Genomic DNA, 115,343 nt, shown 5'->3' with positions numbered 1-115,343 from the left:
TCGCACAGACCAGCAGCCCGGCGACTCCCGTAAAAGATTTGATTACTGATTTCATTTTTTCATCTCCCCATGATGTTGGATAATACATCGAGTTTGGCCATGATTTCTTCCGGAGTTCCGACGAGACACTTCACCCCTTTTTCCGCCAGGAAATGCCGGGTAAATCCGGAGGGCGGGGTCTCAAAACAGAACACCGGCGTCGTCCCTCCGATTGTCCGGCAGAACGTAATGAGGCTTTCCGCATCGGCCTTGACCATCGTATCGGGAACGACGCCGGAATACGCTTTGCTTTCAATGGCGAAGTTACGTCCGTTTTTCCGGAGAAAAACATCGAGATCCGTGTCGCCTTTCTTGACACCGTCCGCGAACTTCTGGCCGAGCGAAATCGTCGTAAATCCCCGCCTCTGTGCGGACAACGCGATTTCCAACTCCCGCATGTGCCCTTTTGCCTGCGAAAAATTCGAGGAGTTGATTTTGCTCAGCAGCGAAGTCAGCCCCGGAGTTCCCTGCAGCCGGGCAAACACCTCGGAGGCGGTCTTTTCGGTAAGGCGTCCGTTTTTGATGGCGATCCGCAAATAGGTGTCCTGTAAAATGAGATGTCCCGCTTCGTCCCCGTATCGCCCGATGAAGTTCGCCCGGCCGAGAAGTTGATTCAACTCCTTGAGCCCGTTCGGCCTGGAAGCGATCCGTGCGAGCCGTCCGACCTCCTCGTCCGGAAGAGAGTTGGAGCATTTTCCCAGCGCAACCACGAGCTGCCCCGCCGTTTTCGCCCTCTTCGCCACCGTTACCGCCCGGCGGATGTTGTTCGCGGCCCTGATCACCCACAACGGCTGAACGGCCATTGCGCTCAAACTCAGCAGCAGAAACATCCCGCATATCAGATATATTTTTCTCATTTCGGCCCGATTCTCCTTTTCGTTACCAAGCCGATTCTCCCCGGCTTTCATCGAGCGAGGTCCGGACGGGTATTCCGTCAAAGTGGAACATATCTGCAAGTTTCTTCGTGCCGATGGAACGACCCGTCCGGGAAATCACTCTTTTCAACTAACTCCCGCCGGCGGACTCAAACTTACACGGAAAATCAAAAAAATCGAAAAAAAACGTGCTTTTTTACGACACGACCGGATGATGCCGGAATATCGACCGAAATTTCAATTCGTTCCCATTCTCTCATGCCATCGCTGTCCCCGTCGGAGTTTCATGCAACCCGCCCGGCGAAATCGGCCGAAACGCCCTTTTGATCAAAACACGATCCATCTTGTTTGAAACGATAAAGTTGAACACATATATGTATGTACATTACCGCTTTAAAGAGTACAACTTTCTCGGTAAAAAAGTGAAAAAACACTTGACAACATCCTGTTTTTTTGGTATAATAGGGATAAAAACAGGGGTGACACGTCAAATGTCCATACAAATAAAATACAAGGAAATCTATCAGGAACTCTTCCGGGAAATCAATTCCGGCACGTTAGCCGCGGGGGAGCGGATTCCCACGGAGCTGCAGCTGGCCGGCCGTTTCGGAGTCACACGCCAGACGGTTCTCAAGGCACTCGACGTGTTGAAACACGACGGCATGCTCAAATCCGTGCGCGGGAAAGGGACCTATGTCACGGGAATGCGCGGCAAGAGTCCGGCTCCCCGGAAACAGAACAACAAACAGCTCGCCTACCTCTGTTCCAATCTGCAGGACTCCCTGGGGCATCGGATTCTCGTGGGAGCGGAGCAGGCCGCATGTCAGGCCGGTTACTCTCTGATTGCCTGCAACACCCGGAATGATTCCGCGTGCGAAGCTGAATATCTGCACCGGATGCGGGAAAATCGAATTTCCGGCATCATCCTGCTCCCCTATTTGCAGTCCAACCGTGAGCTGGTCCGGGAAACAGCCCGGGAGATTCCGCTGATCTGCGTGGACAACGGTTATCAGGATCTCGATCTTCCGGTCGTGAACACCAACAATTTCCAGGCGATGTACAATGCCGTCAATTACCTCATTGAACTGGGACATACGCGAATCGGCTATATTCTCAACAGCGGCGGACTTCTGGAGTATATTCCATCTGCCCGGGAGCGTTTCCAGGGGTATCGTCAGGCACTGGAAGATCACGGATTGCGTTTTTCCCCGGAGTGGGTTGCCGAACTGGGCAGTTCGCTTTCCCATCGACGTCCCGGAGACGTGGGGCTGGATCTGTACGGTTACCCGGCGATGAACCGCCTCATCCGCCTCCCGGAACCGCCGACGGCCGTCGTTCTGCAGTGGGACGAAATCGCTCCGGGAGCGATCTGTGCCGTGCATGATGCACACAAGCGCGTGCCCGAGGATTTCTCTCTCATCGGGTTCAACGACGATGAACTCTGCACGCTCATGACTCCGCAGCTGACCAGCGTGCGCCAGCCGGCGGAGGAGATCGGCGAACAGGCGGTGATCCATCTGCTCAAAATGATTCACGGCGACGGCTCACCAAGAGGGAAAATTCAACTGCCGAGCAAACTGATCAAACGTTCCAGTACCGGAAGGGTTCGACCTGACAACAACTAACAGAAAGGATGTTAAGATGAAACGCGCTCCATTCACATTAATTGAGCTTCTTGTTGTGATTGCAATCATTGCGATCCTTGCCTCGATGCTGCTGCCGGCGTTGAATCAGTCGCGGCGGCGCGCCTGGACCACACAGGACATCAACAGTCTCAAGCAGATGGGGCTGGGCATGACGCAGTACGCCGCGGATTATGCCGACATGATTCCCGATATCCTGGTGGACGGGACCACGAATCCCTGTACGACGGTCAACCGCTACAATTTCTGCAAACGTCTGATCAGGGGAAAATACATCACGCACCGTTCGGCGAACTCGCCGTTCTCCCGGCCGCTCTCCGCAGGCGGAGATCGGTTTTCCGCGACGCAGGACTACTGGGTCGACTGGTGCAAAAACATGCAGAACTGCCCGCAGCGCGATCCGCGCATCGTAAGTTTTGAGAGTTATTATGGAGACTGGTTTTTTACGCGCGATGACAAGCAGAAAATCAACCGTTTGCCCCAATATATGCTGAACAATCCGAACAAGCGGGTGCCGCTCTCCCGCGTGAGAGTCGCCTGGTACATGGAGTACGACGCCCTGCAGGAGGCCCAGAACTCCCCCGTGCTCTTTCTGGACAGCCACGTCGTCAATCCCGGCGCGCATGTCCTGGCCGAGTGGAGCAAATGGATGGCGAACAAGAACAACTGATCCAGAAAGATGGAAGAGAGTTTCCCATGAATATCAAACCGTTTCTCGGCATCGTTGCGGGCTGCGCCCTCCTCTCCGCCGCCGCAAGCACCAACTACTATCTCAATCCGGAGAAACTTGCCGGAGTCATCGGCGAAAGCCGGGCCGACGGCGAGTTGCACGCCCGGGCGCTGCATGCCGAATTTTCCGGAGGAATGCAGGAGGTGAACGGCCGAAAATTCCCGACTTTGTACGCCAAGGGCGGAAAATCACTGCTGATCTGGAAATTCAACCGTGCACCCGGTGACCGGAAGGTCTACCGCGTCGATCTCAAGGCCCGGCTCTATGTGGAGCCCGACGCGAGGAGCGCCGGAACAGCTCTTCCGGAGCTGGCAGTCGGATTTCTGGATTACCGCGGGGAACGTTATACCGATCGTTATTTCGTCTCCGACGATTCGGCCATGGAGGTCGTCGCCACGGCGGATGCAAACTCCGCAGAGAGGCCGACCCTGCAGAACGACAAACGGCTGCTCATTCCGGCGAGCCAGCAGGAATTCTACGTCATCCTCTCGGCCGTGACTCCGAATCTCAAAGGGAAGCCCTACGGCCGCGTGGAGTCGTTCCGGGTTGATTTCACCCCCTGGGAACTCCCCGCGGGCGATGAGGCGGAGTGCCCCTACTGGAGCGCAGATCCCGGGATGGTTCACAACGTGCTCGAGTTCGGAGCGGACCCGACCGGTCAGAAAGATTCTGCCCCGGCGATCCAGAAAGCGCTCGACATCGGCGGAGAAGTGGTGATCCCGGCCGGGATTTATCTGCTGGAGAGCACCCTGGTCATTCGAAAATCCAACACCACGCTCCGCGGAGAAAACGGCGCCGTGCTGACACGCAAACGCCGGGAGGGAAACGATCCCACGAAAAATGATTACACCTACATCCGGAACTCCCGGTTCCCCGGGACCCGTCTGCTGAGCAACATCCGGATCTCCGGCCTGCGACTGCTGACTCCCGACTGGGACAGTCCCCAGCTGAACAACTGGACCAAGGGGATCGCCCTCTCCGGCGTGCGGGACTCCGTCGTCGAAAACTGTGAAGTCCGCCTGCCGGCTCACGATGGAATTTCACTCAGCTGCACCGAAAACACCGCCGTCCGCAACTGCATGACATTCGGAGCCCGGCACGGAATCACGATCGGAGGCAACTTCCGCGGTCGCGGTTCGTTTCACACCCAGATTGTGAACTGCCGGGTCAGCCGGGCGTGGGACACCGGCATCGTCGTCGGGATTCTGAGTTACGACGTGCTGGTGACCGGAAACCTCATCAAGGAGATCGGCAGCCATGCGATCGACATCTTCAACTGCAGAAAAGTAACCGTAACCGGCAACCAGATTCATAACTGGGTCATGCCCGGAATGAACCCCTACCCCGGGACGTTCCGGCAGGCGGTCGGGATCTTCATTCACACGGACTGGGGAGTGACCCGCACCATTCCGACTGAAAACATCACCGTTTCCGGGAACACCGTCGTCTGCGACTACGAGTTCACGCTGCCGCTGGCGCAGCAGCGCGGAGAGAAAAAGGAAGCTGCCATTTATTACTCGCCGATCTGTCTGCAGATCACCGGGGATCTCGTCCGCAACGTGACCGTGACCGGTAACACGCTGACCGGCGGCGCCAAGGGAATTCACATTACCGCATTGCCGCAGAAAGAGATGCAGAGTGCGAAACCGCAGGACGGAACGCCGCAGAATCTCACCGTCGTCGGCAACACCGTGACCGGACAGAAATTCACGGCGCTGGAGTGCTCCGGCAACGGAATTCCCATGCGGGGGATCATTGCCGGCAACGTATTCAGCGACTATCCAGCGGGCGGGTGGAGCACGGGCGATACCGGGCTCGTAACGCAGAACAACTTGAAATAATCCCCCCCATTCCGGTTCGTTCTGCGGAATCCCCGCAACGACGCGGGAGGTGCGGAATCATTCCGCCGCACCTCCCGCTTTTTTTACCTCCCCTCCCCCCGACACTCCTGCGTCCGACCGATGCGGAGATACGAAAATCCGACAAAAACCTGCGTCACCGACTTGAAAACAAATAGCAGTAGAATTATATTAGCAGGCAGAAGCTGCAGACTAATAAAAATTTTGCTTCAGACTGCCGGATGCGGGAAAAGATCCACCAGCTGCCGGAGGTCGGGAGAGGAGGCGAGACTCAGGATGAGATCCGTTTTTTTTACGTTGAGCTGTACCGCTTTGCTTATGGCGCTTCTGGCAGGCTGTTCCCATGTGCAGGAGATGCAAGCCGTCTATCTGACGCCCGCCGGCAGCGTCAATTTCCGGAAAGGCTCGGGAATCCGGGTGGCCGTGACAGGCGACCGGAAGCTCGCTGACGGAACTCTGCTCGCCGCCCTGCGGAAAGAGATCGCCTCGAACGGCCAGTATCCACTCGACCGGGAGCGGCCGGATTACTGGATTTTTCTGACGGAAGAGGGTGCCTTTCACAAGGACAATGCGCGCGAAGCGGCCGCGAACCGCAAAGTGTTCATGACGACCCGCGAGAACGATTCGGGCGGGGAGAACCTCATCTCCACGGCCGATGCCGTTTCGAGTTCGGCGGTCCGTCACCTGACAGCGGGGGTCTACCGGGCCCGGGATCTCGCGCCGATGACATACATCGATCTGATCGTCAGCGACGGGGATTTCGCGCCGGAATCGGTGCGGGACGAACAGGCTTACGCCTCGCTTTTCGCGAAGCAGATTCTCGGGCGGCTTCAGGAGGCTTTCCTGACCGGGAAGCGCCCCCTCCCCACGCTCCTGCCGAAAGGGGTCGATACGATCATGGTTATGGAGTTATCCCGCGGCAACAAGGCCAAAGTCATCGCACGGGCGAAGCAGATCATCCCGGAGAAAACCGCCGAGGTGATCGCCCGCTTGGAGAAAGCCGAGGAAGCCGGGGAACGCGAGGCGCTTGAGGCGAAACTCCGCAATCACTACATGCTCGCACTCGCGGAAGAGCTCGACGACTGCAGCGCCGCGAATCTGCGGAGACTCCACGCGCGGCATGTGGCGATTCTGAGCTGCACGGATGATGCCGGATTAAAGGAAGCGATCCCCGACACGCTCGCCCGGATTGAACAGAAACTTGAATTCCTCAACAGTCTCAAATAAATCAGGACCGCAGATATGAATCAGAAAAACGCTTTTCCATACAGGGTCGGCGTTTGCGCGGCCGCATCACTGCTGACGCTGCTGTTCAGCGGCTGCCCAACCATCCGGACCGTCCGGGTCGACTATGTGACGCCCCCGGGCGCAGTGGCCGACATCCGATCGATCGAAACGATGGAGTTGATCCCGCAGGTGACGCTCGCCGGCAGCGGAGTCGCGGAGGGGGACCGGAATACGGCGACGGGCGTACTTGTGCAGCGGCTCTCGTCCGGATTCAGCCGGGAGGGCTACTTCCGGACGACGGACCTCATCTGGGGAAACGCAGCCGGAGCGGCGGCTCTGGGGAAAAATCTGGCGAAAAAAGAGAGCCGCCACGGCTACTCGCGCTACACGACCGGGACGGGAATCCGCTGCGCGAAACTGGAGCTGAATCTCACGATCCAGCTCGACCGGGTCGAGGGCACGGAGGAGTTCTCATGCACGCTGATCGACCAGCCCTATGAGATTTATTACATTAAGAATTCAAGAGGGGAGAACATCCCGAATTCGCGCCCGGTTCTTTCGCGGATGCGGAAAGAAAATTTCCGCCGGCAGGTTCCGGCGCGGAGCGTGAAAGCCACCGGAACGCTGCGGGCCCGGCTCACGGATGCTGACGGCAAGGTCGCATACGAGAAAGAGTTTCCGAACCTGCAATACGCATTCCGGACGGGGAACGACGTTCGTGCGCAACTGCCCGGAACGGTCGAGATTTTCACCAACATGATCGTGCCGGCCGTCAACAAGATCGTGGAGGACCTTTCGCCGCACCGCAAACCCCGGACGCTGGAGGTGAATCCGGACGGGGACGAGCGGGCGCTGCTGCTGATGGAGTCGCAGGCGTTCACGGAGGCGATCCGGCGGCTGGATGAGGTGCTTTCCGGAGAGGAGAAAAACGTGGCGGATTACGAGAATCAGGGGATCTCCTACGAAGTGATCGGGGAGTACGCCGCAGCGCTCTCATGCTTCGAGGAGGCACTGAAGCTCGAACCGGGCTCGAAATACGCGGCTGCGGGACTGGAGCGCCTCCGGAAAATCCGGGAGGAGCAGAAGAGCCTCCGCGACATGGACGCTGCCGCCGTTGCGGAAAAGAGCGGAACCGGATTCCGGACGCAGATGAAAGATGAGCTCAAATAGGATGGATCAGGAGAGCGTCATGAAACATATTTGTCGATGGAAAACCCCTCTTGCAGCAGGAGTTCTCTGCTGCCTGTCCGCAGCGCTGCTGCTCACGGGCGGGTGCGCCAGTAATGTGGTCGTTCCGGTGGAGACGCGGGTCCCGGGAGAATTCAACCTGACCGGGATGAGCAAATTCGCGATTGCCGACTTCAACTCTCTGCCGAACGATCCCTCGGTCGGAATCGGAGCGGCCGACGAGGAGACGCTCCGGGCGGTGCGGAACATGGTCACGGCCGCGTTCCACGACAGCGGGATGTACCAGGTGGCCGATCTGGACATGGAAAAGGCGATCGCCGCGCATCAGAACATCCGGCTCGGCAGCCGCTTCGACGCGGTGATCTACGGGCGGGTCTGGTGGCAGATGGAGCCGGAGTTTCTGGGTTACTACTATCATCCGTTCAATCTTGAGGAGTGGCGCAACGTCAAATACGCCACCGGGCTGAAAGATCCAGTCACCAAACAGCCTATTTTCCAGAAAATCCGCCTGACGATGCGCCAACGCACGGTTGCGGAGAAACTCCACTACCGGGCGGCGAACGCAACGCTGATGCTCTCGCTGACGATCTACCGGATCAGCCGGGACGGAATGCTGGAGAAAGCGGTGGAAACCAGTGTTGCGGCGTCACGGACATTCGTGATCGACAACGGAAGTTTCCAGACCCAGGTGAATGAACTTGCGGCTCCTCCGGAGACCCGCGCCAGCCGGCTCAAAGCGGCCGCGGAAAAAGAGGCCGGGAAAGTGGACGAAACGAAGAACCGGAGACGGCAGCGTTTTCTGGCGGAGCTCACGAACAAGACGGCGACGATCCCGACCGCGATGCAGGCGCGGCTGATGCTGGCGGAGGATCTCGTTCGGCAACTTCAAACTCAGCTTGTGCCGAACCGGATCAAGTTTCCGGTCTCCTGCCGGGTATGGGATGACAAGCTCGAACTTCTGCTCGAGGCGGGCGCGTGGAAAGGTGCGGGGGATTACTCCCGGGCCATGCTGCGCCGCAAACTGCCGGAAAAACTCGCCGAAGAGATTCTGGCGTGGCCCGCCTGGGACATGAATCATCCCGCGGGCGAGGAGACGGCCGAAGCAGTTGAGGAAAATCAGGAGTATCTGAATGCGATCGCGGTTTCCTGCGAAATGGCCGGCGAGACGGATGAGGCACTCGCGATTTACCGGTGCCTCTTCCATGTGGTACCGGATAAAAACTACGCGCTCGGAATCTCCCGATGCCTCTTCAGCCTCGGCATGGCCGACCGCCTGCGGGAGAGCACGAAAGCTCTGAGCGAAGCAGAGAAGAAGTCAAGCATACAATAACCACATCCACAGGAGGGATTTATGAAGAAAATTGTCATTGCATTCGGGTTGCTTGCGGTCTGTTTCGGCGTATTTGCCGGAACGATTCAGGTGAAAGTGGCCGTGACGGCCGAACGCAACACGTTTCAGGTGAAGAAAGAGCTCCAGAGCAAGGCGGAAAAGGAGGCTGTGCGGAAGTACATTCTGAAACTGAACGCACAGACTCCGGAAAAACTCATCGAGGAGGCGTGCAACGAGTACGCGACGTTCGTCGAGGATACGGAAAAGCTTTCGGAGAAATGGGACTCACTGGACGACCGTCATGGCCAGCTCACGGGAGAATTTGCCGTGACGCTCGCGGACGGCAAGATCAATCAGTGGCTGCAGGAGAAAGGGTTCTCACACCAGGCCGGGATCGAACTTGTGGTGATGGAGGAGCCGCCGTCGCTCGGCCAGATGAAGATGGCCGAGGCGTTCGGGAGCGGTTTGAACGGGGAGAAATTCTTCCTGCAGAACTACACGACGTTCCAGCGGCGTCTGCGTGACGCGATCATCAAGAAAGCCGGAACATTCGGGTTCGACGTGAAGCTGTTGTCGGACAACGAACTTTACGCGGACTTCAAGAGCAAGGACGAGACACTGGTCGGGACCTACTTCGACGTGAACGAGAACCGGTTTGTCGTCACGCGCGGGCTGCTCGACACGGTGCGGGCCAATTATCCGGAAACGGTGGTGCTCTATTACCGGATCGACGCACTGATCTACAATCCGCAGACGAAGAACGTCCGCGCAACGGTGGCGTTCAACTTCAAGGACCTGAACGGAAGCGTGACGAAGTCGATCGGCGCGCAGACCTACGAATTCCCGACGCGGAGCACGCTCAAGGATGAGGTCATGGACGACATCGCCTACTGTGCCGAAGCGGCGATGAACACGCTCATGAACAGCGAGGGGATGGCTGAGAAACTCAATTCTCTGGCGATGTCGATCAAGAACGCTGCGGATATGCCGAAAGGACCGCTGAAGCTGATCGTGAACGCCTCGGTGTTCGACGCGAAAATCCGCAAGAAAGCGATGTACATGCTCAAGAAAGAGATCGTCGCGCGAAAGCTCGCTCCGGCATCGAAGGTTCGGTCGACCAACACCTCTCTGACCGCGGTCATCGAGAATCCGGAGATCACCGAGACGGACGTTCTGTATATGGAACACATCATGCCGATTCTCGAGAGCATCGGCGTGGAGATCAGCGACGACAAGGTTCATTACGCCGCGGACACTCTGACCCTGAACCCCTGAACCCGGAACCCCGGAACAAAACAAACCGAAACAAGAGAAAGCGGAAACGATCATGAAACAACTTGCCCTGATGCTCTCTGTGTCTGCGCTGCTGCTTCTGGCGGCAGGCTGCAGCGAACCGTCGGTCAACACCATTTCCAACGCGGGCGTGAACGCCACGATCACGCGAATCAACGACAAGCGGGTCGATACGGATGCGGATCTGGCGGAAGATCTCTGCCTCACGGAGATCCGGGAGTCGCAGACGAACGACGGTTACATGCGTGTACAGGTGTTCCTGAAAAACACGACCCGTTCGACGCTCGAGATCGTCTACCGGTTCAACTGGTACGACAACGCCGGAGCGGAAGTGGAGAATCCCGATAACGAGATGTGGGTGCGCAAATTCATCGTCGCGGGAGACGATGTGACTCTGACCTCGGTTGCGCCGGGAAAAAAGTGCCGGGATTTCAAACTGCGTGTAAAAGCCATCGATTGAGAAGAAGCCGGATATGAGGAAGACCTGTACATTCATGATTCTGCTGCCGCTGCTCTGTGCAGTTCTGGCGGCGACGACCTGGGCGGCGGGAGAAGCCTCTCTGGACGCGGGAGTCGTTCAGGAGCTGACCGATTCTCCGGATGGCGTGGCGATCCGTTTGGGGGACGACAACTCGTTCCAGATTTTTTCGACGGGAACGGGGAGTTATGATTTCGATGACGCCGACGACATCCTCGCGGCGCAGAATGAGGCGACACAGAAAGCGAAAGCCAATCTCGCCAAATTCCTGAATGAATCGCTGCACAACGAAGATCAGTTCAACTCCGCTTCGGCGAAAGTGAAGAAACTTTCGCAGCAGGACGGGAAGACGACCACGACGGTGGACCGGGTTTCCGCGCGGACGATGCTCACGTCGATCCGGAATTCCGCAGCGGCGCTGCTGCGCGGGGTGGTGGTGCTCGCCTCGTCAAAAATCCCCGGGACAGGAAGCAGCGGAATGGTCCGGGTCACAGTCGGAGTTTCATCGAAAACGCTCGAGGCGGCAGGAAAACTCGCCGCCGGGATAGCCGCTCCGGCACCGGCATCGGATCCGGCATCGGATCCGGCAGCGGAAGCCGCTTCCGGAGACGGCGCCGGCAGCGGCGGCGCACGGCCCGCCGAGGGGTGGATCGAATGTGTAGGAACCGGAAAAGACCGGGCGGGCGCGGTGAACGCGGCGCTGGTTGAAGGGGTCGGACAGGTCTACGGCACAGCGCTGCAGAACGACACGAAACTGCAGGAACGTATGAAGAAGTTCCGGTTGAACAACGACCTCCGGCGCGAGAGTTTCCGGAACCAGGAGAGCAATACACTCACAAAGACTTCCGGTTTTGTGAGAGAGTACCGGATCGTCAATGTGCGTGATCTGGGCGACGGGAGAATCGAAGCGGTCGTCCACGCGCTGATCGTGAATCCGCGGGCGGGCGGAGTCGTCGCCCTGATGCTCTGGAAACCGACGATGGCGCAGGAGAATCTGACGCGCGACTTCGAGCTCGGGCCGGGACGGCGTCTCTCGGGCAGCGAAGTGACGACACTTGCAGAGCGGACCTTGAACCGGGCGTTCATAAATATGAATCGTTTTCTCGTGCTGGACGTGGAAGACACCGCCATTGCAGCCGGGCAGCAGGCGCTCGCCGGCAAACTTGTGGAAGCGGGCCTCGCTCCTGCTTCGGAGCTTCTGAAAGCCGGACAGATGCTGACGGCGGATTATGTGTTGACCACGTTGATCGAGGAGCTCAAATATTCGCGCAAACTCGGATTGAACAAGGCGACGGGGAAGTTTGAGCCGCTTTATGCGATGTCGCTCCGGATGGGATATAAACTCACGGATGTGACGACCGGACGACCGGTGCTTTCGGATGTGCTGACAGTGCGGCTCGATCACAAGGAGATCTCCGACCTGCTCGCGGAAGATGAGCAGAGCGACCTCCTGCAGACGCTGATGGACAAAGCTGCGCAGACTCTGAGCGATGCGATTACCCGGCAGAACCAATAACCCGGAACAGATCCGGCAAACCAAGGAAAGGAAAGACAATGAACGGGAAAACTCTTTTGATGACGTGTGCGGCACTGCTGACGGGATTCACGGTGTTCGCGGCCGACCAGCTTGCGGCGGAGAAAGTCGACATGCAGAAGACGGCTGCAGCTCCGGAGGTTCAGGAGCAGTTCAACGAGCCGGACGGGGCGGCGATCTCTCTCAAAGAGGACGGGTCGTTCCAGATTTTCGCCCGCGGAACCGGCACCTACGACTTCGATGACGTGGACGACATCAACGACGCCCGCCGGGAAGGTGCGCTCAAGGCGCGCGCGGCTCTCGCGAAGTTCATCAAAGAGCGGCTCTCGACGGAAGAGGGTCTCAGCGAAGCCGCCCAGAAGCTCAAAACACTCACCAAGGATGGCGAGAAGCAGACTTCGAGTGTGACGCTGGAGAAAGTCAAAACTTCCTCGCAGACGATCCGCAACTCCGCGGATGCTCTGCTCAAAGGTGTGATCACGCTCAAGGAGCAGAAGATTCCGCACAAAGGTGACAGCGGCGAAATTCAGGTCACGGTCGGCGTCTCCTCGAAAACGCTCGCTGCGGTCAGCAAGCTCGTGAATGCGATCGACAGCACGCCGGAACAGGGACAGTCCGGTGCGGGAGTGAATTCCGCTTCTGACTCCTCCTCCAGTTCCAGCGGCAACAAGGCCGAAACCAGAAAAGCTGTCACGGACTTCTGATCACAGACCGACCGGAGGAGAGAATATGAAACTTCCCGTCATGATCGGAGCGCTGCTCTGTGCAGGCGCGCTCGCGGCATATGAAGATCTCGGGCCGTTGGCCGAAGCCCGGAAACAGTATCCCGGGATTTTTGAGGCGGGAAGCGTCAGCACTCTCACCGTAAAGGGGACTCCCTGTTATGTGTTTCAGGGAGAGGCCGAACAGCTCTTCTCTGGGGAGTTCGCCGAAGCGGCAGGCGAACTCTACGAGGAGGCGACGCTGACGGCAAAAAGCAACTTCTACAAACACTTCACCCGGCCCGGCGAGTCGCTTTCGATCACGATGTCCGGGTGCAGTGTACTTTACCAGTTCAACAACAAGAAGATATACACGGTTATCCTCTTTGTGCCCAAACAGAATGTGACGATCGAGCGGAAGAAACTTCCGCCCCCGCCCGAACCGATCAAAGAACCGGAAAGAGTTCCGGCGCCTGAAGTGAAACCGGAACCCGCCGGACAGCCGGTGCAGAAATCCACGGAAGAACCGGCGCCCGAAGTGAAACCGGAACCCGCCGGACAGCCGGTTTCGGAACCGGCCGAAGCTCCTGAGAATGAGAGCAAACCGGATTCGGAGGGAAAACCGGCCGCCGTGGAGCAGACGCCGCTTGAGCGAAGAATTGCGAAATTCACGAAGCGGCTTGAAAAAGATCCGCACGATCTCATCGCGCTGATTGCGCTGGGCGATATCCTGCGGAAGTCGGAACGCGACGGGGAAGCCATTCCGTACTACCGGCGCGCGGTCGCGGAATTTGGGAACAACACCTACTTCGATCCCCGGGAAAAAATCCGGGTGCTCTTCGACCTTGCCGCCATCGCCGAGGAGAACGGCCGGTACGGACTCGCCCTCAAATGCTACCGGCTTTCGCTGCGCCAGCCCGGGTCGTCCGATCAGAAACAGCTGGCGACATCATCGATCAATCGCTTGCGGCTGAAGATGCTGCGCTGATTCCGGCGCAGTGTGTGTGTGCGGGCGACCCGACCTGGAAGCGTGACCGCATTACTCTTCCGACCGTGGAGAAGCAGATGGAGGATCGGGATTTTTCGTGGGATCGAATTCACGCAGCTCCTGCAGATATTCGCGGTAATAGGCGAGGTAAAAAGCCAGCGGCCGGGTGAAATGTTTCCCGAACAGCCCGCTCAAAAACATCTTCGAGATGCTCTTTTCGCGTTTGAGTATCTCCTGTGACTTCACAAACTGAAGCCGCTCCCCGGAACTCAGGCGGGACATGATGCGCCGCATGGCCGTGACCGCCTGCGGCTGCCGCATCCAGATGTACATGATATCCAACGCATTCACATAGAAGAGCTTCATAAGATTGTTGCGTTTGAGCTCGGAAATACCGGGAAGCATATCGCGCGAACGCATGAGTTCCGGCAGATCCGCTTCCGGCAGAAGCAGTTCGAGCCGGGAAACCAGCGCGAATAACTCCCGCAGTTTGGTACGCAGATCGGCCATGCGTGCGGCGATGTTGCGGGCGCGGTCGGCCCTCGCCTCGATCACGCCGCCGATCACATCCGAAGCCAGCTTCGAGAGAATCGCTGCCCACTGTTGCAGGATCATCTCGATTCCCCTCACCCCGAGCAGCGACAGCGCACCGCCGAGCAGAAAATTGAAGAAAACCGCCAGCGGGATCGACAACGGTGCACGCAGCCAGTTTCCCCACACCGCCGATTTCGGAAATGCCCGAAGCAGATTGTGGCCCATGATGTAAAATCCGTTCGCAAGCGCGATTCCTGTGAAGACCAGCACTGGCTGCCGCTCGGCGGTCCACCCGAGCAGATCGTTGAGAATCAACGTCTTGACGAGCCAGTCAAGCACCGGGACGGAAAGTCCCGTGTAGAAGAGCGAATCGGCCACCCGCTGCCAGGAGATGAAATCATTCCACTTCAACAGAGGCGAACTGCGCAGCCCGCCTCCCGCGAACACCGATTGAATGATATTCCGTACCGCCGTGATGCCGAGCCAGACGACTGCGCCGAACCAGGTCAGAAACCACCAGTCATAGGACCCATAGTAAAAGGTCAGAAATGCCGCGAGAAATCCGGCGAGGATCTTCACGGCAATCTTGACATTGCTGTTCAAATAGTGCCAGAACTCACCCGGTGACGCGACTGGACAAACGAGTGGAGTCTCCGGCGACGGCACGGAGAAACCTCCGAGCGTCGCAAGATTCCCCGTGCCCCGGTCGATCTTCAACGCGGGATCGGGACAAATCCACCGCACGCGCACATCGTATCCGAATCCGAAGCTTCTCCCGAGACGGCCCCAGGCTCCCTCGCTCTCACGCGGGAGAAAACTCAACTCACGGTAAACCGACGAGGTGACGCGCAGCAGTTTCAAATCCGGCATGAGTCCATGCCGCACCAGACGACGCACGCGGGTCGGCAGGGTGTCGACCACCGCAAACCCCATACCGTGCACGAATCGCGACGGGCGACTCGCGGAATCGCTGCCGAGCGACGCCTCCAGCGGCGCCCGCTGGTAGAATTCGAGAAATCCCGACATGTCCCTCAGAATCGTTCGCAATTTCTCCACCCGGTCGTCCCGATCGGAACGATCCGATTCGGACACCCGGGCTATCGCCTGCCGGATCAGATCCTTGAGCTTGAAGACGCTGCCGGTGTTCAGCGCATGGCGGAGACGGTTCAGGAGGTCTCCATCCGGACGGCCGCCTGCGATTTCATCTTTCAGATTGAAAATCTCCAACGCGGTAATTTCCCCACGGCAATCGTAGAGAATTTCGATCACGTCCTCAAGACGCAATCCACTCAAATTCAAAGTCATGCGGAATCCGGAAGCGACTTTCCGCAACTCCTGGATGAGTTCCCAGGGAGAGCAGCGGTTGATCTCCGGCAAGTCGTCGATGCGGGCCGGCGGCAGCTCCCAGAGCGAAAGATCGAGATACCGCGCGCGCAGGAGCTCACCGGAGAGAGCTCCGATGCGGGCACGCAGCTCTTCCATGCGGGGAAGCGCTCCGCTGTCGGGATTCTCCTCAAGTTCCGCGAGACGCCGCTGCAGTTCCGCCCGAACCCTGGTCACGAGAAGTTCCCCGATGTGCTCGACCGACGGCTGTCCGTACTGCACCGAGGCGAGAAACTCCTCCCGCGACACCGGCGGCAGATCGATTCCGTAAAAGGCGTTGAGCTTCTTCCTCCCGCCGCCACGGTTGAACCGGTCGAGAATCTCCAGCACGATCCGACGTCGGAAGTTCGCCGCCTTGCGGCACTTGCGCGTGAACTCCGCAGTTCCCGGACGGTCGAGAAACTTCAGAAAGTCGTTCACGCCGGAGAACCCCCGCGGCGTCCAGATCATCTCGACAAAACGCCCCCGGTACAGCGAGCGGAACTCGACCCCGATCCGGACATCGACTTGCATGATCCGGGCGGCGCGCAGCAGCTCCTCGGCCGCCTCGCGCGGGACGTAGTTGTAATAGACGACCTGCAATTTCACGATCCCTTTGATCCAGGCGTCCATAATCAGATGAGTCGGGGATTTTCTCCCTTTCGTATTCGCATCGTGAACGTGCTGGTCGAATGTGACCGGAGTCCAGCTCTCGGGCATCTCGACCAGGTGATAACGCCGGAGCAGCCGCCGGATGAACAGCGGATTGCCGAGCATCGCCGTGCGCATATCATGCGCGAGCCGCAGCCGTCGCAGCGGATCATGCCGTTCTCTCACCAGATCTTTGATGACCTGCAGCAGTGCCCGCGCCGTGTTGTAGCGCAGCAGCACGTCGAGTCCTTCGATCACTTCGTCGCGCAACGCCTGCAACGCCGCGAGCCGCTCCTCCATCGCCGGGATTCCGGCCTCGAACGTATCGAGCAGCCGGAGCATCGTCCGGGTCATGCGCACCGCGCGCGGCTCGGCCAGCTCCCGGATTCCGCGCGGATGCAGATCAACCGCAAATTCCGGCGGACGCCCTCCACCGGAGCGCCCGGCGGCGAGCGCTTCGTCCACCGCGTTCAGCAGTTCGCGGTCGGCCGCGTCAAACAAAAGACGGTCGATTTTTCCTTTCATGCTCTCGTTGCCGACGCTCCCGTTCGATTTCACTGAAGTAAACTTGAATGGAAACAATGTACCACGTTTTGCGGAAAATACAAATCCGGGGTTGCGAAAATCCATTTATTGTGGTATTGTTTCAAAAGACGCATGACGCGCCTTGCAAATGAAAAGGGAGATCTGCCATGAAAAAGTTTCTTTTCGCCATCGCTGCCGGCTGCACACTGCTGGCATTTCAGGTCAACGCCGACGCGCTCTCGATCCTCCGGAACACCCGGATCAAAACGGAGCAGACGGTCAGCGTGAACAACCTCACGAATCTCTATCAGATTGTTGCGGGCCACTTCGAGGGGAATAAAAAGTATCCGACGCTGGAAGAGCTGAATCTCCCGGCACGGTCGCTCGCGAATCCCTATCACGGACTCGGCGTCGAGCAGCGCGTTCCGGATAAGATCACTGCTGGCAACGCCGGTTACGCCTATCTCGGCGCGGCCCTGAACGGTGCCGGGGCGGTCGACGCGGCCTCCACGCCCCTCGCGTTCGAGAAGCCCTCGATCCGCGACGATGGCAAAATCGTCGTTCTCTTCCTCTCCGGCAAGGTCGACACCGTAAGCATGAACGCGAAGAACTGCGAAGAGGTCGTCAAGGCGCTCAAGGAAAAGTCCGCCAGGCCCGACGCCCCGGCATGGGATAAACTTGTCGCAGCCGCACAGGCGATCGACAAGGCGAAATAATCAAAATGAGTGTTCAGGTTTCGGTCCGCCGGGTCGCCTCTTACGACACCGACCTCACCGTGGAACTGCGCAAACTGCTCGCGCCGCTCGGCGGCATGCGGGCGTTTGTGAACCCCGGCGAGAAAGTCCTGCTCAAACCGAATCTGCTCGGACCGTTCGCTCCGGAGAGTGCGGTTACCACGCATCCCGCCGTGGTTGAAGCAGCAGCCCGCCTTGTGCTCGAAGCCGGCGGGCGCTGTTTTGTCGGCGACAGTTCCGGCTGCGGCTCGCGTGACTCGGTGTTGCGGGCGACCGGCATCGGAGAGGTCATACGCCGGCTCCGACTCGAATGGGCCGACCTCGACACCCCTGCGGATTACGAGTTTGCGAACGTTCGCGTCGCCCGGAAGATCCGGCTCGGGGCTCCGCTCGCGCAGATGAACAAGATCATCAACCTGCCGAAAGCCAAAACCCATGTTCAGATGGTCGCAACCGGCGCGATGAAAAACCTTTACGGCTATCTTCCCGGCACGAGCAAGAGCGAATACCATTATCGGCTCAAGACCCGCGAGTGGCTCGCGGAGCTCCAGCTTGACCTGGCCGTCGCCCTGCCGCCCGTGTTGAACATCATGGACGCGATCACGGCCATGGAGGGTGAGGGTCCTTCGGGCGGGACGCCGCGGCAGCTCGGATTTCTCGCGGCATCGGTCGAAACCGTCGCGCTCGACGTGGTGACGTTCCGGGCGATGAATCTCGACCCGGAGCAAATTCCGCTGCTCGCCGCCGCAAAGCGGCGTCCGTTCGGCACGACCGATCCGGACGCGATCGAGCTCATTGGTGCCACCCCGGAGGAGCTGCGCTGCCCGGACTTCCGGCCGATTCGGCAGCTCGGCAGCCCGCTGCGGCTGCTGCCGCTGCCGCAGAGCATGCTCGACTTTGTTCAGCGCCGCTGGAAAGCCGTGCCGCACATCGACACGGAAAAGTGCATCCGGTGCATGCGCTGTCGCGACGGCTGCCCCGTGCGTCCGCCCGCGATCGACCCGGAACGTGCGGCAGTCGCGGATCCGGCACTCTGCATCAAGTGCTACTGCTGCCACGAATTTTGTCCGGTCAAGGCGATCAGCGTGAATCCGACGTTCCTCGAACGGTTTCTGCTCACGCCGCGGCTGCGGACGCTTGCGGCGCGCCTTGCGGGGAAGATCAAGGCGTAAGCCGCCCGCTTCCGCATCCGCACCCTCCGCGCCAGCTCAACAGCAGAGCCGAATTCACAATGACCAGCACCGAACCGGCGTTGTGTACGAGTGCGCCGACCACTGGATTCAGAATGCCGAGCCAGGCCAGAACCACTGCCGCAAAATTCAGCACCATCGAAAAGGTCAGATTGATACGGATCGTCCGCATCATGCGCCGCGCGAGCCGGAAGAGAAACGGGAGCTGTCCGATGTCATCTTTCACGAGCGTGATGTCCGCCGCTTCGATCGCGATATCACTGCCGATGCCGCCCATGGCGATTCCGACGCGGGCGCGCTTCAGTGCGGGAGCATCGTTGACGCCGTCCCCGACCATGCAGACGGGTTCGCCGTTCCGCTGTGTTTCGTCGATCCATTCGAGCTTGTTCTCCGGGAGGCAGGACGCACGGTAGTCACAGATTCCGACCTGTTCGGAGATATGCCGCGCCGCAGCGGGATTGTCCCCGGTCAGCAATACACAGCGGATGCCGAGTTCATTCAACTCCGCCACCGTTGCGGCCGCATTCTCTCGAACGAGGTCCGACAACGCCACAATTCCGCAGAACCGGCCGTCCATCGCCAGATAGATCAGCGTTGCCCCCTCCCCCAACCGTTCTTCGGCGGCGGCCGATCCGGCGGCGGAGAGTTCAATCCCGCGTGAACGGAGCAATTCCACGCTGCCGGCGAGAAACGGACGCCCGCCGGCCACGGCGCTGATCCCCCGGCCAGGAATCATTTCAAATGCCTCCACTTCCGGGAGTTCCGAATCCTCTCCCTCGGAGCGGAATCCTCGCACGACAGCCTGCCCGAGCGGATGTTCCGAGCACGCCTCGACAGCCGCGGCGACAAGTCCGAGCTCGCGGTCCGAAAGTCCGGAGTGGAAATTGTGCAGCGCCGTGACTTCGGGACGCCCGCAGGTCAGAGTTCCGGTCTTGTCGAAGATGACGCAGCGAAGTGCCGCAAGCCGTTCCAGCGCATCCCCAGCCCGCACCAGAATTCCGTGCCGGGTTGCGTTCCCGATCGCGGCCATGATCGCCGTCGGCGTCGCCAGAACCAGCGCGCAGGGACAAAACACCACGAGAATCGTGACCGCGCGAATAAGTTCTCCCGTGACGATCCACGCCAGCAGCGCCGAAAGCACCGCGGCAACCACAATCCAAGTCGCCCAGCGATCCGCGATCCCGACGATGCGCGCCTGATTCGCATCCGCCGAACGGACGAGCCGGATCATCCGCTGCACGGAACTGTCCGCATCGCGACGGCGAGCGCGCATCTCAAACGCGCCGAAGCAGTTGACCGTTCCGCTGAACACCTCGTCGCCCTCTGTCTTGTCGACCGGAATCGACTCCCCGGTCATGACCGACTGATCGACCGAGCTATTCCCGCGAACGATCACTCCGTCGACCGGAATCGTCTCGCCCGGCAGCACACGCAGCAGGTCGCCGATCTCCACGGCCTCCGCCGGAATCGTCTCCTCATCGCGCTCCCCGGAAATGCGCCGGGCTGTCCGCGGGGTCAGACACACGAGCTTTTCGATCCCGGCCCGCGCCCGCGCCACCGTGGACTCCTCGAGAAAAGCCCCGATCTGCATGATGAATGCCACTTCGCCCGCCGCAAAAATCTCATCAGTGACCACCGATGCAATCAACGCCATCGCCACCAGAACATCCGCCTTGATATCGAACCGCAGCACAAGCCCCGTCACCGCATCTTTCAGAATCGGAATTCCGCACAGAATCACCGCCACCCAGGCCGCATCGAACGGCAGAAACTCCGGTCTGAAAAAGCTCACCACCAGCGCCGCACCTGCCACCACCAGAAACAGAACCTCCCGGCCCGCTCCCATGACCAGACTCTTCCAGACCGCACCCCACTGCATCATCCTGTCCTCCCGGATTGATTGATGTTTCTTTCCGCAATGGTAAAATATACCCATACCCCCATAGGTATTCAAGCGGAGATTGGAAAAAAAGCCCAAAAAGCGGAATCAGTCATGTCAGGAGAGTCGGGAGAAGTGTTCGATCGCTTTGGCGAAGGAGGCGATGGTTTTCTCTGCGTCGCCATGCTCGATGCCGTCTTTGACGCAGTGGCGGAGGTGACCCTCGAGGACGATCTGCCCGAGTTTATGGAGGGCGCTTTTGGCGGCGTTGATCTGAATGAGCACCTCCTCGCAGGGGACATCTTCGTCGATCATGTTTTCAATGGCGCCCAGCTGGCCGATGATCTTCTTCATTCGGCGGTGAAGATTTTCCGCATCCATACACTTGCGCATGGCAGTCGACTCCTGTTCTTAATTTGCTCTATTACGGTATATCCGAAAACTCCTCCTGTCAAGGGCGAAAACCGCGCGACAGGGCAGGACTCCCGAAAAAACCGCTCAGAACCAGGCAGAAGAGCAACGTCACCGCCAGATTGGCAACGGCATAGCAGTGCAGCGCCAGAGTGTTCACGCCGAACGAGATCGCCAGACTCGCGATGACCCCGCAGATTCCACCGTAAAACACCCCCGAAGCGTTGACCCGCCACGGCAGCAGCGTCAGAAGCACCAGCGCCAGAAGCGGACTGCCGAGTCCGTTGATGAATTTGTTGACGATCATGAAGAGCGTATTCGCCTCCGCCAGCAACGGTACGGCAACCAGTGCCAGAAGCGTGACCGCCGCACCGATGCCGCCGCTCAGAAGCCGCTCCGGCGGACTCTTCCGGAAAAATCTCGAATGAAAATCCGTCACGTATGCCGCGCAACAGCTGTTGATCCCCGAATCGATGCTCGACATCGTCGCCGCCAGCAGCGCCGCGGCAATCACTCCCGTCACTCCGACGGGGAAATCACGGATCATCCCGGCGATCACCGCGATCGGCGGAATCCGGCCCGGCTCTCCTCCGGCTCGAACCGAACAGACATAGACCGCCACTCCGAACACCACGAGCAGAGAAAGCGACAGAACCGAAACGAACGCATTCAGCCACAATCCTTTGCGCGCCGATGAGAGATTTTTCGCGGTAAAATAGCGCTGCACAACCATCTGATCCGCACCATACCGCGTGAGAAACGCCACCGATACTCCGATCAGAGCACTCCAGAACGTCATGCGCAGCGTCGGATCAAACGAGAAATAGGCCGCATCGAACGGCGCAAACGGCCGCAGTCTCCCTCCGTCGAACGCTATCTGAACCGAATCTCCCGCCCCGGCCAATGCAAACCCGACCGCGAGCGCAATTCCTCCGAAGAGAACGAAGAACTGCAGAACATCCGTCCACATGACCGCGCGGATCCCGCCCGCGGCCGTGTAGAGCGTCGCGACCACCCCGCCGACCAGAACTGCAACCGGCAGCGGCACCCCGGTCAACACCCCCATGATCCGGGCGGTCGCGTAGAGCGCCGTCGCCATCCAGAAAAAACGCCAGAAGAGAAACAATCCGCTCGCAAGCGCCCGGACCCGGTAATCAAACCGCCGCTCAAGAAGTCCGTACAGGCTGATCCTCTCCTCGTGGAGAAAACTGGGCATCCAGAACGTCGCAACCAGCCACGCCGACAGGAAAAACACCGGAAACGAGGCCAGCACATAGAGTCCGTGCCCAAACACCTCCCCCGGCAGCGCCAGAAAGTTGATTGCGCTGAAACTCGTCACCATGACCGAGAGCCCGATCGGAAAATACCCCATTCTCCGTCCCGCGAGAAAGTATTCCCGCCCGCTCTCCTGTCCGGTCCGGAACCGCCAGCCGATCCCGAGCAGCGCCGCCAGATAGAGAATGACCACCAGATAATCGATCGTCTTCATGCCCGGCTCTCCCCTTGCGGATCGTCATTCCGCGACTCCACAGCCGCGATGACCGGCGGGGTATACGGAGTCAATGCAATGTCGAGCGCCGGTGCGCGCGGCACTTTCCCCGAACACAGATCCGCCAGCTGCTCCGCCAGCGCCCCGGCAATCTCCGCGATCGAATGCTGCACAAGCGTACACGCGAACGGAAAAATGACCGGATTTTCGCGCGTGTGGTGAATCGCAAGCCGATAATCCTGCGGCACCCGCACCCCCGCACGGTAAAACGCCATCGTCACCCCCTCGACCAGATCGTCGGAAAACAACATCAGCCCCTCCGGCCGGCGCCGCAGAGTATTCAGATGCGCAACCGCGTTCCAGGCGAAAGCCGCCCGGTCAACAATGAAACTCTCTGCGGAATGGCTTCCGTCATAGAGCCACTCCTCCCGGAACTCCAGCGCCGCCGCCGCACCGCAACGGCGCAGCACCGGAAGAAATCCCGGCGCCGGACGCTCCGGAATGATCACACCGAAACTGCGGCAGCCGGTCGCGCGCAGCGCTTCGGCCATCTTCCCGATCAACTCCGCCGTCAGCAGTGAAATCCGGTTGGCGATCCGCAGAGAACCGATTCCGGTAAACGGCAGATGCAGCGCCTGATAAAACTTCAATTCATCCGGTTCGATCGTCCGGCAGATCACCCCCTGAATCCTCCGTTCCGAAGCAAGTCGCCGCAATCCGTTCCATCCCGTTCCGCCGGGCGTATCATACAGCACATGGCATTCGACTCCGCTCTCCTCGAACCGGGCGGCAAGAAACCGGACCAGCAGTCGCGTGAACTCCTCCCCCCGCATAAGGGAACGCCACGGTACGAATACCGCCACTCCGCGCAGACCGGGTTCGCGGCGCGCCACAACGCTCCCCGCGCGCGGACGGCGGATCAGCAGCCCCTCCCCCGCGAGTTTCCCGAACGCATGATGCACATTCGCCTCGGCCACGCCGAGTTCCCGTGCCAGCGTGCGCGCCGGGGGCAGCCGATCGCCGGGGTGCAACTCCCCGCGCACGATCCGGTCGCGGTAATAACCCGCGATCTGGGATCGGATGCTGCGTTCCGGATCGAGCCGGAGAGTCGACGTTGAATTCTGTTGTCTCATGCGCATACAATAGCCGCCGGAGAGACCTTTTGCAACCGTCAGCGGAGAAATAATCAGAATAATCGCATCGAACTCTTGATTTCTGCCGTCACCGGGAATATAGTAATCACCGGGAAAACAAATGGGAGAGTCAGGATGCAGACATTGATCCAGAGTTTGAGTTCGCTGCCGTTCTTCCACTCGGTCTGGTTCGGCATCGGCGCGATGGTGATCGTCGGCGCAAGCTGGTGCCTGATCGGTCTGGTGATGGGAGATGCGCCGAAGCGGGGGATCGAACCGAGCCTCGTGCAGTTGTTCGGAAACAGCTTTTCCGTTGCGGCCAGCGTGGTAATCATGTTCGCAACGGGGAGCGTGCCGGAGTGTTCTTTGCTGATCACGTTCGCGACCTGCGCCGTCTACGCCATCGCCGGGATGATGAACTTCTTCATGCTGCAGATCATGGCCTATGCGATGCAGCGCGGTCCGAACGGAATCATCTGGGCGATCATCCAGTCGGCGCTGATTTTCCCGTTTCTGGGCGGGGTGATCTTCTACGGGGTGGAGCTGACGTTCCTCCGGGGAGGAGGAATTCTCCTGCTGCTCGCGGCGCTCGTGCTCTTCGGCGCGGCAAAGGAGAATTCCAATGCGCGCGGCCACTGGCGGCTGCCGGCATTCATCTGTCTCGCGATCTGCGCAGTCCAGCAGAATCTTCAGACCGCCCCCTCCTATTACCCGGAGGCGCGGGCGGTCGGCAGCATTGTCCGGTCACTCGCCGCGGCGGGGGGCGGACTCATCGGCGCGGTTTTCTACAATCTCGCCCGGCTGAACCCGGAACGACGAAAACAGTTCCGCAGCAATCTCTTCAATCCGGTCCTGTGGAAATACATCGGAGCGCTGCAGTTCTTCAATCTGCTCTTTGCCTACACGCTCTTTTACCCGGGAATGAATGCGATGGCCGACGCGGGACTCGGCGGAATGTGCTATCCAGTGATGGTCGGATCGTGCATCGTGAGCTTCACGCTGGCCAGCGTCTGGATTCTGAGGGAGAAGATGCGGCCGCTGCAGGTGGCCGCGCTCGGGGTCTGTCTGACCGGGCTTGTATTCCTGTGCATTCCGCTCAAATAATGCCGAGTTTCCGGAGTGTGTACTGGACGGGGGACGGCTTTTCGCGGCCGGTCCAGTCCGCGGAATCAATCTCATCGGCGGCGTCGAAGAGCGCGCGGCAGCTCTCCTCGTAGGAGCGTCCGCTCAACTCCGATACGAGCCGGATCGCCCGGTCGATGAGTTTTTTGTTCGAGATGCTGACATGGCTCATCCAGTTGCCGGTGACGCGCCCGAGCTTGACCATTGTTCCGGTTGAAACGGTATTCAGCGCGAGCTTGAGCGCCATGTGATTCATCAGATGCAGCGCGGAATCCGGCACGCCGGAGCTGATCCGGAACTGTCCGATCACGTGATATTTCTTTGCAACGGATTCGAGCACAAGGTTTCCGGGGCTGCCGGCGACCTCGACGATGACCGCCCCCGACTTCGGAGAAGCGAACCGTTCCGGAGCGGGTTCACAACCGACCTCGAAACCGTAGAGAGATTCCGCATCGATGGCGGGAGGATGATTCACGAGTTTCTCCGGAGCCCCCATCGCGCGGTAATCCTCCGGACGCCACGCGAGACAGCGCACTTCCCGGTGGAGCATGTTCCGCCATGTTTCCCGGGTCGGATAGAGCGGATTCTTCACAAACGCCCACGGCATCGGGGAAGCCGTATCGTCCCGGCGGCGGAACGGCGGAAGCATGAACGTCGGAGAGCGTTCGGTCGTATCGGTGAAAATGTCGAGCAGATAATCGTTCGCCAGATAGGTGATCCGGCCACCGGAGGCGTAAACATCCGCCTCGAAATCAATGTATTGCGCTATCATGGAACGCACCTCGGCCGACTCGAGCCGGTCGAGAAGCTGCTCGAACTGCGTGACGAAGTCTGGCAGGCTGCGTCCCTCGAGTTTTGCCGCGACCGATTCGAGCAGAACCCCGGCGACGAGCTGCTCGCTCGTAGTCGCCTGCATGCGGGTCGAACCCGCCAGCGCCATCGGGCCGCAGAAGAGGTCCAGCACCGTCACACGCGGGTCGTCGATGACCTCGCGGCAGCGCACGAGCTTTTCCCGAAGCAGTCCGGCGGGGTTGTTGAACAGGAGGAACACTGCCGCGCCGCGTTCGGCGGATTCCTTGACCGTGCCGATGACGGAACTGGTTTCGCCGCCCTCGGTGATCGCCACAAGCATATCGCCCGGACCGATGTGGAGGTCAGCAGCCTGACGGCGACCGAAATTCTGGTAATCCTCGAATGCTTCAACCGATTTTACAAGTGCATAATCTCCTCCGGTCATGATACTTGCGGCGCAATCTGCCAACTCCGGCCGATCCGATGCGGAGAAGTATTCCCGCCACATCGATTCGAGCAGAATGCTGAGCCGTCCGGTCGCGCCGCAGCCGGAAAAGATGATGCGCCCGCCGCCGCGCACGGTCGAGAATCCGGTCGCCGCCATCCGCGCAAACGGCTCGGAGACGAGAACACGGCGCACCATGGACAGCACGTCGCGATCGGGCTTCTGGAGGGTGGCGACCCCCTCCACGGTGGAGCGCCGGAAATCGGCCTCCATCGAGCGCGTCAACGGATTCGACTGTTCGGTCGGCAGAAATCCAAGATGGAATTCCGTTTCGTTTGTGATGAAGTTTTCCGCGGCGGCCATGACTTCCGGTTTCATTTCGTCCCTCACGATTGAGTTGCATTCCTGTTTTTTATGGAATATATCACCATCCTGACGGAACGCAAGCGCTTCCGCTCCGGAAACCGTCATTCCCCGGCTCGATCCACCGCCCTCCCCCGCAGCGGAAAAATATTCCGGGCAAACGTGATTCCATTTGACTTTTTCACAACTTCTGTATACAGTATACAAAATACCGGAATTCGATCCGGCAACAACCAACCGGGAGAGGTGCGATGTCAGGAAAAGGATTTCTTGCGGCGGTGGCGGTCTTGACTGGAGCTCTGCTGCTGACGGCGGCGGAAACAGAGAAGAAATCGTGGAACTATCAGCAGAAGAATGAGATATCGTATCTCGAACCGGGCTCTTCCGGCGATGCGTACCGGCAGGAGCGTTGTCGGCTCGATCTCTATTATCCGGAGGGAAAACCGGGATTCGCGACTGTGATCTGGTTTCACGGCGGCGGCCTGACCAGCGGGAAGAAGAGCATTCCGGAGATGCTCAAGCGGCGCGGCGCAGCGGTGGTCGGCGTGAATTACCGGCTCGCTCCGCAGGCGGATGCGCCGAAAGACGCGCCGAACCGGAACGTCCGCGTCGCGGACTGCATCGAAGACGCAGCAGCAGCCGTCGGCTGGGTATTCCGCAACATCGCCGCATACGGCGGAGACCCGAAAAAGATCTACCTGACCGGACACTCCGCCGGGGGATACCTCGCGCTGATGGTCGGCATGGATCCGAAGTATCTGGCCCCGTATGGAATGAAACCCTCCGATCTCGCAGGGTTGATTCCGTTCAGCGGGCACACGATCACGCACTTCACGGAGCGGGCCGCGCATGGAATCGGATTGACGCAACCGGTCGTCGACGAGCTGGCCCCGCTCTATCACGTCACGACTCCCGATCTGCCGCCGATTCTGCTCATCACGGGCGACCGCGAAAAGGAGATGGCGGGCCGTTATGAGGAGAACGCCTACCTCATGCGGATGCTCAAGCTGAACGGGCACACCGTGACGCTCTACGAACTCCAGGGCTACGGCCACGGCATGGTCTACCCGGGGATGCCGATCCTCGTGGAGTTTCTGAAGAAACAGAACGCGGTGGAATAGCCTCGATCATAAGGGAGGAGTCCCGGTTTCCATTGCGCCCGGGGGGGACGCATTCGTCGTTCGGGAGTTCCGACGAATTCCTCCCCCCCCGGGAAAAATGCGCATGAAACGCATCGAGACTCATCGCGTCAAAGAAGTTCTAACATGCTGTGCAAACGAAATTTGCGCAACATGACAAGAACGCTTCCCCGGGCGGAGAGTTTTGCCGTATCCGGATCAGTGCAGGTCGAATCCGCACCCGCGCGTACACTCGCTGAACCAGAGCGGATCACTCAGACGGAAACTCCCGCGCCGGATCTCTTCGACGCCCGCCGCTTCCGGCAACAGCAGAATCCGGTACTCGTGTTCGCCCTGATCGGTGACCGGATAGTCGTTCTCCGCCGGGAGCGGGAACGGATCGTGGTGCGCATACACCGGCGACCGCAGCAGCGTGAGGCGGATCACTCCGTCCGGCTGAACATCCGCCCCCGTCACATCCGGACTCACAACGGCAAACCGGCGGCCGTCCGGAGCAACGACCGAAACGAAATCGGTCACCGGATACTCCTCGCCGTTGCACTCGCGCGCGACGACTCCCCCCGGCGCTCCGTCGAGACGGGAAGCGGGAGTGAATCCGGGATCGATCAGCAGCTTCACAAGTTTCCGGCAGCCGTTCCACGCCAGTCGCAGCCTGAGTTCGATTCCCGGCTCCCCGTCGTTCATCCGAACCCGCCACCGGAGCTGGCCGCAGGAAACCCGCTGCGTAAACCACACCTCACCCGAAAGCGACCCGGAACGTCCGCATACACAGGGCGCATTCGATTCGGATTCAAAGGGTTCCGCTATGGTCGTCCCGTAACCTTTCATATTGTGTGACCAGGTGTCGCTCGGGTCGTCGATCACGACCGCGCGCAGCGGCGCGCCGAGGAATTCCCGGACCCCGTTCGACAGGGAAACCACTCCCTCCCTGCCGAATTTTGCGACGAGACTCCCATTCTCCAGGCGTTCCGGTGAAACCCGGACATGACCCTCCTCCGCCGCAGACGGTGCGCCGTCCGTGTGAATGAGCAGAATCTTCCGCCCTCCCCCCGGAATCCGCAGCCGGGCGGCGTAGCGCGCGATCTCGAACGCGGCTTCAGCAGTCACCTCCTGACACAACACGGGCGTCCCGTCCTCTCCGGTCAGGCGAACCCGCGGCTGTTCCGGCTCCGTCCAGAGATAGCCGAGCCACGGCTCGAACTCAACGAGCCCTTCGAATTCCGTCTCGGAGGGATTGTCGAAGATCAGCCGCTGCACCTCGCACGGCTCGAGCCGTGCGTTCTCCCGCCGGATTGCCAGTTCGATCTGCTGCTGCGCCACCGAACGCGCATAGCCGAGATCCTGAAAGATCTCCTCGTAGGCTGAACGGATCGAACTGCCCGGCAGAACGTCGTGGAACGTCGCAAACAGCAGCCGCTTCCACGCAGGCTCGAGTTTACGCTCCGCCTCCGCGTCGAACAGTCCGGGCCTCCGGGCGCGCAGCTGTTCCGCCTGATGCAGAAGCTGTTCGGTCCGGCGGACCTCCCGCTTGATCCGGCTCACGGCCGTGTAGCAGCCGATCGCGTGGTGCTGAAGTTCCGTGCGAACGACCGGCAGCTCCGCGCCGGAAGCCGCAACCGCTTCAAAATAACGGTCCGGCGAACTGTAAATGAGTTCCACGTCATCCCGGTAATGCAGGTGGGCGTTCAGCCATTCGATCTCCCGCTTCGCCGGGCCGCCGCCGTGGTTCCCGACCCCGACAAAACACATGACGTGACCGATGGCGGGATTCGCATCCGCCAGCGCCGCATCGAGGTTCGCACGCAGATTCGTCTCCGTATCGCGCCCGGTCGTGCAGTAGCTGCGCGAGATCCGGAACGTCCGGATCCGGCTGCCCGAGGGGGACTCCCACAGGAACGTGTTTCCAGGCAGGTGCATCTCGTGTTCGCCGGGACGCATCATGACATAATTCTCAAACCCGCTCTGCGTCAGGAAGTCCGGCAGCGTCGCCGCGTGGCCGAAGCTGTCGACGTGATACGCGGTCTTCACCCGCATGCCGAACTTCTCCTCGAAATAACGCCGCCCGAATTCGCCGTGCTTCTCGAAAATATGCGCTCCGGTCAGGTTGCAGTCCGGCTGCACGTACCAGCCGCCGACCACCTGCCAGCGCCCGCTCTTCACATACGCGCGAATGCGCTCGAACAACGCCGGATCAAGCTGTTCGACCACCTCGTAAAACCACATTTCCCCGCGCGTGATTACGATCTCGGGATAACGATCGAGCAGATCGCACGCGGTCCGGGCCGTACCGATGACCTCATCCATCCCCTGCGACCGGCGCCAGAGCCAGACCGGATCGAGATGTGAATTCAAAATCAGATGTACTTTCATTGCAAAAAACTGCCTTTCTGAATGCAAATCGTTATTGTATCGGAGAAAACGTCATACTCCAACGCCCCGATCCGCAGACCTGCGTCCCGAGATGGATACACCAGAGCGTCCTGCCCCATGAACTCTCCATGCGCGTATCGTGCAGCGGGATCTCTTCAATCCGCACAACGGAGATGCCGGAGACACGGAGCTGCATCTTCCCGATCCGGATTGCGCCGTCCTCCTCTTCCGGCTTCACCGCGCAGTAGAGCGGAATCGCGACGGCAATCTCTCCGGTTCCCTGGACGGAATCTTCGATCACGGCTGTGCCATCGTCCGAGAGCGACGCACGCCGCACACAGGATTCGACGCCGCACGCCCGCGGATACGCCCCCGCGATGTCGATCGAAACCGCGTCGGAAATCGTCATCCCCGACGCCCGGAACTCCGCCCCCGGCGACTGCAGAATCCCGTTGAACGACGGAACATCATGTCCGGAGGAGTTCAGGAAGCGGTTCTCGTATCTCCGGGAAGAAAAGGTGAACTTCGTATACTCCGTAGAGCCGCAGTCGATGACGACCGGCGTTCCGTCGTAAAACACCTCGAACTGCCCGATGTCGTTGTGATTGTGGCTCTCGTCGTTATGCCCTCCTTTCATGCACAGGATCGTGCCGCTCCAGTCGTCGGCGGGATTCTGGCGGAACAGGAAGAATTCGAGATCCGGCAGAATCGTCTGCCGTTCGCAGGCCCGGTTTCCGCGCGTGAGATCGGCAGGAAACCAGAACGTCTGCGCAAGCTCATTGAACAATACAAGATGCGGGAACTCGCCCGTTCCTGCCGTACCATCCGCAACCTCCGTCACGGAAGCGGGGGCGAATCCATACGCCGCCTCGACCGCGAATGACTTCAGCCGTCGGCTGCCCGAGAGCTCCGCGTAACGGTTCAGCAATCCCGCTTCCATCCGGTCGAATTTCGCGGGGGAATCGGCCATACTCGCGAACCACGGTCCGACGAGGTGAACTTTCGCGATGTAATCCCCGATGTTCCGGAATTTCTCCTCGCGGTAGAGCGCCGCAAAGGCATTGTCCGTATACGCATTGAGCAGATCCAGAAAGATCATGAGCCGGATTCCCGCGACCATGAAATATCCGGGTCCTTCATCGCACCCGCCGTCCGGCGCGTAGCGGTCATAGAACCGCTCGCAGACGCCGATCAGTTTCAGTGTCAGCCGCGCGAGCCGTTCCGGCTGATCCCGCAGGAACGTGAACGCCGTCATCGCGACATTCGAGGCGCACCAGGGACTCCAGTTGTTGTGGCCGTCCAGCCACCACTGCGGCAGGATGGTCTCATCCTCCAGCGGCGCGATCACGCGCTCGATGCAATACGCCCGGACCCAGTTCAGCAGCTCCGGAGAGAGCTCCCGCAGCTCCTTTTCCAGCAGCTGGACGACGCACGCCAGGGTCGAACCGGTTTCCGCGCAGAAGAGATCGGTCCGCGGCTGATCGAACCGCGGCATCGGATCGCCCTCATGATAGTGCCCGTGCGCCGGAAGATACCAGACCGGCTCGCTCAAAAGCTGCCAGATCCCCTCGACCACCTCCGGCAGAAAACGTTTCCGGTACTCCACCGCCTCTGCCATGCAGAACAGCGTCAGGTGCGTCCGCCGCCCGAAGTAAAACGACTCAAAAACACTCCGGTTCCCCGTGCGCATGAATGCGAAGAAATCCCGCGCCGTCAACGGAGGATAGATTTCGGAATAACTCTTCTCCTGCCACTTCTGCGCGTTTTCCACGTACAGCGCAAAGCGCTTCTTCCGGAACGCGCTCTCCCCCGCCTCCCAGACTGCGCGATCGGCGGCCTGCGGAAACCGGCTTTTGAAGCTTCTCTTCCGAAACAGCTCCGTAAGTTCCTGCTCGGACATGATTTCCGTCCACATTGCGACACTCCCCCCCCCCTGATTTCATGACTTCAACGAACATCCGGGACTCCGGAGAGGAACGGCCGGGCCGCACCGCCGGATTCCGGCTCCATTCAAACCAACCCGTTTCGCGATGATTCCCTCCGGAAATGGTAAACCGGCGTGCTCCAGGCGTGACAGTGACTGTTCATCGCCGGATCTCCGTAAGGTGAGCGCAGCGGCTCTTCCGGGAGAAACACCTCCCAGAATGCGTCTGCACCAAGCGCAGCCATTTTTCCCCAGTATTCCCGCGTCAGCGCATGCGCTTCGCGACGCAGTCCGGCCCGCTCCAGCGCGAGCACCATCTGATTGTAGAGAAAAGGAGTGCCCGGTCTGACGATATTCCCGGCCGCAAGCGTCCTCCGCAGCAGCGCAGCCGTATCGGACGGCGGCAGTACCCCGGCCATCGCCATCCAGATCTGCGATGCCCAGGAGAACTGTCCGGATTTGCCCCCTCCCCGGAACAACCCCGCCTCCGGATCGTACCAGCTCTCGCGGGCGGCCCCGCGCAGCTGCTCGATGACGGGAAGATACCGTGCGGCCCGGTCGCCGCAATCGAGTTCGCAGGCCAGCCTGCAGAAGCGTTGCAGCGCTTCGATCACCACCCCCTGCACGGCGCACTCTTTCTCGAGTCCCTCCTGCCAGTCGATGAACAGCCAGTGGCAGCCGCGGTCGACGAACCGACCGCGCTCAAATTCCCGCAGGGAGAGTTCGCACTGCCGTTCCGCAACCGGCAGAAGTCCGCGCACCACGGCGGCATCGCCGCCCGCGCGCAGAAAATCGAGCAGAACGTCTCCGAACAGCACGCCGTAATCAAAAACAAAATTTCCCGCCTCCGGGAGTCCCTCTCCGGGATAGACACACCCCGGCACCCGCCCCTCGTCGTCCGCCGCGGCGGCGAACAGCAGCAGACAGCGCCGGACCAGATCGAGGTTGCGGAAACGGTCATAATCGGCAAGCGCCTGAATGCGGAGATCCCCGAGCCAGAGACGGCGGTCGCGTTTCGGTCCGTCCTCGTAACACTCCTGCATGCAGGCGGCCAGCGTGACGCTCCCGATCCGGTCGACGGCGCGGTCGAGCTCGTCGTATTCCGCGCTCAGCGGGGGCAGCGTCCTGAAGTCAGCAGCCGAATTGACCGCATCACAGCAGACGCTCTCCGGGGTCACCACATATCCGGGAGAGTTGGATTCCACCGCCAGCTCGAGGTATCGGAACGCATAACGGCGGGGCAGCCGGATCACCGGCGGCGGAGCGTCGAAAACAAAAGTCTCCTCCTGCAGCCAGCCCCGGCCCAGCGATACGCGGCAGGCGTCGAAATCCGCCGCCAGCTCATACGGAGACTCCGCACACTTCACGCGGAATCGGAACGGCGCGTCGATCCGTCCCCGGAAACGGAACGTCAATTCGATATAACCGACGCAGTACTCCCCCATGTCGAACGTGCAGCACCAGGAGCGCGGCTGCCCGACGTGCAGGACCTCCCGCAACTCACCGGCCGGAACGGCCCGCCACCCCTGCCAGGCGGCCGGGTCGGGGACGGGCCGAACCAGACGAACCGGAAACACCCGGCGATGAACAAGTTCCGGCCGCAGAGCCTCCGCCTCCTCTGCCCAGCGGACGGCGTCGTTGAAATACATGGATTCACTCTCTTTTCTTCTGCGATTGTATCCGTCCGTCTTCCGGCTGGAGCGGATCTGGTGCGCGAGGGGGGACTTGAACCCCCACGCCTTGCGGCACCGGAACCTAAATCCGGGGCGTCTGCCATTCCGCCACTCGCGCTCGAGGACAACTCCGATACTATATCCCGGGATCTGCTTTTCCGCAAACGTCCCGCGCAGCTTTTTCGCAAGTTTTTCCCGCTTCGTTCTGGAAAAACACGGGGAACGGTGTATTATTATGAGATGAAGCAATGTTCATGCAAGGAAAAACTGTTCGTTTATGATCGATATCTCTGAAGATTCCCGCAAAAAAGTCGAACGCGCGCTGCTGGTCGGATTCCGTTTCCCGGACCAGAGCGAAACCGAGGTGAACGAGCATCTCGACGAACTTGCCGATCTCGTCCGCAATCTCGACATCATCCCGCTTGAGCCGGAGATCGTGAATCTGCACGATCCCTCCCCACGCTATTACATCGGCAGCGGCAAGGCCGAAGAGATCGCCCGGCTCATGCAGGAGTGCGAGGCCGACTGCCTGATCTTCGATACGCCGCTCTCCCCCTCCCAGCAGCGCAACTGGGAGCGGCTCACGCACAGCTGCGTCATCGACCGCGAGGAGGTGATTCTCGACATCTTCGCGGAACGGGCCTCCACCCGCGAGGCGGTGCTTCAGGTGGAGCTTGCCCGCACGAAATATTCGCTCCCGCGCCTGACCCGCGCCTGGACTCACCTTTCCCGGCAGCACGGCGGCGGAGCGACCACCCGGGGAGAAGGCGAGGCGCAGATCGAGACCGACCGCCGACTGCTGCGGCGCAGAATCCGCCAGCTCGAGGAGGAGCTCAAGGTCGTGCGCAAGCAGCGGGAAACCCAGCGCAAGTCGCGGGAACGCAATCTGATTCCGCACGGCGCGATCGTCGGATACACGAACGTCGGAAAATCCTCGCTGCTGCAGACGCTTTCCGGAGCGGAGATCCTCGTCAAGGATCAGCTCTTCGCGACGCTCGACCCGACCACGCGCCGCGTCCCGCTCGAAAACGGTCTTGAGGTGCTGCTGACCGACACGGTCGGATTCGTGCGCAAGCTGCCGCACTCCCTCGTTGAAGCGTTCAAATCCACGCTCGAAGAGGCCGTTCTCGCGGATTTTCTGCTGCTTGTGCTCGACCTCTCCTCCACCCAGCTCGACGCGCAGTGGGAGACCACGCTCTCCGTTCTGAAAGAACTCGGCGCGGAAGAGAAGAAGATCATCGTCGTGTTCAACAAGATCGATCTGGTAGACCGGGAATCCGAGGGGGTGCTCTTCGCCCGGCTTCGCGGTTTGTTTCCCGACGCGCTCTATCTCTCGACCCGCACGGGAGAGGGAATCGGGGAGCTCAAAAAACGGCTCACCGCCATCGCCGCCGGGGAGTTTCAACTCATGCGGGTCAAGCTGCCGCCGCAACGGTACGATCTGGCCGCGCTCGCGCACGCGAACGGCCGCGTCTATGAAGAAAACTACAACGACTCGGGCGAACTCGAGCTGGTGTTCACCATCGGCCCGGCGCTCCGCCACAAATTTCAGGAGTACGCAATATGAGAAAATTCATCCTGTTTGTGCTTCTCGCCGCAGTCCTGCCGCTGCTCTCCGGAGCTGCGAGAAACGCCTGGGACATCTGGCGCGAAGGATATGAGACCTACCACAAAGGCGAAATTCTCCGGGACCGGGGCGAACATATCCAGGCTCTTGAGACGTTCCGCAAGGCACTCGCACTCTATCAGGAGATCCAGCGTGCCCGGCCCGACTGGGATCAGAACATCATCAAGTCGCGCATCGCGGACTGCGAACGGGAGATCGCCAACGCCCGCAAACTTCTCGGCGACACGGACTCATCCCCCATTCCCGTCCGGCCCGAACCGCAGGTCGGCGGCGTCGACTTCGCCGAACAGGAGAGTCTCCGGAAAGAGGAGGAGAATTACCGGAAGCGGATCACCGACCTGACCACGGAGAACGAGACGCTCCGGAAAGAGATCGAACAACTCAAGGCCAATGAAGTCGACGCCCTGAAACTCCTCCGCGAACAGCGCGTTCTCCAGGAGAAATGCGCCCTCCTCGAAAAGCAGAAACTCGAACTCGAAAAGAAAAACGCCGATCCCGACGCCGAGATCGAAACCCTCAAACGCCGGCTGGTCGAGGAAAAACTCGCCTCCGAACAGCTTTCCGGACGGCTCCGCCTCGCCGAGACCCGCGCCGGAAGCCACCCGCAAAGCCGGACTTGCAGAAGCCGCGCTCAAACAGAACAGCGCTGAACTCCAGCGACTCAACCACATGCTCGAGGAACTGCGCAACGTCGGGAACGAGTCGGCCCGCAAAACCGCCGCACTCGAAGCCGCCCGCGCCGAGGCCGAGCGAAAACTCAAAGCCGCCGAGGAGAAAGCCGCCGCCCTGACCTCCGAACTCGCCGTGGCCAACAGCCGTCTCGCCGATGCGGTCCAGGGAGGGAAAACCGAACTCAACCCCGAAATTCTCTCCGAAAACACCAGACTCCGGAACGAGGCGCAGGAGGCCCGCAAAGCGCGCGAAACCGCGGAAGCCGCCGCTCTCGAAGCCGGCAACAACCATCGTCTCGCCCAGCTTGAACTCGTACAGCTCCGCGAGACGCTCCAGCGCGTGGAAACCCTGCGGCTCAATCTCGAACGTGAACACGCCGCACTTGCCAAATCCCTCGAACTTGCGCAGGCCTCCGCAAAACTCTCGGAAGTCGAGATGAAGAACCTGCGCGAGCGCAACACGAAACTCGAAGCCGACATGCAGGAGTGGAGCGAACGCTGCTCCAAACTCGAGGCGCAAATCAGAAACCGCAATACCGCCGTCGAACGCAGCCTGCGGGAAAGCGATGAGACCAACACCGCACTGAACAGCCGGATCAAAAACCTAGAGCAGCAGCTCGCCACTGACAAACAGGAGCTCGATCTGATCACATCTCAGAAAAAATCACTGGAGAAAGCGCTCTCGGCCGCCGACGCCGAACTCGCCAAAACCAAATCCGCCCTCGGCCGCGCCGACGAACAGCTCAAGGCCGCCGCCGAGTCGAGTGCGAAACTTGCAAAGCTCGAAGCCGAATCCGCCACGCTCCGGAAGAATTTCCAGGCCGTCCAGCAGGAGGCCGCCGGACTCCGCGAAACCGCCGCCCGGCTCCGGCCCGCGGAGGAGAAACTCGCCGCCGCGCAGCAGCAGATCACCGAACTCGGCAAAAATGCCGGAAAACTCCTCGAGGAACAGAAGAAAAATCAGCTTCTGAGCGACGAAAACGCCGCACTGCGCAAACAGCTTGCCGAACAGCGGGAGGCGCCTCCGGCCCCCGAGCCCCGGCTCACCGCCCCGGAGGTTGCCGCACCGGCAAGCCTCTCCGCGGCTGAACTCATCGCCGCCGGACACAAGGCCGAATCCGAAGAATCCTGGGATCTCGCCGCCTGGAACTACCGCGCCGCGCTCGCCCGGGAACCGGAAAACAACGCAGCAGCTGCCGCGCTCGGCATGCTGCATCTGCGCCGCGCGGAGTATGAGTCCGCTGAACAGTTCCTCGCCCGGGCAGCCCGGAACGCCCCCACCGATCCCGGAATCGCCGCGGCACGGGCGGAATCTCTCATCGGAATGGGCAAATACGGCAACGCCGTTTCCGTTCTGGATAAACCGCTGGCTGCCAATCCCGGTGACTTCCGGCTGCGGATGGCGGCCGCCCGCGCCCTGGCCGGGAGCGGCAACCGTCAGTCCGCCGAAGCCGGATTCCTCGCCGCCGCGAAGCTCGATCCCGCCTCCCCGGCACCGCACCTGGAACTCGCCCGTCTGAAACTCTCCGCCGGCGATAAAACCGCCGCCTCCGCGGCTTACGAAAAGGCGCGTTCTCTCGGCGCGGGTCCCGATCCCCGTCTCGAACCGGAACTCGGGAAACAACTCGGCGAACAGCGCGAACTGGCCGAATTCATGATGAACGCGGCCGCCGAAGCCGCCGGGAACGGCGACTGGACCAGCGCGCTCTGGTACTACCGCCAGCTCACGGAGATCGATAAGAACAACCGGCTGCTGCCACTGCGCATCGCATTCGGCAGAATGCGGATGAAAGAGTTCCCGCAGGCGCTCGAGACGATCGCGATGACGCCCGCCTCCGCGGAGGGGGATCTGCTCAAGGTCCTCGTCTACCTGCATCAGGAACGCTTCGCCGACGCGGCGCGGGCCGCGAACGAGGCGAAACAACGCAACGGCGGCAAACCGCTGGCGATCACACCCGAATGGCCGGAACTCCGGAACGAGTTTGACACCATAAGCCGCAGCGAAGCGCTCAAACAGTCCGTCGCCGGAATCGAATGCGGGAAAGCCCTCCGCGATCTCGTCGCGGAAAAGTGATGTGAAACAGAGCGCCGCACCCCGGAGACCGGTTCACGGCTTCCCGGCTTCGCTCCCGGGAACGGAGTAGAGGAAAAGTCTCTGTCCGGCTCCTCCGGGCAGTTCAAACACCTCGGTCGTGCGCCAGATGACCGGGGATTTCCGGCAGGCGATCTCCAGGGCGGGCAGATCTTCCGCTGCCTGCTGCGGCGTCTTGTAGAGAATGAACCGCCCGGTCCGGCGCTTGATGAAATCGCACGCATCCAGATAGATGATCGGAGCCGCCGCGACCGCGCGCGCCGTCACCACGTCAAACTGGTGCCGGAACTGCGGTTTGCAGTTCAGCTCATTGCTGCGACCGTGCACGACGCGAACATTCCGGAGTCCGAGCGCCGCGACCGCGCGTTCGACGAACGCCGTCTTCTTCCCGGTCGAATCGATCGCCGTGATCCGCAGGTTCGGGAACGCCATCGCCAGAACCAGCGACGGGAATCCCGCCCCGCAGCCGATATCCGCGATCTTCCCATACCCGGTCGTCAGCTCCGGAAACTCCCTCGCGATCGAGAGGGAATCGGCCACATGCTTGACGGCGAACTCCTCCGGTTCCGTGATCCGGGTCAGGTTCACCGTTTTATTGGCCTCGACAAGCAGATCGCGCAACGCTTCGCACTGCCCGGCGAAACCCTCCGGGTCGGCCACTCCGCACAATGCCGCATAACCGGCAAGTCTGAACGTCATATCACTCCCCCCTCGTCAGCAGCGCCCCCCAGAAGAGCGCAAGCGCAAACACCACCCAGAATCCGCCGCTGACTCCGCGCCAGACGCCGGAACGTGCGCACAGACGAATCCAGTCCCGCAGCGCACACGGCTTGCCGGAAACCCAGATCCCCGCGATTCCGAAGATCCACGCGAGCACAGCGATCGCGCCGGAACACGGCGTGTGCAGCTCGAAACTCTTGTGCACCAGATAATAGGCTCCCAGAATCGCCGCCCCGCCCAGCGCCCGCGCCAGCGGGTAATCGACAAAGCAGTACCCCAGAATCGGCACGACGATCGCCAGCGGCCACAGCAGCGGGACGAGAAATCCCGGCGACACCACCGCCGCATGCGGCACACACAGCGCCAGCGCAATCCAGCCGATCACCATCCCCGGCAGTTTCGCCCGCGGCCACGGTTCAAAACGGGAAAGATTCTCCGGCGAGAGCCGGAACGTCCAGACCGCAAACGCCGCAAAGCAGATCCCCGCCACTCCGAGCGCAATCCGGTAAATCAGAAGTTCATTCATCCTCGTTGAGTCTCCTGTTGTTGGTTCAACCATTGATCGATCAGCCTGCGCGCGATCGAGCCGGGCGACGGAATGTCCGGCATATCCTCCGGGGTGCAGAATCTCGCGTCGGTGATCTCGACCCCGTCCGGCCGGATCTCCCCCCCCGCATATTCCGCCGTAAAACCGATCATGAGCGAATTCGGGTACGGCCAGCTCTGGCTCCCGGCATAACGGATCTCTTTCACTTCAAGCCCGACCTCCTCGCGGATCTCGCGCCGGACGGCCGACTCCATCGATTCGCCCGGTTCGACAAATCCCGCGATCAGACTGTACATACCCTCCCGGAAACGGCTGTTGTGCGCCAGCAGCAGCCGCCCGCGTTCGTCCGTGATCGCCGTAATCACCGCCGGCGCTATCTGCGGATAGAACACCGCCCCGCACGACGGGCAGCCCCGGGCGCACTCCTCGCTCCGGTCCTCGAGTTCCGCCCCGCACGCACCGCAGTACCGGCGGTTGCGCCGCCAGAACGAGAGCGTCCGCGCCCGGCAGAGCGCAGTCTGTTCCAGCTCGGAGAGCAAAGTCAGCGCCTCCCGGATCTCGATTTGCCGGAGAGTCCCGGACTCCACCTCCGCGGGAACGGGACTCTCCTCAACCATCACGCATGCGGTCCGGTCGATCCGCCCGATGCGCACCCCATCTCCGGCGAAGAACGGCAGCTCCGAACTCCGCGGCAGCCGGTCGCCGGCCAGAAGAACCCGGTTTCCGGGAAAAAGTACAATGACGATCTCATCCGCGCCCGACGCGGCAGCGCCCGTTCCGAACGAAAACGGCTCCGGATAAAAACGGCTCATCTCCCCTCCCCGAACCGGTAAAACCGCATTCCGTTGGCGGTCGTGAGCGCCGCAATCTCCTCGACGGTCCGGCCGCGCTCCTCCGCAACCCGTGCGGCCACAAGCATGAGAAATCCGGGATGATTCGTCGTTCCGCGGTGCGGCACCGGCGCGAGATAGGGTGAATCGGTCTCGATCAGCAGCCGGTCGTCCGGAATCACCCGGAGTGCCTCCCGGATATTCTCCGCCCGGTTGAATGTCACCATGCCGGTCACTCCGAGGTATGCCCCGAGCGCCAGAAATTTCCGCGCCCAGTCAGGCGTCCCGGAGAAGCAGTGGATCACGAACCGCCCCCCCCTTTCCGCAAACGGAGCGAGCAGTTCATAGCCGTCCTCGTAGGCGCTCCACTCCCGGTCACGGTCGCGCAGATGCACGATCGCCGGGAGATCCCACTCGAGCGCCAGGTCGAGAAAGCGGGCGAAAACCTCCCGCTGCACCTTCCGCGCGGATTGTTCGTAAAAGTAATCCAATCCGAGTTCTCCGATCGCTTTCAGCTTCGGATGTCCGCGGAACTCGCCGAAGTCGTTCCGTTCCGCGAGAAATTTCTCCGCACTGTGCGGATGGACTCCCGCGGCGAAACAGGCGGTGTCCACCACCTGGGCGAATTCGCGCGAACGGCAGCTCTCCAGATAATCTCCGCCCGCAGCCATGAGCCACAATCGATCCGGCACTCCGATCCGGCCCTGCGGCGGCGCGGCCGCGGCAGCCAGAACGTTCCGGAAATACTCCCCCGGGGAACTCTCCCCGTAATAGTGAAAGTGTGTGTCGAACAGTTCCATTTTCATCAATTCCACAGTTCAGTAAACAGTTCCTGCAATTCGCGGATCATTCCCGCGCTCGGCAGTTTGTCGATCATGATGATCGGCTCGACCTTGTCCGGATCCGACGGGTCCGCCGACGTTCCGATGAGCTTGAGCTCTCGAATCCGGCTCAGAAGCTCCCCGAGCGAGCCGCTCGCAATCGACCCGAGCCGGACAAACGGATTCTCCAGCGTTCCCTCGATCGGAATCATCGCCTGAAAACCGCTGATGGTCAGTTTCGACGCCAGATCGAGCCTCCGTTCGCCCGCCAGATCAAACGCGCCGGAAAACACCAGGCGGCTGATCCAGTCGCCGAAGAATACACACTCATCGACGCGGACATGCCCCTCATTCGCATGGAGTTTCACACTGCCCTCGTCGAGCCGCACGGTCTTGAGCCGTTTCGTCAGCGACTCGCTGCTGACGATGCTCTCTTTCCAGGTCGAGAGATCCTCCGCCAGAAGCGTGCTTAGCTGTCCGGCCACCTCGACCGGGAACAGCAGCAGACGCGCGAATTCTCCTTTCACGACCGTGTCGGGAATCGTCAGATCCTGAAAATCCATCTCGAGCACCCCGCTCATCGTCTCCAGCCAGGAATCGGGACGGCCATCCTCCAGAAACCGCAGATTCAGATTCAAATCCCGCAGTGTCCCGGCAGCCCCCTCCTGGGAAGTTCCCTCAATCAGCTCCATCAGCGGCGGCAGCGAAAGCGGCTCATCCCCGCGCAGCGCCGCCGTGAACAGAACCCCCTGCTCCGTGTTGCGGCCGCTGAACTCCCCGCCGTACCGCGCATTGTTGATCTGCAAAAGCAGATGGTCCGTCTCGAGCGAATCCGTGCGCAGGCGCAGCCGGGTATCCAGATCCGCCGACAGTGACGGCGTGAGCCGGATCCTGCGCAACCGGCAGCCGAGATCGACCGGACGCCGACCGAAATTGAGTCGCGGCGCATGGCCGGAATCGGGTTTCTCCTCCCGTCTCCGCGCCGGGAACAGAGCCAGAAGTTTCCCCGCGTCGACCGTCGACGATGCGAGCTGCATCGTGATTCCTCCCTCCGGAGAGGAGAGGTCCGCGCGGCACTCTCCCGCCAGATCGAAGAGCAACGCCTCGTCCTGCCGGAGGGCCGCCGACACCCGGCGCAGCAGCAGTCGCCGCTCATCCTTCTCGGCCATCAGCGAGAGCGTCCCGGTATACACCTCCCCGGGGCGCGACGGCATCACGAATCTGTCCAGATCAAACGCGCCCGAAGCGCGCAGCACCCGGAAGTTCTCCCGCGCAAAAAGCTGCATCTTCCCCGTCAACTGCGCATCGGAAACCGCATCCGGAAAGAACAGTGAGAGAAACTGATCGTTCAAATAACGGATCGACCACTCTCCCGAATAACTCGCCCGCTCAAAATCCCACGCTCCCGGACACTCCAGTCGCAGCGCGGGTTTTCCCCGGCGGCGCAGATAGAAGTTCAGCATCCGCATCTCCAGATAACGCATCGTCGGCATGTAGCCGGAAAACGAGCACTGCACCGAAAAATCCCGGTAATGCCGCCCCGACCACTCCGCGCCGAGATCGTCAAACATCAATTCGCCGGAATAGACCGCCGAACGGAAACCGGGCGCGATCGATCCCTCCGCCGACAGCCGCACCCGCCCCGAATCGAACTGCACGCCCGGCCCGAGATAGGCGTTCGCCGCCGCAACCGGCAGCTCGCCCGAAAGACGGAATTTCAACTCATCTCCCCCGGGAGTCTCCCCGCCGAACCGATAGGGACCGGCCTTGAGCTCCAGCGCCCGCTTCCCCTCCCGGAAGATGGCCGCTTCGCAACTCCGCAGACACAGCGGCGCCTCGCGGGCCGGCTTGTCAAGCTGAAACGCGACTTCAGCCGTGCCGAATCCGAGTTTGCGGTATTCCGGCAGAAACGGATCCAGCGCTGGAGAGATCCACACCGCCAGTTCCGGCGCAAGCCCCTCGAGCCGCCCCGAAAGCCGTCCGGCAATATCGGTCAGCTCCCCCTCTCCGGAAAAATTCGCGTTGCCGAGATTCATTCCACCGTTTCTCAACGACAGCGACAGATTCCGGAGCGTCCAGTGAAAATCACGCCGCAACTCCAAATCCAGTCCGGCAATGATCTCGGAAAGTTCAAACTCCCTGCCGTCCCAGCAGCAGCGCCCTCCCGCGATCCGGCCGCTGCCCAGCAGGGAAAACGCCGAAAGATTCCGTTTCAACGTCAACTGCATCTGCGCGGAAAGCACGCCCGAATCAAATTGGAAAACCGAATCTCCCGGCAGCAGAAAACGCAGCAATTTCAAATCCAGTTCGCGGCACTCCAGATCGAATACCGCCTGCTGACTCGGCGAGTTCCCACGCTCCAGCCAGGAGTAACGGATCGGGTGCTGAAGACGAAATGACGCCCTCTCCTCCTCCCGCTCGGTCAGCGTCACAGCGAACTTGCGCAAATCGATCGAACTTTTCTCGAGATCGACCGCCAGATCGTACTCCCCGTCGAGCCGCAACTGGGGCAGTGAAATCCGCTCAAGCCCGATGATCGCATCGCCGTTCCGGTCCGCCCGAAGAATTCCGGAAGCCGTGAGTTTGCGCCGCGCATAGGCGAATTTCCCGCGATACTGCAGCTCAGCACGCCCGGGATTGAACCCGAATCCGAGATCGAACAGCAGCGAGGTGATCTCCTCCGACAAATGCCGGATGTCCACATCTCCACGAATCTCAAACGGTTGATACCGAACCCGCCCGGAAAGTTCCATCTCACTCTGGAGCGTCCCGCCCTGGTGCTGGGTCAGCGCAAGTTTGCGGAATTCGAATCCCCCCCGGTCACAGCTCCCCGTCGCCGTCAGATCGACCGCGCCGTCGTTGAACGGCTCCCCGCTGATCGAGCCGAACAAGCCCGAGAGGGAGCACGTCGTATCGAACGTCTCCGGCACGAGATTCGCTGCAAGCCCCGTGTCGAACCGCAGCGTAAACCGGCCGGCGTCGACATGATTCGCGCGACTCGAGGCGAACCGCAGCGCTCCGAGCGCCGTCAGCCGCATCCGCCGACTGTTCGCAAAACGGTCGGCCCGCAACTCGAGTCCGGTCAGTTCCAACGCCCCGCCCGCCTCCGGATCCCCGAAGATCAGCCGCAGGCAGGAGTCACGGAAAACCACATCCTCCAGATCGATCCGGAACGGATTCCGCCGCTTCTTCCGGGGCTTTTGCGCCGCCACTGCTGCCGGACTCTTGACGCTCCACCTCCTGCCGCCGAGATGATAAAGCGTCAGTTCGGAACCGCTCATCCGGACCTCGGAAAGTCGGATTCCTTTTCCTGCCAGCATCGAAAACGCATAACGGGCTTCCCCCCGTTTCGTTCGGAAATAGGGACTCCCCTCCGGACCCACCCGCAGATTCTCCACCATGATCCGCGGGCGGAAGATCGACAACTCAATCCGATCAGCGACGACTTCCACTCCCCAGCGACTGCTCAACAGCGGCAGAACCACCGAAGTCAGAAAAAACGATCCGGTCAGAAAAAAATACGCAAAAAAAACGCACAACGCGGCGACAAGCAGCGTCAGAAGCATCCTGCGATACCGCCTTTTCCTCCGGATCAAATCTCCGCCTCGCAATTCCGTCTTACCGGCCGCCGAGCTGCTTCTGCAATTCGATCTGGAACTCGCGCACATCCTCTTCCGTCGGCTGTTCGCCATTGAGTTTCTCGAGGCCGAGGCGGCCGTAAGAGTCGACATACCACTCCGCGGTAGAACCCGAACGGAACTTCACTGTGCCGGAGAGCGCCGTCCCTGGCTTGACCAGTTTGCTGATCTCCACAACCGTCTGTCCCGCCCCGCCGGCCGCGTCGGCCGAGCCGGTCATATCATCGGCAGCATCGGCTTTTTTCTCTTCGTCCGCAGGCGGCGCGGGCTGCTTCGGATCGAACGCGCCCCAGTCAATGTCCTCGAGTTCCGAAGCGAGAATCCGGATCTCCATAAACGTGTAACGTGTGCCGAATTTCTCGTTTACGAGCTTCTGCACATTCGAGAGCGATTCGCCCTCCTCGATCTTCTGCGCCATAAAGCGCTTGATTTCCAATTCATTGCTGCTGCTCATCTTCCATCTCTCCTTTTCGACGCGCCGCGTCCCGGCGCGCGTGTTTTCCTACCGGTTCCGCCTGCAGCGGAGCTCTCCTTTCCCGTCTCATCCTGCGGTCGAAGCCGGCCGCGCCGTCTCGGTCCGCCGGGTTCACTGCGAATGCTCGTGACTTTCTTCGGCCGTTCGCGCAGCTCGATCTCGATCGGCACACCGGAGAGATCGAACGCCTCCCGCACCGTATTCTTCAGAAATGCGAGATAATTCTCCGCGCAATATTTCGGGTTGTTCACAAAAAGCAGAATCCGCGGCGGCGCCATCCCCACCATCGAAGCGTAAAACAACTTCAGCGGAGCCGCCCCCGTCACCGGCGGCGTGTGACTTTCGAACGCATCCATGATGACCCGGTTCAGCACCCCGGTCGGAATCTTCAGCTCCAGCTGCTCCATGACCTCCGCAATGCAGTCGAGCAGCGCATCGAGATTCCAGCGGTCCTGCGCGCTCACAAACACCAGCGGAGCGTAGTTCATCCCCGGCATCGACCGCCGCAGCTCGGTTTCCAGCCGCTTCATCCGGCACTCCCCGCGGCAGAGATCATACTTGTTCGCCACGAGCACGCAGCCGCGTCCGGACTGCTGAATCAACCCGGCAATCCGCCGGTCCTGAGCCGTGACCCCATCCGGACTCGCCTCCAGCACGAACAGCACCAGATCGGCACGGTCGATCGCGCTCTTCGCGCGCATCACACTGAAATACTCGACGACCGTGTCGACTTTCGCCTGCTTTCGCAACCCGGCCGTATCGACCAGAGTCGCCGGGTGCTCCCCTCCCCGGAAACGCAGCATGAAATCCACATCGATCGCGTCGCGGGTCGTTCCGGCCACATCACTGACCATCACGCGCTCTTCTCCGAGCAGCGCATTCACCAGCGACGATTTTCCGACATTCGGACGACCCACCACAGCAATGTTCAGCTTCTTCGCGACGTTTGCCTCCTGCGTCACTTCCGCATCCCCGTGCTCCCGCTCCGGCAAACGGTCGATCGCCGCCTCCAGAAGCGCCTCGACTCCGCTGCGATGCAAACAAGAAACCGGGAACACCTCCGGGAATCCGAGTTTCATGAACTCCACCGACTGCTCCACGAGCGCCGGATTGTCGCACTTGTTCGCGGCGAAGAGCACCGGCTTGCCGGAGGCGCGCACACGACGAGCCACCTCTTCATCGAGATTCACCACGCCATCCTGCGCATTCGCAACGAGAATCAGCACATCGGCATCCTCGATCGCAACGTCGACCTGACGGGCGATCCGGCTGTCCCAGACGTCGACCCGGCGGCTCTCCCCGGAGAGCATCCCGAGTCCGCCCGTGTCGATCAACCGGAAACGACGGTTTCCACGCGCCAGCGGCGCCACGACCCGATCCCGGGTCACGCCCGGCATCTCGTGCACAATCGACACGCGCCGCCCCGCAATCGCATTGAACAGCGACGACTTCCCGACATTCGGACGGCCGACGATCGCGATGGTCGGCAGCTCGTCGGCATATTTTTCCATGCTCAGATTTCGAGCCATAATGGTGTTCCGTATCAGCGGAACGAGTTCGCCAGATCGCGCAGTTCGCGCGCCGCGTTCCCGGCTCCCGCCGCAAAGTTTTCAGTTTTGTCCGCGTAAATGATCCCGCGCGAAGAGTTGATGACGATCCCGTGCCCGGTCGCGTCGCAGCCGAATTTCACGACTGTCTCCACATCCCCGCCCTGCGCGCCGACTCCCGGCACAAGAAACACCATCTCCGGGCAGAGTTCCCGCACATGGCGCAGCTCCTCCGGATAGGTTGCGCCGATGACCAGCGCGGCATTGTGGTTGTAGTTCCACTTGTCCCGCGCGAGAAGCGCCACGTGTTCGTACACCATCTTTCCGTCGCAGACGAGATTCTGCAGATCCCCGGAATTCGGGTTCGAGGTCCGGCAGAGAATGATGACCCCTTTTTCCGCATGGTCCAGAAACGGCTTGAGCGTATCGAAACCCATGTACGGATTCACCGTCACGGCATCGGCGTTATAGCGCTCGAACGCCTCTTTCGCATACATGTTCGCCGTCGAACCGATGTCCCCGCGCTTCACGTCGAGAATCACCGGAATCTGCGGCGCGCGCTCATGAATGTAGTCGATCGTCAGCTTCAGATCCTCATCGGCGTTCTGCCCGGCGTAGTAGGCCGCCTGCGGCTTGTAGGCGCACACCCAGTCGACCGTCGCGTCGATGATCGCGCGGTTGAACTCGAAGAGCGCATGTTCTTTCTGCCGTACACACTCCGGCAGTTTCGCGAGTTCGGGATCAAGGCCCACACAGATCAAACTCCGGTTGACCTGCGCAGCGTGCCTGAGTTTTTCCATAAAAGTCATAATTGAAATTCCGTCCTTATGGTTTCTGGTTCAAAACAATCGTCCGGTCATCATCGCCGATCGCACCGTCCGCCTCGGGTTCAATCCCGAAGCGGCCCGGCATGAGCTTCCTCATATAGTCGGCCAGCGTGACGATGGTCGGCCCGTAACCGTCCTTGTAGATAAAATATTCGAGGTCGCGCGCGAGCACGGAGGTGTCGTCATACCGTTTGAGCGGATCACTCTCGAGCATCCGGTGCAGCATCGCGACGATCTCTTCCGGCAGATTCTCCGGCAGCAGCGACCAGTCGATCCGGTTTTCGCGCGCCTGAGCGAGCTGTTCGGTCGGCTGCAGTCCGACGTTGCGCGCCATCCGCCCCGACACCATGTAGAACAGCACGATCCCGAGCGCGTAAATGTCCGCCCGGAAATCGACCGGCTCGAGCCGCGCCTGCTCCGGCGCCATGAACGCGAGCTTGCCCGAAACGCGGGCCTCGGCCGCTTTCTGCGAGGCGACCCGCGCAATCCCGAAATCCGTGATCTTCGGCACCCCCTCCGTGTTGATGAGAATGTTGTGCGGGCAGACGTCGCAATGGACGATCCCGAGCGGTTTCCCGTCCGGACCGCGCCGGCTGTGCGCATACGCCAGCCCCCGCGCCACCCGCGCGGCGATGAACACCGCCAGCTCCAGCGGCATCGGACGCTGCAGCTTCCGGTGAAAATCCACCAGATCGAAGAGCGGCATCCCGTCGACATATTCGATCACGAAATAGTATGCCCCGTCACACCGTTCGAGCTGATAAATCTGCACGATATTCTCGTGAATCAGGTTTGCGACGAGTTTCGCCTCCCGGATAAACCCCTCCACGTAGGATTCGTTGTCCGAGAACTGTTTGCGGAGCATCTTGATCGCGACGGTCTTCTCAAATCCGGCCACACCGGTCTTGCGCGCCTTGAACACGGTTCCCATGCCGCCCTCGGCGATCAGCCGGACCAGTTCATACCGCTCACGCCCCTCAAGCACTCTCAACACTTCGCTCCCCATCGCATCTCCTCATCATTTTCCACGACTCTCACTCAGGCGGCGCACTTCAGCCGCCACCCGGGCACGGTTGCGTTCCAGCCCCGGGCCGCGCAGTCTCCGCGCCGCTTCGGAAAAGTAGTTTACTCCATTCAGAAAAGCCGCTTCCGTCCGCCAGAACTCCAGATCCGTGAATGAGCGTCCTCCCTGCTCAAGTTCCCGCCGAAACCGCTGCGACTGCTCCGGAAAACCATCCGTCCCCAGTCCGCCCAGATCCGCATCGCGCATAATTTCCTCGAGCCGATTCCGGGGACGCACGGCGAGTTTCGTCGCCCGGATCAGCGCCGCGACCGCATCCGCTTCCGCGGGCGTCCCGCCCGCAGCCGAAACCACTTCGAGTGCGAGCCGGGCGGAAGCCTCTTCATGGTCGGCCGGGTCAATCGCGTAGCCGACATCGTGCAGCCAGCCCGCCACCCGCAGCAACTCCAACTCGTGCGGCGAAACGCCGGAGGCGCGCGCAAACTCCGTCACGTCCGCGACAAACATGCGCACGTGTTCGAGATTGTGGTAGCACCAGCGACGCGGATCGATCCGTTCGGCAATCCACGACGCGGCCCACTCTTCCACACGCTTTTCGTCCATACTTTCCGCCTCCGTCTGACATCTGTTCAATATACACCCCCGGACGGAATAACGCAAGCGGAGGCGCACCGGATTCTTCACACCCGTTCGAGCTCAAGCACCCCCTCCGTTCCGCGCGGCAGAGAGAGTTCAAACGTCCCCGGAACCCTCGGACGCAGCGGCAGTTCCGTCCCGCGGTAACGGGCGCGCCACGTTCCGACTCCGGTCACGGCGATCAGTGTGGACTCTCCCGTTGCGGCGTCTCCGCCGACGGTGATGTGCGCACTCCACGCCCGATCCCCGATCGAACACTCCCGGATCGAGGTGTCGAGCCCTCCGGTCAACCGCCCGGGCACGAAGTACGCCCCGAACCATCCGAGCACCGGGCACGACAGCGCCGAAAAATGGTGCCAGCCCCCCCCTCGCCCCGCAGCGATCGTAAACTGTTCGTAACAACCGCGCGACGAAGAGACTTCCCGCTCGTAGACCGTGAGCGCCGTATGCGCGATCCACCAGGCGAAATCCGCCCGGTTGTCGTCCAGCGCCGCTTTCCAGAAAAACCACTGATACGGCATCCAGATCGAACCGTTCCAGTAGCCGTCCATCCGGAAGTAGGGCGCCGCCCGATCCACGGTCGAAAGCCCGAACTCGGTCCGGCAGTGATCGGGGCTCTCCAGCCGCTCCCAGAGCTTAACTTTCTGCGCCGGCGTGCAGATCCCCGCCAGGAGCGGCGTTGCACCGTCCATGCCGAGATCGTAATTGCAGCCGTTTTCATACCGCAGAATACCGCAGGGTTGCTCCTTCTCATCATAGCGGACGAAGCTGAAACTCCCGGACTGCTCATCCCACGAATCGCGCTGGAGCAGGTTGCCGAGCTGCGCAATGTCCTCTTCGTACATTGGCAGATCCGCCTGAATCCCGAGTTCCATCGCCGTTGCACGCAAAATTTTCGCACAGCGGATCACGTGCGAACTGCCGACCGCCGGAGCCGCGTCGCGTGCACCGGTCGTCGCGACAAACCACTGCGGCGGATAGTCGTCCCAGCCGCCCGAATTGTAAAAGTAATCCCAGCTCCGCACCAGTGTTCCCCGGCTGTGTCCCCGCATGGTCGAAGAGGGCGCGTGCCCCGCCAGAAACCGGTAGTAATGACGCAGCTTCGGATAAAAATAAGCCGCCAGCGACCGATTGCCGCCGCGATTCATGATCTCAGCAAACAGATAAAACTGCACCGGCACCGGAGAACCGTGATGGATGAACGCGCACTCCTCGTCGTCCGGCTCGGTCAAATAGGCGTTCAGATTCTCGACGGCGAGTTTCTCATCGAGTTCAAGCAGCCCCAGCCCGATGAATCCGGAATCCCACGTATAGAGACTGTTCCAGCGGCGACCCGGCGTATGATGACGCACATTCGCCCCCTTGAACCAGGTCGGAAAAACGACGTTCGTCAGCGTCACCGCCGCAAGCCGCTCCCGACTGAACGCGAACGGATTCCCCTCCGCCGTCGACACGGGACGCCAGTAAGAACGGACCGACTCCTCCGCGAGGCGGCCGAACCCATCCCGCAGCCGTTCCGCCTCTGCAAGCAGCGCCAGAACCTCTTCCCGTGAACCGGAACAGACGGCGGCGTGCACCGTCGCCGTCCCTCCGGGCGAAGCCGTCAGCGGCTGCATGACCGCGTCGACCCACTCCTCTTCTCCGCCGCTGTCGCGGCAATCCCCGAAAAACGGCTGATGCACCTCGTCGCTGTAAAGCAGCAGATTCATCATCGAGGGCGCACGATAGCGACGTACGAATTCCGAATCGAAATCCCAGAACACACCGTACACCGTATCCGTCGCGTCGAACGTGAGAATCCGGCTGTTCCGGACCGGCCCCGGCCCGACATGCGGCGAACACCCGTCCGCCACCTCCCGGAAACGGCTCTTTTCAGCTCCCGGGCCGAAAGCGATGCCGTCGATCCGGCACTCCGCCCCCCCCTGCGAAACCAGCAGAATCTCCCCGTTCCCGACCGGGGCGAGATCGGCCTCCACCAGATGCCACCCCTCCGTTCCGGGAATTCCGACCGTCACTCCGTTCACGAGCAGTTCCACGAATTTTCCCGGTTCCACCCGGCAGCGGATCGCCGCCGTCGCCGGGCCCGCGATCGGCTTCGGCAGCCGGAAATGCAGCCGGTCTCCGGCAGCCGCCCCCCAGCCCTGACCGACGCAGCCGCCGCGGACCGTACCGGAACAACGCACCTCCCCCCGGCGCAGCGCGTCGTAGACGAGATTGTCCTGCGGCCGCGGGTCCGCCCATTCGAGCCCCGCATGGTCGAGAGCGTCGAGCCAGACGCAGCCCTCCGGCAGCACCGGTTCCAGACGCTTCTCCGGCGGAGCGACCAGATTCGACAGAAAATGCACCCCGAACGCCACCGGCTCATCCGTCCGGTTCACGCAACGACACTCCGCCAGCCGCAGATTGTCCCGCAGTTTTGAAAATCTGATATCCGCGTAGATCCGGTCCATCGGCTCCAGCTGCTGCCGATAGCTGTAGTTCTCCAGATCCGCCGACACCTCCCATGGCAGATACCCCGACGGACGCAGCGCATCCGGGATTCCGAGCTGACGACGGTAAAACGCCGGCACCACCGTGAAATCGAAACGCAGCCCCCGCTCCCGATCCGCAATGTGCGAAATCCCGAAAAATCTCTTTGAGTACGGCCCCCACTCCGGCAGCGTCAGATCGTGGAAGTGGTCAAGCCGGTGAAAATCCTGCATCATTTGAATTCCGCTTCAAACATCCTCTTTAATTTCTCCTGACCGGGATCGAGTTCCCATTCGGCCATGGCTTTTTCAAACTCCTGATTGTCAGATAATTCAGTCAGTTTTCCCGCAAGTTCGATCCGGGCGAGGCACTCATCGCGCGTGACCCGGATCAGCTGCGTATCCTCCCCGCCGCCCCCGGGCGACTGCAGCAGTTTGCGCAGCTCCCCGAAGTAATGCGCTTTCACCGCCGCGCGCGCCGCGCCGATTTCGCGTCCCGGGGCGTCGAGCGCCAGGAACTTGAGCTGCGCGAGATCGGCTTCAAGCTGCGCATACACCACCACCGATTTCGGAACGGCTCCGGACTGGAACTTCAGACGCGCTCCCCGGCACAGCTCCACCATCGTCTCCCGGTAAGCCGTCACCGCCGCCCGCTCAGCTGACGACGATTCCACAACGCCCGGCCGGGATTCCCCTGCCGGACGCAACAGCGGCGAGATCAGAACCACGACGATCAGCGATACCGCGATCGTGATTCCTATATGTTTCATCGAATATCCCTGACTCATTTCACTTCCCCTGCGTCAAACCCGCCGGAACGAACAGCGCACTGCCGCGCGCGAAGTCGATGCGCGAAAGCCGCAGATAGATGAAATCTCCCGGCTTGTATTTCTTGTGTCCGCGCTCCTCCCGGAAACCGAAGTCGCTGCGCCGATACTCGCCCGGCAGCCGTTCCCGCTCGACAAAACCGTACATTCCAAGCTCCCGAATATCGACCTGCAGTCCTCCGGAGACCACTTTCACGATGACTCCCTCGTAGAAATTCTCCCCGCCCGCGTCGAGTTTCTCCTCGAGATAGCGCAGCTTCAGCCGGTCGTTCGCCGCAAAATATGCGGCATCGTTGTTCTCCTCTTTCATCGAGCAGTCGGCGGCGACCCGCGCCATCGTCGAGACGGTCCGCGTGCGCGACTTCGTATCCAGATTCCATAACTGCTGGTGGACAATGAGATCCGGATAGCGCCGGATCGGACTCGTGAAGTGGACGTATCTCCCCTTGCCGAGTCCGAAATGCAGCGCCGGTTTCTCCAGATAGTACGCCCGCGGCATCGACCGCAGCAGCAGACTCAGGATCACCGGCCGGCGCGGATCGTCCGGCAAACTCGCGAGAAATGCATTGCACGCTTTCCGCTCGGTCAGGTCGCCGGGCGTCAACCCGAACGACTCTTCCATAATCGCGGTGAACTCCGCAATCTTCTCCGGATCCGGAGCCGGATGCACGCGGTAAATCCCGGCCACGCTCTTCTGCCCGAGTTCGATTCCGACCGCTGAATTCGCCGCAAGCATGCACTCCTCCACAAGCTGCTCCGACTCCCGGGGCGTCTTGGCCACCAGCCCGAGTATCTTGTTGTCGCTCTCGCTGCACAGGACCCGGATCTCCGGCAGATCCATCTCCACGAACTGCTCGGTCTCCCGGCGGAACTGCCGCATCTTCCGGGTCATCTCGAGCAGAAGCTTCAGGGAATTCCGAAGCTCCGCCGACCAGTCATCCGGCGCTTTCCCCGTGTCCAGAAACGCCTGCACCTCCTCGTAGTTCAACCGGTGATCCACCCGTACAAGCGTGTGGCAGCGCCGGAACGAAATCACTTTCCCCGTCGCCTTTTCCACCGTCAGAAACACCGTATGCGCACGCGAATCGACGCCCGCCCGCAGACTGATCTTCGCCGTCAGCGCTTTCGGCAGCATCGGCAGCGTCCGCCCCGGCAGATAGCAGCTGAACGAACGTTTTTCCGCCTGCTTGTCGAACTTCGACTTCGGCGCGATCCAGGAGGCGACGTCGGAAATATGTACGCCGATCACCACTTCGGAATCATCCTTTCCCGGCGCGATCGAGAGCGCATCGTCGAAATCCTTCGCATCGAACGGATCGATCGTGAGCGTCAATGCCTGCGTGTGGTCTTCCCGTTCCATCTCCCGCGGCTCGATCTTCTCCGCCTCGGCGTTGTCGGCCTCGGAATAAGCCGGAGCCAGACCGTATTCGGCCATCACGGCGTCGAGATCCGCGGCAATGACTCCCGCCCGGCCGAGCACCTTGCGGATCGTCCCCCGCCATACCCCGTCCTCGCGCCCCAGCAGCTTCACGCGAACCCAGTCGCCGCGCTTCGCCCCGTTCCGGGCTCCGGAGATCTCGATCTCCTCGGGCATGCGTTTGTTGAGCGGACGCACCCGGTGTCCTGCGAGCAGCTCCCCGACGAGTTCCTCGCGTTCGCGGTTCACCACTTCGATCACTTTTCCGGCGGGTCCTTTCTCTCCCTCTCCGGGACGCTCCGGGCGCGGCGGCAGAATCGCCACTTTCACCTCATCCCCATCCATCGCATCCCCGACAAACTGCGCGGGGATGAACACATCCTCCGGTTTTTCGCCATGTTCGTCCTCCGGAAGCGAAACAAATCCATATCCGGAATGGGTAATCGTGATTTTGCCGATCACCGTCTCCTGCCGCCGGGACCGGCGGAGCTTCAGCCGTTCCGCAATGCGCCGCAGCCGTTTCTTTTTTTCCTTCTTCATCGTGCGTTCCTCCTGTTCGGATTTTCCGGCTTCTTCATTCAACATAACACGCAATCGCACAAAGTTCAAAAGAAATTTGCAAAATTCCCCCCGACGGCGCATATTAATAACGATCAGAAAATTCGGAATCCCCCATCAACCGGGTTCCACCAAGGAGGTCCATCCATGAATAATCCGAAAGTCACCGTCGCAACGTTCCGGAAACGCAAGGCTGCCGGCGAGAAAATTTCCATGATCACCGTCTACGATGCGCCGACGGCTTCCATCTGCCATGCTGCCGGCGTCGACTCGCTCCTCGTCGGCGACTCCCTCGCCATGACCGTGCTCGGCTACAAGAATACCCTCCCTCTCTCCATGGAGGAGGCGCTCCACCACGCCCGGGCCGTCCGCCGCGGAGCGCCGGACGCATTTGTCGTATTCGACATGCCGTTCATGAGCTATCAGGCCGATGACGCCGAGGCGCTGCGCAACGCCGGGCGCGCCCTGAAGGAAGCAGGCGCCGACGCCATCAAGCTCGAAGGCGGCGCCGAAGTCGCACCCCTTATCGAGAAATTCGTCCGCAGCGGCATCCCCGTTGTCGCCCACCTCGGACTTCTCCCGCAGCATATCATGACCGCGGGTGGATACCGCCAGACCGGCAAAACCCCGGAGGATGCCGCACGGCTGCTCGAAGATGCGCGCAAAGTCGAGGCGGCGGGGGCATTTGCGACCGTTCTCGAGTGCATGCCCGCCGAAGTCGGCCGGATGATCACCGAAAATATCGGGATTCCCACCATCGGCATCGGGTCCGGCCCCGCCTGCGACGGACAGGTCCAGGTTCTCAACGACCTGCTCGGTCTCTTTGAAGAGTTCACTCCGAAGCACGCCCGGCGCTACGCCGAACTCGGCCGCATCTTCCGTGAGGCCGTCACCCGTTACGCGGACGACGTCAGAACCGGCCAATTCCAGTGATTTCCGGACCGGAGGCCGATCGTCTCCGGCAAACAAAAACCCCTCCGTATCCACAACAGCGAATCGGGGAACGGAGGGGGGAAAGAAGCTCCTGCTCAGCGGTGCGGCAGACTCTCCGGATTGATCCGGGCGATTTTCCCGGACGCATACCAGCTCACGTCATCGAGTCCGAGCAGTGATTGCCAGAAGCTCGACTTCTGCCCGTACTTGAACTCGACGACCGCATTTCCGCCCAGCGCCCGGACGGCGTTGACCATCTTCCGCTTCACATCGTCGAGGGATTTCAACTGACTCTGCCCGAAGAATTCGTTGATCGACGTGGAGATTTCCCGAATCACTTCCGCGTCAGGCAGACTTCCTTCGACAAAATAAATTCCGTCGAACTGCGAATAATACATCAGATCTCCCGCTCCAGAATGACGACCATCTCTTCCCGGTTCCCGCCGAGCAGCCCCGGAAACGAAGCCGTCGCCGCGGCGGACACGCACCACCCCTGCTGCGCGTAGGCGTTGATCGCCTTTTCAAGCATCTCGGGATCGAATTTACCGGAAAACCATTTGTCTTTCTGCGTCAACACCTTGTACTCTTTCATCCTCGTTTCCCTTTCATTGAAAACACCTTGAAATAATCCACGAACATCATATCAAACATTCTGGATACTCATACACATTAGCACACTTCATCCATATTTCAAGCCGGATCTTTCCCGAACATCGGAAATTTCTGCTCCATCCGGGGCTCGACCCGCAAGGGGAACGCCTTTCTCCGACTGCGCCGCCTCCCTCCCGACTTCAGCGCAGTTCGCCGCGCCGCCGCATACGGTTGTATTTCATCACGAGGAAAAGGTCGGTTCCGACCATCAGCGCATTCAGGCAGTAGAGCGCAATCACCCAGTCCGGGTGCGCAAGCTTGTAGACGATCCCCGACAGATACCCGATCTCCACCAGCCACAGAAAAATCACGCTCTTCCCGATCGGATTCTTCACCCGGATGGTCTTCCAGATCGACACCGGCCAGCTCGCGCCGAAACACACCATCATGATCGCTTCAAAAATATCCATTTTACGCCTCCTGCTCCTCATAAACTACTCCCAACATGCGTTTTTTTCAAGCAAAAAGATGAGAGACTAATCTCCCGCGGGTTGCAAAATATTTCCCGGGGTGTACAGTAAACGAGACAACCAATCCGGAGGATTTCCCGATATGAAAACAACCGTTTCCAACTGGCGGGAGCAGCGGATCCAGCTCCCGGGCCGCATGACTTTTCTGCCCTACTACACCTCCTCGCCCTGGGGGAAAGAGGAAGCGTACTTCATCTTCTTCTCGGCCCGCCCCGATTTCACCGGGATCCGGCTCCATGCCTGGTCGCCGTCGGAACAGAAGATCACGAAAGAACTCTCTCTCGACCGCTGGAACGGCATTCCGCTGAAAGTCGTGAGCGAAGAACTGCTCTGCTCGGTTTTTCTGCCGGATCAGGAGGTTCTGCTGCTGCCGCGCGGCCCGGAACTTTACCGTGTTCCACTCCACGGCGGCGAACCGGAACTGGTCTACCGCCACAGCGACTCCGCCACGCGCATCGGCGGCCCCGGCAACCGCAGCGCGGATGGCAAACTCGCGGCGTTCGGCGTCTACTCCCTGGAGCCCGGCAAGCCGGAACGCTCGGGGCTGCTGATCTTCGACACGGCGTCACTCGAATGTCTGGCGGCCTTGCCGTTCGGCGGATTTTTCGCGAATCACTTCCAGTTCCAGAAAGATACCGACTGGCTCATGTTCGCACACGAGGGCGCCACCGAAACGATCCCGGACCGGGTCAACCGCATCAACTGGAAAACCGGGGAAAAACAGGTTCTCCACCACCACGAAATTTCCGCGGACGGCAAACTACTCGAGTGCATCGGGCACGAAATGACCGGCGGGGATACCATCTGCGCCGTGCGTTATCCGGTCAGCGTCCTGCCCGGTGCGCTGGTCGTCATGGGACTGGATGGAAGCAATTACACGGCTCTCGACTGCGATGACTACTGGCACAGCTCCTGCAACGCCGACGGAACCGTTTTCGCCATGGATACCATGTGGTGGGGCAATACGAAACGCAAGACCGAGAAAGAGTTCGACATCATCCGCATCGACCGTGCCGCCGGCACGAAAGAGATCGTGAAGACCATTCACTCCGACCCGACCGGACAGTACCGCCATCCGCACCCGCAGCTCAATGCAGCGGGCAACCGGATGCTCTTCATCGAAAACTCCGACACGGACGATACCCTCGGCTCGATCACGTTCCGGGAGATGTGCTGAATCAATCCGCGGACGCACCGCCGGTGACGATCGTGAACGAAACGTCGCCGGAGATTTCGCCGTCGCCCCGGTTCCGGCCGCCGTCATCGACGCCGTCGGCACCGAGGCTGTATACGCGAATCCCGTCGGCGGTGCATTTCCGCAGAGACTTCTCGAACCTGCCGTCCCGGAAGCGGACGTCGAGCACGACATACTCGAGATTGCCGCACAAATAGCGCAGCCCGTCGCCGGAAAACGGATCCCGGAACACCGCGGGAAGGTATTTCGGAACCAGCTCTTCGAGTGTTTCCGGGAAACGCCCCTGCGTTCGCCGGAAGATCTCCGCGGCAATTCCGGCCCGCGCCGCACGACACCGGGCGAGAGCCTCGCGGTAAAGCCGGCTCATCCGCACGGAATCGATCGCAAAGGTCGACGGATCAAACAAATTCGGGGTGGTGAATTCTCCACTGCCGGGCGAACTTCCGTCTCCGAACTCCCAGACGGTACGCGGGATCTCCGCAAGCATCCGCCGCAGCCGTTTCGCGCGGTAGACGGGGCGGTAAAAAATCATGGCGCTGCCGAGCAGCGTCTCCTCCTCGTCCAGCCTTTCAAGATGGGTGCGCCAGAAGAGATCGAGGAACCGACGTTGAAGCAATTCCTCCCGGGTGCGCCAGAAATCCGCTTCCGCATAGAGCGACTCGAGCGACAGAGACGCCGCACATTCCGCCGTCAGATTCGCAGAGACCCCCCGGCATAGAAAACCCTCATCCAACGCTTCGAGCCGATACAGAAAGCGCAAGACCCGCGACAAATCCGCGGAGGAATACTCCTGCCGCAGGCCGGGTTCAAAGAGCTTGGCGAGAATCCAGATCTTGCGTCGACGTTCCTGCACCGTTTCCGGTTCCGCGTCCGGCAGCGTGATCAGTCCGAGCGCCCATACTCCGCGCAGACAGCGAAACCGCTCCCGGTTCGCTTCAAAATAACGCTGCACCTGGCGGCGGTAGACCACATCATACTTTTCGGGAAGATCGGGATATCTCCCGGATTCGGCTTCGTTCTCCCCCGGAAACGGCGGCAGTTCGATCGAATCGAAGAGCGCCGCCGCGACCCTCTCCGATTCCGAAACCTGCCCCGCAGCCACCGACAATCCCCGTTCGCGCACCTCACGCTCGACTTCTCCGAGCTGGATCATGCCGACCGCCCAGAGCACACCCGCATAAATCCCGAGAGAAAGGAAGCAGACCAGCAAACTCCAGGCGAACAGCCGCATCTCGGCTTTTCCGCGCCTCGGCCAGAACGGCAGCAGCGGGGAACTCCGGCGCGGCAGCGGCTGATACCAGGGCGGAACCTCCCCGAATCCGGCCGCCCGCCGGACAGCCTCCAGCCGGAGACGCGCCCCCCGCGTCACACTGATCTGAATCCAGAACGCCGCACCGTACGCGAATAGAAGCAGAATCGCCGGATAAAAACGCGCCTGCGGCACGCCCGGCAGCAGCCAGAGCATCACGACCAGCAGCGTGTATGCGGCCCACGCCACGGTAAATGCGAACCGCCTCCGCCGGAACATCGCAAATCCCACCGCCGGACCGGTCAGCAAATTGAGATACGGCAGCAGGAGCAGCCAGGCGCGCCACAGCAGCCCCCGGGAGGGCAGACGCGGCCAGCGTTTCCGGAACTGTGCACTCATCAGGGTGTCCGGGAAAGTCCAGACCGCCAGAAAAGCAGGCAATTTCCAATATGCGCCAAACAGAAAGATGGAAACGGCGAAAATCATGCCGCACAGAAAGAAACCGATCTCCGACGTCAGCGAAAAACGGCGGGCGGCGGTCCAGTTCTCGCACTCGATGACACCGGCTGCCGGGCCGAGGTCGGGATCCTCTTTCAGCGGATGAAACTCCGCTTCGCCCACACTCCGCACCGGAGTCTCCAGGCTGATCCTCCCGCGGGAGAGCCGTCGGAGCAGCGCCCCCGCATCGAGATTCTTCTCACGTCCGTCCCGGTCGATGAATCTGTAATCCGCCATAACCGCCTCCCGATTCGTTCTCCGGCAATATATGCCCGGATTCGCATCAATGCAAGAAGTTGATTTGCAGAAAATGACGAATTGCTGTATTTTATGTGAAAAACCACTTTCATTCTCGGAGGAAAAATGCTGTTGCGTGAAAAACAGTTCGTCCGCACCCCGGAGCGGCTGCTCCCCGCCGATCAACCGTGGAAACCTGGGGGGGGGGAGAGTTCGCCACACCGGGTCTCTTCAGCAATTCGGGCACACGCATTCCGGACGGGCGGCAGCTCACGGATTACGGCGCGGCCGACTGGGAGATCGGGCTGGTTTCGGTCGAATTCGATAAACACGTCCGCTTTCTGAAGAGTCGAAACCGATGAACAACGAAGAACTGAAACACTCTTTCCCTCCGATGGTCGGACGGAATCCGCGCGTGCTGATTCTCGGCTCGCTGCCGGGCGAGGAGTCGCTGCGTCAACAGCAATATTATGCGTTCAAACACAACGCATTCTGGCGAATCATGGGGGAGCTGCTCGACTTCGATCCGGAACTCCCCTACGAGGAGCGGCTCGAGGCGCTGCGCCGGGCCGGGGTCGCGCTCTGGGATACGATCGGGGCGGGACGCCGCACGGGGAGTCTCGACACGAAGATCCGCGACATTGAGCCGAATCCGGTCGCGGCCCTCGTCGCGTCCCATCCGACGATCCGCCTCATCGGCTGCAACGGCGGAAAATCGTTCGAGCAGCTCAGACGAAATGCCCCGGAACTGTTTGAAAATCCATCACTTGCAATCGTCCGGCTCCCCTCGACAAGCCCGGCGGCGGCGACGATGCGCTACGAGCAGAAACGCGAGGCGTGGAGTGTGGTTGCAGAATTTCTGCAGAAAAACGCCAGGTGAAATTGAAAAAAGGTCTCCGCGCGGTTATATTCCCCCTTATCTTCAGAACTCCAACAGGGTAGTCCCATGAGTTTCCGACTCTACACCGGCAACAAACTCGAGCGTCTGGCAGAGAAGTTCGTCGAGATCGTCACGACTTCCCCGCCGCGGGATGTCTTCACTCCCGAGACGGTCGTCGTGCAGACGCAGGGAATGGCCTCGTGGCTGAAGCTCCGGGTCGGAGACGGCGGGCGTATTGCGGCGAACTTCGATACGCCGTTCCTTGTGAATTTCGTGAACCGGACGCTCGAAGCGCTGTTTCCGCCGTTTCACGCCGACAGCGAACGCTTTTCCGCCGAGGTGCTTCCGTGGCGGATCTGCCGTCTGCTCCGGGAGAAGCCGGAAGCGTATCCGGAACTCGCGGCCTACCTCGTTCCGCCGCAGAAAGAGCTCAAGGAGTGGCAGCTCTCCTGCCGGATCGCGGAGCTCTTCGATCAGTACCAGATCTACCGGCCGGAGATGCTCGCGAACTGGCGCACCGGCGGCGCGGCTGAATGGAGTGACGCCGAATGGCAGAAGCGGCTCTACTGCGAACTGCGCGGGGAGTCGTTTTCGCGCGAATATTATTTTACGGAATTTTTCAGACTCGCCAAAATTCCGGAGGGGGCGCTGCCGGAGCGGATCACGATGTTCGGCGTCGGCACGATGCCGCCGCTGTTTCTCCGTTTTTTCCTGAAATTATCGGAGTTCACGGAGATCAACTTCTTCTACCTGAACCCGAGCCGGGAATACTGGGCGGAGCAGTATTCCAATGCGGAAGCCGCCCGGCTCATCGCGCGCGACGGCGGAGAACTCGCGGCGTTCCACGACGGCAATCCGCTGCTGGCGAGTTTCGGCGCGCAGGGACGGGAATTCTTCCGCTGCATCTGCGAAGCGCCGGAGGTGATCCGCGTCGACGGCGGAGAACTCTTTGAATCGTTCCTCGAGACGTGCGGAGACGGTCCGGACGACTACGTCAATCCGACCCGGCTGACCGCGCTCCAGCAGGATATCTATGCGATGTTCCGGCGGGAACGCGACGGCGACGGCGAAATCACCGGCAGACCGTTTGTGTTCCCGAAAGAGGATCGTTCGGTCCGCGTGCACAACTGCCACAGCGCACGCCGCGAAATCGAGGTTCTTCACGACCAGCTGCTCGAACTGCTCGAAGATCCGGAGATCCAGCCGCGCGACATCATCGTCATGGCACCCGACATCAATCAATACACCTCCTGCATTCACTCGATTTTCGGACAGGGGCCGTTGAAAGAGGTCTACGCGGTCTCGGATCGGAGCTTGCGCAGCACGAGCCGCATTGCGGAGTGTTTCTTTGAACTGCTGAAATTGCGCTCGGGCCGGATGGAAGCGTCAAAGGTCCTCGAATTCCTGCATGTTCCCTCTCTGCGCAACCGCTTCGGCATTGCGGCGGAGGAGCTTGAAATCATCGCGGGCTGGATCGACGAGGCGGGAATCCGCTGGGGAGTCGACGGCGGCGACCGTCGGAAAATCTGTTCCGTCGAATTCGACGAATACTCCTGGCGGCAGGGTCTCAACCGGCTGCTGCTGGGATTTGCGCGGGAACTGGTGCCGGAAGATCTGAACTCCGATGGAATTCTGCCGCTCGAGGCGGTCGGGGACGGCGATGCGATGCTGCTGGGGAAATTCATCACCGCCGTCGAGAGCATGTTCGCACTGCGCCGCGACTGTCTCAGCAAACGGACGCCGGAGGAGTGGAGCCGGCGACTGCTTCAAGCCGTCGACGACTTCTTCCTCCCCCCGGAGGAGGAGTTCGATGAAATCGCCGCGCTGCGCCGCGCCGTGCAGCGTCCCGGCCGGGAGGCTGCTGCGGCCGGTTTCTCCGCGACGGTTCCGGTCGATGTGATCGAAGAGGTGGTGGCCTCCTCCCTGACGTTGCCGGGGCGCAACGACCCGTTTCTGCGCGGGAAAATCACGTTCTGCTCCCTCGTGCCGATGCGGAGCATCCCGATGAAAGCGGTGGCGATCCTCGGTTTGAACGACGGCGAATTCCCGCGCCGCGACCTGAAAACCGGATTCAACCTCGTGAACCGCAAAGTCGCACCGTGCGACCGGTCGCACCAGGCGGAGGACCGGTATCTTTTCCTCGAGGCGATTCAGTCCGCCGGGAAGTATCTGCTGCTCTTCTATCAGGGGCAGAGTGCGCGCGGCAACGAGGAGTTTCCCCCCGCGATCCCGCTCGGGGAGCTGATCGACTATCTGCGGGCGAGCGCGCCGTTCGAGGTGACACGCCACCGGCTTCAGCCGTTTGAGTTGAGCTACTTCAACCGGAACAACCCGAATCCGGATACCCGCTCCCGCTCCGCGGAAAACTTTGAAGCGGCACAGTCCCTGCTGGAATCGCTGCAAACGTCGGCCGCTTCAGCGGCAGAGCCGGCCCTCCACCATTTTCCGCTGAGCGAAGAAAAAACAGAACTCATTACTCCAGAAGAGCTTGAACGATTCTTCGTCCATCCGTGCCGCTGGTTTCTGAACAATCGGGCGGGAGTCTTTCAATACGACATTTCGAGCGGTCCGGAGGATACCGAACCGACGGCAGAGACGATCGACTATCTGCAAAAATACCTGATTAAGAAAGAGATCGGAATTTATACACTCGATGAACTCGACCGCAAAACGCAATATCGGCTGCTGCGCCGGAGCTGCCGGCTGCCGGTCGGAGCTGCCGGAGAACGGCTGTTTGACGAGCTGTACGACTCCGTGTCGCAAATTCCGGAAAACTCGAAGCGGTCGCTCCGGGAGCAGCAACCGTTTGCCGTTCATCTGGAAGCGGGAGGATTCCGCATCGCCGGAACGCTTGAGGCATCACCGGACGGGAGCGGCCAGGCTCTGCTCTTTTTCTCGGAATTCAAACTCAAGCACGCAGTCCGGGCGCAACTCCGGCATCTGCTGCTTACGCTGGCGAACGACGGTCCGGTCACGACCTCGGTGCTGACAATCGGCAACGGCGGCCCGTCACTCCGGATTCTCGACCCGGTCGGGCAGACGGAGGCACGGCAGGCGCTCGAAGAGAAACTCGAACTTTTCCGCGCGGGGCTCACCCATCCGCTGCCGTTCTTTGAAAAGGCGTCGCAGGCGTACCGGAAACAGGGGTACGAAGCGGCACGCAAGGCATTTTCTCTCGACGGCAGGGGGTATGGAGCGACGGGAGATTTCGACGATCCCGCCGTCCGGAGCTGCTACACGCCGGAATCGTTTGATGATCCGCGCTTTGAGGAGGAGTTCATCCGCTGTGCGGAGACGATTCCGGGACCGTTTCCATTCCGGGAGGTGGAGATATGAGTACCAGGCCGGAATACCTGACTTACCGGCTCGAGGGAATGAATCTCATCGAAGCCGCTGCCGGAACCGGCAAGACCTACACGATACAGAATCTGGTCGTGCGTTTTCTGCTGGAACGGCAGCTGCCGATCCGTTCGCTGCTGGTCGTGACGTTCACCGAGGCCGCAACGGCGGAGCTCCGGGAACGGATCCGGACCGTGCTCGGCGAGATTCTGCGCGCCGCCGAATCGGGACAGGCAACTCCAGAAAGCCGGGAAGCGCTCCTGCTGCAGAATGCGCTCGAAGCGGGACGCTCCCGGGAAGAGTGCGCGGAACTGCTCCGGACAGCCCTGCTCGGATTCGACGAGGCGCCGATCTCGACGATTCATGGATTCTGCGCGAAAGTGCTTGGCGAGAATGCGTTCGAGAGTGGAGTCCTGTTCCGGAGCGAACTGGTGAAAGATGTCTCGAAACTCGTTGCGGAAATCGGGATGGATTTCTACCGCCGCAACTTCTACCGGCCGGGGGCGGAGTTCGCCATGGCTCTGGCCGGGGCTGCGGCGATCACGCCGGAGAATCTGTTGGAACTCGCCCACCGTAAACTCGCCCATCCGAACCTGATCGTGCGCACGCCGGACGCCGTCGCAGACGGTCCGGACCGGTTTCTGGAGAAAGCCGGAGCGCTCTACGCCGAACTTCGGGAGTGCGGTCTCCCGGAGGCTCTGGAGACGGTTGCGCCGTATCTGAACAAACTCGACACCGGTCCCGCCGCGGACGCGCCTGCCGCTGCCGCACAGCTGCTCTCCGAAAAAAGCACGGCGCGATCGCTCCGGCAGCTTGCGGGTTTCGGATTTTCATCGCTTGCGCCGCGCATCCGGAAGCGGATCAAGGGAGTGTCGACAGAAACCGTCCTTAAATTGCTTGACGCCAGACCGTTCCGGCTTGCCGACGAATTCGGGGAAACAATCAGGCTCTACGGAATCGCCCTGAAACTTGCGGCGATGGAGTACGTCGAACAGGAGTTCCGCACCCGGAAAAGCCGGGACAACATCCTGACGTTCGACGATCTGCTCGAACAGGTCCACCATGCGCTCCGCGAACCGGGCAGCCGATTGCTCTCGACTCTGCGCGAACGGTATCCGGCGGGGATCGTCGATGAGTTCCAGGACACGGATCCGATTCAGTACGAAATTTTTACGTCAATCTTCCGCCGTCCGGGCGGAACGCTCTACATGGTCGGCGATCCGCGGCAGGCGATCTATGCGTTCCGGGGTGGAGACATCGCAACCTACCGGCGCGCCGCAACGGATCTTACATCAAGCGGCGGAAAGAGTTACACGCTTTCGACCAACTATCGTTCCTCGGCCGCCATGATCAAAAATGTGAACTGCATCTTCTATCAACACAAGCAGCCGTTCGCGGACCCGGCGATTCAGTTTCCGCACGTAAGCGCGCGACCCGGCAGTTCCAGCAACGAACTGCTCCGAAACGGAGTTCCGGAGCCGAACCCGCTCCGCATCCTCCACGTTCCCGGAGCGAGTGAAGACGAATGCCGCGCTCTGGCCGCCCGGAAAGTCGCGGAACTTCTGAACGACCGGACTCTGCAGCTGCCGGGGCGCACCGAACCGGGAGTCCGGCCGAGCGACATCGCGATTCTCGTTCTGAACAACTACGAGGCGGAGCTGCTGGCGAAGAAACTGCATGCGCTGCGGATTCCGGCGGTGTCGACCCGGACGGGGAACGTCTTCGCCTCGGAAGACGCCGGGGAACTTCTCACGGTGCTGCGCGCCGCCTCCTCCGGCGACATGCGCGAACTGCCGAATCTGCTGCTCACGCCGCTCGGAGGCTGGACGCTCGAAGAGGTCGTCGAACTGCAGAATGAACCATCCGGAGAGCGTCTGAGCGCGGAACAATCCCGCCTGCAGGAACTTCAGCTCATCTGGGAACAGGGGAGTTTCATCGAGTTCTTCAACGCGCTGCTGAGTGCCTGCCGCATTCGCGCCCGCTATCCGGCCCTGCCGCGCGGCGAACGCAAACTGACGAATCTGCTCCAGCTCGGCGACCTGCTCGAACAGGAGTCCGCCCGGCGCGGACTCACGCCGGCCGGGGTCACCGAGTTTCTCGCCGAGCGCATCGCCTCCCCGGAAAAAGCCGACGGCGAAGAGTTTCAGCAGCTTCTCGAAACCGACCGCGAATCGGTCACGCTCATGACGATCCACAGCAGCAAAGGTCTGGAATTCCCGATCGTTCTGCTGCCGGGACTCCAGCTCGGAAATGCGGAGAAGAGGGCGGAACTCTTCCACAACTCCGATGGCGGACTCGAGTATGACATGACCGGATCGGACACGGCAGTGCAGGCAGCACAAAACGAACGGCTTCAGGAACTTCTGCGTCTGGCATACGTCGCTCTCACCCGGGCGGAATACGCCTGTTTCGTCATCTGGGGCAAGGGCGCGAAAACCTCTCCGCTCGAGTGGCTCTTCCGCATGCGCCAGGCGACCGGGGTCACAAATCCGGTAACGCAGTTGCTCACCACATTTCCGGATCCGGATATCCCGCCGGAACTCCTTGATCCGGAAGGAATTTCGGATTCTGATCCGGAAGAATACCGCCCTGCCCCGGATGCGGAGATCGAACTCGAGCTGCTGCCGACCGCGCTCCGGATCGACGGGAACTGGCAGTTCGTGAGTTATTCCAGCCTCAGCCCGAAAGAGAGCGGACGCGATACGCCGTTCGACTATGATGAACGGGAGGGCGAACCCGTTCAACCGGAAGAACCTCCGGAGGGAGGAATCTTCTCCGTCCGCGGCGGCGCGGCAGCGGGCAACGCCTGGCATCGACTCTTTGAACTGGCCGACTTCCGTGCCGACGCGGAGGAGCTCCGCACTCTCGCCCTGCCGCTGCTGACCGATTTCGGCGTCATCCGCGCCGGAGAAGAGCCGGAAGAGAAACTCGCGCTCACCGTTGAAATGGTGGAAAATGTGCTTTCCGCCCCGCTCTCGGGAGAGGACCAAATCCGGTTTCAACTGCGGGATGTCCCGAAAAACGAACGACTTGCGGAACTTGAATTCTCCTACCGCTTCCGGAACGGCTTTACGACCGACACGCTCCGGGAGCGGCTTGCCGGCTATGCCGCGGAACGTTTCGGCCTGACCGAATGGCCGACCTGGTATCGCTCCATCTCGGGCGGGTGTCTGAACGGATTCATCGATCTTCTGTTCCGTCATCACGGAAAATACTTCATCCTCGACTGGAAGTCGAACCGGATTGGCGGGCGCAGCTCAAACTTCCTGCCGGAACGGCTGCGGGAAGAGATGGCCGCGCGATTCTATTTTCTGCAGTACATGATTTATACCGTTGCAGTCGTGAAGTTTCTGCGCATGCGGACAGGAAAATTCGAGGAAGCGGAGTACGATGCTCAATTCGGCGGAGTATTCTACCTCTTTCTGCGCGGAATTTCGCCGGAACATCCCGGGCGCGGCGTCTTTTACGATAAACCGCCGTACGAACTTGTACGGCAGCTTGAGGAGGTGATCGGATGAACCGCTTCCCGTTTGCGGAAACCGGCAGCTTTGAACCGATCGACACGGTTTTCGCGGAATTTCTCGAAACGCTGCTGCGCGCCCCCATTCCGACCGAGGTCGCCCTGGCGGGGGCGCTCGCGACCCGCGCAGTCCGGGCAGGACACAGCTGCTGCAGACTTGAACTTCATGCGGGAGAACGGTTTGAATCGTCATCAGGAGTTCTCTGCTGTCCGGATTTTCAGGAGTATTGCGCACTGCTGCGCCGCCCGGAATTCGCCCCGCTCTTCTCCTCGCCGACCGCCCCGATGAAACTCGACGACAAGGGACGGCTCTATCTGCGGCGCTACTATGAGTGCGAACGGCGGATCGCCTCCGAAATTCTCACACGTGCCGCCCGGCCGCTGCCGCCGCCGGAACTCGCGCCGGGTGAACTTGCCGGACTGCTCCCCTATTTTGCGGCGAACGCCGGCCGGAAACACACAGATTTCCAGCAGCTCGCGGTTTTCACCGCCATGTGCAACTCGTTCTCCGTCATCACCGGAGGACCGGGAACCGGGAAAACCACCGTGGTCGCCGCACTGCTCGCGCTCGAATTGCGCCGGAATCCCGAACTTGCGATCGCTCTGGCGGCACCGACCGGCAAGGCACAATCCCGTCTTGCCGAATCGCTCAGCTCCGGAGTCCGGCTGCTCAACGTCGACGAGTCGATCAAACAACGGCTGCGCGAACTGCCCGCAGCCACCATCCACCGGCTGCTCGGCATGAATCCGCGCGGAAACTGCCGTTACAACCGGAACAATCCGCTGCCGTACGATCTTCTCATCATCGACGAGTGTTCCATGATTCCGCTGCTGCTCATGGGGAAACTCTTCGACGCGCTCCCGCCGCGCTCCCGGATCGTACTGCTCGGCGACAAGGATCAGCTCGCTTCGGTCGAGGCCGGAGCGGTGCTCCCGGATCTCTGCGACTCGGCGGCGCTCAATGCGCTCCGCCCGGAGGCGGCCGAAGCGTTCTATCTCCAGACCGGCTGGCTCGCCGCGCCCGTCGACACGCGCCCGCTCTCCGGCACGATCGCCGAACTGACGGAAAATCACCGGTTCGACCGCGCCGTCCATATCGGCGAATTCAGCACGATGATCCGCAATTTCACGGGTGCCGATCCGCAGGGGGCGGCCGAACGCATCGCCGACTGCGACGCCCCCGACTTCCGTACCCGGCAGGTTTCCCCTCGCGCGATGGAGGGAGAGTTGCGGATTTTGCTCCGGACACCCGTTTACAAGTCTCACTCTCTCATGGATTTGAAAGATCTCGCCGGAGCGGGGGACCGGGAATCTCTCGAAACCGCTTTCGCTCTGCTCAACGCCTTTAAAATCCTCTGCGCGACGCGCACCGGGAAACGCGGCGTGGATGCCGTAAATGCGTTGATCTGCAGGATTCTCCGCCAGACGGATTCGGATTCTCCCGGAGTGCCGCTGCTCATCACCCGCAACGATCCGTTCACCGGGCTCTTCAATGGAGACATCGGGCTGGTCGTGTCCGAACCCGGCAGGAGGGGCGTCCGGGTGCGTTTCCCGGATCGTGAGCGCACCTTTTCCCCGGCGGAACTCCCGGATCACGAGCTCGTTTACGCCATGACGATCCACAAATCACAGGGCTCCGGATTCCGCAACGTGCTGCTGCTGCTTCCGGATGAAGCATCCCCGATCCTCACGCGCGAACTGCTCTATACCGGCATCACGCGCGCGGAGGAACGGCTCGAACTCTGGGGCACGCAGGAAATCATCGCCGAAGCTCTCGCCCGCAAAACCGTGCGGCAGTCCGGCCTCGCCGACCGCCTCCGGGAACGCTGAAATCCACAAGAGCCGGTTGCAATTTGCGCGAATGAGAATATAGTATATGAAAACCCAATGCGAAAGAGTTTCAACATGAATGGAACAATTATGAAAATCGCCGCTGCCGTCCTGCCCGCGATGATGCTCTCAGAGGCCTCTGCCGACACCTTGAAAACAGACTCCGTAACATCTGAACTGCTGCAATACGAGTGCACCCCCGCGACGATCCAGCCCGGCTTCTGGAAAGGGGAACTCCCCGATGCGCTCACCGCTTCCGACGGAACGAAAATCGACACCCCCGAAGCGTGGATGAACAAACGTCGCCCTGAACTTCTCAAGCTGTTCTGCACCAATGTCTACGGCAATCCCCTCCCCGCTCCGCCGCAGGGGATCGAATTCAAGGTGATCGAGAGAAGTGACAATGCCCTCGGCGGCAAGGCGATCCGTATTCAGGGGGACATCACCTGCAAAGGGATGAAGCAGCCCAATCCGTTCCGCATGCTCGTCTATCTGCCGAAGAAAGCGGAGAAACCCGTTCCGGTCTTTCTCGGACTGAATTTCCTGGGAAATCAGTCGATCAGCGACGATCCGGAAATCCTGATTCCGGAGTGGGTGAAGAATCCGCGCCCGCGAGGGAAACGCGCCCCGCGCTACGATCTGGACACGATCCTCTCCTCCGGCTACGGCATCGCGACCATTCACAATGCCGACATCGAGCCGGACCGCCCCGACGCCTGGCGCACCGGAATCCGCAACGAGTTCCTGACCGACGGCGTCCAGCGCACCGACGATCCCGCCACGATCGCAACCTGGGCGTGGGGCCTCTCGCGCGGACTCGACGCGCTGCTCACGCTTCCGGAGGTAGACTCCCGGCGCATCATCGTCTGGGGCCACTCGCGACTCGGCAAGACCTCGCTCTGGGCCGCCGCGCTCGACCCGCGGTTCGCCGCTTCGATCTCAAACGACTCCGGCTGCGGCGGCGCCTCGCTGACCCGGCACATTCTGAACGACGAAAAGAGCGAAACGCTCCAGCGGATCATCAAAACATTTCCGCACTGGTTCGCGCTGAATCTGAACAACTACGTCGATCGCGAGGAGACGCTTCCGGTCGATCAGCATGAACTCATCGCCCTCATCGCCCCGCGCCCGGTCTACGTCGCGAGCGCGGAAGAGGATGCCTGGGCCGATCCGGAGGGGGAGTTCCTCGCCGCCCGCGAAGCCTCGAAAGTCTACCGGCTCTTCGGATTTCAGGGAATTCCGGCCGACGCAACCATGCCGAATCTGCATACCCCCGTCGGCAGTGAACGGGTCGGATACCACATCCGCGCCGGGGAGCATGACGTTCAAAATTTCGACTGGGCCGCGTTCATCCGGTTCATGAACGCAAACCTCCCGGCCGAATAAGCGGTTGAAAAAACAGCGCTCCGGGTGTATCTTATGCAATCATGCACGCGCAGAATGATCCAATCTCAGCGCTGAAGCGCTATTTCGGGTTCGACGCCTTTCTCGACAATCAGCAGGAGGTCGTCGAACGCATTTTGTGTGGACGCGATCTATGCGTCATCATGCCGACCGGAGCGGGCAAGTCGCTCTGCTATCAGCTGCCGATCCTCATGCGGCCCGGTTACGGGATCGTGGTCTCCCCGCTGATCTCCCTCATGAAAGATCAGGTCGACTCGCTCATTGAAAAGAATCTCCCGGCCGCATTCATCAACAGCACCGTGCCGTTCGGGGAACAGATCCGGATCGCGAACCAGGCGGCGAACGGGGAAGTCAAACTGCTCTACGTTGCGCCGGAACGGTTTCATACGGATTTCTTCCGCCGCTTTCTCGTGGAAACGCCCCCCGGGGTCATGATCGTCGACGAGGCGCACTGCATCAGCCAGTGGGGTCATGACTTCCGCCCCTCGTACCGGCGGCTCGGCGAAGTGATCGACGCGTTCCGGATCCCGCAGGTGTGTGCATTCACTGCGACTGCGACGCCGAAAGTGCGGGACGACATCCGCGAACAGCTTCACCGCCCGGAGATGGAACTTCACGTCGCGGGATTCAAACGGCCGAACCTCGCGTTTTCCGTAGTCGAATGTTCTTCGGACTCGAGCAAGTTCGCCGAGATCCGTCAGCGGCTCAAACGGAAGAAGCCGACTATCATCTACACCTCCACCCGCAAGGCCGTCGAACTCCTCTCATCTGAACTGGGCTGCATCGGCTATCACGCCGGCATGAGCGACGAGGAGCGCAAGACCGCGCAGGAGAGATTTATGAACGACCCCTGCCCCGTGCTCGCCGCCACCAACGCTTTCGGCATGGGAATCGACCGCCCCGATGTGCGGCAGGTGATCCACTTCAACCTCCCCGGGTCGCTCGAAGCGTACTATCAGGAAGCGGGGCGCGCGGGACGGGACGGCGAAAATGCCGACTGCATCCTGCTTTACGCCTACCGCGACCGTTTCGTGCAGGAGTTTCTGATCGATCTCTCCAATCCGCCGCCGGAACTCGTGCAGGAGCTCTACACCCGGCTGCGCGAACTTGCGATCGAGCGGAAAACAACCATGCTCGAAGTCACGCTCTCGGAACTCGTTCCGGAAGTTCCCGGCGCGAAATCCGACAGCCAGCTCTCCGCAGCGATGGCGATTCTGGAAAAAGCGAATCTCATCGACCGCGGCTACCGGCGCAACAACCGCGGTTTTCTGCGTTTCACCGAAGATCTCGAATACCTCGCAAGTGAACACGCCGCACAGGCGACGCAGCGTTCGCGGTTCATCGCGCGCTGCATCGAGCGGTTCGGATTTGAACTGCTTCAGAAAAAGGCGTTTACGTTCGATGAACTCGCCGTTGTTTCAGGACTCTCTGTCGAGCAGGTCCGGCGTGTGCTCCGGGCGCTGAACGGGGAATGCCTTGAATGGAATGTCCCGTTCGCCGGGCGCGGTACGGAACTGCTTCACCCGGAGAAAGTTCAAGTTGACATGGACTATCAGGCGATGTCTGCCAAACGCGAATTTGAACTCGCCCGCCTCGATGAGGTGTGCTCCTACGCGCGCACCGCCGGCTGCCGCCAGGCCGCGCTCATCAATTACTTCGGGGAAAACGCCCGTTCCTGGCACTGCGGAAGCTGCGACAACTGTTCCGGTTCCGCCGACGGCCATACCGGCCCGCTGCGGGAAGTTACCGACGCAGCCGAAGAGGGAATCATCCGCCGCATCCTCGAAGCCGTCGAGGAGTTCGACGGCCGCATCGGCAGCGGGAAACTCAGCCAGATTCTCGCCGGCAGCCGCAGCGCCGAACTGACCGGACGCGGGTTTCACCGCAGCCGCCACTTCGGCCGCCTCGAAGCCCTGAAGCAGACCCGCATCGCCGCCTATCTGAAATCGCTCGAAAAAGCCGGTTATATCGGCAGAATCGAACGCGGCGAATTCCCCTGCATCGAATTGACCGCCCGCGGGCTCGAGGTGCTCAATGAACACGCCCATGCCCGGATCGATATGCCGGAACTCCGGCGGAAAGCGGAACGGCACACCGCTCCGGCCCGCTCCTCCGGTCCGCTGCCTGAATACGACGAGAGCGCGCCGCTCTACGAAGAGCTGCGCGCCCTGCGCCACGAAATCGCCGAATCACGCGGAGTCCCGCCGTTTGCCGTCCTCACCAACGCCGCCCTCACTGAACTAGCCAGGCGGCAGCCTCTTACGATCGAAGAAGCGATGAGAATTCCGGGAATCGGTCCGATCAAGGCGCGCACGGTCCTCCCGATCTTCCTCGAGAAAATCCGTGCGTTCCGCGCGTCCCGCTGATGCGGAAACCGTTGGAGAATCAATACTTCCAGGTTGCGGACTTCACGCTGTCCCACAAGCCGGACTCGATGTCGACTTTCTTGCGCGAACTGGTCGCGACCGGGATCGGCACATAGGTGAAACGGTCGTTCCAGTGGCCGATCACCACGTCGGTGCACCCCGCCATCGCACAGTGCACCGCATGCTGCGCAAGCATCTCGCAGAAGACCGAATCGGTCCCGTTCGACGGCAGACTGCGGATCAGATACGAAGGATCGAAATACTTGACCGTGAGATCGATGTTCTTCTCCCTGCCCCACTGCGTGATCGTGTCCCGCAGAAACTCACCGATGTTGTGGTGCAGCTTGTTGCCGGATTTGTCGCGTTTCTCCGAATCCTCCTTGAACAGATGCTGGCCCGCCCCCTCGGAGACGATGATCACCGCGTGTTTGCGCAGCTTAAGCCGCCGCTCCAGACTCGGCAGCAGCGCGTGTTCCCCCTCGTAGAGCGAGAACGGATCTTCCGGAATCAGGCAGTAATTCACATGCGTGTTCGCCAGCGTCGCGTAGGCGGCGATGAATCCCGAATCGCGCCCCATCACGTGAATGAGTCCGATCCCGTTCGGCGCGCCTTTCGCCTCGTTGTGCGCAGCGGAAATCACCGGTCCGGTGGCATAGACCGCCGTCTCAAATCCGAACGTCTTATCGATGAAGTTGATGTCGTTGTCAATCGTTTTCGGAATGCCGACGACGCTGATATTGAGTCCGCGCCGCTCGACTTCAAGCGCGATGTCGTGCGCACAGCGCAGCGTGCCGTCCCCGCCGATGCAGAAGAGCAGTTTGATGTTCATGCGCTTCAGGGTCTCGACCATGACCGCCTCGTCCTGGCGGCCGCGCGAACTGCCGAGCACCGTGCCGCCATCCTCGTGAATCGAATCGACCGAATCGGGCGTAAGCAGCATCGGCTCATGCCCGTAGGCGGGATTCAGCCCCTGATAGCCGTACCGGATGCCGAAGACGATCGGCACGTTGTACCGCAGCATCAGCGTGCGGGTCAACCCCTTGATCACGTCGTTGAGTCCGGGGCAGAGTCCACCGGCAGTCAGGATCGCGGCATGCGTCCAGGAGGGGTCGTGGTAGATCTTCTCCCGCGGCCCGGCCGCTTCAAACGCACTGATCCGCCCGAACTCCTTGAGCTCCGTCTCAACTTCATGGACGTCCTTGCCGTAGATGACGGTCGCGTCTTCGGGAATGAATTTCACCCCGGTCAGCGGCGACGGAATCGTCGGCGTACCGAGATGTTTCACTGTCAAATCGGGTATTTCCATAATTGTCTGTCCAAATTCGTTGGCCGGCGCGTTTCGCAACACCGGCAGGTTATTCATCCGAATTGATAAAATAACTCCGAACCGGAGGAAAATCAACTCGAATTCCGCTTGATTTTCCTGAAAACAGGCTTATATTTCCATAATGTTATGATTGGATTGAGAAAATTCCATTGAGATCGGAGTTGACGATTTGAAGATGAAAAAACTGCTGTTCATATTGCCCGTACTCTGTGCCGTCCTGTCGACCGGAGCGGCGACTCTTTCGTTCCGGAGCGGCGAGATCCTCGCGGCGGAACTCTCTACGGTTAAACCGCGCATCACCAATGAGGATCCGCTCGCGTTCCCGGTTGATTTCAGCCGGAAGATCTACGCTGCAATCGTTGTGAAAGTCGATGCCGGGCGCGGCATCTCGATCCATGACTATTCGCTTTCCGCATTCGGCAGAACCTATCCGTGCATCGCCCTGCGCGCCGGAAACAACAACTTCGACGCCGAAAACTGGCTGGTCAAGCGGGCCGAACCAGGTACCCGCTACACGCTGCTCTTCGTCCTGGACGCAACCAGAATCGGTCGCGAAAAAGATGAAACGATCACCCTGCATGCGGAATTCCCCCCCGAAGAGAGTGCAGATCTGCGGGTTCCGTTCACGAACCTCGGCAACCGCGGCTTCTCCACTCCCGGCTCGATTCCGGGCGGCGGCAGCATGAAAGAGCTCGGGAAATGAGTCGTCAACCGGAGTTCCTTCCCACCACCGGGGAGGAGATGGAACGGGCTGGGTATGAAGAACTTGACATCCTGCTCGTCACGGGAGACTGTTACGTCGATCATCCCTCTTTCGGGGTTTCGATCATCGGGAGACTGCTGACCGACTGCGGCTACCGTGTCGGGCTCATCGCCCAGCCGGACTGGAAAAATCCGGAGTCGCTGACCGTCATGGGACGCCCGCGCATCGGCGTCGGCGTCACTTCCGGCAACATGGATTCGATGGTGAACATCTATACCGTCGGCCGCCGCTTCCGCAAAGAGGACTGTTTCAGCGAAAACGGGGAAACCGGCAAACGGCCGCCGCATGCGCTCATCGTCTATGCGCAGATGGTCAAGCAGGTGTTCCCGGGGATTCCGGTTCAGCTCGGCGGGCTCGAGGCGAGTTTCCGCCGTATCGCGCATTACGACTACTGGCAGGACAAGATCCGGCCGTCGGTTCTGCTCGACTCGAAAGCGGAGATCCTCGTCTACGGCATGGGCGAACGCCCGACGCCGGAGGTCTACCGCCGCTTCGCCGCGGGGGAGTCGCTCGCGGGAATCCGCGGTACCGCCCGGCTGCTCGGCAAAAAGGCCGCCGAGGCGTTCGACCCCGGCGACCGGTACCTGTTCCTGCCGAGCTATGAAGAGACGCTCGCCGACAAGGACGCGCTTATGCGCGCGACGATCATGGTCGAGCAGGAGATGAATTTTCAGTCCGGCCGAGGACTTCTCCAGAAATACGGCGACCGGCTGCTCGTGGTCGAACCGCCGCCCGAGCCGCTCAAGCCCGAAGAGCTCGACCGCGTCCATGAACTTCCCTACGCGCGGCGGCCGCATCCGAAATACAAGGGCAGAATCCCCGCCTTTGAGACGATCAAGGACTCGATTCAGGCCGTGCGCGGCTGCCCCGGCGGCTGCGCGTTCTGCGGGCTGGTGGTCCATCAGGGGCGCCATGTCATGAGCCGCAGCGAGGATTCGGTTCTGCGCGAACTCGACACGATCGCAAAATGTCCGAACTTCAAGGGAACCATCAGCGACGTCGGCGGAGCGGCGGGCAACATCTACGGGAGCCGGTATGATCTTGAACGGTGTCGCAAGTGCCGCCGTTCGAGCTGCCTCTTCCCAGCGCCGTGCCCGAACTACGTCTGCACGGGTCTCGAGACGCTGCATCTGCTGCGCCGGATGCGCAAACACCCGAAAGTAAAGCATCTCTACATCAATTCCGGGATCCGTCTCGACCTGGCGCTGCGCCAGCCGGAACTGCTGCGGGAGATCATTGCACACCACGTTTCGGGGCACATGAAAGTCGCGCCCGAGCATCTGCATCCGACGGTTCTCAAGCTCATGCGCAAGAGCCCGGCCGAGGAGTTTTACAAATTCATGGAGGTGTTCGACCGCATCAGCAAAGAGTGCGGCAAGGAGCAGTATCTGATTCCGCTTTTCATCTCGAACTTCCCCGGCTGTACGGAAAAAGAGATGAAAACGGTCGATGACTTCCTCAACCGCCACAAGTGGAGTCTCCAGCAGGTGCAGGATTACATTCCGCTTCCGATGACGATGGGCGGGGCGATGTACTACACCGGCAAGGCGCCGGATGGGACGCCGATCCCGGTAAACCGGGGGCTGGCCGAACGGCGGCAGCAGATCGGCGTACTCAAGAAACGGCGCTCCGGCCCGTCGAAAGACCCGGTGGCGAACAAACGCTGCTGGGAGCGGCGCAAACCCGGTAAACAAAAGTCTTGAAACCAATGCCGAAGAAGCGGAGCAAACGGTGGTTTCTGCGCGGATTCCTCTGCGGAATCGCCCTGTTGCTTCTGCTCTTCTACGGCGGAATTGCGTACATGCGGCACGAGGCTGACTCGCTGACGGTAAACCGGTACGAGGCAATATCGGAAACATGGACGCTCCCGCCGCTGCGCATCGCCGTCGCCGCGGATTTCCACGTCGGCAACACCCCGGAAGCACTCGAACGCCTCGCAAAGATTGTGGATGCCATCAATGCCGAAAAGCCGGATCTGATTCTGCTGCCCGGGGATTTCGCCGCGGGATTGTTTCCGAGTCAGGCGGGAGATCCGCGGCAGATCGCGGAGGAGCTTTCCCGGCTGAAAGCGCCGCTCGGCGTCTATGCGGTTCTCGGCAACCACGATCACTGGCAGAAGGCGGAGCGATTCACAAAAGCGTTTGAAAAGGTGGAACTCCCGCTGCTCGAAAACCGTTCGGTCGTACTTGAGTTCGCGGGAAAACCGTTCCGTCTTGTCGGTGTAATCGACGGCTGGACTCAGGAGGAGCCGCCGTGGGCGGAGCTGCTGCCGGAAGAATCGATTCCGCGCATCGTCATGACCCACGGGCCCGACATCTTTGAAACTCTCCCGGAATCGACCGCGCTCGCGGTCGCCGGACATACCCACGGCGGGCAGATCGTACTGCCGTTCCTGGGACCGGTGTACATTCCGTCGCGCCACGGCCGACGCTACGCCTCGGGGCTCATCACCGAGGGAAAGAACACCATCTTTGTCACGACCGGAACCGGCACGAGCAACGTTCCGCTGCGGCTGAACTGCCCGCCCGAAATCGCGATTCTCACGCTGAAAGGCGTTGCTCCGATTGTTCCGGAACCGACGGTGCGTTTGGCGGAGCCCACCCCCTGAATTGCCCGGATTTCGCTCTTTCTCCGTCAAAACCCCTCTTTTTTTCATTTTTTTTGCTTTCCCTCTTGACTTTTTTCATGAAATCGGTCATAATATACGGCAGAAATTATATCAATATATTACTTTTCGAGAAAAATTATATCGACCAATGGAGCAACAGGCAATCAGCAAATATGACCGGATCAAAGCGTTTCTGATGGAGGAGGCGCTGAAACCGGAATCGCGGTTGAAGATGCCGACCGTACAGGAATTGATGCGGAAATTCGGGGCATCGCAGTCGCCGGTGACGCGGGCGATCCGGGATCTGGAACACGAGGGGGTCGTCCGCTGCCGGCGGGGATCGGGGATGGTCAGCTGCAGCGCGGCGGCCCGGGAGGAGAATTTTCCTGAGGAAATGGAGGAGTCGGATACCACGGTGCTGTTTCTGCGGACGGACTACTTTGCGGAATCGCTCTGGAACATGGAGCACACGATTCTCACGTACGCGCGGCAGAACAAGATCTCGATCATCAACTACCGGATGGGGGAAGAGGCGGACATTCCGGCGATCATCGAACAGGTGAAGAAATCGCGTACCCTCTCAGGAATCGTGATGAACTCAAATCCGGGGATGAAATCCGACAAACTGATCCGCTATCTGAATCATCTGCCGTTTCCGGTTGTGATGATCAACAGCAGCAATCTTTACGAGAACGCGGCAGAAAACGTGACCATATTGTCGCTCGACTCGGGACAGGCGGGACGACTCTGCATCGAGGCACTGGCGCGGGCGGGTCACAGGAAAGTCGGCTACATCCGGAACGAACCGGAGAGCGATCTGACCAGATTGCGTTTTCGCGGGATCAATGCGGCAGCGGAAGAGATGGGTATCAGCGTAACTCATTTTCCGGCAACGATCAAAGCGTGGGAAAATTCGGCGCAGGCGGCGGAAAAGATTACGCGGGCGCGTCTCGATGAAATCCGTTCGCTCGGGCTGACCGCACTCATCTATTACAGCGGGATGGGCGCACTGGCGGGGAGACGGGTGCTTCAGCTCGCGGGCTTCCGGATTCCGGAAGACATCAGCGTCATCAGCGAGGATGACGGCAGCATCATGGAGCAGCTCTACCCGGCCGGAAGCATTGTTCTGGGCGAATATCTCGCCCAATGCCGCGATTCGCTGGATATCATTCTCGGGAAAATCCCCTCCCCCGGAACAAAACTTTATCCATATCGCTATATCGAACGGGAATCCGTCAAACAAATGAATTTCTGATTGAACGATCTTACGAGTAATCGGGTCAAATCCCTTATCATAAACATCAAACAATCCCTGGAGGAGAAAACCAAACATGAAAAAAAATATCGCAGCGATTTTCTGTGCAGCCGGTTTCGCGGCGCTGGCCGCTCCGCCGCCCCAGAGCGATTCCCCCTACGGGGCCTGCGCCCACCTGAACCGGTGGGAATTCCCGTTAATGGAGCAAGAGCTTCAACTGATGAAAAAAGCGGGAATTGGCTTCGATCGAACTGATCTGGATTGGTCTCAGGTGGAACCCCAGCCGGGGAAATGGGATTTTACCCGATGGGATGCGGTGCTGAAAGCTGCGGAAGAGAACGGCATCACCATTCTGCCGATTCTCCCTGGATTCCAACCCAAATGGGGAACACCGCTCGCCTCGCATCCGGAAGAGTGGAAGAACTACGTGAAAACGGTTGTAAGCCGTTATAAGGGGAGAATCCGTTTTTGGGAGGTCGTCAACGAGCCTGATCTCGGGGAATTTTCCAACAATCACAAGCGCTATACCAAATTTCTGAAAGAGAGTTACGACCTGATCAAGGCGACCGATCCAGACGCCACCGTACTGACCGGCGGACTCATTGTGCACCAGAATGTTGCGGAGTTTCTCCGCCTTGCGGAAAAGGATTCTTTCGACATATTGAATGTTCACCGCTATATCTGGCAGGACTATCCGGAAACGATGCTGTACCAGTGGCTCAGCTACATCAAAAGCGAGATGAAGAAAAACCCCGCTCACGCAGACAAACCGATGTGGTTGACCGAAACCGGATATTCAACTCTTCCGGTTCCCGATCTTACGGAAGTGCTCGGCTACGCCTTGAAAAAAATCGGCCTTGATGATCCAAAGCTGCCGCTTGTCCTGATCGAGGATCCTGATTACCTCTACTCTTCGGAGTGCATCAATCTCGATCTCAGCAGTTTTTTCAAGGAGAAACGTACCATTCGCCGTATCGCCCTGAAAGAGTTGGCGGCACTGGACCCGAAACAATATCCGCTGCTGCTGCTGCCGATGAACGAGGGGTATCCATCCGCTTTCCACGAACCGCTTGTCGATTACCTGAAAAAAGGCGGAACGGTAATCTTTCCGGGAGGCGGGATTCCGTTCTATTTCAATCGCGTGCTCAAGCCGGACGGGTCTGTTGAAAACAAAGGTGCCTCCGCTCAAATTCACAAAGATCTTCATTTTGCCTGGGAAGCTTACTGGAGAAACCCCAAAGCGCCGAAATTCACCACCAATCTGGAAGCTGCACCCGAGGCCGGGAATATCAGTTTCCCGAAAATTGCCAATCGCTATTTGAGCACCCAAAACCTAAAGCCGGGGGATGAACTGATTCCCATCATCAGCGCATTTTCCGAAGATCGTTCATGGTCGGCGCCTGTAGCGGGAATCTATCGCTTCAACAGCGATCTCAAGGGAAATCTGATCGCTTTCACCTGGCAGGACTTTTCCCATCGCACCTCGCCGGAGTGGCAGGCTAAACTCCTGCCCAGAACGCTTCTGCTTGCATTCAGTGCGGGCGTGGAAAAAGTGTTCACCTACAGTTTCCGCTCGCAGGAGCATTTTCACCGCAATGGCGGTCGAGAGGCGCATTTCGGGATTGTCCGGGTTGATCTCACGCCGAAACCGGCATATACCGCATACGCCACCCTCACGAAAATGCGCCCGGCCGGCTCCCGGCACATCGGTTTTACCCGGGAAGATGGAATATTTGCGGTGAGCTGGGAAAAACCCGACGGCACTCCGGTCTGCGCGATCTGGACAATCGCACTGCCGAAAGAGGTTTCTCTGAAGACGAAAGGCGAACTTCGCTCGAGCTGTGATTATCTCGGAAATTCCTGCCAGGTGAAAGCCACGCCGGGAGTCATCCATCTCACGGCCAGGCCGGAAGTCACTTATCTCGAGGGAGTCACGTTGCAATAAGGTCGACATACGGAGGACCAGAGAGGGGGCGTTTGCGACCACTTGACGCCCTCTCCCGTTGAACAAAGAATGTAAATGATCCATGAAAATTGCTTTTCAAACGAACCTCAGGAGGTAACAGGATGAAAAAATTTACATTGATAGAATTGCTTGTTGTAATTGCGATCATCGCGATTCTGGCGTCGATGCTGCTGCCGGCGCTGAATCAGGCGAGAGACCGGGCCAAGGAATCGCAATGCGCCAACAACAAGAAGCAAACGATGCTGGCCCAAATTCAATATGCGGGCGACCACAGCGACTATTACGTTGGTTACCGGATGGACAGTGCGGGTTCGAGTTCCACTTTCCGCCTCTGGTCTGCCGTACTCTGCAACAAGCAGGATAGCGAGGGTCATTTCTCCATACACGGCGGCGGCTATCTGGACAAAAAGAGCATTCAATGTCCATCGTCCGTCAATCGTGCCACTCCGGACAAAAATGATTTCTCGTTTTTCTGGCAGAGCACATTCGGAATCGATTACTCCGACTTTCTTACCGATCCCAAGCGGGCGGGTCGGATGGGAAACTACATTATTCTGTCAAGTTCATCGCCGGGAAACGTGCAGTCCTATTATTTTTCACTCGTCAAGATGAAATTGCCGTCTCAGACGCCGATTTATGCGGATACCTATTCCACCAAGCAGAAAGGCAGTTATCCCAGATTCTCCTATGGCTCGGATCTCTGGGAGGGGGTCGGTGTTTACATGGCACACGGCAACGGCAGAAAATCGATTCTGGCTTATGCCGACGGTCATGTTTTGAGCCAGACTCCCGCAGATTTGAAAGACATGAACAAGCCTTATTACTTCTTCGACGGAAGAGTCTTTATCGGGACCGACGGTTTGTAATCCGCTTTCTGTCGTGACACCCCGGAAAAAGTCCGAATCTTTTCTCAACTCCGGATTCCACAATCCGGAGTTTTTTCATTCACCCGGATCAACTTCCCCGTTCCAGACGCAAAATTAAAATCCGGTTAAGAAACGATTTCTTTTTTGCAAACCATCTGAAAACGGCGGGAGAGCGGTTGCACTTTCTCCTTTGACGCGCTATCGTTAAGAGTATGAGCAAAAAAAGAAAACGACTGCTGATCCTTGCCGCGCTGGGACTCTTCCTGATCGGAAGCGCCGCACTCTGCCCGTATCGCCTGATCATCGTGAGCGGTGACTCGATGACGCCGACTTACCACAGCGGGCAGCTTCTCTTCGGAAAAAAGCAGATATTCTGCCGCGACGAACCGTTCCGACGCGGCGAAGTCGTGCTCTTCCGGCACCATGGCGAAACCTGTCTCAAGCGGATCTACGCGCTCCCCGGCGACGAGGTCGTGATCTTCCGGCTCGACGAGGGGTTCAATCTGCTGGTTCAGGCGGGAGAGTACATGCGCTACTACCGGCTGGTCGAAGAGATCGGTTCGGCGCGGATCGACCGCTTCGACGTGCCGGAAGGGGAACTCTTCCTGCTCGGCGACGCGCCGCAGCTTTCCCTCGACAGCCGCGATTTCGGGCCGGTTCCGCAGAGCGCCGTCCTCGCCCGCCTCCCCGGCTCGGAACGGTGACCAGGCAGCCGGAACAGCCGGTATTCCGATTCCGACGGAAGAGGGAAATACGTTCTGCGGCAGTTTCACTTTCCCTGCGCAGCAGCTGCCTGCCCCAACGGAAAAAGTGATACAGCAATTCCAGTTTTCTCCGAATTTATCCCGGAAAACTCTGTGCGACACGAGCAATCTTCCGTCAAACCGAACCTGAGGGAGCACTTCAATGATGATGTGTAATTCGTTCCTCTCCAAAATAAAATGCAATTTCAACTGCCTCTGATCTCTGCATTCCGGAAATAGAAATTTTCACTTTTTTTATAAATCAGCTTGCATTTACTGTATCACGCCGGGATAATATCATCATACAGAGATACACTGCGGAGATACACCATGACCAAGGCAAACAAACTGTATGAAAGTTTAAAAACACGTGCTCTCGGCGGCGTCCCCGGGCAGCCGTTCGCTTCGTTCCGGACGATCATGCGCGATTACTCGGTCAGTCAGGCGACCGTTGCCAAAGCAACCAGTCGGCTGGTTGCAGAGGGATTGCTGAAGAAAAATACCGGGCGCGAAATGGAAATCACCGACGAGATACTGAATTTCCGCCACGGAGCCGCTCCCGTCATCTGCCTGGCACTCCCGCACTGGCAATCGGACTGGTATGCGCGAGTCGAACACCATTTCTTTGATATGGCCGACAAGCTGAACTATGAACTTAAGGTGCTCCGTTATGACTGGCGACTGAAAGTTCCACACGAATTTCCTCAAACCAGAATCGATGCGATGGTGGTTGTAACCGATGGACAAATGTTCACTTCGGAACAGCTCCGCTGTCTGGAAGAGCTGAAAATCCCGTTTGTCATCTTCAGCGGCAATTTGTCGTGCTTCGCCGTCCATTGTGTTCACGCCGATGACGAATATGCCGGAGCCAAGGCAGCCCATCACCTTGTCAGCCTAGGTCATCGTTCCCTGGCCGTGCTCGTTTCAGAACCGAAATCGGAAGAAATGCACAACCGCATTAAGGGCTTTCGCCAATTTTGCGAACTGAACAGCATCGATTCGGAAATCATCGACTGCGGCATTGTCCACGGTGACTTTGTGCCGGAAAAAGTCTACCTGACACTGAAAAAGCGTTTTTCTGAATCCGCCCCGGGTTTCACAGGGTTGTTCACGCTTTCCGAATGTTCCTCGTTCGGAATTTACCGTGCCTGCAACGAAACTGGGATCCGGCTTCCGCAGGATCTCAGCGTAATTTCAATCGGCGAATTCTGGCAGGCCGCTTATATGAATCCGCCATTAACAACAATCGGCAGCGACGTCTCCAACATGGTCCGCGAAACGATCGCAATTCTGACCGGACCGGAAGCGAACGGGCCGAATTTCATCCACCGAATGTTGCGCCCGGTCCTGATCCGGCGCAGTTCAACCGCACCATGCAGAACGGGAAAAATCTCTTTCAATCATCAATAAATCACGATTTTCAGGAGGAAACAATGAATCAACGTTTTACAATGCCGGAACAATCGAAAGTGAACATCAACGAAAACGGCGGCCGTCTCCACCCGGAAAGCGGTCTCATCTCCCTGCACCGGCGAGTACCTGCCACAACCGCCCTGTCTCCGACCCCACAGCCTGAACAGATCCAGAAAACACGCCGGGCGGCGGACACGCCCCCAGCCTCTCACAGTCATGTGACGAAAAAGGCGGCATTTACGCTCATAGAGCTCCTCATCGTGATAGCGATCATCGCAATCCTCGCCTCTATGCTCTTTCCCGCCTTGAATCAGGCGCGGATGCGTGCAAAGTCGACAAGTTGTATCAGCAATCTCAAGCAGATCGGCACGGGAGTCGGGATGTATGCAGCCTCAGATCAGAATGCCTATCTCCGGCTCAGGCACGAAAAAGCCGCCATGCAGGGGAATCAATGGATAAGCGTAGGAATCCTCTGGCGACTCGGTTTGATTGGCGACCCGAAAACTTTTTATTGTCCAGCAAACGTCAAAACAGAATTCCAGGCCTATCGCGATTACTGGAAACAAGACAACAAAGCAACAATCTGGATTGCCTATACCAGTGCCAGAGCAGACGGCGTGCAGGATCCCGGAGTAACCACAAAACCGTATCTCGGTCTGAATCTCAAAAATCCGGAAATCAACAGCGCCATGCCCATCTATGCCGATACCGCCCTGTTTTACAGCGGCTGCAATCGCAGTCCAATGCTGCAGGAGTTCGACCACATCAACGGGAACTGTCTTTACGGAGACGGCAGTGTCGCAAGTTTCACTCAGAAGCAGGTCCTGCAGCTGCACACGCAGGAGTCCGGGACGTGGAAAGAGGGGCTTTATCTGCGCAACTACCGTCGGTACCGGAAATGAATTCATCGGAAAGAAACCATCGTATGAACCGCATCATTTTTCCCCTGTTCGGGCTGATGATCCTCCTCGCGGGGAACGGCTGCTTGTCCCAAACACAAACAGTCCCGCCGGAACGCACGTTCCGGAATTTTTCCGGGGTCTGCCACGGCAATGCTTCCTTACCAGAATTGTGGCCGATGGCCCTGGGATGGGATCGCATGGATCTTTCATGGCATACCCTGCAATCCGAACGTGGCGGCAAGTGGAACATTGAAGCTCTGAAGAAATTCGGAAATCGGATTCTGGCCATGCAAACCCGCGGTGCAAAGGTTCTGCCGATACTCGATTACGGCAGCGGCTGGACGACGGAAAATATTCCGGATCAGGAGTTCGATTTCTGCGGAAGGCAATATTCTATCACCAGACGTGCGGATGGGGATTTCTCTCTGCGGGTATTCAACCGCCAGAAAATCAACGGAATAGAGAGACAGATCCTGGTCAACGCGACCCCAATCACTGCCCGGCGTATGAGCCAGCGCTTCGTGCAGGATGACCAGGTCGAGGAGTGGAAAGCATTTGTACGCAAGGCCGTCTCTTTTTTGAGAAAAGAACCGTACAGCGTCGAATATTTCCAGATCTGGAACGAGGCACATCCGTCGAGTTCCTTCTGGTACGGCGATATGGATACCTATATGAGAAACGTCCATCTGCCTGCAGCGGAAGTCATTCATGAACTCGGGGGGAAAGTCGTCTACGGGGGGTGGATCTGCGGAGCTCCCCTCCGCGAACTTGTGAATTTACTCGACCGACATGATGCCTGGAGCTCTGTCGATGTAATCGATATTCATTATTTTCCCCTGGCGGGAATGGAATACCTCCGACGGGCAATGGCTGAACGCGGGCAGGAGAAGAAAGGGATCTGGCAAACTGAACTCGGTTTCAGTTCCGATCCGAACTACATCGGCAATCTCTATCCGCGTATTCTCTACTGGGCACTCGCAAACGGTTGGAACTGGGCAGACCAATATAAAGTATTCTATTTTGCTTACAGCAGCCCGGACGATCCGAAAGCATATGGGTTCGGCCGCAGTCTCATACTCGGAAAGCGGCAGAATCTCAGCGGAAAAAGTCTTGAAACCCTCGCTGAACTTCTGAACGGCGCACCGCTGGAGTCGTATGCCCCCGTCAAAAGTACACCGAAGTTGAAGTTCGAACTCAATGAACTTGCCAGTTCGCTGGAATCGTTCCGGGTTGGGAACCGCATTATCACGGCTGCGCATCTGTTGCCGAATAATCATGCAAAGATTTTTGTTGACTGGAACGGGGACCAGGATACGATCCACCTCGATTACGAACTGCCGGTGCTCCGTCTGGAATTCCCGGAGATCGCCCCTGACTGTATTGCTAAAATTGAACGGGTCAGCATGTATGGTTCGCGAATGGATCTCACCGAACGCCTGGAAGCGGGAGATGGAACGGCGGTCAATGTTCCGATCCGCGAACCCGACCGAAGCGAATTCCGGTTTACTGATATGCCGGAAGATTTTCTTCCGCAGGTATTCTATACGGTCATCACCTTGAAAACCGCCGGAGGCCGATGATGAAATATATGCTTGCAGTGGGTCTGTCCCTGACCATCGGAATTGTACATGCGGTCACATTCCGGGAATTCTCCGGGGTTTGTCAGGGAGGTGACCTGAGCAGTCCCTGCTGGGATACATTTGCCGGTTGGAATCGTTTCGACATCAGCTGGAGCTCTGCCGAACCGGAAGAGGGAAAATTCAACGAGGCGTATCTGGAGAAAATATACGCCAGAATCAAACAGAATCTCGACCGCGGCGTTCAGGTTCTGCCGATGATCGGATATGCGCCGGGCTGGGCATCGCACCGCGGAAAGTATGAATTTATTTCAGGAAATATCCGGCGGATCTACCTTCCTCTTGACGGAAACCGTTATCTGCTCAAAGAGTATCGAAAGCAAAAGAACGGCAACTGGGAGCTCCAGAAGCAGAAAGACGGCGGGATGGAACGGATCATCCTCAATCCGCGCATTCCCCTCGCCCCCGAAAACATCTCCAAATGGCGGAAGTTCATACGACGTATCGTTTCCGATTTGCGGGCGAAACCGTATTGTCTCGAATATTTTCAGATCTGGAATGAGGCACATCCGAAGAGCGGTTTTTACGACGGAAGTATGACCGATTACCTCAAAAAAATCCATCAACCTGCAGCGGAAGAGATCCACAGCCTCGGCGGCAAGGTCGTCTACGGAGGATATCCATGCTGTGGCTCTGTTGACGCACTTGCGAATGCCCTGTCGGAAACCAACGCATGGAATTCAATCGATGTGATTGACATCCACTACTTCCCGGAATGGTGCATGGAGTATCTGCGTCGCAAAGCCGAAGAGAACGGTCGCCCCGATCTGGGAGTCTGGCAGACGGAAATCCTCTTTCATCGCAAATATTATGCCGTTGCCCAAATTTACCCGACAGTGCTCTACTGGGGGCTCACCCACAACTGGAGTTATCCGGAACGATATAAACTCATGGCCTTTGCTTTCGGCAGTCCGGATGACCCGAAGGCTTACGGATACGGGAAATGTCTGCTTGCAGGGAAAAAGCTGACTCCACACGGCAAAGCCCTCGAGACTCTTGCAGAAATTTTCGGGGGAGAGAATATTTATCCATACAACCGGGTATGGAGCGAACCCAGGCTCGAATTTGCCAACCGGGGCGACCGCATGAGCGCGTTTCGTTTCGGAAACAAAATTCTTGTCGCGGCAGTGTTTGAAAACGCCACGCTTGAAAGGCAGGAAAAAGAACTATGCAGTACCTTGCGTTTAACCTTCCCCGACATTGCTGCAGATTCCATTGCCGCAGTAACCCGAATCGGGATTTTCGGTGAAACAACCGATCTCTCGGGAGATTGGGAGCGTTCAGAAAACGGAATACTCGTCAGAGTTCCTTTGCTGGAAAATGCGGCGACTCGATATTCCGATCAATTTCTGAAAGAAAATTCTCTGCGCCGTCCGGCTCTCTACGTACTGGTCGAACTGCGCAAATAAAAAACGTTCACTTTCCCTGATTCCTCCTGCCCGGCAGGCTATACGTTCGGATTGTACGGGTGAGCTCGACCGGGGGGGGGGGGGGGCCGGACGGGGCGCCCCCGCCATAGAGGCGGAATCCCTGAAATGTTTCGAGTTCTTCATCCGGCAGCAGCCGCGAGAGACGGCCCGATTCCAGCTTTATCGGATCGCCAGTGAACGGATTATGCGGCTTCCCTTGGGAAGAGCCGCCTCCTCTGCGACCAATGCGACGGAACCGAGTTCAGAGTCCCGGGCGGAGAATATTTCGATTCCGCCACACTCATCGCTTTGCCAAGGCGGTCGAATTCGGCGAGAACCGCCTCGGGCGATGAAACGTACCATTCCCGGAAATCGGAGTAGCGGCAGATGATTCCCTCGCGCTCGATGTTCCGGACCGTCGAAGCGAACCTGATCCGGGAATACGCGTCGAACGCTACCCACGCCAGCACCGGAATCAAACAGAAAACCATGCAGCCCGTCGCCACCGGATAGTTCCGGAAAAGCCGCGCCACTCCCGTAGGAATCTTCTTCATGCCTTCTCCCGTGTTTCCGGTAACATACAACGATTTTCCCCGCATCTCAATCTCCCTGCGGAAAAGCGCTTGAAAAATCAACCTCACCATTGTACAGTGTAAGTAAACTCTTTTTGCAGCTCAAATTCAGAGGAAGAAATGGAGGAGGAATGTCGAAGATGTTTTCCGAACGGACTTCCCGGATCATCGGCGGAGTCCTGCTTGCGCTGCTGCTCGTTTCGCTGGGGTTCGCGTATCATGTGCGCGCGCGCCAGCAGGGGGACGACGGCGGCTCCCGCATCCTGAAACTCGGTCACGGACTCCCGACCGACCACCCCGTCCATGAAGCAATGATGCACATGGCCGAACGGCTCGCGGAACTCTCCGGCGGCAAACTGCAGATCCAGGTCTACCCCTCCGGCATGATCGGCTCCGAAGCCGAGTGTCTCAAGCAGGCGCAGAACGGCCAGATCGATCTCGCCAAAACCTCGACCGCCGTACTCGAGTCGAGCGTCCCGGAAATCACCGCGATCGGACTGCCCTATGTCTTCCGCGATGAGGAACACTTCTGGAAAGTGCTGAACGGCCCCATCGGCAAAGAACTCGCCGAGCGGCTCCCCGCCATGCGCGGACTCGTCTACTACGACGCCGGTACCCGCAACTTCTACACCACGAAAAAACCGATCCGCAGCGTGGACGATCTCAAGGGGCTCAAGATCCGCACCCAGCAGAGCCGCAGCGCCATGGATATGGTCAGCGCTTTCGGCGGTGCGCCGACGCCGATTCCGTTCGGCGAACTCTACACAGCCCTCTCGCAGGGTACTGTTGACGGCGCCGAAAACAATCTGCCGAGCTTCGAGACCGGACGCCACATGGAAGTGTGCAAATACTTCACGTTCAGTGAACACGTCATGGTTCCAGACCTGCTCGTGGTCAGCCGCGCAACCTGGGACTCCCTCTCCAAAGAGGAGCGCCGCTGGCTTCAGACCGCCGCCGATGAATCAGGTGTGCTCGAACGCAAACTCTGGGCAGAAGCCGATGAACGCGCCCTCGCCCGCGCAAAAGAGCTCGGCGTCGAATTCATCAAGGTCGACAAAGCCCCGTTCGCGAAGAAAATGGAGAAACTCTACGAATCCTACACCGGCGAAACCGCCGATCTGATCCGCCGAATCCGGGAGGTGAAATAAGATGCTCGAAACTCTCAAACGATATGCCCTGCGCATTCTGAACTTCTTTCTCATCGCCGCCGTCGCGCTCCTCGTTGTCGACGTGCTGCTCGGCGTCGGGTCCCGCTATCTCTGGGGCGCGCAGATCAAGTGGACCGAGGAACTCGCGACCGTGACGCTGATCTGGGTCAGTTTTCTCGGCATCGCAGCCGCATTCGAGGCGCGCGCCCACCTCGGGATCGATCTCGTCACCTCCCGCTTCACGCCGGGAATGCAGCGCAAAACCGCGCTCTTCATCCACATCGTGACGCTGCTCTTCGTCTTCATCGTCTTTGAAATCGGCGGGATCAAGCTAGTCGTGCAGGCGATTCACCACTGGAACGTACTGCCCGCCTTGCAGGTATCGGATGTGATCCAGTACCTGCCGCTGCCGGTGAGCGGCCTCTTCATCCTGCTCTTTGAAGTGTGTCAGCTGCGCAGCGACCTCGCACCGCAGCCGGAAAACAATGCCGGGGAGGTGCGCCATGACTGAAGTCGCCGTCGTCCTCGTACTCGTCTTTCTCGCTCTGCTGCTCTCGAACGTCCCGGTCGGTGTGGCGATCGGGACCGCCTCGCTCGTCGCGGTCTACGCGAACGGGGGCATGGCCTCGAGCGAAATGATCGTCGCCGACCGCATGATGAACGGCGTTAATTCGTTCTCACTGCTCGCGATCCCGTTCTTCGTCCTCTCCGGAATCCTCATGGGGCGCGGCGGCATGGCGCGGAGACTCATCGACTTCGCGAACGCGCTCGTCGGGAGGTTTCCCGGCGGACTCTCGTACGTCAACACGCTGACCTGCATGTTGTTCGGTTCGATCTCCGGATCGGCCACGGCGGCGGTTTCGAGCGTCGGCGGCTTCATGCTGCCGGAGATGACCCGCAACGGTTACGACCGCGACTTCAGCGTGGCGGTCACCACCACCGCCGCGACGACCGGGCTCATCATCCCGCCCTCGAACATCATGATCGTCTATGCGGTCGCCTGCGGCTCAGTCTCGATCGCGGCGATTTTCATCGCGGGCGTGATACCCGGCATCGTCATGGGGCTCTGCATCATGGCGGTCTGTTTGATCCACGCAGTCCGCAAGGGGGACAGGGGCGGAGCAAAATCGACCCTCCGTCAGATCTGGACGAGTTTCCGCCGTGCGTTCCTGAGTCTGTTTCTCATGGTCATCATCATCGGCGGCATCCTCGGAGGGGTTTTCACTGCGACCGAGGCGGCGGCCGTGGCAGTCGCCTACTCGCTGATTCTCGCCGTGGCGGTCTACCGCGAGGTGAAGCTGCGCGATCTGCCGGAAATCCTCCGCCAGACCGGAATCACGACCGCCGTGGTCATGCTGCTCATCGCGGTCAGCTCGGCGATGAGCTGGATCATGACGATCGCGAACATCCCGCAGACGATCAGTTCCGCGCTCATCTCGATCTCCGACAACCGGATCGTATTGCTGCTCATCATCAATCTGCTGCTGCTCGCGGTCGGAACGTTCATGGACATGACCCCCGCTGTGCTGATCTTCACGCCGATCTTCCTGCCGGTCGCGCGCGAACTCGGCATGAGCGACATCCAGTTCGGCATTATGATGATCGCGAACCTCTGCATCGGATTGTGTACGCCGCCGGTGGGCTCGTGTCTCTTCCTCGGCTGCGGCATCGGCAAGACTTCGATCGCGAACGTGACGAAACCGATGATTCCGTTCTTCCTCGCGATGATCGCGGCGGTGCTGCTCATCACGTTCATTCCCGCACTCTCGGAATGGCTGCCGGACGCCGCCGGACTACTGAAATAATCATGGATTCATAACGAGCAAATGCCTCGTTCCGCGCACAACGGAATCGAGGCATTTTCTCTCCCCTGACAACGAAAAAACCGCACCTCCCCTGAGAGAAGTGCGGCTTTTGAATCGTCTGATCCGTTCGGAAGCGTCAGCGCTTCGAGAACTGGAACCGGCGACGGGCTCCCGGCTGACCGGCCTTTTTGCGTTCCTTGACGCGGGCATCGCGGGTCAGCATTCCGGCAGCCTTGAGCACCGGTTTGATCTCCTCATTCATCTTGAGGAGCGCGCGGGCCACACCGTGACGCAGAGCGCCGGCCTGGCCGCTCATGCCGCCGCCGTCGATGTTCGCCCGGATGTCGACCTTGCCCTCGGTCTCGGTGAGCTTCAGAACCTGATTGACATAACCGCAAAGCGCTTCGCTCGGAAAATACTCCGTCATCGCCTTGCCGTTGACTTCGATCTTACCGGTGCCCGGCTGGAGCCGGACGCGCGCGACCGCGCATTTGCGACGACCGGTAGCAAGAATCTCTTCACTCTTAATAGCCATAGCGCTGCTCCATTACTTCACGGTGATTTTCTTCGGCTGCTGCGCAGTATGCGGATGCTCCGCGCCGGCGTAGACTTTCAGTTTGCTGAACTGCGCGCGACCGAGACGGCCGTGCGGCATCATTCCCCAGACCGCGTCCTTGATGAAACGCTCGGGGCAGCGCTCGCGCAACTCCTTGGCGGTGCGCTCCTTGTAACCGCTGCGGTAGCCGGTGTAGTCCACATACACTTTCTTTTCGCCCTTGCGGCCGGTGAAGACCGACTTCGCGGCGTTGATCACGATCACAAACGCACCCGTATCGATGTGAGGGGTATACGTCGGCTTGTCCTTGCCGCGCAGCGCATTCGCGATGCGGACGGCGAGACGGCCGACCGGAGCTTCCGACGCATCAAACAGGATGTACTCCCGCTTGATCTCACCGGTTTTCGCCAGATAAGTTTTCATAACTTCAATTTGTCCAGATTGATTCGGTTTTCGTACCTTTGCCGCGTCGCCGCCGGAACTTCGCACTTTTCCGCCGGCCGCAGACCGATCTCTCCCGCAGAATCGCCGTTCCGGGTTTCAGATGATCGGGTTTTCGCCCGGTCCGGGATAGCAGGTTCAAATAAAGTAGCACACATTCCACAGATTTCCAGTCGTTTCAGCCGGGTTTGTCAGATTTTTGTCATTTTTTTCGAGATTTCACCGGCACGCGGGCACTCAGCCGGAGCGCGCTGTTGATTTTATGCACATATTATGCTATATTGTTTCCTCATGAATACTTTCGACAACATCGCCGCGCCGGCGACCGGAATCGGCGGAGCGGTTTCGATTATCCGTATATCCGGCCCGGACGCGCTCGCAATCGGGCTGAAAGTCTGGCACGGCAGAACGCCGTTGTCGCCGGAACACCGGCGCAAAATGCTGCTCGGCCGTGTCGGCGTCGATTCCGCCCTCGCGGTCTACATGCCCGGGCCGGCGAGTTACACCGGGGACGACGTCGTTGAACTCCACTGTCACGGCGGACAGTCCGCCGCGGATCAGGCGCTGCGTCTCGCGTTCGACGCGGGCTGCCGTCTCGCCGAGCCCGGAGAGTTCACATTTCGCGCTTTCGTAAACGGGAAACTCGACCTTGCGCAGGCCGAAGCCGTCAATGACGTGATTTCCGCCGGAAGCGATCTCGCTCTCAAAGTCGCCGCCCGGCAGCTCGACGGCGCGCTCTCACGCAAACTTGAACGCATTTACGACGAACTCAACGAACTGCGCGCCGAGTGCGAATCGCGCCTCGACTTTCCCGAGGAGGAACTCGCGTGGGACCCGGAAGTCGCCGCCAAACTCGATGACATCACGAACCGCCTCCGCGAACTTTACGGGACGCGCGGCATCGGCGGCGCTCTGCGCGACGGCGTCGAACTCGTCCTCGCCGGGCATCCAAACGCGGGCAAGTCGAGCCTCATGAATCTGCTGCTCGGATACGATCGCGCGATCGTGACCCCGATCCCGGGCACCACTCGCGACACGGTCGAAGCGCAGACCGTCCTGCGGAATCTCCCCGTCCGGATCACCGACACGGCCGGATTGCGCGAGAGCAGCGACCCGATCGAACGCATGGGCGTCGAACGCAGCCGCAAATCGATCGCGACGGCGGGCGTGACGTTCTGGCTGCTCGACGCCTCCGCGCCCGATCTTGAAGCCGAGGTCGCCGGGATGGAACAGGCGCACCCCGCTCACCGGATCGCGGTCTGGAACAAAATCGATCTCGCTGCCGATCGGAAACTCCCCGAAATTTCCGGGCCCGTCGTGCGAATCTCGGTCCTGAAAGAAGAGGGAATCAACGAACTGCTCGACGCATTTGCCGCGGCAGCGGCCGGGTCTCCGCGCCCGGCACCGCCGGAAGTTGCGGTCAACGCCCGCGCAGCACGGCTGCTCGAAGAGGCGCTCCATCTGCTGCCCGAAGCTGCCGCACAGTTTCAAGACGGGGAGTTTGAACTCGCCGCCGCCGGAATCCGCACCGCCATGAACCGCGTCGGGGAAATCACGGGCAAAACCGTGGAGCCCGACATTCTCGACCACATTTTCAGCCGATTCTGCATAGGGAAATAATGAACGATACGAACAAAGAACGGAAACCGGAAACCGCCCCGGAATCGAAAGCGGAAAAAACCGGAAAAAAACCGCGCAGAGTTCTGCGCCGACTCCTGAAAGGTCTGGTCTGGAGTCTCTTCACCCTCGTCGTGCTCGCGGTCGTCGTCTTTATCGGCGGCGTGATCTACTGGAACTGGTATCTGCCGGAATATATCGAAACCCGTCTGCTGCCCCCCTGCCGCGAACAGCTCGGACTCGACGACATGGAACTCAAAATCCGCCGCATCGGACTGACCGGACTCGACCTCGAAACATTCGTCCTGACCGGAGAGGACGGACGGCGGCTCTCATTTGATTCGATCCGTGCGGACTACACGCCGCACCTGCCGTTCCGCACTCCGCGCGCGCTGGAGATCACCAATCTCACGCTCTCGGGAGGCGACATCCGTTTCGCGGTAAAAGAGGGGAAATTCACCATTTCCGGCTTCAATCTCGAGCGCGTACTTGCGCGCATTTCGGAACTCACGGCGAAGAGCGCCCCCTCCCCCGAATCTCCTGAACCGCCGCAGACGCCGGAAACCGCGGCGGTCGTACTCGAAAAAATCACGCTGCGCGATCTGCGACTCCATGTGAATTACGAGGGGCGCACAATGGTTATCCCGGTCGAAGCGGTCGTAACCTCGGAGAATCATGAGTGGAAACTCATCCGCGCCGAGGTCACGCTCACCCCGCGCGGCCAGAAAATCCACTTCAACGTCGCCTGCGATACCGTCGCAACCACAGCGAAAATCAACGGCGACGCGGAGTTCCGGATTGAGGCCTTTTCCGACCTGACCGGCGGCGGCATCGGCGGAGATGCGAAGGCCGACTTCAACGCCGCCGTCAGCTTCGCCGGCGGAGATGTGAATGCACTCGGAGCCCTCCATGTTGCACTCGGTCTCGGACCGAAGAGCGGAATTCCGGTGGATTTCTCAACCCCCGTCCAACTCCACCAGAACTGGAGCGTGCGTTACCGGACCGCCGAGCAGGAGCTTGTCGCGATTCTCGACGGAAATATGGAGCCGAACGCAATCACGTTCGACAGCGGTGCGGTTCAGGCGAAAACGACCGAGCCGGTTCGATGGAACCTCACCTGCACGAACACTCCGGACGCAGGATTCCGGATCGCCGGGGCGGACGTCACGACCGGACCGGTCCAGTTCGACGCACACGGCTATACGCTTCAGGCGCCGCAGCTCCGGCTTGAGGAGCACGACGGGCACTATCTGCTTTCCGGCAGCGGGATGAGCGTCACAAATCCGACGCTGAAGCTGAATGCCGATGCGATCAACCTCGTTATCCCGTTGCCGGCGACGGAGAAACTTCCGGCGACCCTGACCGCGGATTCGATCCGGCTGGGCGACCGCGAACTCGGCGTGTTCCGCAGCACGTTCTACGGCAGAAAGCGCGGGATTTTCCTCTCGGGCGATTTTGAAAACAAACTCATCCCGGGCGCCCGGATCGACTTCCGCGGCAACGTCACGCCGCGTCCGGGCGAGATGCCGGATATGCTCTTTGAAGTCAACGTTCCGCCCTGGTCGCCGAAACAGCCGATTGCACTGTCGAAAATCCGGCCGGAGTTCGGAGATGCGACGTTCACGGGCGTCCTGTCGCTCGGCGGCGCCGCCCGGTTTGAAAACGGGAAGCTGACCACCGGAGTGCAGATAATGCTTGAAGACGGCCTCTTCGACTGGCCGGAACTGCCGTTCAAGGCCGAGGGAATCCGGCTCGACCTGCGATTCAACGATCTGCTGAGCTTCAACACCCCCGCCGGACAGACGCTCCGGGTTGAGAAGATCCGCAGCGGGAATCTCGAATTCTCGGATCTGCTCGTTTTGTTCGACCTCACTTCGCAGAACCAGGCCACCATCGAGCGCGTCTCGGTCAACTGGTGCGGCGGCACGGTGATGGCGCATGCACTGCGTTTGAATCCGTCGGACTTCTCGAACTTCGCGCTCAACACGGAGATTTACTGTGAAAATCTCTCTCTGGCCGAACTTGTGACTCAGCTCGAACTAAGCAAGGCCAGCGGCGACGGCGTATTGTTCGGAAAGATCCCGGTGCGGATCAGTTCACGGCGGGGGTTCTCGATCGATACGAGTTATCTTTACACGCGCCCGGGCGCGAACAATACGATCAAACTCTCCGATCCGGAACAGATCGCCGGAGGCATGGCCGGCGCAGCCCTGCAGCAATCTCAACTCGACTTCGCGCTCGAGGCGCTGAAAGATTTCACCTACAGCTGGGCGAAACTGAACTTCACGACCGAAAAAGAGTATCTCGTGCTCTCTCTCCAGTTCGACGGGAAACCGAACCAGGCGCTGCCGTTCGCCTACGACGAGGCTTCCGGCCAGTTGAAACGCGACCCGGCCGGCAAGGCGCTCTTCGAGGGGATTCAGCTCAACATCAATACGCGCCTGCCGCTGAACCGGCTGCTGCGCATCTCGGAGAAATTCAAGCAATTCAACGAAAACAACGTCCAAAAGAAGGAGAATGCAAAATGAAAACGACCCTGATTCCGGCAGGTGCCGCCCTCGCCGCGGCGATTCTGGCCGGCTGCACGCCGACCATCAAAACTGAAAACGAAGTGACGATCAAGCCGATCCAGGTCACGATCGATGTGAATCTGAAAGTCGATCAGGAGCTCAATCAGGCGCTCTCAAGCGACGCGAAGAACATCAAGGCCGACCCGAACAGTTCGGACGTCCGGGAGCGCCGCCGTTCCCGCCGCGACCAGATCAAGGCATGGAAAGTCGCCCAGCTTATCGGCGAAAACAACCGCGGTCTGCTCGAGGCTCGCACTGCCGACGGCGTGCTGAGCACTTCCGTACAGAAAGTGGTCGACGCCGAAAACGCCGACCGTCAGCAGGTGTTCCAGGCGATCGCCGCAAAACAGAATATCACCCCCGAAGCGGTCGCACAGCGCTGGGCCAGCTACATGGCCGGACGCGCCGCGCAGGGGACATTCGTTCAGGATGCCGCCGGCAACTGGACGGAGAAATAACCGCCGCCGATGAACCGGTTCGAGTGCGACCTCTATCCGGAACAGCGCAGTCGCTGTCTCTGCTGTGACAGCGGCTGCTGCGACCGGTTTGAAATCGCCGTGACGCCCGAAGAGGCGCAGTCGCTCGAAGCACTGCACATCCCCGGAACGCCCCCGGCGGAGGAGTGTTTCACTCCGATTCCGGAGCGGAAAGAGCTCATCCTCAACAAGGGAGCGGATCACCACTGCGTCTTCGCCGACGGAAAGCTCTGCAAGATCCATAAACTCCGGGGATATGCGGCCAAGCCGCTCGTCTGCCGGATCTTTCCGTTCCACATCGAGCACTGGCGGGACGGCCGCATCTCGGCCGAACTGCGTTTCATCTGCCCCGGAGTCGGACGTCCCGACGGGAAACGCTCCGGGGATCTGCTCGGGGAACTCGGCATTCTTGCGCGGCAGCTCGGATTCCGCCGCGGCGCCAATGACTGCATCTATTCGGAGACGATCCCGGCTCCGCTCGAAACCGTCCGGAAGATTCACTGCGGATTCCGCACATTGCTGCATGACGCGGCATATCCCTTTCCGCTGCGCTGCTACGCGGCGGCACGCATACTGGAATTTCACATGCACGAGCCGGAATCGATCCGCTCCGCAGACGACAGTTTCGCGGACGACCTCACAGCATTTGTCCGCAAAGCGGCGCCCGAACTTGACGCCGAACTCCGGAGCGGGCGTATGGACGCTCTGATCCGGGCCGAGCTGCGCAGCCTCATCTGCGGCTATCTGCGCGACGACAATCTGCTCGACCGCTCGATCGGCCGCAGACTCCGGAGCATGGTCACCCACCTCCGGGTCTATTCCGGCAAAAGCCCGATCTCTGAATTGAATCCAGCCGCACCGCAATACACCATGCGGGCGATTCCGGCGGCGGCCGCATCGCTCCGGTGCTCGAACGATGCGATGGAGCTCTTCTTTGAATGGTTTTACGGGAAGCTCGATTCGATGCATTTCTGCGGAACCCGCTGCCACAATTACACATACGAGTATGGAGTGCGGCATTTGCTCCTGTCCGTTCCGGTCGTGATGCAGCTTGCCGCCGTCACTGCTCTCGCCGCGGAGAAAGAAACGATCGACCGCGATGAGATGCTCCGGAGCGTACGGCTTGCGGACTTCTCGTTCGGGAGATCTCCGTTCTTCCGGCTGCGCGCTGCGAAGCGCTGGCTCCGCCGTCTCGCCGAACCGAAACGGTATGCGGCCCTGCTCGGCACGCTGCCCGCCCTCCCCGCCGGAATGTGAGAATTCCGGCGTCCTTTTTCCCGGCGCATGAAATGCACACATTCAGCCTGATTTCCACAAAAAAATCGTCGTCCCCGCTTGACGCGGCAGGGCTGGAGGTGTATCTTTCCCCCAAAACTGTTTACCCCGACTCACGGAGGGAAAAATGGTAATCCGACCGAAAAACACTCACCCGGAACAGGTGCACGTCCGTTCCCGGACCGCACTGGCGCGTCTCGCGCTCGCACTTGTGCTCCCGCTGACCGCCGCATCCTGTGCGGACATTGCGGGAAACCGGGTGGAACATCTGCAGAGAAAGGAAAATAAGATGATCCTCATCGACACCCGCACCCCGGAAGAGTACGCCGCCGGCCATCTGCCCGGGGCGATTCTGATCCCGCATGACCGCATTCCGGCTGAAATAGAGTCCTGCGCGCCGGACCATTCCGCCCGGATTCTGCTCTACTGCCGCAGCGGCCGGCGCGCCGAGGCCGCCAAAGCGGCGATGGAGGCGGCGGGTTATACCGCAGTGGAAAATCTCGGCGGCATCGCTGAAGCTGCGGAAAAACTCCAGCTCGATATCGTTCAATGACGGCAGGATTCCGGCGGAGGATCTATGGAATCTCTTCCAGAAACTCCCCGGTTTCCGGCGGCCGCAATTCGCCTTTCCAGAGACCGAGCCGGTGCTTCCGGTAGGTGTAATCCGCGGGGAACAGATTGACCCAGACCCGATCCGGCATCTGCGGGAATTCAGTTCCAAGCAAATATACCGTCTTCTCCTCTGCCGGAATCCGGTAAGGCTCCTGGAGTTTGCGCACTTTCACCCCGGCGTAGTAGAGCTCCCCGTAAAGATCGAGAATGTTGCTCTTGTACAACGTCCCGGCCGGTTCTCCGCGCAGTTTCCCGGCGATCTCCATGCCGAAGTCGCGCTTTTCGTGTTCCTGCGCCCGATAGGGCTGAAGCACTGCCCAGAAAAAGATCCCCATCCCCATTGACGTGCACAGCAGCATGAGCCACACGGCACGGCTTTTCCGCCCGAAATGCACGTAGATCGCCAGCAGCAGCAGCAGCGCCGCGGCGAAGAATGCCGAAAGCCGGTAATGGAAAGAGTCGCTGAAAGCCGAAGAGAGCGAGAGACTCATGAAATTGCTCAGAAACTCTTCCGGGACAAAACATCCCGCGCCGACCGCGACGGCCGCTGCAATCAGAAAATATTCACAAAGGACCAGAATCCGGCGCAGCCGGTGGCCGTACCGGCGCATCCCCAGCTCGTAGTTGATCCCGACCAGAATCGACAGCGGCCCGAGCAGGAAAATCAGATCGCGCGGATCGTTGTCCGGCAGCAGCCAGAGCAGTGCGAGCGTCGAAATCGCCAGCGTCCGCAGATAGCGGCTCAGGATCGGCGTCTCATCCAGAGCCTGCAGCGCCACGCAGAAAGGAATCCACGCCACCAGCGTCCACGGCAGCAGCCGCAGCGCGAACTCGAACGGGAAATAGAGCAGTTTCAGCAGATAATCCGGCAGAGAGATCCAGCCGAACCAGAACGTATCCAGCGGCACCGTGCGCGCCATCATCCAGTGCGGGAGCGCCCAGAGCAGAACCGTCACGGCCAGAATCGCAATTCCCACCGGGAATCCCGCTTTGCGGAACTTCGACTTGACCGACAGCGGACGCCGGAAGAAGAACATCGGGAATACAAAGAGCAGCACCACCTTGAATCCCCCGGCCAGAAATCCGAGCGAAAGCAGCGTCAGCGACCAGATCCACCCCATGCTCCAGTTCGTCCGCCGCACACCGAACTGGAAGAAAACCAGCTGTGCGGCGAGCAGCAGAAACGCATTCATGGTCGCCGGATCGCCGTCAACGGCCTTTTCCAGCATCAGGTTCGTACCGAGATACATCGCCGCCGCCGCCAGCCCCGCCCGGGAGGAGCGTTCACTGGCCGCGGCGATATAGACGAGCATGGCCGAGGCCGCCACCATCGCCACGGAAAGCAGCCGCAACGCCAGCTCCATCTCCAGCCCGAGCCCCCGGTTCAACAGCGCCGTCAGCGCCGGATAGAGCGGATACGCATTGCGGATCACAACTCCGTGCGCCGTCACGACCGGGGAGTCCGGGGCGAACTCCGCGGCCAGCACCGCATAGAACCCCTCCTGTCGGAACAGCTCGCGCACCCCGAGAAACCACGGCTCGAACAAAACCAGAAACGCCAGCGCCAGTATGAGAATCCCGGCCCAGCGCGGAATGAATTTTTCCTGATAAACGCCCATCGGCAATCTTTCATCTTGCAACATTACTCGAAACTAATGTACCATTCCATCGCCGGTTTGTCAATCGTCCGGGCTGGAATTTCCGCTCACTCCGCCCGGTCAGTATCAGGCATGGAGATCGGTCGATGCCGTTTCCCGAGCAGCGTCGAGGAAACTCTGCTGCATGGAGTCCGTCGCCCCGCTTTACAGAACCATTCTGCGAGTGTATATTAAAGAGAAATACTGTATGGAAAGGGCTGTATGATGAAAAAAGCAGTGGTGCTGTTGAGCGGCGGACTCGATTCCGCCACGGTTCTGGCGATGGCGAAAGCCGCGGGGTTTGCGTGTCATGCGCTCTCTTTCGACTATGGTCAACGCCATTTATGCGAACTTGAGGCGGCTGACCGGGTCGCCCGCCAGCTCGGAGCGGAATGCCATAAAACCGTGAAGATCGACCTGCGACTCTGGGGCGGTTCGGCGTTGACCGACGATGCGCTCGCAGTCCCGGACGCGGAGGAGTCGAAAGGCATTCCGATCACCTACGTCCCGGCGCGGAATCTGATTTTCCTCTCGTTCGCGACGGCCTATGCCGAAGTCCTCGGCGCACGCGACATCTTCATCGGCGTGAACAGCGTGGACTACTCCGGCTACCCGGACTGCCGCCCCGCATTCATCGAGTCGTTCCGCGAGACCGCCCGGCTCGGCACCCGCGCCGTCGATGAGGGATGGAGTTATCAGATCAACGCGCCGCTGCAAAACATGAGCAAGGCGGAAATCATCCGCGCCGGCGTCCGGCTCGGCGTCGATTACAGCCTCACAACCAGCTGCTACAACCCCGATTCCGAGGGACGCAGCTGCGGGAAATGCGCATCGTGCGCTCTGCGTATCGCCGGATTCCGCGAGGCCGGGGTGCCCGACCCGACCCGCTACACGAAACGGTGACAGGGGAAACCGTCACCCGTTCTTCGGCTTTACTGAACGCAGAGTCGGCGCGGCCGCGGCGGGATCTTCGGGCCAGATGTGTTTCGGATAACGCGACTTCATCTCTTTTCGCACGAGCTCCCAGCTGCCGCGCCAGAAGCCCGGCAGGTCGGTCGTGACCTGAACCGGACGCAATGCGGGCGAGAGCAGTTCGACCCGCAGCGGAATCCGTTGCCGACCGACCGCGGGATGGACCGTCACGCCGTAAAATTCCTGCACTTTCGCCGAGAGCGTCGGCTGTTCGTTGCCGTAATCGATGCGGTGACGTGCTCCGGCCGGAGTCGTGAACGCCTCGGGATAGGAGGCGTCGAGCTCGCGCAGCAGAGCAAAACCGAGCATGTTACGCAGAACTTCGTTCCAGTCGAGCTTCCGCAGATCGTCAAAGGAGCGGACGCTCCCCAGAAACGGAGCGGCCTTTTCGGCGAACTCCGCACTCCAGTCCGGATAACGTTCCGGCTCCTGCCGGTGTGCGAATCCAACCCGGTTGAAAAGGGCGGTTGCACTCTTCGCCTCGGGCGGCGGCAGTTGGAGCTGGCGCGACTGCGCCGCCGCGAGAAGAGCTTCTGCGAGAGCGCCGGGCGGCGGATTCTCAAGCGGCGTTGAAGAGAGCACGATCGCGCCGAACCGGCTTTCGCGCCGCGCGAACGCACGCTCACGCTCCGGATCGAATTCGACCGTGTCGATCTCGCTCATGCGGTCGCCGAAAGCGTCGAACAGCGCCTCGGAATCGACCGGAGCCGCGAGTCGGATCGCCGGTTCGCGCCCGCCCCCCGAGAGCCGCGCAACGGCGAGAAACTCATTTCCGCAGAGGTCATCTCCCTCCGCCAGCACCGCCCCGGAGCCGCCGCTCAACAGATAACTGCGTCCGTGGCGGCTGCGCGCCCGGCCGATCCACTCCGGAAACGCAAATGCCAGCAGAAGTCCCGTCTCCTCCAGGTCGCAAATCCGCTCCTTTTCGCGCAGAAGCTCCAGAAGCTGACGCCGGATCACATGCTGCTGCCGGAATGCTCTCGGATTTGAGCGCATCCTGCGGATCCGGTCGCGCAGATCCGCACCGTCGAAACCGCGGAATGCGTCGCGTTCCTCGAGGATTGCGGCGATCTCACAGCCGAGCGGTGCGATTCCCCGTTCGCGAGCCGCAAGCAGCATCGCCGCGAGGCGCGGATGGACCGGCAGCTCCGCGAGCATCCGGCCGCGTTTCGTGATCCGTCCATCTTCCGGCGCGACGGCACCGAGTTCGGCGAGGACGTTCCGGGCGGCAGAAAGCGCCGCAACCGGAGGCGGGTCAAGCCAGCGGAGAGACTCCGCACCCGTCCCCCACGCGGCGACTTCAAGAGCAAACGGGGTCAGATCCGCCTCGAGAATCTCCGGAAGCGTCCGCTCGCTGCGGGCCCGCTCTTCGACCATGTTCCAGAGCCGCACGGCCACGCCGGGTCGCGTCCGTCCCGCGCGGCCGCTGCGCTGCGCCGCCGACGCTTTCGAGATCGGCATCACCTCGAGAAACGAAAATCCCGCCGCCGGATCGAAGCGCAGATGCCGCTCCAGCCCCGAGTCGATCACTCCCGTCACGCCGTCGATCGTGATGCTGCTCTCGGCCACATTCGTCGCAAGAACGACTTTCCGGCGTCCCGGCGGAGCCGGCGCCAGCGCAAGATCCTGCTCGGACGCGCTCAATGAACCGTGCAGCTTCAACAGCAAAGCCTCCTGCGGGAGCGAATCTTTCAGCATCTGCGCACAAACATCGATCTCGCGCATTCCCGGCAGAAAGACGAGCAGATCTCCCTCGATTTCACGATAAAGCCGGATCACGGCACGCACGGCCTCCGGCTCCGGATGAAAGCGGTCAAGTCCCCCCTCCCCGTAGCGGATCTCGACCGGGAACTGCCGTCCCGGCGCCTCGACGACCGGCACGCCGCCGAGCAGAGCGGCGACCCGTTCCGTCTCCAATGTGGCGGACATGACCAGCAACTTGAGTTCCGGCCGCAGATTCTCCTGCACGTCGAGCGCGAACGCGAGTCCGAGATCCGCCTCGAGACTCCGCTCGTGAAACTCATCGAAGATGACCAGCGAAACCCCCGCAAGCTCCGGTTCGCGCCGCAACCGGCGCAGCAGCACTCCACCGGTCATGACCGTGATCCGGGTCTCCGCGCCGACCCGGCTCTCACCGCGCACAACGTACCCGACCCGTTTCCCGACCGGCTCCCCGAGCAGTGCCGCGATCCGCCGGGCGGCGGCACGCGCCGCGACCCGGCGCGGTTCGAGCAGCAGAATCCCGCCGTCAAACGCCTCGAGCAGCGCGGGCGGCACGAGCGTGGTTTTCCCGGCGCCCGGAGCGGCCGCCAGCACCGCGCCGGAGTGTTTCCGCAGAGCATCGGCGAGTTCCGGCAGAACGGCACGCACCGGCAGATCGATGTAACTCTCCTTTTTCATGTTCCTATTAATATAGCAGACGCGGCCGCCATTTCCAACCCCTCTGAACAGAATCCGGCACAGGGAAAATCAACTCCGTCCGCTTGTATTCCCCCTGACCGTGTGGTATTGTAAGGAGTGTGTTCATTTGAAATCGACAACCCCCCATCACAAGGGAATCTGAAATCATGTACGCTTATCCGTTTTATCCGAGCCGGAGTGTCCATTCGCTCGACGGCATCTGGGAATTCGCATTTCTCGGAGCCGACGCGCCGAAACTCGAGGAGATCCGGACAGACGGGATCCGTTTCAACGAACTCATGGCTGTGCCGGGCTGTTTCGACGCGGCGCCGAAATACGCAGGAGTACGCGGCGTCGGCGCCTACCGCCGCACCGTCGCTGTCCCCGCAAACACGAAACTGCGCCTCCGGCTCGGCGCCCTCGGGTTGCGCGGGCGCATTCTCTGGGACGGGGTGGAGATCGCCCTGAATGAACTGCCCTATTCGCAGCAATGCTGTGAATTCAATGCGGGATCGGGCGGCACGCATGAACTCATCTTCCTCATCGACAACCGATTCGACCCGGCCGACACGCCGCTCTTTCATCCGTTCTACGATTTCTACGGTTACGGCGGCATCTACCGTTCGGTCGAACTTGAGACACTTCCGGACGGGGTTCATTTCCACCGCGTCCAGGTCGAGACCCCTGATCTCTCCGGCCGGGTCATCGTCTCGGGACGGCTTGCGGGAGGTGCCGCTCCGCTTTCGGCCGGATTCGACGGGACGGCGCCCGAACCGGTCGAAGCACAGTTCGACGGCGAAAAATTCACGTTCGAGGCGCAGCTCGACTCTCCGACGCTCTGGAGTCCGGATTCCCCGAACCTCCACACCGTCACGCTGCGGGCCGGAAACGACACCATTGTCGAACGGTTCGGAATCCGCACCGTCGCATGCAGCAGGGGGCAGATTCTGCTCAACGGCAAACCGATCCGGCTCAAGGGCTACAACCGCCACGACGCGCACCCGCAGTTCGGGCCGGCCATGAACGATGAACTCTGGCTCGAGGATCTCCAGATTCTGCGCGATCTCGGATGCAACTTCATCCGCGGCTGCCACTACCCGCAGAGCCAGCGTTTTCTCGACCTCTGCGACCAGCTCGGCTTCCTGGTCTGGGAGGAGTCGCTCGGCTGGGGAGACAATGTGGATGTCCAGTCCGATCCGAAATTCCGCCGTCTCCAGGTTGAACAGACGATCAATATGGTCGAAACCAGCATCAACCACCCCTCGGTCATTCTCTGGGGATTCATGAACGAATCGGGCGACGACAAGGAGGTCGGCGCCTCTCTGCTGCGCGAACTCGCCGCGGCGGTTCGCTCCATCGACCGGAGCCGTCCCGTCACCAACGCCTCGATGCACATCCGGGAGTCGATCGCGCTCGATGCGTTCGACGTCATCAGTTTCAACCTCTATCCGGGCTGGTACGAGCACGGCAACACCTCCGACCCGCGGCCGCTGGACCGCATTCCGGCCGCACTGGACGACGTTCTCGCCCGGCTCGACACAGAGCTGCTCCGCGACAAACCGGTCATTCTGAGCGAGATCGGCGCGGGCGCCATCTACGGCTGGCGCGACCGTATCCGCGGCATCTGGAGCGAAGAGTATCAGGCCGACTATCTCGACGCGGTCTGTCGTTACTTCCAAAGCAGCAGCCGTCTGAACGGCCTCGCGCTGTGGCAGTTCTCCGACGGCAGAACCTACGCCGCATCCAACGTGCTCGGCCGTCCCCGCGCATTCAACAACAAGGGAACGCTCGACGAATACCGCCGTCCGAAACTCGCTTACGACGTTGTGAAACATCACTTCAAGAACCTCGAATCATGAAGAAATTTCTGCCGATCGTCTTTCTGTTTCTCGTTTCCGCACTGCTGCTGTGCGGGGCAGAACTGCGCATTGCCGACGCGGTGCCGGGAGGAGATGCCCCCGTCCGCCAGCTTGCGCTGCGCGAGGCGTTCGCCGGGCGGCAGCAAATCCAGTACAGCCGGGAAACCGCCGACGACGCCTTTTCCGGACTGTCCGGAGGGAAATTCGATCTCGTCGTCGCGGAACTGCCGGCCCGCCCGGAAAAATTTGCGGGCAAATGGCGCGTCTATGCCGTCGACTCGCTCGTGTTCTACGTGAATGTCGCCAACACGCTCACGGGGGCGAAAAGTTCCCAGCTGCGCGACATATTCACGCAGAAACAGCCGAACTGGCAGGATTACAGCTTCCTCTCGACCCGGATTCAACGCTATGGCGTCAAAGCCGGCAAACCCGGCGCGGCGTACATGGAACGTTTTTTGTTCCGGGGATCGGCGCTTGCCGACTCCGTGCGGAAATTCGGCTCGACCGCCGAAGTGCTCGCCATGACCGGAGCCGATCCGGACGCGATCGGCTTCGGCGTCTATGCGCCGAGCGCCCCGGCCCAGGTCAAACTTCTGGCTGTCGACGGCGTTGAACCGAATATGAAAAGCGTCGCGGAAACCACCTATCCGCTCGCAGTCAAGCGGGCGGTATTCACCTCTGCCGAACCCTCGGCCGAAACCAGACGTTTTCTGGAAGAAATGGACAAGGCGGATTTCCGGGACTTCGTCCTCCAGGCGGAACTCCTGCCTGTCGAACCATAGGAACCATACTCCGGAAGAGGAGAAACATCATGTCTGACATCAATTATTATCGCGGCAACTTCTGTGTGGAAATCCATCCCGCGCCCGGCTCTCTCGTGATCTTCGGCGCCTCCGGCGACCTCGCGAAACGGAAACTCTTCCCCGCTCTCTACCACCTCTTCCGCAGGAATCTTCTGCATGAGGAGTCCAGAATCATCGGCTGCGCGCGCACGGCGTACAGCGACGATGCGTTCCGCGACCATCTGCGGCCGTTTCTCCCGGAGGGAAGTGAGGAGCAGCGGGTCGCGTTTCTCGCAAAAATCCGCTATGTCGCGGGCGACTACTCCGATCCGGGCTTCTACCGGAAACTCGACGGCGTGCTCAATACGCTCGAAGCGGCGAACGATCTCCCCTCGAACCGGACTTTCTATCTGGCCATGCCCGCCTCGCTCTACCCGGCGATCATCGACAAACTCAGCGAGAGCGGCATGCTTGAAGAATCTCCCGAACCCGACGCCCCGTGGCGGCATGTGGTCCTCGAAAAACCGTTCGGGCGCGACTTCGCCTCCGCTGAGGAACTCGACCGGGATCTTCACTCCCACATGAGGGAAGATCAGATCTACCGCATCGATCACTATCTCGGCAAGGATACCGTTCAAAATATCCTGATGCTGCGGTTTGCCAACCTCGTGTTCGAGCCGGTCTGGAACAGTCGTTACATCGACCATGTTCAGCTCACCGCCGCCGAAACCCTCGGCGTCGAAAACCGCGCGGGATATTATGAACAGGCCGGACTGCTGCGCGACATGTTCCAGAATCACATGCTCGAAATGCTCTCTCTCGCCGCCATGGAGATGCCCGCAAGCTTCTCCCCCGACGACGTGCGCAGCGAAAAGGTCAAACTCATCAAGTCGATCCGGCCATTCGATCTGAAGCATCTGAATGAAACCGTCGTCCGCGGTCAATATGAGGGGTATCGTTCCGAACCCGGCGTCGCCCCCGACTCCCGGACGGAAACGTTCGTCGCGGCAAAACTCGAAATCGCCAACTGGCGCTGGGCAGGCGTCCCGTTCTATCTCCGGTCGGGGAAGAAACTCGCCGCACGCAAAAGCGAGATCGCCATCGTATTCAAGTCGATTCCGCATTCGATCTTCGCCCCCATCCGCGCCCGCGACATGCAGCCGGACACTCTCGTCCTCAAAGTCCAGCCGAACGAGGGGATGGAGCTGACCATCCAGGCCAAACAGCCCGGCCCCAAACTCTGTATGGGCGGAGTCACCATGAGCTTCCGGTACAGCGACCTCCCCGGCGGGGAGAGTTTCGACGCCTACGAACGGCTTCTCCTCGACGCCATGCTCGGGGATCAGACCCTCTTCATCCGCAGCGACAGCATCGCCGAAAGCTGGAGGCTCTTCACCCCGCTTCTCGAAAACTGGGACAGCCTTCCCCTTGAAACCTATGCCGCGGGTTCCGACGGCCCCGAATCCGCCGCCCGTCTCCTCTTCGCCGACGACCGCGAATGGCGGGCGCTGTAGGGGATTTTCCGGGAGGGAGCGCGCCCAACCGTCTCCCGGGCAAAGCGAGAGCGGGGAGAGGGAGTCCCCCCTCTCCCCGCGTTCTCCTGATGTGAATCCACAGACTTATCCCCGCATCTCATTCGTAAGGAAGAGCATGCACGCAGTTGCACACGGCAAGTTCTCCCCAGCGGACCTGATAGGAATCGCCCTCTTCCACGAGCTGCGGTTCGGCTGACGGAACGGCTCCCGCCGGGAGAATTTCAACTCCGCCGCCAACAATGGTGCGCAATGTCTCGTCGAAAACAACATGGGTCTCCGGGCCGTCATAGAGCGAGGCTTCCACCCAGACGCGATCGGACTCCCGTCCGCTCCGCCACTGGATCGGCCGGGAGTCGAACGTGCCGGGCAAACCGTGGACGACAACCTTATGCCCGCCGGAAACCATCGTGCGGCTGTCCGCCAGCTCCGCATCATCGGCCGCCAGCTCAAACCGCAATGCGAGAGAGGAAAAGGTGAATTTATTGTCGGCCGGACGGTCAAGACCGATATGCCAGTCGCCGCGATCGGTCAACATCGCGAGCGCAAACACCACCCGGTTCTTCGATTGCGCCATCCGGACACCGGCAGAAGAGAAATCCTTCCCGTCCTTGAAGAAACGCATGCGGAACATCGCGGGACGCTCCCCCTCCCCCGACTGCCAGTAGCCGAGCAGCGGGCGGCGCTGCGTCCAGAAACACTCGCGATTGATCGAACCGAAAATCAGTTCCGGCGTGATATAAGTCGTCCCCTCAAAAGACATCTCCGGCTTCGGCCGCTTCACATAGCGCTGCCGGATCTCCTCCTCCGGCTGAGAAAGTCCGGCAAAACGACCGCGCAGTTCCTCCGGACAGGGCAGATGATGGATCGGATCGTAAGAGAACGCGAGCAGCCCCGTCTCTTTCGCCTCGGGAACCGCCCGGTGCAACGGCAGCTCGGTCGCATTGCGCAGCAGATCGACGATCCCCTCCGGGAGATACTCCGCATAAGCGCGCGACTGCGCCCCGCCGAGCTGACAGGTCGCCGGATGGAAACGCTTCGCGATCTCCCCCCAGATGAAAGCGTGGAGCTTCCGCGCCGAATCGAGAAGTTTCGCGTTGGAATGCACGAGCTGCAGAATCCGCTCCGTCTCGCGCAATGCGACGAACGTGTAGGTAGGACTGTTGTATTCGTTGAGTCCCCCCTGATCGGCCGTGTACCGCAGGAATGTCGCAAGCCGGCTCGCCGCATATTCCGAGAGAAGCGGATTGTTCAGGATCTCCCCGGCACAACCCGTCACCGCCGCCCCCATGATCGCGATATTCGTGTAGTCGGGCCGGACGTTTCGGCGGAAAATCGACCAGGCCGCCCGCTCCAGCGCCTGCTTCAACTCGTCAACAAGTTCCCGGTCAAGTCTCTCCCGGTGCTCCCGGAGCATGTGGCAGAGCCCCGCGCCGATGAAATCCGCCCAGTTCCAGTCCGGCGGCGCCATCTCCGGAACCGGCTCCTCGCAGAACCAGGGCCAGATTCCGAAAGCCGGATCGTAAGGATCCGTCACCTGAAGTTTGAGCACTTCGCGCGTCACGGCGGCGGCGCGTTCGCACTCCCGTTCCCCGCCGAGCTCCAGAAGCGCCAGCGCGTAAAGAATGTTGGTCATGGTTGAGGAGATCCGCGTCCCGTCCGGAATCCGGGTGTGATATCCCGGGGAGTGCGCAAACTCCTCAAGCCGGTTTTTCCGGGGATTGAAATTTTTTTCCTGAGCAGCCAACATTTCGCGGAGAATCATGGTGCAACGCGCCTTTCTGTTGAATTGGAACGGACTCCGTCACGCCTGCCGATAGGAGGCGGGGTCGATTCCGAGTTTCCGGATCTTGTAATGAATGATTCTGACCGTGAGATTCAACGCGCGCGCCGCCGCCGCCACGTTGCCGCGATGCGCCTTGAGCGCCTCGTCGATCATCTCACGCTCAAACGCCTCGACGCGGGTTTGAAAATCCCCTGCGATCGGAGTCGTCGGCCCGGCCGGTTCAATGCGCTGCAGAGCCGTCGGCAGACAGTAGGTGTGGATCGTATCATCCGTCGCCGTGAGCACCGCCCGCTCCATGCAGTTCTCAAGTTCGCGGATGTTCCCGGGCCACGAATAATCGACCATGAGATTCATCGCCGGCGCCGAAATCCGCCGCACGCGCCGATGGTGGAGACGGCTGAACTTCTCCCGGAAATGTTCCGCCAGCAGCGGAATGTCCGATCTGCGCTCCGCCAGATCCGGCAGAACAATCGGAAAAACGTTGAGCCGATAGTAGAGATCCTCCCGGAACTGCCCCTCAGCCATGAGTTTTTCGAGATTCCGACTCGTCGCGGCGATGATCCGCACATCGGAGTGCAGCTCCTCGTTGCCACCCACCCGCTGAAACGTCCGCTCCTGCAGAAACCGCAGCAGCTTGACCTGCACCTGAGGCCCGATGTCCCCGATTTCGTCGAGGAAGAGCGTCCCCTTGTCGGCCGCCTCCACGCGCCCGATCCGGCGATTCACGGCGCCGGTAAACGCCCCTTTTTCATGACCGAAGAGTTCACTCTCGATGAGATTCTCCGGAAGAGCCGCCGAATTGACCACCACAAACGGTTTGTCGCTCCGGTCGCTGGAACGCTGCAACGCCCTCGCGAGCAACTCCTTGCCGGTTCCGGAAGCTCCCCTGATGAGCACCGTCGCACTGCTGGCGGCGACCTGCCGGATCATCGTATACACTTTCCGCATCGCCTGGCAGTTGCCGATGATCTCCGACGGGCCGGAAATCCGGTCGAGCTGTTCGCGGAGGCGGGTGTTCTCCTCAATCAGCCGTGAACGCTCCTCATGTTCGGCAAGTCCCAGCGAAATCGCTTCGGCGGTCAGGTTCGCGACGATCTCAAGCAGATTGAAGTCCCGCTCAAGATCCGCGTCCGCCACCATCTCGCGGTCGATGCTCATCGTACCGATGACCTCGCCGAGATGGATGATCGGCACGCAGATGAAAGCGACGTGCGAATCACGACCGCGCGCTCCGGTCCGGTCGAGAAACTCCGGCTCCTGCGAAACGTCAGGGATGATCCGCGGCTTGCCCGTGAGCGCCACCTGCCCGGTGATCCCCTCCCCGAGCCGGTAACGCCCCCGTTTCTTCTCTGCCTCGGAGAGCCCGTGCGACGCCTCGATGAAAAGCAGCTCCCCGCGCCGCAGCGTGACCGTCCCGCGCAGAAGTCCCATTTCCCGGTAGAGGATTTCCAGCACCCAGCGCAGCAGTGCCGAGACATCTTTCTCGCGCAGCACTGCCTGACTGATCTGGTTCAGAACCGCAATTTCCAGATTTCTGCTGCGATTCATGCCGCGACCTCCGCGGCAGGTTTCCCGCGGCCGTTCACTTGAGTTTCTTCACAGCGTTCTTGATGCTCTGCCGTGCGCCCTCGATCACTTTCGTGTCGACGCAGAACGCGAACCTCGCATACCCGGGGCAGCCGAAACCGCGCCCCGGCACCGCCAGAACCCGCTCCTCGACCAGCGCCTGAATAAAAGCCGCTTCGTCCGCAACCGGCGACTTCGGGAAGAAGTAGAACGCACCGCGAGGCATCGTAAATTCGATCCCCGCATCGGTGAGCACATCCGCCATCGCCGCACGCCGTTCGCGGTAGATCTCCAGATCAACCTGGGCGTCCATGCACTCCATCAAAATCTGCTGCGCAATCGCCGGAGCATTCACGAATCCGAGAATGCGGTTGCACAAAATCAGTCCGGCCATCAGCTCGCCGACATTCTCGATCTGCGGCGAAACGGCGATATAACCGAGGCGCTCTCCCGCCAGAGAGAGATTCTTGGAATACGATCCGATCACCACCCCGTGCGGGAAAATCTCAAGCGCCCCCGGCAGTTCGACCCCGTCGAAGTTCAGGAAACGGTACGGCTCATCCGAAACGACGTAGATCACGTGCCCGAACTTCTTCTCGGCCGCGGCGATGATTTCGGCCAGGCGGGTGAGCTCTTCACGGCTGTAGATCTGGCCGGTCGGATTGTTCGGAGTGTTGATGATGATCGCCCGCGTATTCGGCGTGAACGACTTCTCGATCCGGTCCAGATCGAGTTCAAACGTGAAATCTTTCGACGGCACCGGAACGAGCTTCCCGCCGGAATTCGCCGCGTAAAATCCATATTCGACGAAATACGGTGCCGGACAGAGCACTTCGTCCCCCTGCGTGAGCACCGCCCGGAAAAACACGTTGATTCCGCCTGCGGCGCCGCAGGTCATGACGATGTTCGAGCCCGGCAGTTCGACGTTCTGTTCCCGCGAGAGGTGGGCCGCGAGTTTTTCGCGCAATTCCGGATAACCGGCGTTCGGCATGTAGCCGATCGAAAACGGCTTGTTGGCCCGCCGGGTGATCTTGCCGAGTGCCGCTTTCACCTCCGGCGGCGGCGGCAGATCCGGATTGCCGAGACTGAAGTCATAGACATTCTTCTCGCCGTACTGTTTTTTGAGTTCGATTCCCGCCTCGAACATCTTCCGGATCCAGGAAGCGTTGGAGAGGTATCCTTTGATTTCGTCTGAAATCAGCTGCATGATTCATCTGCTCCTTATTCTGTCATGTTTATTCATAATTTACCACAGAGACCCTCATCCTGCAAGGAAAGGTTGACAAATTTGTTACAAATATGGGAGTTCACAACAACCCGGCAGGAGGCAAACATGACAGAAAGGAAATTCTCGAACCCGGATGAACGCCCGGTCGACGCGGTGGAAAAAGCACTGCTGAAGCGGGCACTCGGGTTCACTCACAAAGAAATTCAAACCGAAGAGATCTTCGACCGGGAGAGCGGGGAACTGCTCTCGACCGGAAAACGGCGGGTCGTCTCGAAAGAGGTGCTGCCCGACGTGCGCGCCTTGCTGTTCTGGCTCAAGAACCGTCGTCCGGCCCGTTGGCGGGAGCGAATCGAATCGCCGGAACCGGAGCAGGAGTTTCTGTTTGACGAAGAGGACGAACGCCTCTGATTTTGCGGACAAAAAAAAGAGAACCGGGCAAAGCGCATCCCGGTTCTCCAGATCCGATTCCCGGAGCTCTTGCGAGCTCCGGACGCTCTTCGGGCTTCATCCGTTCTCCTCATCTGCTCTTTCGGCCGGATCGGATGCGCAGCTCTCCCGGGGGAGGAGAGGAACTCGGGCATCCGTTCCGAACCACCGCACTGCCCATGGGGGGGGTGTCGTCATTGGGGGACAATGGCGACCGGGCGCGGGGAAGAGAGAGTTGGAAAACGGATCAGTCAAATTCAAGATGGCTTACTTTTCCTTGCGGACAACGGCCACCGGCTCGACCGAGTATCCGCTCGTAACGGATGCCGCGGCCAGAAGCATTGACATGATGGTATCAGAGTGATTCGTCTTCTTCTTCATTTTTCAAACAACCTTATGATCAGACGGGATTCGGTGAGATTCCGGCTCTCCCGTTTTGTTATGGCGTATAAAATACACGCAGCAAATTACCGGAGTATTGCTGAAAGATTACAATCCGGCAATATGGCAAAAAAACGTGTATTTTTTGAAAAACAGAGAATTTTGAGCGGAAAATAGAGAGAATTCGCTTGAAATTCGTCGGGGCGGGTATATATTATTACACCATAACGACGATGATGTCGAAGACGTGCACCCATAGCTCAATTGGATAGAGCGTCTGGCTACGGACCAGAAGGTTTGGGGTTCAAATCCCTATGGGTGTACCATTTTACCCTCAGATTCCTCAAAAAAGTGCCATTCGGTGCCGTTCCCGTCTTTCAATCCTCGAAATCAGTGTTATTTTAGCTCACGAGGATAGTTATGAGGAAACAGGGCAATGGCGAGGAAAGTCATGAAGCAGGAAGTCGGCACCATCTACCAGAAACCGAACGGGACATATCATTATCGTTATCAGATCAACGGTGAACGCAAGTCGATCAGCCTGAAAACCAAGAATCAGGAAGAAGCGAAGCGGAAAGTTAAAGAACTGCTTCCTGTTTTGAAAGCGACCAGTATGGAGGTCGTTTCGGCACATGTCGCTCACGCGCGCAATCTGATTAAGCCGGCAAACGTATTGTTGCTTACTGAAGCGTGGAATGTTTACGCAAAACACCCGAATCGTGCCACTCCTGCAACTGTTAACGAACGTCTCGCCTATGAAGCTGACTGGAGAGATTTCCTGAAGTCTCTTCCGAAAGGCTGTCAATATCTTCACGAAGTGACGCCGGAACTCGCCGATGCCTATGCGCAAAAGCTCCGGGAACGTCAACTGGCCGTTGATACGCACAACCGTAAGATCAAACGGCTGCGAAAAATCTTCTCTACGCTTACCGAGTATTGTCCCGATGGTAATCCTTTTCATTCTCCTGTACTCTGGCGTAAAGACCGCGAAGAGCAGGAACACAATACACGCCGTCTTGCCTTTACTCGCGAGCAGGAACAGGCATTGCTGGACGTACTGGCCGATTTCACCCACAAGGTGAAGAACAAACCGGAAATCCGGGTCATCTATCATCTGGGGATGTTTACCGGCCAGCGGCTGAAAGACTGCGTTCTGCTGCAATGGCATAAGGTTGATCTTGAACGGCGGCGCATCTGGGTCAAACAATTCAAGACTGGAAAAGAAGTCACGATTCCAATCGCCGATCAGCTATTAGCGGTGCTTCAGGAAGCATTGGCATGGAAACGAGATGAATATATCTGTCCAAACTGTGCGGCTCGCTATAAGCAGAAAGACGCCAGCGGCAAAGATGTCGGCTGCAATAAAGTCGGCTTGGACATTCTCCGGGTGATCCGCTGGATCGGGTTGGAGCCATCTGTGGAGGTACCGGGCCGCAAGAAGAAGGCTACGGTCTACGGCTTTCATTCCCTGCGCCACAGCTTTGCCAGCCATTGCGCTGAGGCTGGTGTCCCGAAAGCCGTATTGCTTTCAATCCTCGGCACCGATTCTGATATCGCTGATAAATACTATATTCATATTGGAGAGGAGGCCCAAATGGAAGCGATTGCCGCTGTCGCGTCCATCACGACCAAATCCGATCGCCAGCGGATCGAAGAAGCATTGAAGTTGCTCGATACTCCCGATGTCCCTGCCGAGGAAATTTTGAACCGTGTCCGGCACGTTCTGAAAGTATAAATACTTATTTATAATAGTTTATAGCTTGAGACTAAGCCTCCAGAAAATGAAACTGGGGGCTTTCTTTTTGAGACGTTTCACCCTGAAAATGAGTCTGCAAGTGGAGAATTTGAAACGATGATTTTGAGATTCTGAGCGTAAAGTCCCAGTTTCAAATTTGAAA

89 protein-coding genes and 2 tRNA genes (1 of these 91 running past the window's edge) are annotated in these 115,343 nt (G+C 60.0%); 53 read left to right on the top strand and 38 right to left on the bottom strand.

From position 1 onward, the window contains the following. A protein-coding gene (locus Q0J85_RS01940) for a hypothetical protein (protein WP_294477731.1) crosses the window boundary here: on the bottom strand, positions 1-55 show its start. It extends 1,253 nt beyond the left edge of the window; the window shows 55 of its 1,308 coding nt (coding positions 1-55); it begins with the start codon at positions 53-55; its stop codon lies beyond the left edge, outside the window. Positions 56-59: 4 nt separating this feature from the next. Then, positions 60-896 carry a hypothetical protein gene (locus Q0J85_RS01935; protein WP_294477729.1) on the bottom strand — a complete coding sequence of 279 codons (837 nt, stop codon included), beginning with the start codon at positions 894-896 and terminating at the stop codon, positions 60-62. Between the two features lie 509 nt (positions 897-1,405). On the opposite strand from Q0J85_RS01935, the gene Q0J85_RS01930 reads away from it, so the two are divergent. From Q0J85_RS01930 to Q0J85_RS01880, 11 genes are all read left to right on the top strand, one after another. Continuing rightward, the gene (locus Q0J85_RS01930) at positions 1,406-2,539 is read left to right on the top strand and encodes a GntR family transcriptional regulator (protein WP_294477727.1); all 1,134 of its coding nucleotides are present in this window, start codon (positions 1,406-1,408) and stop codon (positions 2,537-2,539) included. Positions 2,540-2,555: 16 nt separating this feature from the next. Then, positions 2,556-3,227 (top strand): type II secretion system protein, encoded by a 672-nt coding sequence (locus Q0J85_RS01925; RefSeq protein WP_294477725.1) that lies wholly within the window; start codon positions 2,556-2,558, stop codon positions 3,225-3,227. Between the two features lie 26 nt (positions 3,228-3,253). Next, positions 3,254-5,128, top strand: a complete 1,875-nt coding sequence (locus Q0J85_RS01920; protein ID WP_294477723.1) for a right-handed parallel beta-helix repeat-containing protein — start codon at positions 3,254-3,256, stop codon at positions 5,126-5,128. Between the two features lie 294 nt (positions 5,129-5,422). Next, entirely contained in the window at positions 5,423-6,373 is a 951-nt protein-coding gene (locus Q0J85_RS01915; RefSeq protein ID WP_294477720.1) for a hypothetical protein, read from the top strand. A gap of 15 nt (positions 6,374-6,388) precedes the next feature. Continuing rightward, a complete protein-coding gene (locus Q0J85_RS01910; protein WP_294477719.1) occupies positions 6,389-7,543 on the top strand; it encodes a tetratricopeptide repeat protein in 1,155 nt (384 codons plus the stop codon). A 19-nt stretch (positions 7,544-7,562) separates the two neighbouring features. Next, positions 7,563-8,891, top strand: coding sequence for a hypothetical protein (locus tag Q0J85_RS01905; RefSeq protein WP_294477717.1), 1,329 nt, complete (start codon positions 7,563-7,565; stop codon positions 8,889-8,891). A 21-nt stretch (positions 8,892-8,912) separates the two neighbouring features. Next, the gene (locus Q0J85_RS01900) at positions 8,913-10,166 is read left to right on the top strand and encodes a hypothetical protein (protein WP_294477715.1); all 1,254 of its coding nucleotides are present in this window, start codon (positions 8,913-8,915) and stop codon (positions 10,164-10,166) included. 52 nt (positions 10,167-10,218) lie between these two features. Continuing rightward, on the top strand, positions 10,219-10,644 hold the full coding sequence (locus tag Q0J85_RS01895; protein WP_294477714.1) for a YcfL family protein: 426 nt from the start codon (positions 10,219-10,221) through the stop codon (positions 10,642-10,644). 13 nt (positions 10,645-10,657) lie between these two features. Then, the gene (locus Q0J85_RS01890) at positions 10,658-12,178 is read left to right on the top strand and encodes a hypothetical protein (RefSeq protein WP_294477712.1); all 1,521 of its coding nucleotides are present in this window, start codon (positions 10,658-10,660) and stop codon (positions 12,176-12,178) included. A gap of 38 nt (positions 12,179-12,216) precedes the next feature. Continuing rightward, positions 12,217-12,900 (top strand): hypothetical protein, encoded by a 684-nt coding sequence (locus tag Q0J85_RS01885; RefSeq protein WP_294477710.1) that lies wholly within the window; start codon positions 12,217-12,219, stop codon positions 12,898-12,900. A gap of 25 nt (positions 12,901-12,925) precedes the next feature. Continuing rightward, a complete protein-coding gene (locus tag Q0J85_RS01880; protein WP_294477708.1) occupies positions 12,926-13,885 on the top strand; it encodes a hypothetical protein in 960 nt (319 codons plus the stop codon). Between the two features lie 51 nt (positions 13,886-13,936). On the opposite strand, the gene Q0J85_RS01875 is transcribed toward Q0J85_RS01880, so the two are convergent. After that, positions 13,937-16,990, bottom strand: coding sequence for a hypothetical protein (locus Q0J85_RS01875; RefSeq protein WP_294477706.1), 3,054 nt, complete (start codon positions 16,988-16,990; stop codon positions 13,937-13,939). 134 nt (positions 16,991-17,124) lie between these two features. Between Q0J85_RS01875 and Q0J85_RS01870 the strand changes: the two genes are divergently transcribed. Next, positions 17,125-17,673: a hypothetical protein gene (locus Q0J85_RS01870; protein ID WP_294477704.1), complete on the top strand. Its 549-nt coding sequence runs from the start codon at positions 17,125-17,127 to the stop codon at positions 17,671-17,673. A gap of 5 nt (positions 17,674-17,678) precedes the next feature. Continuing rightward, positions 17,679-18,863: a DUF362 domain-containing protein gene (locus Q0J85_RS01865; protein WP_294477701.1), complete on the top strand. Its 1,185-nt coding sequence runs from the start codon at positions 17,679-17,681 to the stop codon at positions 18,861-18,863. Here Q0J85_RS01865 and Q0J85_RS01860 read toward each other — a convergent pair. The 4 genes from Q0J85_RS01860 to Q0J85_RS01845 all read right to left on the bottom strand — a co-directional run bounded on the left by Q0J85_RS01860 (position 18,853) and on the right by Q0J85_RS01845 (position 23,793). Beyond that, positions 18,853-20,763 (bottom strand): cation-translocating P-type ATPase, encoded by a 1,911-nt coding sequence (locus tag Q0J85_RS01860; RefSeq protein ID WP_294477700.1) that lies wholly within the window; start codon positions 20,761-20,763, stop codon positions 18,853-18,855. The genes Q0J85_RS01865 and Q0J85_RS01860 overlap by 11 nt on opposite strands. Before the next feature lie 114 nt (positions 20,764-20,877). Then, the gene (locus Q0J85_RS01855; RefSeq protein ID WP_294477699.1) at positions 20,878-21,153 is read right to left on the bottom strand and encodes a metal-sensing transcriptional repressor; all 276 of its coding nucleotides are present in this window, start codon (positions 21,151-21,153) and stop codon (positions 20,878-20,880) included. 58 nt (positions 21,154-21,211) lie between these two features. After that, positions 21,212-22,660: a sodium/solute symporter gene (locus tag Q0J85_RS01850; protein WP_294477696.1), complete on the bottom strand. Its 1,449-nt coding sequence runs from the start codon at positions 22,658-22,660 to the stop codon at positions 21,212-21,214. Next, positions 22,657-23,793: a GntR family transcriptional regulator gene (locus tag Q0J85_RS01845; RefSeq protein ID WP_294477693.1), complete on the bottom strand. Its 1,137-nt coding sequence runs from the start codon at positions 23,791-23,793 to the stop codon at positions 22,657-22,659. Before Q0J85_RS01845 ends, Q0J85_RS01850 begins: the two co-directional genes overlap by 4 nt. A 135-nt stretch (positions 23,794-23,928) precedes the next feature. Between Q0J85_RS01845 and Q0J85_RS01840 the strand changes: the two genes are divergently transcribed. Beyond that, positions 23,929-24,897: a hypothetical protein gene (locus Q0J85_RS01840; RefSeq protein WP_294477691.1), complete on the top strand. Its 969-nt coding sequence runs from the start codon at positions 23,929-23,931 to the stop codon at positions 24,895-24,897. Here Q0J85_RS01840 and Q0J85_RS01835 read toward each other — a convergent pair. Next, on the bottom strand, positions 24,890-26,542 hold the full coding sequence (locus tag Q0J85_RS01835) for a hypothetical protein (protein ID WP_294477690.1): 1,653 nt from the start codon (positions 26,540-26,542) through the stop codon (positions 24,890-24,892). The genes Q0J85_RS01840 and Q0J85_RS01835 overlap by 8 nt on opposite strands. 224 nt (positions 26,543-26,766) lie before the next feature. Here Q0J85_RS01835 and Q0J85_RS01830 point away from each other — a divergent pair, with 224 nt between their 5' ends. Beyond that, positions 26,767-27,636: an alpha/beta hydrolase gene (locus tag Q0J85_RS01830; RefSeq protein ID WP_294477688.1), complete on the top strand. Its 870-nt coding sequence runs from the start codon at positions 26,767-26,769 to the stop codon at positions 27,634-27,636. A 216-nt stretch (positions 27,637-27,852) separates the two neighbouring features. On the opposite strand, the gene Q0J85_RS01825 is transcribed toward Q0J85_RS01830, so the two are convergent. The 4 genes from Q0J85_RS01825 to Q0J85_RS01810 all read right to left on the bottom strand — a co-directional run bounded on the left by Q0J85_RS01825 (position 27,853) and on the right by Q0J85_RS01810 (position 33,739). Continuing rightward, positions 27,853-30,024 (bottom strand): alpha-mannosidase, encoded by a 2,172-nt coding sequence (locus Q0J85_RS01825; RefSeq protein ID WP_294477686.1) that lies wholly within the window; start codon positions 30,022-30,024, stop codon positions 27,853-27,855. A 31-nt stretch (positions 30,025-30,055) separates the two neighbouring features. Next, a complete protein-coding gene (locus tag Q0J85_RS01820) occupies positions 30,056-31,939 on the bottom strand; it encodes a heparinase II/III family protein (protein ID WP_294477684.1) in 1,884 nt (627 codons plus the stop codon). 95 nt (positions 31,940-32,034) lie between these two features. Continuing rightward, the gene (locus tag Q0J85_RS01815) at positions 32,035-33,597 is read right to left on the bottom strand and encodes a hypothetical protein (RefSeq protein WP_294477682.1); all 1,563 of its coding nucleotides are present in this window, start codon (positions 33,595-33,597) and stop codon (positions 32,035-32,037) included. 58 nt (positions 33,598-33,655) lie between these two features. Continuing rightward, a tRNA-Leu gene (locus tag Q0J85_RS01810) sits at positions 33,656-33,739 on the bottom strand. A 159-nt stretch (positions 33,740-33,898) separates the two neighbouring features. Here Q0J85_RS01810 and hflX point away from each other — a divergent pair. Genes hflX through Q0J85_RS01795 form a run of 3 tightly spaced genes read left to right on the top strand, consistent with a single transcriptional unit; the run spans position 33,899 to position 37,993 of the window. Next, positions 33,899-35,188, top strand: coding sequence for a GTPase HflX (gene hflX / locus Q0J85_RS01805; protein WP_294477680.1), 1,290 nt, complete (start codon positions 33,899-33,901; stop codon positions 35,186-35,188). After that, complete coding sequence (locus tag Q0J85_RS01800; protein ID WP_294477678.1) at positions 35,185-35,898, top strand: hypothetical protein; 714 nt, start codon at positions 35,185-35,187, stop codon at positions 35,896-35,898. The genes hflX and Q0J85_RS01800 overlap by 4 nt, the downstream gene beginning before the upstream one ends. Before the next feature lie 19 nt (positions 35,899-35,917). Further along, the gene (locus tag Q0J85_RS01795; protein ID WP_294477676.1) at positions 35,918-37,993 is read left to right on the top strand and encodes a hypothetical protein; all 2,076 of its coding nucleotides are present in this window, start codon (positions 35,918-35,920) and stop codon (positions 37,991-37,993) included. Positions 37,994-38,026: 33 nt separating this feature from the next. On the opposite strand, the gene rsmG is transcribed toward Q0J85_RS01795, so the two are convergent. From rsmG to Q0J85_RS01730, 13 genes are all read right to left on the bottom strand, one after another. Further along, complete coding sequence (rsmG, locus tag Q0J85_RS01790; protein WP_294477674.1) at positions 38,027-38,710, bottom strand: 16S rRNA (guanine(527)-N(7))-methyltransferase RsmG; 684 nt, start codon at positions 38,708-38,710, stop codon at positions 38,027-38,029. A gap of 1 nt (position 38,711) precedes the next feature. After that, positions 38,712-39,257: a hypothetical protein gene (locus Q0J85_RS01785; protein ID WP_294477672.1), complete on the bottom strand. Its 546-nt coding sequence runs from the start codon at positions 39,255-39,257 to the stop codon at positions 38,712-38,714. Beyond that, positions 39,254-40,090, bottom strand: a complete 837-nt coding sequence (nudC, locus tag Q0J85_RS01780; protein WP_294477671.1) for an NAD(+) diphosphatase — start codon at positions 40,088-40,090, stop codon at positions 39,254-39,256. Before nudC ends, Q0J85_RS01785 begins: the two co-directional genes overlap by 4 nt. Then, on the bottom strand, positions 40,087-40,908 hold the full coding sequence (locus Q0J85_RS01775; RefSeq protein ID WP_294477670.1) for a TatD family hydrolase: 822 nt from the start codon (positions 40,906-40,908) through the stop codon (positions 40,087-40,089). Before Q0J85_RS01775 ends, nudC begins: the two co-directional genes overlap by 4 nt. Before the next feature lie 5 nt (positions 40,909-40,913). Then, positions 40,914-44,495 carry a hypothetical protein gene (locus tag Q0J85_RS01770; RefSeq protein WP_294477668.1) on the bottom strand — a complete coding sequence of 1,194 codons (3,582 nt, stop codon included), beginning with the start codon at positions 44,493-44,495 and terminating at the stop codon, positions 40,914-40,916. 52 nt (positions 44,496-44,547) lie between these two features. After that, positions 44,548-45,021: a hypothetical protein gene (locus tag Q0J85_RS01765; RefSeq protein WP_294477666.1), complete on the bottom strand. Its 474-nt coding sequence runs from the start codon at positions 45,019-45,021 to the stop codon at positions 44,548-44,550. Beyond that, positions 45,018-46,571: a ribosome biogenesis GTPase Der gene (gene der, locus Q0J85_RS01760; RefSeq protein WP_294477664.1), complete on the bottom strand. Its 1,554-nt coding sequence runs from the start codon at positions 46,569-46,571 to the stop codon at positions 45,018-45,020. The genes Q0J85_RS01765 and der overlap by 4 nt, the downstream gene beginning before the upstream one ends. Before the next feature lie 14 nt (positions 46,572-46,585). Further along, positions 46,586-47,398, bottom strand: coding sequence for an orotidine-5'-phosphate decarboxylase (pyrF, locus tag Q0J85_RS01755; RefSeq protein ID WP_294477662.1), 813 nt, complete (start codon positions 47,396-47,398; stop codon positions 46,586-46,588). A 16-nt stretch (positions 47,399-47,414) separates the two neighbouring features. Beyond that, on the bottom strand, positions 47,415-48,422 hold the full coding sequence (locus tag Q0J85_RS01750) for a serine/threonine-protein kinase (RefSeq protein ID WP_294477660.1): 1,008 nt from the start codon (positions 48,420-48,422) through the stop codon (positions 47,415-47,417). A gap of 12 nt (positions 48,423-48,434) precedes the next feature. After that, positions 48,435-49,040, bottom strand: coding sequence for an HD domain-containing protein (locus Q0J85_RS01745; RefSeq protein ID WP_294477657.1), 606 nt, complete (start codon positions 49,038-49,040; stop codon positions 48,435-48,437). Between the two features lie 77 nt (positions 49,041-49,117). Continuing rightward, complete coding sequence (locus tag Q0J85_RS01740) at positions 49,118-51,778, bottom strand: hypothetical protein (protein WP_294477655.1); 2,661 nt, start codon at positions 51,776-51,778, stop codon at positions 49,118-49,120. After that, entirely contained in the window at positions 51,775-52,311 is a 537-nt protein-coding gene (locus tag Q0J85_RS01735; RefSeq protein WP_294477651.1) for a hypothetical protein, read from the bottom strand. Before Q0J85_RS01735 ends, Q0J85_RS01740 begins: the two co-directional genes overlap by 4 nt. Before the next feature lie 19 nt (positions 52,312-52,330). Next, a complete protein-coding gene (locus tag Q0J85_RS01730; RefSeq protein ID WP_294477648.1) occupies positions 52,331-54,325 on the bottom strand; it encodes a ribonuclease R family protein in 1,995 nt (664 codons plus the stop codon). Positions 54,326-54,490: 165 nt separating this feature from the next. Here Q0J85_RS01730 and panB point away from each other — a divergent pair, with 165 nt between their 5' ends. Then, positions 54,491-55,276 (top strand): 3-methyl-2-oxobutanoate hydroxymethyltransferase, encoded by a 786-nt coding sequence (gene panB / locus Q0J85_RS01725; RefSeq protein ID WP_294477646.1) that lies wholly within the window; start codon positions 54,491-54,493, stop codon positions 55,274-55,276. Positions 55,277-55,371: 95 nt separating this feature from the next. On the opposite strand, the gene Q0J85_RS01720 is transcribed toward panB, so the two are convergent. From Q0J85_RS01720 to Q0J85_RS01710, 3 genes are all read right to left on the bottom strand, one after another. After that, complete coding sequence (locus Q0J85_RS01720; RefSeq protein ID WP_294477645.1) at positions 55,372-55,674, bottom strand: hypothetical protein; 303 nt, start codon at positions 55,672-55,674, stop codon at positions 55,372-55,374. Further along, entirely contained in the window at positions 55,674-55,868 is a 195-nt protein-coding gene (locus Q0J85_RS01715) for a DUF4177 domain-containing protein (protein ID WP_294477644.1), read from the bottom strand. The genes Q0J85_RS01720 and Q0J85_RS01715 overlap by 1 nt, the downstream gene beginning before the upstream one ends. Before the next feature lie 199 nt (positions 55,869-56,067). Then, a complete protein-coding gene (locus Q0J85_RS01710; RefSeq protein ID WP_294477643.1) occupies positions 56,068-56,337 on the bottom strand; it encodes a hypothetical protein in 270 nt (89 codons plus the stop codon). 142 nt (positions 56,338-56,479) lie between these two features. Between Q0J85_RS01710 and Q0J85_RS01705 the strand changes: the two genes are divergently transcribed. Continuing rightward, positions 56,480-57,574: a hypothetical protein gene (locus Q0J85_RS01705; RefSeq protein WP_294477641.1), complete on the top strand. Its 1,095-nt coding sequence runs from the start codon at positions 56,480-56,482 to the stop codon at positions 57,572-57,574. A 1-nt stretch (position 57,575) separates the two neighbouring features. On the opposite strand, the gene Q0J85_RS01700 is transcribed toward Q0J85_RS01705, so the two are convergent. Then, entirely contained in the window at positions 57,576-59,576 is a 2,001-nt protein-coding gene (locus Q0J85_RS01700; RefSeq protein WP_294477639.1) for a hypothetical protein, read from the bottom strand. Between the two features lie 188 nt (positions 59,577-59,764). Here Q0J85_RS01700 and Q0J85_RS01695 point away from each other — a divergent pair, with 188 nt between their 5' ends. The 7 genes from Q0J85_RS01695 to Q0J85_RS01665 all read left to right on the top strand — a co-directional run bounded on the left by Q0J85_RS01695 (position 59,765) and on the right by Q0J85_RS01665 (position 72,915). Further along, entirely contained in the window at positions 59,765-59,938 is a 174-nt protein-coding gene (locus tag Q0J85_RS01695; RefSeq protein WP_294477638.1) for a hypothetical protein, read from the top strand. Further along, positions 59,935-60,456: a DNA-deoxyinosine glycosylase gene (locus tag Q0J85_RS01690; protein ID WP_294477636.1), complete on the top strand. Its 522-nt coding sequence runs from the start codon at positions 59,935-59,937 to the stop codon at positions 60,454-60,456. The genes Q0J85_RS01695 and Q0J85_RS01690 overlap by 4 nt, the downstream gene beginning before the upstream one ends. Positions 60,457-60,522: 66 nt before the next feature. Next, positions 60,523-63,792, top strand: coding sequence for an exodeoxyribonuclease V subunit gamma (gene recC / locus Q0J85_RS01685; RefSeq protein ID WP_294477634.1), 3,270 nt, complete (start codon positions 60,523-60,525; stop codon positions 63,790-63,792). Next, complete coding sequence (locus Q0J85_RS01680) at positions 63,789-67,313, top strand: UvrD-helicase domain-containing protein (RefSeq protein WP_294477630.1); 3,525 nt, start codon at positions 63,789-63,791, stop codon at positions 67,311-67,313. Before recC ends, Q0J85_RS01680 begins: the two co-directional genes overlap by 4 nt. Next, complete coding sequence (gene recD / locus Q0J85_RS01675; RefSeq protein WP_294477628.1) at positions 67,310-69,145, top strand: exodeoxyribonuclease V subunit alpha; 1,836 nt, start codon at positions 67,310-67,312, stop codon at positions 69,143-69,145. Before Q0J85_RS01680 ends, recD begins: the two co-directional genes overlap by 4 nt. Before the next feature lie 75 nt (positions 69,146-69,220). Next, positions 69,221-70,531, top strand: coding sequence for a hypothetical protein (locus Q0J85_RS01670; protein WP_294477627.1), 1,311 nt, complete (start codon positions 69,221-69,223; stop codon positions 70,529-70,531). 41 nt (positions 70,532-70,572) lie between these two features. Further along, positions 70,573-72,915, top strand: a complete 2,343-nt coding sequence (locus Q0J85_RS01665) for an ATP-dependent DNA helicase RecQ (protein WP_294477624.1) — start codon at positions 70,573-70,575, stop codon at positions 72,913-72,915. A gap of 19 nt (positions 72,916-72,934) precedes the next feature. On the opposite strand, the gene Q0J85_RS01660 is transcribed toward Q0J85_RS01665, so the two are convergent. After that, the gene (locus Q0J85_RS01660) at positions 72,935-74,200 is read right to left on the bottom strand and encodes an ATP-dependent 6-phosphofructokinase (RefSeq protein ID WP_294477790.1); all 1,266 of its coding nucleotides are present in this window, start codon (positions 74,198-74,200) and stop codon (positions 72,935-72,937) included. 217 nt (positions 74,201-74,417) lie between these two features. On the opposite strand from Q0J85_RS01660, the gene Q0J85_RS01655 reads away from it, so the two are divergent. The 11 genes from Q0J85_RS01655 to Q0J85_RS01605 all read left to right on the top strand — a co-directional run bounded on the left by Q0J85_RS01655 (position 74,418) and on the right by Q0J85_RS01605 (position 87,804). After that, positions 74,418-74,945, top strand: a complete 528-nt coding sequence (locus Q0J85_RS01655; RefSeq protein WP_294477622.1) for a hypothetical protein — start codon at positions 74,418-74,420, stop codon at positions 74,943-74,945. After that, on the top strand, positions 74,942-76,708 hold the full coding sequence (locus tag Q0J85_RS01650) for a YgiQ family radical SAM protein (RefSeq protein WP_294477620.1): 1,767 nt from the start codon (positions 74,942-74,944) through the stop codon (positions 76,706-76,708). The genes Q0J85_RS01655 and Q0J85_RS01650 overlap by 4 nt, the downstream gene beginning before the upstream one ends. Positions 76,709-76,713: 5 nt before the next feature. Then, positions 76,714-77,613: a metallophosphoesterase gene (locus Q0J85_RS01645; RefSeq protein WP_294477618.1), complete on the top strand. Its 900-nt coding sequence runs from the start codon at positions 76,714-76,716 to the stop codon at positions 77,611-77,613. Positions 77,614-77,761: 148 nt separating this feature from the next. After that, positions 77,762-78,868: a GntR family transcriptional regulator gene (locus tag Q0J85_RS01640; protein WP_294477616.1), complete on the top strand. Its 1,107-nt coding sequence runs from the start codon at positions 77,762-77,764 to the stop codon at positions 78,866-78,868. A 76-nt stretch (positions 78,869-78,944) separates the two neighbouring features. Beyond that, complete coding sequence (locus Q0J85_RS01635) at positions 78,945-80,813, top strand: endo-1,4-beta-xylanase (RefSeq protein WP_294477614.1); 1,869 nt, start codon at positions 78,945-78,947, stop codon at positions 80,811-80,813. A gap of 122 nt (positions 80,814-80,935) precedes the next feature. Next, positions 80,936-81,700: a type II secretion system protein gene (locus Q0J85_RS01630; protein WP_294477613.1), complete on the top strand. Its 765-nt coding sequence runs from the start codon at positions 80,936-80,938 to the stop codon at positions 81,698-81,700. A gap of 212 nt (positions 81,701-81,912) precedes the next feature. After that, on the top strand, positions 81,913-82,404 hold the full coding sequence (gene lepB, locus Q0J85_RS01625) for a signal peptidase I (protein ID WP_294477611.1): 492 nt from the start codon (positions 81,913-81,915) through the stop codon (positions 82,402-82,404). A gap of 369 nt (positions 82,405-82,773) precedes the next feature. Further along, the gene (locus Q0J85_RS01620) at positions 82,774-83,853 is read left to right on the top strand and encodes a LacI family DNA-binding transcriptional regulator (RefSeq protein ID WP_294477609.1); all 1,080 of its coding nucleotides are present in this window, start codon (positions 82,774-82,776) and stop codon (positions 83,851-83,853) included. A 23-nt stretch (positions 83,854-83,876) separates the two neighbouring features. Beyond that, positions 83,877-84,758 (top strand): type II secretion system protein, encoded by an 882-nt coding sequence (locus Q0J85_RS01615; protein ID WP_294477607.1) that lies wholly within the window; start codon positions 83,877-83,879, stop codon positions 84,756-84,758. A gap of 197 nt (positions 84,759-84,955) precedes the next feature. Continuing rightward, positions 84,956-86,338, top strand: coding sequence for a hypothetical protein (locus Q0J85_RS01610; RefSeq protein ID WP_294477603.1), 1,383 nt, complete (start codon positions 84,956-84,958; stop codon positions 86,336-86,338). Beyond that, positions 86,335-87,804, top strand: coding sequence for a hypothetical protein (locus tag Q0J85_RS01605; RefSeq protein WP_294477601.1), 1,470 nt, complete (start codon positions 86,335-86,337; stop codon positions 87,802-87,804). The genes Q0J85_RS01610 and Q0J85_RS01605 overlap by 4 nt, the downstream gene beginning before the upstream one ends. Before the next feature lie 203 nt (positions 87,805-88,007). Here Q0J85_RS01605 and Q0J85_RS01600 read toward each other — a convergent pair whose 3' ends face one another. After that, positions 88,008-88,358, bottom strand: coding sequence for a hypothetical protein (locus Q0J85_RS01600; protein WP_294477599.1), 351 nt, complete (start codon positions 88,356-88,358; stop codon positions 88,008-88,010). A 149-nt stretch (positions 88,359-88,507) separates the two neighbouring features. On the opposite strand from Q0J85_RS01600, the gene Q0J85_RS01595 reads away from it, so the two are divergent. Genes Q0J85_RS01595 through Q0J85_RS01585 form a run of 3 tightly spaced genes read left to right on the top strand, consistent with a single transcriptional unit; the run spans position 88,508 to position 91,329 of the window. Then, on the top strand, positions 88,508-89,524 hold the full coding sequence (locus Q0J85_RS01595) for a TRAP transporter substrate-binding protein (protein ID WP_294477597.1): 1,017 nt from the start codon (positions 88,508-88,510) through the stop codon (positions 89,522-89,524). A 1-nt stretch (position 89,525) separates the two neighbouring features. Next, entirely contained in the window at positions 89,526-90,035 is a 510-nt protein-coding gene (locus tag Q0J85_RS01590) for a TRAP transporter small permease (RefSeq protein WP_294477596.1), read from the top strand. Beyond that, the gene (locus tag Q0J85_RS01585; protein ID WP_294477594.1) at positions 90,028-91,329 is read left to right on the top strand and encodes a TRAP transporter large permease; all 1,302 of its coding nucleotides are present in this window, start codon (positions 90,028-90,030) and stop codon (positions 91,327-91,329) included. Before Q0J85_RS01590 ends, Q0J85_RS01585 begins: the two co-directional genes overlap by 8 nt. A 136-nt stretch (positions 91,330-91,465) precedes the next feature. Here Q0J85_RS01585 and rpsI read toward each other — a convergent pair whose 3' ends face one another. Together rpsI and rplM are read right to left on the bottom strand one after the other, a co-directional pair. After that, entirely contained in the window at positions 91,466-91,864 is a 399-nt protein-coding gene (gene rpsI, locus Q0J85_RS01580) for a 30S ribosomal protein S9 (protein ID WP_294477592.1), read from the bottom strand. A gap of 12 nt (positions 91,865-91,876) precedes the next feature. Continuing rightward, complete coding sequence (rplM, locus tag Q0J85_RS01575; protein ID WP_294477589.1) at positions 91,877-92,308, bottom strand: 50S ribosomal protein L13; 432 nt, start codon at positions 92,306-92,308, stop codon at positions 91,877-91,879. Between the two features lie 309 nt (positions 92,309-92,617). Here rplM and mnmE point away from each other — a divergent pair, with 309 nt between their 5' ends. From mnmE to Q0J85_RS01550, 5 genes are all read left to right on the top strand, one after another. After that, positions 92,618-93,946 carry a tRNA uridine-5-carboxymethylaminomethyl(34) synthesis GTPase MnmE gene (gene mnmE, locus Q0J85_RS01570; protein ID WP_294477587.1) on the top strand — a complete coding sequence of 443 codons (1,329 nt, stop codon included), beginning with the start codon at positions 92,618-92,620 and terminating at the stop codon, positions 93,944-93,946. Then, complete coding sequence (locus Q0J85_RS01565) at positions 93,946-96,471, top strand: YdbH domain-containing protein (RefSeq protein ID WP_294477584.1); 2,526 nt, start codon at positions 93,946-93,948, stop codon at positions 96,469-96,471. Before mnmE ends, Q0J85_RS01565 begins: the two co-directional genes overlap by 1 nt. After that, positions 96,468-96,971 (top strand): YdbL family protein, encoded by a 504-nt coding sequence (locus Q0J85_RS01560; protein WP_294477583.1) that lies wholly within the window; start codon positions 96,468-96,470, stop codon positions 96,969-96,971. The genes Q0J85_RS01565 and Q0J85_RS01560 overlap by 4 nt, the downstream gene beginning before the upstream one ends. 9 nt (positions 96,972-96,980) lie before the next feature. Further along, on the top strand, positions 96,981-98,246 hold the full coding sequence (locus Q0J85_RS01555; RefSeq protein ID WP_294477582.1) for a YkgJ family cysteine cluster protein: 1,266 nt from the start codon (positions 96,981-96,983) through the stop codon (positions 98,244-98,246). A gap of 145 nt (positions 98,247-98,391) precedes the next feature. Further along, a complete protein-coding gene (locus Q0J85_RS01550) occupies positions 98,392-98,817 on the top strand; it encodes a rhodanese-like domain-containing protein (RefSeq protein WP_294477579.1) in 426 nt (141 codons plus the stop codon). A gap of 22 nt (positions 98,818-98,839) precedes the next feature. Here Q0J85_RS01550 and Q0J85_RS01545 read toward each other — a convergent pair whose 3' ends face one another. Continuing rightward, complete coding sequence (locus tag Q0J85_RS01545; protein WP_294477577.1) at positions 98,840-100,495, bottom strand: hypothetical protein; 1,656 nt, start codon at positions 100,493-100,495, stop codon at positions 98,840-98,842. A 240-nt stretch (positions 100,496-100,735) separates the two neighbouring features. Here Q0J85_RS01545 and queC point away from each other — a divergent pair, with 240 nt between their 5' ends. Beyond that, positions 100,736-101,416 carry a 7-cyano-7-deazaguanine synthase QueC gene (gene queC / locus Q0J85_RS01540; protein ID WP_294477575.1) on the top strand — a complete coding sequence of 227 codons (681 nt, stop codon included), beginning with the start codon at positions 100,736-100,738 and terminating at the stop codon, positions 101,414-101,416. Between the two features lie 12 nt (positions 101,417-101,428). Here the strand turns inward: queC and hrpB are convergent, their stop codons facing one another. After that, positions 101,429-103,885, bottom strand: a complete 2,457-nt coding sequence (gene hrpB / locus Q0J85_RS01535; protein ID WP_294477572.1) for an ATP-dependent helicase HrpB — start codon at positions 103,883-103,885, stop codon at positions 101,429-101,431. 167 nt (positions 103,886-104,052) lie between these two features. On the opposite strand from hrpB, the gene Q0J85_RS01530 reads away from it, so the two are divergent. From Q0J85_RS01530 to zwf, 3 genes are read left to right on the top strand one after another with little or no spacing between them, the layout of a single operon-like run. Continuing rightward, positions 104,053-105,744 (top strand): glycoside hydrolase family 2 protein, encoded by a 1,692-nt coding sequence (locus Q0J85_RS01530; RefSeq protein ID WP_294477569.1) that lies wholly within the window; start codon positions 104,053-104,055, stop codon positions 105,742-105,744. Then, positions 105,741-106,526: a hypothetical protein gene (locus Q0J85_RS01525; RefSeq protein ID WP_294477567.1), complete on the top strand. Its 786-nt coding sequence runs from the start codon at positions 105,741-105,743 to the stop codon at positions 106,524-106,526. The genes Q0J85_RS01530 and Q0J85_RS01525 overlap by 4 nt, the downstream gene beginning before the upstream one ends. Before the next feature lie 29 nt (positions 106,527-106,555). Then, entirely contained in the window at positions 106,556-108,040 is a 1,485-nt protein-coding gene (gene zwf, locus Q0J85_RS01520; RefSeq protein ID WP_294477566.1) for a glucose-6-phosphate dehydrogenase, read from the top strand. A 118-nt stretch (positions 108,041-108,158) separates the two neighbouring features. On the opposite strand, the gene Q0J85_RS01515 is transcribed toward zwf, so the two are convergent. The 3 genes from Q0J85_RS01515 to Q0J85_RS01505 are packed head-to-tail and all read right to left on the bottom strand — an operon-like array spanning position 108,159 to position 112,617. Next, entirely contained in the window at positions 108,159-109,823 is a 1,665-nt protein-coding gene (locus Q0J85_RS01515) for a hypothetical protein (RefSeq protein ID WP_294477549.1), read from the bottom strand. A 39-nt stretch (positions 109,824-109,862) separates the two neighbouring features. Further along, on the bottom strand, positions 109,863-111,392 hold the full coding sequence (locus tag Q0J85_RS01510) for a sigma 54-interacting transcriptional regulator (protein WP_294477546.1): 1,530 nt from the start codon (positions 111,390-111,392) through the stop codon (positions 109,863-109,865). A gap of 34 nt (positions 111,393-111,426) precedes the next feature. Next, positions 111,427-112,617 (bottom strand): pyridoxal phosphate-dependent aminotransferase, encoded by a 1,191-nt coding sequence (locus Q0J85_RS01505; RefSeq protein WP_294477544.1) that lies wholly within the window; start codon positions 112,615-112,617, stop codon positions 111,427-111,429. 126 nt (positions 112,618-112,743) lie between these two features. On the opposite strand from Q0J85_RS01505, the gene Q0J85_RS01500 reads away from it, so the two are divergent. From Q0J85_RS01500 to Q0J85_RS01490, 3 genes are all read left to right on the top strand, one after another. Next, positions 112,744-113,046 carry a hypothetical protein gene (locus Q0J85_RS01500; protein WP_294477541.1) on the top strand — a complete coding sequence of 101 codons (303 nt, stop codon included), beginning with the start codon at positions 112,744-112,746 and terminating at the stop codon, positions 113,044-113,046. A 648-nt stretch (positions 113,047-113,694) separates the two neighbouring features. Next, a tRNA-Arg gene (locus Q0J85_RS01495) sits at positions 113,695-113,771 on the top strand. 125 nt (positions 113,772-113,896) lie between these two features. Continuing rightward, complete coding sequence (locus Q0J85_RS01490; RefSeq protein ID WP_294477540.1) at positions 113,897-115,180, top strand: tyrosine-type recombinase/integrase; 1,284 nt, start codon at positions 113,897-113,899, stop codon at positions 115,178-115,180. Positions 115,181-115,343: the final 163 nt, after the last annotated feature.

The organism is uncultured Victivallis sp., assembly GCA_944389935.1.
Taxonomy (GTDB): domain Bacteria; phylum Verrucomicrobiota; class Lentisphaeria; order Victivallales; family Victivallaceae; genus Victivallis.
Note: the sequence above shows the minus strand (reverse complement) of the source record. Positions and strands in the feature narration are given on the sequence as shown.

Coding starts and splice junctions, on each gene's coding strand:
- Q0J85_RS01935 (WP_294477729.1), bottom strand. CDS start 896: ATGAGAAAAATATATCTGATATGCGGGATGTTTCTGCTGCTGAGTTTG.
- Q0J85_RS01930 (WP_294477727.1), top strand. CDS start 1,406: ATGTCCATACAAATAAAATACAAGGAAATCTATCAGGAACTCTTCCGG.
- Q0J85_RS01925 (WP_294477725.1), top strand. CDS start 2,556: ATGAAACGCGCTCCATTCACATTAATTGAGCTTCTTGTTGTGATTGCA.
- Q0J85_RS01920 (WP_294477723.1), top strand. CDS start 3,254: ATGAATATCAAACCGTTTCTCGGCATCGTTGCGGGCTGCGCCCTCCTC.
- Q0J85_RS01915 (WP_294477720.1), top strand. CDS start 5,423: ATGAGATCCGTTTTTTTTACGTTGAGCTGTACCGCTTTGCTTATGGCG.
- Q0J85_RS01910 (WP_294477719.1), top strand. CDS start 6,389: ATGAATCAGAAAAACGCTTTTCCATACAGGGTCGGCGTTTGCGCGGCC.
- Q0J85_RS01905 (WP_294477717.1), top strand. CDS start 7,563: ATGAAACATATTTGTCGATGGAAAACCCCTCTTGCAGCAGGAGTTCTC.
- Q0J85_RS01900 (WP_294477715.1), top strand. CDS start 8,913: ATGAAGAAAATTGTCATTGCATTCGGGTTGCTTGCGGTCTGTTTCGGC.
- Q0J85_RS01895 (WP_294477714.1), top strand. CDS start 10,219: ATGAAACAACTTGCCCTGATGCTCTCTGTGTCTGCGCTGCTGCTTCTG.
- Q0J85_RS01890 (WP_294477712.1), top strand. CDS start 10,658: ATGAGGAAGACCTGTACATTCATGATTCTGCTGCCGCTGCTCTGTGCA.
- Q0J85_RS01885 (WP_294477710.1), top strand. CDS start 12,217: ATGAACGGGAAAACTCTTTTGATGACGTGTGCGGCACTGCTGACGGGA.
- Q0J85_RS01880 (WP_294477708.1), top strand. CDS start 12,926: ATGAAACTTCCCGTCATGATCGGAGCGCTGCTCTGTGCAGGCGCGCTC.
- Q0J85_RS01870 (WP_294477704.1), top strand. CDS start 17,125: ATGAAAAAGTTTCTTTTCGCCATCGCTGCCGGCTGCACACTGCTGGCA.
- Q0J85_RS01865 (WP_294477701.1), top strand. CDS start 17,679: ATGAGTGTTCAGGTTTCGGTCCGCCGGGTCGCCTCTTACGACACCGAC.
- Q0J85_RS01860 (WP_294477700.1), bottom strand. CDS start 20,763: ATGATGCAGTGGGGTGCGGTCTGGAAGAGTCTGGTCATGGGAGCGGGC.
- Q0J85_RS01855 (WP_294477699.1), bottom strand. CDS start 21,153: ATGCGCAAGTGTATGGATGCGGAAAATCTTCACCGCCGAATGAAGAAG.
- Q0J85_RS01850 (WP_294477696.1), bottom strand. CDS start 22,660: ATGAAGACGATCGATTATCTGGTGGTCATTCTCTATCTGGCGGCGCTG.
- Q0J85_RS01845 (WP_294477693.1), bottom strand. CDS start 23,793: ATGAGACAACAGAATTCAACGTCGACTCTCCGGCTCGATCCGGAACGC.
- Q0J85_RS01840 (WP_294477691.1), top strand. CDS start 23,929: ATGCAGACATTGATCCAGAGTTTGAGTTCGCTGCCGTTCTTCCACTCG.
- Q0J85_RS01830 (WP_294477688.1), top strand. CDS start 26,767: ATGTCAGGAAAAGGATTTCTTGCGGCGGTGGCGGTCTTGACTGGAGCT.
- Q0J85_RS01825 (WP_294477686.1), bottom strand. CDS start 30,024: ATGAAAGTACATCTGATTTTGAATTCACATCTCGATCCGGTCTGGCTC.
- Q0J85_RS01820 (WP_294477684.1), bottom strand. CDS start 31,939: ATGTGGACGGAAATCATGTCCGAGCAGGAACTTACGGAGCTGTTTCGG.
- Q0J85_RS01815 (WP_294477682.1), bottom strand. CDS start 33,597: ATGTATTTCAACGACGCCGTCCGCTGGGCAGAGGAGGCGGAGGCTCTG.
- hflX (WP_294477680.1), top strand. CDS start 33,899: ATGATCGATATCTCTGAAGATTCCCGCAAAAAAGTCGAACGCGCGCTG.
- Q0J85_RS01800 (WP_294477678.1), top strand. CDS start 35,185: ATGAGAAAATTCATCCTGTTTGTGCTTCTCGCCGCAGTCCTGCCGCTG.
- Q0J85_RS01795 (WP_294477676.1), top strand. CDS start 35,918: ATGCTCGAGGAACTGCGCAACGTCGGGAACGAGTCGGCCCGCAAAACC.
- rsmG (WP_294477674.1), bottom strand. CDS start 38,710: ATGACGTTCAGACTTGCCGGTTATGCGGCATTGTGCGGAGTGGCCGAC.
- Q0J85_RS01785 (WP_294477672.1), bottom strand. CDS start 39,257: ATGAATGAACTTCTGATTTACCGGATTGCGCTCGGAGTGGCGGGGATC.
- nudC (WP_294477671.1), bottom strand. CDS start 40,090: ATGAGCCGTTTTTATCCGGAGCCGTTTTCGTTCGGAACGGGCGCTGCC.
- Q0J85_RS01775 (WP_294477670.1), bottom strand. CDS start 40,908: ATGGAACTGTTCGACACACACTTTCACTATTACGGGGAGAGTTCCCCG.
- Q0J85_RS01770 (WP_294477668.1), bottom strand. CDS start 44,495: ATGCTTCTGACGCTGCTTGTCGCCGCGTTGTGCGTTTTTTTTGCGTAT.
- Q0J85_RS01765 (WP_294477666.1), bottom strand. CDS start 45,021: ATGAGCAGCAGCAATGAATTGGAAATCAAGCGCTTTATGGCGCAGAAG.
- der (WP_294477664.1), bottom strand. CDS start 46,571: ATGGCTCGAAATCTGAGCATGGAAAAATATGCCGACGAGCTGCCGACC.
- pyrF (WP_294477662.1), bottom strand. CDS start 47,398: ATGACTTTTATGGAAAAACTCAGGCACGCTGCGCAGGTCAACCGGAGT.
- Q0J85_RS01750 (WP_294477660.1), bottom strand. CDS start 48,422: ATGGGGAGCGAAGTGTTGAGAGTGCTTGAGGGGCGTGAGCGGTATGAA.
- Q0J85_RS01745 (WP_294477657.1), bottom strand. CDS start 49,040: ATGGACGAAAAGCGTGTGGAAGAGTGGGCCGCGTCGTGGATTGCCGAA.
- Q0J85_RS01740 (WP_294477655.1), bottom strand. CDS start 51,778: ATGATGCAGGATTTTCACCGGCTTGACCACTTCCACGATCTGACGCTG.
- Q0J85_RS01735 (WP_294477651.1), bottom strand. CDS start 52,311: ATGAAACATATAGGAATCACGATCGCGGTATCGCTGATCGTCGTGGTT.
- Q0J85_RS01730 (WP_294477648.1), bottom strand. CDS start 54,325: ATGAAGAAGGAAAAAAAGAAACGGCTGCGGCGCATTGCGGAACGGCTG.
- panB (WP_294477646.1), top strand. CDS start 54,491: ATGAATAATCCGAAAGTCACCGTCGCAACGTTCCGGAAACGCAAGGCT.
- Q0J85_RS01720 (WP_294477645.1), bottom strand. CDS start 55,674: ATGTATTATTCGCAGTTCGACGGAATTTATTTTGTCGAAGGAAGTCTG.
- Q0J85_RS01715 (WP_294477644.1), bottom strand. CDS start 55,868: ATGAAAGAGTACAAGGTGTTGACGCAGAAAGACAAATGGTTTTCCGGT.
- Q0J85_RS01710 (WP_294477643.1), bottom strand. CDS start 56,337: ATGGATATTTTTGAAGCGATCATGATGGTGTGTTTCGGCGCGAGCTGG.
- Q0J85_RS01705 (WP_294477641.1), top strand. CDS start 56,480: ATGAAAACAACCGTTTCCAACTGGCGGGAGCAGCGGATCCAGCTCCCG.
- Q0J85_RS01700 (WP_294477639.1), bottom strand. CDS start 59,576: ATGGCGGATTACAGATTCATCGACCGGGACGGACGTGAGAAGAATCTC.
- Q0J85_RS01690 (WP_294477636.1), top strand. CDS start 59,935: ATGAACAACGAAGAACTGAAACACTCTTTCCCTCCGATGGTCGGACGG.
- recC (WP_294477634.1), top strand. CDS start 60,523: ATGAGTTTCCGACTCTACACCGGCAACAAACTCGAGCGTCTGGCAGAG.
- Q0J85_RS01680 (WP_294477630.1), top strand. CDS start 63,789: ATGAGTACCAGGCCGGAATACCTGACTTACCGGCTCGAGGGAATGAAT.
- recD (WP_294477628.1), top strand. CDS start 67,310: ATGAACCGCTTCCCGTTTGCGGAAACCGGCAGCTTTGAACCGATCGAC.
- Q0J85_RS01670 (WP_294477627.1), top strand. CDS start 69,221: ATGAATGGAACAATTATGAAAATCGCCGCTGCCGTCCTGCCCGCGATG.
- Q0J85_RS01665 (WP_294477624.1), top strand. CDS start 70,573: ATGCACGCGCAGAATGATCCAATCTCAGCGCTGAAGCGCTATTTCGGG.
- Q0J85_RS01655 (WP_294477622.1), top strand. CDS start 74,418: ATGAAAAAACTGCTGTTCATATTGCCCGTACTCTGTGCCGTCCTGTCG.
- Q0J85_RS01650 (WP_294477620.1), top strand. CDS start 74,942: ATGAGTCGTCAACCGGAGTTCCTTCCCACCACCGGGGAGGAGATGGAA.
- Q0J85_RS01645 (WP_294477618.1), top strand. CDS start 76,714: ATGCCGAAGAAGCGGAGCAAACGGTGGTTTCTGCGCGGATTCCTCTGC.
- Q0J85_RS01640 (WP_294477616.1), top strand. CDS start 77,762: ATGGAGCAACAGGCAATCAGCAAATATGACCGGATCAAAGCGTTTCTG.
- Q0J85_RS01635 (WP_294477614.1), top strand. CDS start 78,945: ATGAAAAAAAATATCGCAGCGATTTTCTGTGCAGCCGGTTTCGCGGCG.
- Q0J85_RS01630 (WP_294477613.1), top strand. CDS start 80,936: ATGAAAAAATTTACATTGATAGAATTGCTTGTTGTAATTGCGATCATC.
- lepB (WP_294477611.1), top strand. CDS start 81,913: ATGAGCAAAAAAAGAAAACGACTGCTGATCCTTGCCGCGCTGGGACTC.
- Q0J85_RS01620 (WP_294477609.1), top strand. CDS start 82,774: ATGACCAAGGCAAACAAACTGTATGAAAGTTTAAAAACACGTGCTCTC.
- Q0J85_RS01615 (WP_294477607.1), top strand. CDS start 83,877: ATGAATCAACGTTTTACAATGCCGGAACAATCGAAAGTGAACATCAAC.
- Q0J85_RS01610 (WP_294477603.1), top strand. CDS start 84,956: ATGGATCTTTCATGGCATACCCTGCAATCCGAACGTGGCGGCAAGTGG.
- Q0J85_RS01605 (WP_294477601.1), top strand. CDS start 86,335: ATGATGAAATATATGCTTGCAGTGGGTCTGTCCCTGACCATCGGAATT.
- Q0J85_RS01600 (WP_294477599.1), bottom strand. CDS start 88,358: ATGAAGAAGATTCCTACGGGAGTGGCGCGGCTTTTCCGGAACTATCCG.
- Q0J85_RS01595 (WP_294477597.1), top strand. CDS start 88,508: ATGTCGAAGATGTTTTCCGAACGGACTTCCCGGATCATCGGCGGAGTC.
- Q0J85_RS01590 (WP_294477596.1), top strand. CDS start 89,526: ATGCTCGAAACTCTCAAACGATATGCCCTGCGCATTCTGAACTTCTTT.
- Q0J85_RS01585 (WP_294477594.1), top strand. CDS start 90,028: ATGACTGAAGTCGCCGTCGTCCTCGTACTCGTCTTTCTCGCTCTGCTG.
- rpsI (WP_294477592.1), bottom strand. CDS start 91,864: ATGGCTATTAAGAGTGAAGAGATTCTTGCTACCGGTCGTCGCAAATGC.
- rplM (WP_294477589.1), bottom strand. CDS start 92,308: ATGAAAACTTATCTGGCGAAAACCGGTGAGATCAAGCGGGAGTACATC.
- mnmE (WP_294477587.1), top strand. CDS start 92,618: ATGAATACTTTCGACAACATCGCCGCGCCGGCGACCGGAATCGGCGGA.
- Q0J85_RS01565 (WP_294477584.1), top strand. CDS start 93,946: ATGAACGATACGAACAAAGAACGGAAACCGGAAACCGCCCCGGAATCG.
- Q0J85_RS01560 (WP_294477583.1), top strand. CDS start 96,468: ATGAAAACGACCCTGATTCCGGCAGGTGCCGCCCTCGCCGCGGCGATT.
- Q0J85_RS01555 (WP_294477582.1), top strand. CDS start 96,981: ATGAACCGGTTCGAGTGCGACCTCTATCCGGAACAGCGCAGTCGCTGT.
- Q0J85_RS01550 (WP_294477579.1), top strand. CDS start 98,392: ATGGTAATCCGACCGAAAAACACTCACCCGGAACAGGTGCACGTCCGT.
- Q0J85_RS01545 (WP_294477577.1), bottom strand. CDS start 100,495: ATGGGCGTTTATCAGGAAAAATTCATTCCGCGCTGGGCCGGGATTCTC.
- queC (WP_294477575.1), top strand. CDS start 100,736: ATGATGAAAAAAGCAGTGGTGCTGTTGAGCGGCGGACTCGATTCCGCC.
- hrpB (WP_294477572.1), bottom strand. CDS start 103,885: ATGAAAAAGGAGAGTTACATCGATCTGCCGGTGCGTGCCGTTCTGCCG.
- Q0J85_RS01530 (WP_294477569.1), top strand. CDS start 104,053: ATGTACGCTTATCCGTTTTATCCGAGCCGGAGTGTCCATTCGCTCGAC.
- Q0J85_RS01525 (WP_294477567.1), top strand. CDS start 105,741: ATGAAGAAATTTCTGCCGATCGTCTTTCTGTTTCTCGTTTCCGCACTG.
- zwf (WP_294477566.1), top strand. CDS start 106,556: ATGTCTGACATCAATTATTATCGCGGCAACTTCTGTGTGGAAATCCAT.
- Q0J85_RS01515 (WP_294477549.1), bottom strand. CDS start 109,823: ATGATTCTCCGCGAAATGTTGGCTGCTCAGGAAAAAAATTTCAATCCC.
- Q0J85_RS01510 (WP_294477546.1), bottom strand. CDS start 111,392: ATGAATCGCAGCAGAAATCTGGAAATTGCGGTTCTGAACCAGATCAGT.
- Q0J85_RS01505 (WP_294477544.1), bottom strand. CDS start 112,617: ATGCAGCTGATTTCAGACGAAATCAAAGGATACCTCTCCAACGCTTCC.
- Q0J85_RS01500 (WP_294477541.1), top strand. CDS start 112,744: ATGACAGAAAGGAAATTCTCGAACCCGGATGAACGCCCGGTCGACGCG.
- Q0J85_RS01490 (WP_294477540.1), top strand. CDS start 113,897: ATGAAGCAGGAAGTCGGCACCATCTACCAGAAACCGAACGGGACATAT.